The following is a 115343-nucleotide window of genomic DNA, read 5'->3' on the forward strand; positions in this document are numbered from 1 at the left end:
ATGTCAGCAATGTGAAACCTGATCCAGAGGGAATTTTAAGAGTTATGCAAGAAACAAATTGTAAAAAAGCTCTCTATATTGGTGATAATACAAGTGATATCTTAGCAGGAAAGAATGCAGGTGTTTACACAGCAGGTGTGAAATGGACACCAAAAGGAACGCAAGATATGGAAAAATTGAATCCTGATTTGATGATTCATCAAATGGATGACATAATTGAATTTATAGAAAGGGTGTAAAAATATGACTGATTTAATTGTAATTGGAGCTGGTCCAGCAGGATTGACAGCGGCTTTATATGCAACACGTGCTGGAGCAAGTGCGATTGTTTTAGATGGAGGAGCACCAGGTGGTAAATTGAATTTAACTGCTGAAATTGAAAATTATCCAGGAGTGATTCAAAAAGGACCAGAATTGGCTTATTCTATGTATGAACAATGCTTATCTTTTGGTGCTCAATATGAGTATGGTGAAGTGACACAGATAGAAGATAAGGGTGAGCATAAAATTGTTCATGCTGGAGAAAAAACTTATGAGGCTCAGTATGTCTTTATTGCAACTGGTACAAAAGAGCGTCATATGGGAATCCCTGGCGAAGAGGAAATGAGTGGTCGAGGTGTTTCTTATTGTGCTGTTTGTGATGGACCATTCTTTAAAAATAAGACCGTTTGTGTTGTTGGGGGTGGCAATAGTGCCATTGAGGAATCTATCTATTTAAGTGATATTGTTGAAAAAGTGCATGTTATTGTACGTCGTGATGTGTTACGTGCTGATCAATATTTAATTTCAAAATTAAATCAAAAGGATAATATTGAGATGCATTATTTAAAGAAACCAGTATCAATTGAAGTAACTGATAATAAGGTAAGTGGATTGGTTGTTGCTGATTCAAAGAGTGGAGAATTATCAACCATTCCAACAAATGGAATTTTCCCATTTATTGGATTAGATCCAATGAGTGGTTTTGTTAAGGATTTAGGGATTGTTAATGAACAAGGTTATATTGAAGTTGATGAAAATCAGGAGACAAGTGTGAAAGGTATTTTTGCTGGTGGAGATGTGACAGCAAAGCATTTACGTCAAGTTGTGACTGCAACAAATGATGGAGCCATCGCGGGTCAATATATTGCATCATTATTGAAGTAAAGAAAGATGAAAGTCTTTCTTTTTTGAATAAAAAGAGTACACTTATGGTTGGTTTTTTGATATAGTATTGTAAAGGAGGATGAGAGTATGGATAAGATAGAGGTTGTAATTGTAACAGGAATGTCAGGTGCTGGGAAAACACAGGCAATGGCGATATTTGAAAATATGGAGTATCGTTGTATTGATAATTATCCAGTGGCTTTATTAAAAGAATTTGGAGATTTGTTAAGAACATCTACAAAGTATTCTAAGGTGGCTATGGCAGTGTCTTTAGGAGATGCTATTTTAGCAATTAGAGTTCTTTCTAATATGGATTGGGTAGATTTAACTGTGATTTTTCTAGATTGTGAAGATGAAGTGCTTCTTTCTCGTTATAAACAGACAAGACGTTCTCATCCACTGATGATTAGTAATGTTGCTTCTTCTTTAACTGAAGCAATTGAGTTTGAAAGAGAAATGGCTGATCCAATTAGTAAACTCGCAAATATTGTTATTGATACAACATTATTAAAACCAACAAAATTACAAGATAAATTAGAAATTTATTTTCATAAAGGAAATCAAAATACTTTTAGAGTCTCTTTTGTTTCATTTGGTTATAAACATGGTGTTCCTCGAGATGCTGATTTATTATTAGATGTCCGTTTTTTACCAAATCCTTTTTATATTGAAGAATTACGTAGTCAAACTGGTAATGACAAGGCTGTTTATGATTATGTAATGAATCAACCAGAAACAACAGAGTTTATTGAAAAAACAATTACTTATTATGATTATTTATTAAAGAAATATGAAGAAGAAGGAAAAATGCAGATGATTATTGGGATTGGATGTACTGGTGGACAACATCGTTCAGTAACACTCACAAATTATTTTGCAGAATATTATTCACAATTTTATCAGGTTTATAAATGGCATAGAGATGCCGATCATTAAGGAGGGAAAAGTGTGATATCTTTTTCTAGAGTTGTAAAGGAAGAAATTGTATTTAATGATTTTAATAAAGAATGTGAAAAAGCAATTCTATGTGCCATGATTAAAATTGTTGGAACACTTTCATTAAATCAATCTGGATTGTCATTGACTTTACGTACTGAGAATGCAAAGATAGCTTCTAAATTGCATAAATTATTAAAAGATCTTTATCAGCCACATATTGAATTTCGTGTGTCTAGAAAAATGAAATTAAAGAAAAATAATGTTTATATGTTAATGGTTTCTAAGGCAAGAGAAATTTTAGAAGATCTTCATTTAATGGAGGGAATAGGATTACAGAGTATTCCTGATGCTGTTTTACTGAAAACTGATGAACAAAAGCGAGCATATTTAGCAGGGGTGTTTTTGGCATGTGGCAGTGTGAATAATCCTGATACTTCTAATTACCATTTAGAAATGAATGTGAATGAAGAAGATTATGCTTTATTTATTGAAGAATTAATGAATCATTATGAATTAAATGCTAAAATGATTAAACGTCGTAATAAATATGTTGTCTATATTAAATCAGCTGAAAAGATAGGAGATTTTTTACGGGCTATTGGAGCGTCACAGTCAGTCATGGATTTTGAAATGACAAGGATTGATCGTTCAATGGCAAATACAGTGAATCGCTGGAATAATTGTGATATTGCTAATGAGATGAAAGCAATGAGTGCTTCAACTGCTCAAATAGAGGATATTGCTTATGTTATTGATAAAGCTGGAATTGAAATATTGGATGATAAGACAAGAGTGGTTGCACTTTTGCGTTTAGAAAATCCGGAGTTAACACTTAATGAATTAGCGGATGCCTATTTACAGCAAACCGGACAGACAATTAGTAAATCTGGATTGCATCATCGTTTTAAGAAAATTAAGGAAGAGGCACAAAAATTACGTCAAATGGAGAATGATTAATATGGAAGATATTAACATGAAATTTGGAAGAAGGATTAAGGAATTAAGACTTATTCAAAACATTTCTCAGGAGGAATTAGGGTTTCGTTGTCAGCTTTCTAAAAATTATGTTTCTGATGTGGAAAGAGGAACGAGGAATGTTTCCTTAAAAGTTATTGAAAAATTTGCTTTGGGATTAAAAGTTCCGCTCTATTATTTATTTAAATGGCATGATGATGAGGAATAAGTTCATTTATAGTTTATATTTGTCATATAGACTAAGTATATTGAAAAAGGAGAATATATATGGGATATAGTTTTATCTATTTATTTTGCATATTAATATTATTAATGTTAGCACTCAGATTCTTTTTGCCATTTTTTATATATTTATTTCCAGTCTTAATTATTATCTGGATTTTAAAAATATTATTTGGGCGTAAAAGACGTCATCAATCAACATCTTCAAGTGATAGAGAATATTATGAATCTATCTATAAAGATGATCAGCCAACTGATCCTAATGTGATAGATGTAGATTATAAAGTTGTTGATGAAGAGGAAGAAGATAACACACATTAAGGTGTGTTTTGAATAAAGGGGGATAAAAAATGATTTGTCCAAGATGTAAAACAGAGGTTAATGATGATATGAATTTCTGTCCACAATGTGGTATGAAAATAGACAGATGTCCGCAGTGTGGTCAGCCAGTTATCACTGGTGCAAAATATTGTTCACATTGTGGTGCTAATATTCAACAACCAACAAAAACAAGTCGCCTTGATGGTTACTATGAACCATTAAGTGAAAATAAGCATACTGATGAACCTGAACAAAAAGAAGTATTTCAGGATGTTCCAGTGAATAAAAAGGTCAATAAGAAAGTGATTATTATTTCGGTATCTATTCTTGTTATTGCAAGTGTGCTTTCTTATATTTATATTTATCATGGACCATCATTCAATCTTCAGCAAAATCAACAAGAAACCAGAAAAGTAGAAGCAATGACAATCGGTGGTCAAACAAGTTTTTCAACACATACTGGTAATATTAATCAAAATGGAACAGTTTATCAGACAGATAATAAGATATATATGTGTGATGATAATGGATATCTTATCAGTATGGATAAGAATTTAGAAAATAAAAAGACACTGGTATCTGAAGCATGTCAATATATTAATGTTGTAGACAATACCATTTATTATACTAATAAAAATAATGTTCTCTGTCAGGTTTCAACTGATGGTGGGAATCAAAAAGTTGTACTTAATCAAAAGGTTTATTATGTTGTTGTCAAAAACAATAAAATTTATTATCAGTTAGATGAAGATAATGAATCTATTTATGTATATGATTTAAAAACAAATCAAGCAACTCAATTGAATAAACGTCATTCATATAATTTAAATGTATTAGATGATTATATTTATTTTACAAGTGATGATGGGATTTATCGAATGGGAATTAATGGACAAGGTGAAGAGAAATTATTAAGTGGTAAAATTTATAACCTTATCTATCAAAATGAGAAATTATATTATTTAACGAGTGATAAAAAGATTCAGTCTTATGATATCAATAGTAAAGAAGTAACTGATATGACACAACAAAGTGCTATGTTAATCAATATGAATGATCAGTATTTATTCTTTTATTCTGGTGATTATAATGTTATGCGTTATGATCTAAAGACAAAGCAAACACAAAAATTATATAGTGGTATTGTTCAAAGTGGACAAGTTATTGGTGATAAACTTATTTTAAATACTGGAATGAAAAATTCAAAGACTGGACAATATCAGGTTATTATGGATTTTAATGGCGAACAGCAACAAAGACTATTTGTGGATAGTAGTGGAGATTATATTTAATGGTTGTTGTATTGGTTGCAGCAAGATATCAACAGATATTAAAGTGGTTGCAGGCAACATCTTTTCAAGATATTAATTCTATTCATCTGATGAAACGAAATGGTCCTAAAGTTTATTTATATATTGATACACAACTTTCTTTTTACAACATTATTAAAGTATTTCATCAATGTATTCATCAAAATGGTGGTATGAATTATGTTTATCAGTTCTATAGTATTTATAATGGGATGATAGATTATAATGATTATTTGAATCAATCAACAAAAGATACAATGCCTTATTATTGTTGTCAGCATAAAGATATTACTGATGATGAGATAGAAAATATGAGAAAACAATTAGGTTTATTTTGAATAAACCTTTTTTTGTTACCAATTTGTTTAAATAATTTGTATAATAAGAAAAAGGAATGATAAAAATGAAAAAAGGAATGAAAAGAGTATTTATTGGATTATTAGTTGTTGTTTGTCTTGTGGCAGCAGTGTTAGGGTTTTATACAGTCATGGAATATCGACCTGATGCGATAGAAACAATTACAGCTATGAGTGGAAATCAGAAACTCTCCTTACAAGAGACACTTACAATTTTAACAATGAATACAGGTTATGCAGGACTTGATGAAACACAAGATTTCTTTATGGATGGTGGAGATAAAGTACGACCTGAAAGTGAAGAGGATATTCAAAATAATTTGCAAGGAATCAGCAATATTCTTAAAAAATATCAATCAGATATATATTTTTTACAAGAAGTTGATTTGAATTCAAAGCGTTCTTATTTTGTTGATGAACAGAAGTTTTATGAAAAACAATTAGGCATACCAAGTTTATTTGCTAAGAATTTTCAATGTACCTATGTTCCATATCCATGGCCACCTATTGGAAAGGTTACAAGTGGTATTATGACAATGAGTCAATATCAAGTTCATGAAGCATCACGTATTGCTTTACCTGAATCTTTTTCTTGGCCTATTAAGACAGCCAATTTGAAACGCTGTATGTTAGAGGCAAGATTACCAATTGAAGGTAGTGATAAGGAACTTGTTTTGATTAATTTTCATTTAGAAGCTTATGATAGTGGAGAAGGAAAGATAGCTCAAACACGAATGCTTGCTGAGAAATTAAGTGAAGAGTATGCAAAAGGAAATTATGTGATTGCTGGTGGTGATTTTAATCAAACTTTTGAAGGTGTAAAAGAGTACCCTGTTGTGAATCAGGATACATGGGTACCAGGAGTTATTTCTAATAATGATTTACCAGAACATTTTGAATTTGCTATTGATGATACATATCCAACATGTCGATTGTTAAATCAGCCATATACTGGAAGTTATGAAACATCACAAGTTTATATAATTGATGGATTTATTGTTTCGGATAATATTGAGGTTATTAAGGTAGAAAATAAAAATGTTGATTTTACTTATTCTGATCATCAGCCAGTATCATTAGAAGTTAAATTAAAATAAATTTAGTCTTTCTAAAGTAACATTCTATGATATAATAGGGCATATATTAAAAATGAGGGAACAATATGTTAATAAAAGAGATTATTGAAGCGACGAATGGAAAATTACTGAGTGGTCGATTAGAAGATGATATTCAAGGATTTACACAAGATACAAGAACCATTCAAAAAGGTGATATGTATATTCCTATTATTGGTGAAAATGCTGATGGGCATGATTTTATTGAACAGGCATTTCTCAGTGGAGCAAGTTCTGTTATTACATCACGTGTCATTGATTATGCTGATAAGAATGTGATTTTAGTAGATGATACTTTAAAGGCTATGACTGATATGGCAGCTTATTTAAGAAGTCATAGAGATGTAAAAGTTGTTGGGATTACTGGGAGTGTTGGAAAGACAAGTACTAAAGATATGATTTATTCAGTTGTATCTATGAAATATAAAACATTAAAAACATTAGGTAATTATAATAATCATATTGGGTTACCATTAACTATTTTAAGATATCAGGATGAAGAAGTGATGATTTTAGAAATGGGTATGAATCATCTAGGGGAAATACAGCATTTAACTCATATTGCTAAACCTGATATAGCAGCTATTACAAATGTTGGAACGGCACATATTGGAGAATTAGGATCAAGAGAAAATATATTAAAAGCGAAATTAGAAATTGTTGATGGTTTCAATAAAGATGGAATTTTAGTTATTAATGATGATAATGATATGTTGCATACTGTACAATTGAATGATTATCATATTGTCAGGGTAGGACAAAATCAGAATTGTGATTTAAAAGCTACTCATGTTCAATTAGGATTAGAGGAATCTGATTTTGATATTGATTATCAGGGTCAAACATATCATGTTCATGTACCTGTATCAGGTGAACATTTTATATATAATGCTTTGATTGCAATTGCAATTGGTTTGTCTTTAAATATAGAAATGGAATTATGTATTGAAGGTATTGAGCATTTTGAATTAACAAAGAATAGAATGGATATTATTGAAATAAAGGATCATGTGAAAGTGATTGATGGAACTTATAATGCAAATCTTGACTCAATGAAATCAAGTTTAGATGTTTTATCACAATATAAAAATAGAAAGATTGCTGTTTTAGGTGATATGTTAGAACTTGGTTCTTATGAAAAAAAACTTCATGAAGAAGTTGGTGAGTATGTTGTTGAAAAAGGAATTGATGAACTTTTATGTGTAGGAGAAGCAAGTCAATATATTGTTGATAAGGTTCATGAATTAGGAATGGAAGCTTATCATTTTGAGGATAATGTATCACTTAATGAATATTTAGATGAACTGTTAGAGAAAGATGATGTTGTTTTGATTAAAGGATCTAATGGTATGCATTTAAAAGAAGTTGTTGAATATTTGAAGGAGCGAAAATAAATGAGGAAGTTATTAATTATATGTGGGGGACAATCAACTGAACACATCATTTCAAGAATGTCTTGTACCTCAGTTTTACAAAATATTCATAAAGAAAAATATGAATTGACTTTAGTTGGAATTGATTTAGAAGGAAACTGGTATCTTTTAGATCAAAATCAACATGATTTAGCTCAAAACAATTGGTTACAAAATGCACAATTGATTGATGATATATATGGTTTATTAAAACAACAGGATGTTGTTTTCCCACTCTTACACGGGAAATATGGTGAAGATGGGACAATTCAAGGATTATTAGAACTTGCAAAAGTGCCTTATGTAGGCTGTAAAACAATGGGTTCAGCTATTGCCATGGATAAGATATATACAAAGAAAATCCTTGAGACAGTTGGAATTCCTCAAGTTCAATCATTATATGTGAAAAAAAGATATGATGGGAAACTTGTTGTTGTCAACCAGCAATTTGATGAATCTACAGATATTATTAAAGCTGTTAAAGAAACAATGGGATTTCCATGTTTTATGAAAGCAAGTCGTTCTGGATCAAGCGTTGGCTGTTATCGTGTAGATAAAGAAGAAGAGTTTTATGAAAGACTGAATGAAACAGCTCAGTATGATAGTCATATCGTGATTGAAGAATGTGTTGACTGTATTGAACTTGAAACAGCGGTATTAGGAAATGATGATCCAATCGTTTCACGTGTTGGACAGATTATGCCTCATGGTGAATTTTATACTTTTGAATCTAAATACGAAGATGAAGAAAGTAAGACATGTATACCAGCCTTGGTAGATGAGAAGATTCAAGAAGAAATCAGAGGTTATGCTTTAAAAGTCTTTAAAGCGATTGATGGGCATGGACTTTCACGTGTTGATTTCTTTTTAGATAAAAAGACAAACAAAGTCTATTTAAATGAAATCAATACAATGCCAGGATTCACAAAGATTTCTATGTATCCTCAGTTGATGGCAGATTATGGTATTCCTTATTGTGATTTAATTGATCAACTTATTGATTTAGCATTTGATAAATAAGATGTCTGAGGACATCTTTTTGTTTTTCTTTAAAAATCAATAATTATGATATTTTCATAAGTTATTCATAACCATTTGATAAAATAAAATATATAAAAGTGAATTGAAATATGAAAAAATTAGGAGTATTATTGCTTGTATTATGTTTATGGGGATGCAATCAACAAACAGTATCAAAACCAAGCAAAGCAAATACAGAGATATATCAATAGTTAATGAATAATATAAAAATAACAATGCCATCAGATGTCTATAATGCTTTAAAGAATAAGGAAATTTATATAAAAGTAAACAATACTTTTTTAATTGCTAATGACAAAGAAAATCCAACACTCAGATTAGATTTTACTTATCAGGATGGTAAACTTGTTCAATATGTAAGTAAAAAATATGGTTTTGTTGATAATATGAAAGATGACAAGATAAATGAAGAAAATGCTAAAACTTTGATTCAATTATTTGCTATGACTTTCTTTAACCAAGAAGTTGCTTTATCAAAAATCACACCATTAAGCGGTTATGAAACAGAAAACTATATGATATTTGAAGATATTCACAAGGTGATGTTTATCTTGTTCGGTTAAATAAAAATATGATTATAAAATATATAAATAATAGTGAAGTTGTTTAGCGCTTGTTATGAATATCATAAAAATTGTAACAACTATAATGTAATTAACAAAATAGATGATATTTTGATACAAGTTATAATTCATAAGTTGCCCCAAAATATGAATGATATGAAACTATGTCAAGTTCTTTTGGAATTCATAGATATAGTGTTGGGAATATGATTTCTATTATGATGATGGAGGAGTGATTGGTATGAGGCATAAATCTAAAAGTATAGGGAAAAGAGGGGAATAATATGTATAATTATCAGTATTGGATTGTTTTAGAAAGAGTAGTAACAGATATAATGATTATGACTTTACTATTAAAAACAAAAACTATAGACTATAGAAAAAAATATGGAATTTATATAATCTTATTATACTTTTTGACAACTGTCATATTGAGTTTAATGCAAAGTCAAATATGGTATTGTTTGTATTTTGTTTTAGATATAGTTATGGTGCTATATATGACTAATAAAAGTAAAAGGGGTGTATATTGTATTCTTGTTTTTAATATACTTATCGAGTTATTAAATTATATTTTTATGTATTATGGATTTATTTATCCAATCCATAATATATTCTTGTATTTAGGACCGGTATGCATAAGTTTTGTATTATTTATGATTTTATATTATGTGCTTAGGAATAAAAATGATATTTTTAATAAATTAAATTTCATATTTAATACTGTCTTTCTTCTGATATGGATAATTTTTACAAAAATTATTTTTCGATATACAATATATGATTTAGGAATGATTTATTACATTTTACTTGTCATTATTTTCTGGTCAGTAATTAATATCACCTTATCTCATATAGAAAAGAAAATATAATTACTATAAATAATATACATGTTTGATCTTTTAATTAGTGAACATAATGCTAGGATTCATAAAGATTTCAATATATCCTCACTTAATGATAAATGACAGTATTTCCTATTGTGATTTAATTGATCAATATATTGTATCAATAAAACCAGTGCGTCAATGGATGGCGAAGGTCAATCAATCCATAGGTTTTTGTATTGTTGTTTTTGTGTTAAGATAAATAAGAAAAAATTATTAACTTTATCATTAATTATAGTTATAGAAACTCAAAGGTATGTGATATATCAAATAATAAATCAGAGTAAACATAGATATTATAAAATAAATTATTTGGGATATAGAATAGTGATAATAAGGTATTGTAATGATTCTAATGAAAGGAGTATTTGATATGAAGATAAAAAAATTTCTGATGTTTTTAACTTGTATATTAGCGGTAGTTATGTCGTTTTTTACATATAAGTATCAAAATTTAAGCTATTATTATAGATATAGTTCGTACAATGATTATATAACGTCTATTGAAGAAAAAGAAGTTATACCAATATGGGTTGAATTAATTGATCAAGATAAGAGTGCTGTTACAGATTTATTAATAAAAATGACAGAATTTTCTTTAGAAAATAATACTGACTATGTAATTGTGAAAAATGTTCATGAAGATTTTACAACAAACATAGATAAATTTTATTTATATGCACATCATGAGAATTTATATAATGATTTTAAAAATCGTGGTGTTAGTGAACTGGATTTTACTTCAATTCAACGACAGGGATACTATACAACAGATACAAGTGATAAAGATGCAACTGGTATTATTCATATCTTAGATAATCAGATTTTTAATCAACATAAATCTCATTCGCAATTTTTACCAGTTTTGCAAAGTGTTGATGAAATATATCAACAACAAAACTTTTATGTTTATTTTTATTCAGATAATGCAGCTGCTTTTACTTTAAAGATTGACGATTGGTTAAAAAATAATTATTCTGGGAAACTCCAATATATTAATGATATAGATCATTATCATGGTGCCGAATTAAATAGTTTTTCTGAAGAGAGTATGATGAAACTAAATAATATTTTAATTTGTATTGGTTTGGCATATGTTGTTTACTATATTATTTATTTTATGAAACAAAGAAAAAAATTTATGATTCAAAGAATGTATGGAAAAAGTATTTTGACTATTTTTTTAAAAGAATGTACTCAAACATTTATATTGACATTGGTGTTGTTTAATTTATGTTTATATATAAGTAATTATATGATAAGTCATTATCAAACTTTTCAAGATACTGAATTAAGATATATGCTTTATACAATGAGTTTAAGTATGGTTATAGGATTGTGTGTAGTTGGTATTTTACTGTATTTATTTATGATGAAATCAACTTCACTTAAAGAATTAAAGAGTGGTACGTCCTATAAGAAAAATTTATTTATAACTATGGCTTTAAAAGTTATTGTTATTACATTTATGTCAACTCCATTTATTACTTCATTTTCTAGTTTTATAACAAGTTCAAAAGAAGGTTATTTTTTGAATAAAAATTATGATTTAGTTGCTAAAAATTATTATCTTGATGGATCATTTGATGAAACTGAAAACAATCAAAAAGTGATGGAATATTATCTTAATAATGAAGGAATGTATTGTGATTTTATGACTGGTTATTCACAACAGTATGAATTTTTAAAGGAAACATTTCCTGAGGTGGATCAGGAACAGCTTAAAGAAAGCAGTGTGAATTATCCTGTAATTTATGCAAATCAAAATTATATATTACATCAAAATAAAATATATGATACTCAAAATCAGGAAGTAGATTTAAATCAATATTCAACTGATGTTTTATTAGTTCCCTCAAAATATATGGCTGAAGAATTAGAAAAGAGTATGTTAAGTTCGCAGGTTTCCATTGTAGAAATAAAAAATCCGGGTACGTTTATTAATTTTTTTGGTATAGAACCATTTACAATAACAAATCCAGTTATCTATTTGTGCAAAAATTATAATATTAATCTTAATATGAATATGTTGTATATACCAAAGAGTATTTCTTTACAAAATATTACTGAAAATATAAAGAAATTGACGGGAGAAAATCCTGTATTAGTTGATTTAGAAAAAAGAATTGAATCTAATTTTACTGATATTCAAAATCAAATATTAGAATTTGGAACTATTGTTATTCTTTATATGATTTTATTTGTTGGAATCATATATCAAACTGCATTTCTTTTTATTGAACAATATAAAAAGATACTTAGTATTTTATATGTGTTTGGTAAAAATCGCTATGAACGTTATTCTTTTTTAATGATAATGAGTTTAATTTTCTATTGTATTCCAATCATCATACAGTTATTAATGCATCAAATAACATTTTTATCAATATTATGCTTCAATATTGTTTGTATTGTGTTTGAGTGTATTTGTATATTAGTTTTTGTGAGATATTTAGAGAAAAATAGTGTGAGTGTAATATTGAAAGGAGAAGAAAAATTATGAGTGATGTTGTGAATGTGAAACATTTAGTAAAATCATTTGGAGAACATATTGTTTTGGACGATATTAATTTGTGTGTTAAAGAGAAAGAAATTTTTATTGTGACAGGACCCTCAGGTTGTGGAAAATCAACATTACTAAATATAATTGGTTTACTAGATCAACCTGATAGTGGAGAAATCATATTATTTGGAAATAAAAATATTAAACCATTTTCAAAAATGGCAGAAAAAGTATTAAAGAATAAAATAGGCTATCTTTTTCAAAATTTTGCATTATTAGAAAATGAATCAGTATATAGTAATTTAGAAATGATAATGGCTAATAAAGTGAAAAATAAGCGTGATGAAATTGCTTTGGCATTAGAGAAAGTTGGTTTAAAAGGATATGAAAAGAAAAAAGTTTATGAATGTTCTGGAGGAGAACAGCAACGTATTGCCTTAGCAAGGTTACTTTTAAAACCATGCGAGTTAATACTAGCTGATGAGCCGACAGGAAGTCTTGATCAACATAATAAAGAAGAAATTATTCAACTATTACTTAAATTAAATGAAGAAGGAAAAACAATCATTATGGTTACTCATGATAATGAATTATTGAAATATGCGACAAATGTGTATTCGTTTTGGAATGATTCTTTTTAATGAAAATAAAAAGATTTATTCTAATGTATTATATTTATTTAAAACGATGATATTAGAGAATATTTTGAGGAATCAATAATTATTGCTTTTATGTAGATTATCATTCTTATGAAATGATTCTTTAATTGATAAGAGTAAGAAGAGAGGAATGAAAACATGAAAAAGATATTAATCATTTATATTGTGTTTGTTGCTTCGCTTCTTTTTTATATGTCTTATGATTCATATAATTATATGAATTGTGCAAGGATAGCTAATATAAGTAATAAAATAACAGAAGAATTATTTATATGTAATATAGATGTGGATGATTCGTTAGCTATAGCAGAAGTATTTAATACAATAAATGAGTTTGCTTATAAAGAAAACACTGAATTTGTACTAAATGAAAATATTGTTGAAGATGATGGGACAATGCTTTATAACAAGTATCTATACGCTACTGATAATCAATGGATTTATGATACAGTGAGAATGACATCAGGTCAAAAAATTGACTTTATGAAAAAAGCTACTTCACAGGATTATTTATCTTCTAATAAAAATGACAAGCAAGCAAAGGGAACATTTAGTTCTTATGACAATACTTATTTTGCTTACGAAAATGAAGTTTACAGATTTTACAGTGCTAAATCAAGTGTTGAAAATATGAAAAGCAAATCATTTTCCGTAGATATGGTGGATGCTGAAAATGCGAATAAATTATCAGAACGACTTATTGAAAAATATGGCAATCATTTAAAATGTGAAGTCAATCATCCTTATGGCGGAAGTGAAAGTGATATATTAACTGTATATAGGTACTCAGATATTCAATTTGCATTTATATGTAGTTTTGCAATTATGGGAATTATGATGATTTGTATTATTACTAAAGATAAGCGAGAAATTCTCATTCGAAGAATGAATGGTAATAATGCATTTGGTATATGTATTCGCCTGTATTCTCAAACATTATTTGTTGATTTTGTTGTATTTGTTTTGACAATTATAATAATATGGTGCGTGTTAATTGGAAAGTGGGATAGTTATTACATTGAACTTTTCAATGATATGAAAAGATTTTCTACATATGCTTTTTTGTCTATTCCATGTTTATTAATTTTAAGTGGAGTTTATGTTCACTATACAGTTGATATAAGAGAATTAAAAAATAATCAGTCATTAAAGGTAATGAATAATTTAAACTATCTATTTAAGATAGGAATGAGTTTGTTTTTAATTGTGCCTTTTGTGACGAGTTTTCATGCAACCTTGCCACATATTATAAAATATCAGTATGTTCAATCAAATAAGGAAAAAATAGAACAGTATTGGCATTTTGCTTTTTCAGAGGCTTCACCAGAGGAAATGAATGAAATATATAAGAGTTGTTTATATGTTGACATGACAGATTATAGTCATATGAGCAAGATAAATGCTATTATGAAACCAGGTTATGATAGTGGTGAGGGAAATATGAGTGTACCCCTTGTTACGGTCAATGATAACTATTTAAAAGATTTTACTTTATTTGATTTAAACAATCAAAAAATTAACATTGCTTCTTTGCCTGAAAAGACAATGCTGATACCAGAGCAGTATCAGCATACAGAATTAACACCTTCGCAAATGTATGAAGCAGAAAATAAGATCATAGTTAAGAATACAGGAACTCATTATAATTTACAGGTGAGAGAAAGCAATTATAAGCTAGATAATCCAATTGTATTATTAATTCATGATTATAGCGGAGATGTTTCCTGGAATAATATTTATTTTAAGGCTGAAACAAAGCAAAAATATAATGAACTGCATAATTATATACAAAGCATTACGAAAAAGTCATATAAGTTATTAAATACATCTGCTGATATAACTCATTATACAATTAGCGCTCAACAAGTCTTTACTGAACTGTTCAGTAAACTGTTCATCTATGGTTTTGTATATTTGTTATTTATATTACAGTTTATGACATTGTATATTCAGGATTGTAGAAAAGAAATGAGTATTCAATACATGCTAGGCAAATCAAAATGGGATAGATATGGAAATATGTTTATTATTAATGTTTGTATTTATTTATGTATTATTTTATTAGGGGTATTGTGGCAGAATATAGCATTAAGTATGTGTTTAGAGTTTAGTGCTATCTTCTTTAGTTTTGACAGTTTGCTTATGTTTGTCTATATTAAACTGTTTGAAAAAAAGAGTATAGTTTTAAGTCTGAAAGGAGAATATTAATGGAAACAATAGTAAAATTAGAAAATATTAGTAAATCTTTTCAGGGAGTCGAAGTTTTAAAGGATTTGAATTTAACAATTCAAAAAGGAGAGTTTGTTGCAATTATAGGAGCATCAGGTTGTGGGAAATCAACATTGTTGAATATTATCGGTTTATTAGATAAACAAGATCAAGGAGACATGACTCTATTTGGAGAAAAGAATGTTAAACCTTTTAGTCATAAAGCCGAGATGATATTAAGAGATAGGATTGGATACTTGTTTCAAAATTATGCCTTAATAGAAAATCAGACAGTTGGCTATAATCTAGAGATTGTTTTTGATCATAAGGTAAAGAAGGAAGAAAAGAAACAGAAGATTCAAGAAGCCTTGGAAAAAGTAGGTCTAAAAGGAATAGAGAATAAGAAAGTTTTTAAATGCTCAGGAGGAGAACAACAAAGAATAGCCTTAGCACGATTGTTGATTAAACCATGTGATTTGGTTTTAGCAGATGAACCAACGGGGAATCTAGATATAGAAAATAGAGAAAAGGTCTTACAGATCCTAAAGGATTTAAATCAGCTAGGGAAAACAATTATCTTAGTCACACATGATTTAGATGTCGCAAAGGAATGTCAGAAAGTATTTAAAATGAGCAATCATCAAATTAAATATTAAAATACAATGGGATAAATAGTTCAAGTCTGGTCAAGAAAATTATTTATCCTTTTAAATTGTTTTAATGATGAATTTATAAATTGATAATCAGAAAAATGATATTCATAATATTTTATTTAAGTATAATAATATTTATCTGTTGATAGAAAATGATTTTTAAAGCAACAACAAATAGAATTTCATTTGTTATTGACATTGTTTTTATTTAAAAAGTTAGTTTTTTTATGAAAATACGAAAAAACATATAATCAATTTTACAAAACTAAAAATTCACAAACTAAAAAATAAAAATAGTGTTGACTAAAAAATGGAAAAGGTATATGATATATCCAACAACCCTATAGTAAATACAAAGATAGGAAATAGTAGATAGTGTAAGATGCGTAGAGAGATTTCGGTTGGTGAAAGAAATCGTGATGACATTATTGAACTCATCCTTGAGTGGAGCACTGAAACAGTAGGAGTAAGCTGCTACGGAACTTGCGACCGTTATCACGCTAGAGTATGAACTTAAAATAAGCGTACTTGATAAGGTTATTGCTGTGAGGCAATAATAAATATGAGGTGGAACCACGAAGTGAATAACTCTCGTCCTCTATTATGAATTTGTTTTCATAATGAGGAGCGAGATTTTTTATTATATAGGGATAGGAGGTAGAAACATGAATTATAAAAAGTATAAGAAGTTTGAAACAATTAAATTGAAAGATCGTACATGGCCTGATAAAGAAATTGAAAAGGCTCCAACTTGGTGTTCAGTTGATTTACGTGATGGAAATCAAGCATTAATTACACCAATGAAAATTGAAGAAAAAGTGGAAATGTTTCAATTATTGGTGGATTTGGGATTTAAAGAAATTGAAGTTGGTTTTCCTTCTTCATCACAAATTGAATATGATTTTTTAAGATTATTAATTGATGAACATTTGATTCCTGATGATGTAACAGTTCAGGTATTAACTCAAGCAAGAGAACATTTGATTAGAAGAACTTTTGAATCATTAAAAGGTTTGGATAAAGCTATTGTTCATATTTATAATTCAACATCTGTTCTTCAAAGAGATGTGGTTTTTGGTAAAAGTAAAGAAGAAATTAAACAAATTGCTGTGGAAGGTACAAAATTAGTGAGAGAATTATCACAGGAATTTGATGGAAAAGTGATTCTTGAATATTCACCAGAAAGTTTTACAGGAACGGAAGTTGATTATGCATTAGATGTTTGTGAAGCAGTGATGGATACATGGGGAGCCTCAAAAGAAAACAAGGTGATTATTAATTTGCCTTCAACTGTTGAAATGGATACACCAAATGTTTATGCAGATCAAATTGAATGGATGTGTCGCAATTTTAAAGATCGAGAACGTGTTATTGTGAGTTTACATCCTCATAATGATAGAGGTTGTGGTGTGGCTACAACAGAACTTGGTTTATTAGCAGGTGCTGATAGAGTGGAAGGAACTTTATTTGGTAATGGTGAAAGAACAGGGAATGTTGATATTATTACTTTGGCATTAAATATGTATACACATGGAATTGATCCTTGTCTTGAATTAAGTCATATGAATCATATTAAAGCAATCTATGAAAAGGATACGAAGATGGAAGTACCACCACGTCATCCATATGCTGGACAACTTGTCTTTACAGCTTTTTCTGGCAGTCATCAGGATGCAATTAATAAAGGTATGTATGCTTATCATCAAAGAGGTGGCGAGATTTGGGAAGTCCCTTATTTACCAATCGATCCTGCTGATTTGAATAGACAGTATGAACCAATTGTGCGTATTAATTCGCAGTCAGGTAAAGGCGGTGTTGCCTTTGTAATGGATACTGTTTTTGGATATCATTTACCAAAAGCATTGCAGGCTGATTTTGCTAAAGCTATTCAAAATATTAGTGAAACGGAAGGAGAAGTCTCACCTGAGAGAATTTATGATACCTTTAAGAAAGAATATATTGATAATGAAGAACCATATAAATTTATTAGACAGAAATTAATTGATATTAGTGATGATGATAGTGAATTTGAAAGAAGAGCAGAAGTCACAATTGAAGATCATGGTGAAGTGAAAACATTGGTTGGCTATGGAAATGGACCAATTGACGCAGTTAAAAATGCTTTGAATTCTTCCGATGATTTCTTATATACACATTTGTTGGATTATAGTGAACATGCATTGACTTCAGGATCATCAGCAAAAGCAGCAGCTTATGTTCAGTTACGTCCAAAAGGAAGTTCAGTCTGTGAATATGGTGTTGGTGTTCATGCAAATATTACGACTGCAACAATTAAAGCAATGATTTCGGCTATGAACCGTATTCATAAAATATTAAAGAAAGAAGGATAAGGTATGGAAAAACTCATTTTATCAATTCTTGTCCATGATAGTGCTGGAGTTCTTACAAGAGTCAGTAGTTTATTTGCCCGACGTGGTTATAACATTGATAGTTTAACAGTTGGAACAACAAGTACAGAAGGCATTTCGAGAATGACAGTTGTTGCTCATGGAGATCAGCTGATTCTTGAACAAATTGAAAAGCAATTAAGAAAGTTAGAAGATGTGATTGAAATCTTTGCATTACCTCGTAGTTCATCGGTTTATCGTGAATTATTGTTAGTAAAGGTGGAAGCGGATCAATCAACAAGAGCAGATATTGTTTCAATTGTTGATATCTTTAGAGCAAAGATTGTTGATGTATCACCTGATTCAATGGTTGTTGAAGTGACAGGTGATCATAGTAAGATTGATGGCTTATTAGCCATGTTAGATGGTTTCAATATTGTTGAGATCGTACGTACTGGTTTAGCTGGTATTTCAAGAGGTCTTAGTGATTTTGATATAAAAAAATATGAAAAAGAATAAATAGGGGGTCAAAAAAAATGGCAAAAATTTTCTATGAATCTGATTGTGATTTATCTTTATTAGATGGTAAAACAGTAGCAATCATTGGGTATGGTTCACAAGGACATGCTCATGCATTAAACTTAAAGGAATCTGGAGTTAACGTTATTATTGGATTATATGAAGGATCTAAATCTTGGGCAAAAGCTGAAGCACAAGGATTTGAAGTTTATACTTCAGCAGAAGCTGCTAAAAAAGCAGATATTATCATGATTTTAATTAATGATGAATTACAGGCAAAATTATATAAAGAATCAATTGAACCAAACTTAGAAGAAGGAAATATGTTGATGTTTGCTCATGGTTTCAATATTCATTTTGGACAAATTGTTCCACCTAAGAATGTTGATGTCACTATGGTTGCTCCAAAAGGACCTGGACATACTGTACGTAGTGAATATCAAGCAGGAAAAGGTGTTCCTTGTTTAGTAGCAGTTGAACAAGATGCAAGTGGTAGAGCACAAGATATTGCTTTAGCTTACTCATTAGGTATTGGTGGAGCAAGAGCAGGGGTACTTGAAACAACATTTAGAACTGAAACTGAAACTGATTTATTTGGTGAACAAGCTGTTTTATGTGGTGGTGTTTGTGCTTTAATGCAAGCTGGATTTGAAACATTAGTAGAAGCTGGATATGATGAAAGAAATGCATATTTTGAATGTATTCATGAAATGAAATTAATCGTTGATTTAATTTATCAATCTGGATTTGAAGGTATGAGATATTCTATCTCTAATACAGCTGAATATGGTGATTATATTACAGGACCAAAAATCATTACAGAAGATACAAAGAAAGCTATGAAGAAAATCTTGTCAGATATTCAAGATGGTACATTTGCAAAAGATTTCTTATTAGATATGTCAGAAGCTGGTGGACAAGCTCACTTCAAAGCAATGCGTAAAAAAGCAACTGAACATATTTCAGAAAAGACTGGTAAAGAAGTTAGAAAATTATATAGCTGGTCTGATGAAGATAAATTAATTAATAACTAATCAATAACACACACTTTGTGTGTGTTCAGTAAAGAGTCTTTGACTCTTTAGTGATGACATACAAAGAATTAAAGGGGGAAATAATTATGTCGATGACAATGACACAAAAGATATTGGCTGATCATGCAGGATTAAAGGAAGTGGTTGCAGGTCAATTAATAGAAGCAAAATTGGATATCGTCATGGCTAATGATATTACAGGACCAATGGCATTACCTATTTTTAAACAGATGGCTGATCATGTCTTTGATAAGGATAAAGTTGTTTTGGTACCAGATCATTTTACGCCTAATAAAGATATTAAATCAGCAGAAAATTCTAAAGCAATTAGAGAATTTTCATTGAATCAATGTTTAACTCATCATATGGAACAAGGAAAATGTGGTGTTGAGCATGCGATTTTACCTGAACGTGGGATTGTAGTGGCAGGTGAATGTATTATTGGTGCTGATTCTCATACTTGTACTTATGGAGCATTAGGAGCATTTTCTACAGGTGTTGGAACAACTGATATTGCAACAGGTATGGCAACTGGTGAATTATGGTTTAAAGTTCCAAATGCTATTCAATTTGTATTAAAAGGAAAACCTCAACCTTATGTAAGTGGAAAAGATGTTATTTTACACATTATTGGAAAAATCGGTGTAGATGGAGCTTTATATAAATCAATGGAATTTACAGGTGAAGGTGTTGCAGAACTTTCAATGGATGATCGTTTTACTATCTGTAATATGGCTATTGAAGCGGGAGCAAAAAATGGTATTTTCCCTGTTGATGAAAAAACAAGAGAATATATGAAGAAACATTCAAAGAAAGAATATAAGGAATATATGGCTGATGAAGATGCTGTATATGATGAAGTGATTGAAATTGATTTGTCTCAAATTGTACCAACTGTAGCATTCCCACATTTACCTGGAAATGCACATACAATGGATGAAATTAATAATGAAGAAAAGATTATGATTGATCAAGTTGTGATTGGTTCTTGTACGAATGGAAGAATGAGTGATTTACGTAAAGCAGCAGCTATTTTAAAAGGAAAACAAGTTGCTCATCATGTGCGTGTTATGGTCATTCCAGCAACTCAAAAAATCTTTGTACAATGTATTCAAGAAGGATTAGCAGAGATTTTCGTAGAAGCAGGATGTGCTTTTAATACACCAAGTTGTGGACCATGTATGGGTGGACATATGGGTGTTATGGCAAAAGGCGAAAAGTGTGTTTCAACAACAAATCGTAACTTTGTTGGAAGAATGGGTGATACAGAAGCCTTGATTTATTTAGCTTCACCTGAGGTTGCAGCAGCCAGTGCAATTGCAGGTTATATTGCTGATCCAAGAAAGGTGGGAGAATAATGAAAGCAAATGGAACTGTCTTAAAATATGGAGATAACGTTGATACTGATGTTATTATCCCAGCAAGATATTTGAATTCTTTTGATGCAAAAGAATTAGCAAGTCATGCAATGGTAGATATTGATCCAACTTTTGTAGAACGTTTAAAACCAGGTGATATTATGGTGGCAGGAAAGAACTTTGGTTGTGGTTCTTCTCGTGAACATGCACCTTTGGCATTGAAAACAGCAGGAGTGAGTTGTGTAATAGCAAAGTCTTTCGCAAGAATTTTCTACCGTAATTCTATTAATATTGGATTTCCAATATTAGAATGTGATGATGCAGCTCAGGATATTGAAGAAGGCGATCAAGTTGAAATAGATTTTGATAGTGGTAAAATATACAATCAAACAAAGAATAAAGAATATCAGGCACAACCTTTCCCTGAATTTTTACAAAATATGATTAAAGCAAATGGCTTAGTTAATTATGTCAATGAAAAAAAGAGGGGGTAAATGAATGGAAAAGAATATAACTGTTATTAAAGGTGATGGCATTGGACCAGAAATTGTCGATGTTGCACTCAAGGTTTTAGATGCCATTGGTAAAAAATATAAACATACTTTTCACTATCAGGAAGTTTTAATGGGTGGAGCTTCAATTGATGTTTATGGCGTCCCTTTAACTGATGAAGCAATTGCTATTGCTAAAAACAGTGATGCTGTTTTATTAGGGTCAATTGGTGGTGATACCAATACTTCTCCATGGTATCAATTAGAACCATCTTTAAGACCAGAAGCAGGATTATTGAAGATTCGAAAAGAATTAGGATTATTTGCAAATTTAAGACCAGCTTATTTATATGATGAATTAAAAGGAGCTTGTCCTTTAAAAGAAGAAATCACTGAAGGTGGTTTTGATATGATGATTATGCGTGAGTTGACAGGTGGTTTATATTTTGGAGAAAGAGAAACCAAAGAAATCAATGGTGAAATAGTGGCTCATGATAATTTAGTTTATAGTGAATCTGAAATACGTAGAATTGCTAAACGTGGATTTGATATTGCAATGAAGCGTCGAAAAAAAGTCACAAGTGTTGATAAGGCGAATGTTTTGGATACATCACGTTTATGGCGTAAAGTTGTTAATGAGGTTGCAAAAGATTATCCAGAAGTAACATTAGAACATATGTTAGTTGATAATGCTGCAATGCAGTTAGTGAAAGATCCACGTCAATTTGATGTGATTTTAACAGAAAATATGTTTGGTGATATTTTAAGTGATGAAGCCAGTATGGTGACAGGATCAATAGGAATGTTATCAAGTGCATCATTAAGAGAAGATCATTTAGGAATGTATGAACCAAGTCATGGAAGTGCACCAGATATTGCAGGAAAGGATATTGCTAATCCTATTGCAACAGTTTTATCAGCTGCTATGATGTTAAGATATTCATTTGATATGGATGAAGAAGCAAAGAATATTGAAGATGCTATTGAGAAAGTATTGAAGGCAGGATATCGTACAGTTGATATTATGTCAGCTCATCAACATCAAGTCTCATGTTCAAAAATGGGTGATTTGATTATTGAAAATTTATAATGGGGAGGTCACATATGAAAAGTGATAATGTCAAAAAAGGTGTTGAAAGAGCACCGCATAGATCTTTATTTAACGCATTAGGAATGACAGAAGAAGAATTATCAAGACCCTTAATTGGAGTTGTCAATTCATATAATGAAATTGTTCCTGGACATATGAATTTAGATAAAATTGCTGAAGCCGTTAAAAAAGGTATTTATTTAGCTGGTGGGACACCAATTGAAGTTCCTGCGATTGCCGTTTGTGATGGAATTGCGATGAATCATACAGGAATGAAATATTCTTTAGTGACAAGAGAATTGATTTGTGATAGTACAGAATGTTTAGCAAATGCTCATCAATTTGATGGTCTTGTCATGATTCCAAATTGTGATAAAAATGTGCCTGGATTATTAATGGCAGCAGCACGTATCAATATTCCAACAATCTTTGTAAGTGGCGGTCCAATGTTAGCAGGACGTCGTGTTGATGGACAACAGACATGTTTATCTTCATTGTTTGAAGCTGTTGGGCAATTTAATTCTGGTAAAATTACTGAAGAAAAATTAAAAGAAATAGAAGAAAAAGCATGTCCAACATGTGGATCTTGTTCAGGTATGTATACCGCTAATTCAATGAACTGTTTAACAGAAGTTTTAGGAATGGGATTAAAAGGAAATGGGACAATTCCAGCAGTTTATAGTGAAAGAATTAGACTTGCAAAACATGCTGGTATGCAAATCATGAAATTGATTGAAAAAGATATTAAACCAAGAGATATTATGAATGAAAAAGCATTTATGAATGCTTTAACTGTAGATATGGCTTTAGGGTGTTCAACAAACTCAATGTTACATTTACCTGCCATTGCTTATGAAGCAGGAGTGGAATTGAATTTGGAAATTGCGAATGAAATTAGTAAGAAAACACCTAACTTATGTCATTTAGCACCTGCTGGAGATACATTTATTGAAGATTTAAATGAAGCTGGTGGTGTCTATGCCGTGATGAATGAATTAGATAAATTAGGCATCTTGAATACTGATGTATTAACATGTACAACAAAAACATTAAAAGAAAATATTGCTGGTTGTGTCAATCTAGATGAAAAGATTATTCGACCAGTAACCAATCCATATAGTCAAACTGGTGGAATTGCTGTTTTGAAAGGAAATTTAGCACCTGATAGTTGTGTTGTTAAGCAAAGTGCGGTTGCACCAGAAATGATGCAACATAAAGGACCAGCAAGAGTCTTTGATTGTGAAGAGGATGCAATTGCTGCTATTCGTGCTGGTAAAATTGTTGCTGGTGATGTTGTTGTTATTCGTTATGAAGGACCTAAAGGTGGTCCAGGAATGCGTGAAATGTTATCACCAACAAGTGAAATTGCAGGGATGGGCTTAGATAAAGATGTGGCTTTAATTACTGATGGTCGTTTCTCAGGGGCAACACGTGGTGCTTCAATTGGACATGTTTCACCTGAAGCAGCTGTTGGAGGTCCGATTGCTTTTGTTAAAGAAGGCGATATGATTGATATTGATATTATTAATCATAAAATTGAGTTGTTGATTAGTGATGAAGAAATGGCAGAAAGAAAGAAAAATTTCAAACCAAAGACTCCAGAGGTCAAAGGATATCTTAAAAAATATGCATCAATGGTGACTTCTGCTAATACTGGAGCTGTATTGAAAGTAAAAGAATAAAGAAGAGGAGGAAGAACTATGGAAATGAAAGGATCAGATATTGTTGTTGAGTGTTTACTTGAACAAGGGGTTGAAACTGTGTTTGGGTATCCTGGTGGCACAATTCTAGAAATCTATGATAGTTTATATAAATATCAGGATAAGATTAACCATGTCTTGACTTCTCATGAACAAGGGGCTTCACATGCGGCTGATGGTTATGCACGTGCAACTGGTAAAGTTGGAGTTTGTATGGCAACGAGTGGTCCTGGAGCAACAAATCTTGTCACAGGTATTGCTACAGCACAAATGGACTCAATTCCACTTGTTGCGATTACTGCCAATCAGGCAGTTTCATTGCTAGGAAAAGACAGTTTTCAGGAAGTAGATATTGCTGGAGTGACAATGCCAGTAACAAAACATAATTTCATTGTTAAAAAAGTAGAAGACTTGGCACCAACAATTCGTAAAGCTTTCCAAATTGCAAAAGAAGGAAGACCAGGAGCTGTCCTTGTTGATATTACAAAAGATGTGACTTTAGCACATTGTGAATATGTACGAACAGAACCAGAAAAAATTGAAAGAAGAAGTTACACATATCCAACATCAACAATTAAACAGGCTATTGAAATGATAGAAGCCAGTGAAAAACCATTTGTTTTTGTTGGAGGCGGTGCTGTTGCTGCTAATGCTTCTGTTGAATTAAGAGAATTTGTTGAGAAAATTGATGCACCAGTTACAGATTCATTGATGGGAAAAGGTGCTTTTGATGGAACAAATCCTCGTTATACAGGAATGTTAGGAATGCATGGAACAAAAGCAAGTAATCTAGGTGTTTCTGAATGTGATTTATTAATTGTTGTTGGGGCAAGATTTAGTGATCGTGTTACAGGAAATACTAAGAAATTTGCAAGACATGCGAAAATTATTCATATTGATGTTGATGCAGCAGAAATCAATAAGAATGTTGTTGTGGATTTAGGTATTGTTGGTGATGCAAAAAGTGTTCTTAGTGCACTTAATTTGTTGTTAAAACAACAAAACCATCCACAATGGTTAAAAGAAATTAGAGCCTTAAAAGATCAATATCCATTAACATATAATCCTGATATTTTAACAGGTCCTTATGTTATTGAACAAATTGAAGCTTTAACTGATAATAATGCGATTATCTGTACAGAAGTAGGTCAAAATCAAATGTGGGCTGCTCAATATTATCATTATAAAAGACCACGCCAATTTATTTCGAGTGGTGGACTTGGAACAATGGGTTATGGTTTAGGAGCATCAATGGGTGCAAAATATGCAAAACCTGATCAGTTTGTTTTTAATATCGCTGGTGATGGATGTTTTAGAATGAATATGAATGAATTAGCCACTGCATCTCGTTATAATGTCCCTATTATTGAAGTTATTTTAAATAACCATGTTTTAGGGATGGTTAGACAATGGCAAACTTTATTTTATGGTAAACGTTATTCAGCAACGATTTTAGATGATAAAGTTGATTTTTGTAAAGTTGCTGAAGGTTTAGGATGTAAAGCTATTAAGGTCACAACAAAAGAACAAGTTGTGCCAGCACTTCAAGAAGCAATGGATCATAATGGACCAGTTGTGATTGAATGTGTCATTCAAGAAGATGATAAAGTATTCCCAATGGTAGCACCTGGTGCAGCTATTGATGAAGTCTTTGATCAAGATGACGTAAATGAATAATTGAAAAATGGTTGATGATGAAAATCATCAACCATTTTACATTTCTAATAAGAATTTAGAAGTGTCAGTCAATATGTTTGCTGAAAGCATTTGATAATAAGTTGCGCTGTGCTATAATATGAGTACGGAAGTCTTCAAGGATTAAATGAATATACATGTCTGATATATCTATTTGAGGTTCAGATACTGAATCCACTGATCAGGTCAATAGGACATAAATTAAAGCAGCTCAGATACAGAAGGACAAGACTGCTTCATAGAATAGAAAAGCTTGAAAAGAGGATGAAGCAGATTTGCTTTCATAAAAACAGGTATATGAAGATAACGGGAAGAAGTCAGGGCAGATACTGCAACAATCTGTCCAAGTATGACCATGAAAAGAAGACTTGAAAAAGTTCTTATGAGAAAAAGAGAAATTGAAAATGATGGAAATGAAATTTAGGGCAATCATTATTGCTCTTTTTATGTCTGTTTTTAGCAGTTATCTGATGATAAGTCAAAGTTATTAAGTGTGTTAGTTTTGAAACATAATAATTTTATTAGAAAGATAAAACATAGTTAATTTCATATAAATGAACATAATGAACCTAAAAAACTGTACTATAGTTAAACTCTTTAGTACAATAAAGTAAATTAGGTAAGAGGAGAGATGTATTATGGGGCTTCTTGATATAGCTAGCAGTAGAACTATTAGTAGAGGATTTGATTATTATTTTAATGATTATGTGAAAGATGTTAAACAAATTAATGATTACGAATATGAAGGATATGTCAAAGGAAGTTTAAATGAACCTTATTTTGTTCATATAAATATCAAACATCCTAAAAAATCGTATTGCAATTGTCCTTTTGCTAATGGAAATCGTATTTGTAAACATATGATTGCTTTATATTTCACAGTATTTGAAGATGAGGCAAATGAATATGAAGAATGGCTGAATAGTAGCTATGATGAATATGATGAGTATGACGAATATGAATATGATGATTATTCAATAGAGAATAGTTTTAAAGAACCATTATTTTTTAATCAAGTTTTAGATAACTATCTTGATTCCTTGTCTGCCACTCAACTTAAAACCACACTCAAAGAAATACTTTTAAAAGACAAAGAAAGTACGTATTTTCAATATCTAAAAGATTATTATAAAACATATTTAGGTCAAGATTGTTCTGACTTATATTTCTTAGATTATTTAAATAATAAAATAGAGGAAATAATATCATTTCATGATTATGATTATTATGATTTCTCCCAAAAAATTTTAACAAGAAAAGATAAAGAAAAACTGATCAAGTTATATAATGAAAAACAGAATAGAAGTATTATTGAACAAATGATTTTAAAACCTAAACTCGCAGTTTTTGATGATTATCGTCATATAGTCTTATCATTAAAAAATCAGATAGAGGAAAAGACATTAAAAAATTTTTCAGAATTATTAACTTCTTACTTTGATACACTCAAAAGTTATAGAATTAGAAATACAATTCCTAAATCAAATGTTTTAATTATTCTGGATATGATTAATAATTATTCAATCCATAACCAAGCAGAATCTTTATTAAAAAATGCTAAGTATATAGAATATATAGAATATTTAATAAAGAATTCTATAGATGTTCATTTGTTATATGAAAATTTTATACAAGTTATTCAAAAGAATTATTTTAAAAATAAGGAGTATATACCAGATATATTATTAGCATTTTATGTAAATGATAAAAATAATCAAGAAAAATTCAAACAATATATGATTTATAAATTTTTAGCAAATGGAGATTCAATAAGTTTAAGGTATTTAATGACATGTCATGATTTTTATAAAATATTTGATGAATTAGAATCAAAAATGAAAAATCCTTATTTATTAGCAAAATTATATGCTGGCAGTCATAAAATAGATAAATTATGGTCATTATTAAACCAAGATTATAATCAAAACTATTTATATGAATACGTTGAAGAATTAAAGGATGAGTATCAGGATAAATTGTATGAAATTTTTATAAATCATTTTTATGAGACTTTAAAAGAAGGAAAATCAAGAGAAGTTTATCGAAAAGCAGTTAAAGATATAAAGGTTATTTATAAGTTAAATGATGGTCATCAATTGGTTGATGGCATTATAGAAGATTTAAAGAATTCTAATTATAAAAAATGTGTTGCTTTGTTTGATGAAATCAAAAAAGCATATGAAGTTATTTGAAAGTATTGAAATAAAATAATGGAAAGAAAAGGTAGATAATTGAATGAAATTTGAAGATAGAGTATTAAAATATGAATTTCAATTGAATGATACAGATGATGAAATTATAGACTACATAAGAAAGAATAAGCAGCAAATCAATAAATTATCCATCCAAAAGATAGCAAGTGATCTTTATACAGTTCCTAACTCAGTTATGCGTCTTGCTAAGAAATTAGGATATACAGGGTTTTCTCAACTTAAGGTTTTAATTCAACAAGAAGAAAATGATGAAGATCAAATTGCAAAATCTCAAATTCCAAAGAATGTTATTAAAACAATCGAATTAATAGATTATAATAAACTTTATGATGCTGCTAAGAAAATGAAAATATGCAAAACTATTCATTTCCTAGGAGTAGGGGATTCTTTGTCTTATTGTGAAATGATGGTAAGACATGTGAGGTGTCTGGATAAGCGTGCTGAATATTATCAGAGTTATCATGATATTGATTTTCAATCAAGACATTGTGATAAAAATGACCTGTTGTTTATTATTAGTGCAAGTGGTGAGAATCAAAGGTTAATTGAAGTTGCTAAGGATGCTAAAGAAAGAGGGATCATAACAATTGGAGTGACTCATTTTAGTAAAAACGGGTTGAGTCAGGCTGTAGATATACCATTATATTTCTATGGTGAACCCAGAAAAGTAAATGGTTATAACGTAAATGATAGAACAGGTTTGATGATTCTATTAAGAGAATTAAGTGAAGTTTTTTGGAGAATTTACTGTGTATAAATACACAGTATTTTTTCTTTTTTGGTAAATATGGTGGAAATATAAGGAAATTTCTGTGTATAAATTTGAATATGATATGATAGTCATTGTAAAGAAGACATGTCGAAAAATTGCGAAGAGGAGAGAGAAGATGAAATTATCTGCACTAACAAGTGAATCATTAATTACATTAAATAATGATTTACAAACAAAAGAAGATGTTATTAGGACTTTGATTTCAATGTTATATAAGGAAGGCAAGATTACAGATGAAGAAAAATTTCTAGCTGCGGTCATGGAACGAGAAGAAGTTACACCAACTGGTATTGATTCTGGTTTAGCAATTCCGCATGGGAAGTCATCTGCTGTTAAAGAAGCATCATTTGCTGTGATGACATTAAATAAACCAATCTTAAATTGGGAAAGTGTTGTAGAGACAAATAAGGTACAATATATATTCTTATTAGCCATTCCACAAAATGACGAAGGGTCAACTCAGATGCAACTGTTAGCTGAAATGATGACAAAGATGTCTAATGAAACTTATACAAAGAAGTTATTTGCTTCATCAACAGTTTCTGAGTTTTATCAAAATTTAGATATAGATACAAATCCTCAAGACATTAGAATGTTCGATAAATCTATAGTTGCTGTAACAGCATGTGCTGCAGGAATTGCTCATACTTATATGGCTGCTGAAGCATTGGTAAAAGCTGGACAGGAAATGGGTGTCAATGTATTTGTCGAAAAACAAGGGGCTAATGGTATAGAAGATAGACATACAAATGCTCAATTAAAAAGTGCATCCGCAGCTATTTTTGCTGTTGATGTTGCAGTTAAGGAAGAAGAACGATTCTCACATTTACCAATTGTCAGAACAAAGGTTTCTGCCCCATTAAAGCAAGCTAAAGAAATTATTCAAGAAGCATTGGATAAAGCAGAGAAAACAAAGCGTGGTGAATTTGTGGAACATGATGATAAAGAAGAAAAAGGTTTTGTTGAAACTGTTAAAGAATCAGTTATGACTGGTATTAGTCATGTTATTCCATTGATTGTTGCTGGTGGTATGATTGCTGCAATCTGTGTCATTGGTGCAAGATTGTTTGGATTTACAGATTTATTAACAACTGAAGGAACATGGCTGTTCCAGATTAAAGCAATGGGGAATGGTCTTTTAGGGACATTGATGGTACCAGTATTAGCTGCTTATATGGCATATAGTATTGGGGATAAACCTGCTTTGGCAGCTGGATTTGCTGCTGGGTTGTGTGCAAATATGGTTAATGGTGGTTTCCTTGTTGGAATGTTAGGAGGAATCTTAGCAGGATATACAATCAGATATTTAAAGAAATATATTCCTGCAAAAGGGACATTTGCTGGATTTGTCAGTTTTGTTGTTTATCCAGTATTCTCATGTCTAATTGTTGGAGTCATCTTACTTCTCATTGTTGGTAAGCCTGTTGCATTTATCAATGAAACTCTTGTTAATGTTCTTGGTGGTTTATCAGGTTCAAATGCTGCATTGCTAGGAATTGTTTTAGGAATTATGGTTTCATTTGATTTAGGTGGACCAGTGAATAAAGCAGCTTATGCATTCTGTGTTGCAGCTATGGCAGAAGGTGTACTCATGCCGTATTGTGCATTTGCATCTATTAAAATGGTTTCAGCATTTGCAGTAACATTTGCGACAAAATTTAAAAAAGATTTATTTACACCTGAAGAAAGAGAAGTTGGGAATTCTACTTGGTTATTAGGATTAGCTGGTATTACTGAAGGGGCTATTCCATTTATGATGGCTGATCCGATTCGTGTTATTTTCTCATTATGTACTGGTTCAGCAGTTTGTGGTGCAATTGTTGCTATGTTTAATATTGGATTAGATGTTCCAGGAGCTGGAATTTTCTCAATCTTTGTATTAACGGCTGATAATATGCCTGTGGCTATGTTCGTATGGTTCTTTGCTGCTGTTTTAGGAGCAATAATCTCAGCTGCATTATTAATCATTACAAGAAAACAAAAACTAAAGAAAGTCTAGAGGAAGAAAAAGAAAATGGCAAAACAAGTACATATCGTTCCTCATATGCACTGGGATCGTGAATGGTATTTCTCAGCAGAAGAGTCAAAGTTATTATTAATTAATAATATGGAAGAAATCTTTGAAAGATTAGAAAATGATCCTCATTATCCTACATATACAATGGATGGTCAAACTTCTATATTAGAAGATTACTTAGCGATGATGCCACAAAACAAAGAAAGATTAAAGAAGTTAGTTCAAGATGGCCGATTAATTATCGGCCCTTGGTATACACAAACAGATGAAATGGTTGTTGGTGGTGAATCCATTGTACGTAATTTGTTATATGGATATAAAGATTGTCAAGAGTTTGGTGAATGTATGAATATAGGGTACTTACCTGACTCTTTTGGACAATCAGGACAAATGCCAATGATTCTTAATGGTTTCAATATCTATCGGAGTATGTTTTGGCGTGGTACAAGTGAAAGAATGGGAACAAATAAAACAGAATTTTATTGGAAAAGTGATGATGGAAGTCAAGTTTTAACACAATTATTACCTCTTGGTTATGCAATTGGAAAATATTTACCAACGGACTTTAATGAATTGAAAATACGTTGTGATAAATATATGCCTGTTTTAGATCGAGGAGCATCTACTGATCATATACTGATTCCTAATGGTCATGATCAAATGCCATTACAAAAGAATATTAAAGATGTGATAGAACAACTTCATAACATATATCCTGATAAACAATTCTTTTTAAGTAGTTATGATCAGCTTTTTCAAGAATTAGAAAAGAAAAATGATTATGATACAATTTATGGAGAATTATTGGATGGAAAATATATGCGCATTCATCGTTCTATTTTCTCATCACGTAGTGATCTAAAATCAATGAATACACTACTGGAAAATAAAATGACAAACATCTTAGAACCACTTGCTAGTATTGCTTATTCATTAGGTTTTGAATATTATCATGGGGCTATTGAATTAATATGGAAAGAAATGATGAAAAATCATGCACATGATTCCATAGGATGCTGCTGTAGTGATAAAGTTCATTCTGAAATTATGAATCGTTTTATTATTGTGAATGAAAAAATAGATAGGCTTGTAGATTTTTATAAGAGAAAAATAACAGATGCTATTGATATGAAAATATCATTAGATAAATTAACAGTGTTTAATTTATTGCCTTATTCAAGAACACAAGTCATTGAAGCAGAAGTCACAACAAGAATGAAAGGATTTCAGTTAATGGATGAGACTGAACAGGAAATCTCTTATATTATTGTGCATCAGGAGGTTGTTGATGCTGGTTTAATTGATAGACAAATTGTTCATTATGGAAATTATGATCCTTTTGTCAAATATACAATTCAATTTATTCAAGAGATTCCATCAATGGGATATAAAACTTTCTTTATAAAAGAATCTGAAAAGGAAAAAGAAATCCAAGTCCAACAATGTCAAAATCTTGAAAATGAATTTTATCATATTCAATGTCATTCTAATGGAACAATCGATATTTATGATAAACAAAATAATTATCAATATAACAATGTTCTGTTATTAGAAGATGGTAGTGATGATGGAGATGGATATGATTATTCACCTTTAAAAGATGATTATGTTTTGACATCTCAAGATGTGAAAGCCAATATTTCTATACAAAAAAATGGATATAAAACAACTGCCATTATTGAATATGATTTTGATTTACCACGAGATTTACAGTCAAGGAGATTACGAAAAAAGGATGGTTCTATACATGTTAAATTGAATATAGAGCTGAAAGAAAAAAGTTCTTATATTGATATTCAAGTACATATTGATAATAAGATTAAAGATCATCGTTTGCGTGTATTGATTCCAACGTCTCTTCAAGGAAAGATGAGTGTCAGTGATCATCAATTTGGAATGATGAAACGTCCTGTTTATGATGATGCTATGAAAGTGTGGGAAAAAGAAAAATGGTCAGAGAGACCTGATTCTATTTATCCTATGTTATCATATGCTGCTATTGAAAATAGTCATATTGCTGCTATTACTAATTCTATAAGAGAATATGAAGTGACTGGTCAAGATGATAATACCTTAGCATTAACACTTTATCGTAGTGTAGGCTATCTAGGAAAAGCAGACTTAGTGAGAAGACCAGGAAGACCATCAGGAATTAAAATGGAAACACCAGATTCTCAATTATTAAAAGAAATGACTTTTCACTTTGCATTAACAACATATCAACAAGAAGAAGACTTATCGCTTATTGCTAAAGATTATCTTACACCATTTATTTCTTATCATAAAATGCCATATAATGCTATGAAGTTAAACGATGTTGATTTTCGAACTCCTTATAACTATTCTTTATTCCAACAATTAAATGATAATGTAACATTAAGCACATTAAAAAAAGCTGAAAATGAAGATGCACTTCTTATTCGTGTCTTTAATACAAAACAAGATAATCAATCACTTCTAATGAATATTGCATTAGATCAAAGCGTTAATTTAAATGAAGAATATATACCATTCGATAATGACATTAAACATAATCAAGTGAAATCTTTCTTAATTAAAAAATCATGAAAATTGTTATAGCATGTGATTCATTTAAAGAAAGTATGAGTGCAAGAGAAGCTTGTCATGCAATAGAAAAAGGAATTAGGGCAGTTAATCAAACAGCAGACTGTCTTTGCATTCCTATGGCTGATGGTGGTGAGGGAACAACTGAAGTTTTAATGAATGCTATTGAAGCATTACCATGTTTTGTAAAAGTTCAAAATCCATTTGGGCAAGAGATTGATGCTATATATGGTATGAATAAAGAAGGTGTTGCTATTATGGAAGTCGCAGCAACATGTGGTATTGATTTAATCTCTCGGGAACAAAGAAATCCAACAAAGGGATTAAGTATTGGATTAGGGCAAATGATGAAAGATGCTATACATAGAGGAGCAAAGAAAATTATTATAGGACTAGGTGGTAGTGGGACAAACGATGGTGGTTATGGGATGTTGTGTGCTTTAGGGGCACAGTATTATGATAAAGATAATCAACTTCTTCCTACTGAGTTTACATCTATTCAGAGGATAGAGAGAATAGATTTATCATCGGTTTATCAATTGTTAGATAGTTGCGAGATTGTTGTTGCAAGTGATGTTGATAATGTTTTTACTGGTGAAGAAGGAGCAACTTATATATTTGGTAAACAAAAAGGTGCAAATCAGCAACAGCTTGATTATTTGGAACAATCTCTCATTCACTTTCAAAATATTGTTTTTAGACAATATCATATTCAGTTGAATCGGGTCAAGAAAACTGGCTCAGCAGGTGGAATAGGCGGTGCACTTTATTTGTTAGGAGCTGATATGATGAGTGGTATAGACCTAGTTATGCAAGTCGCACAATTTGAGAAACATATAAAAAATGCTGATTATATTATGACTGGTGAGGGAAGCATTGACTCTCAAACCATTAATGGAAAAACAATCTCTGGTATAGCAAAGATAGCTTCTCAATATAATATACCTGTTATTGCATTTGGTGGAAGAGTAACAGAAGGAGCACAAAATCTTTATGATATAGGTGTTACAGCAATGTTTTCGATTACTAATGAGATAAAAACTTTAAATCAGGCACTTTTAGATGGACAGAAATATTTACAGATAACTTCTAAAAATGTATTTCGGTTGTTAAATAAGCTGTAAGTGATTATTGGTTTGTATTTGATATATTTCTATATGTGTGGATTCCATCTTATACAAGGATGGATGAAACACTTTTTAAATACTTATAATCCAAAAGTGAATTATTTTTAATTTTGGTCAATAGTTATGACTTGATGCTAAGAAATGAAAATTAATCGCATGCAGACTGTTTCTGTTTTGATAGTAGTTAGTTGTATAATCTATATATTAAGCTATACTATGCCAGACAGAAAGGAATCAGCGTAGCATCGTATGTGATGGTTAGAAGAAAAGTGGGGTATAGGGCTATTAGTAAGGAAGTATCAGCAAATCAACAGGCCACAGCTGAAAAGGTGGAGAAACTACAATCAACTAGTTGCAGATTGAGTAATAAAAAATAGTCAGTTCATCATTATAGCTATAATATGAATCAGAGAAAGAGTAGTTGGTTATAGTGATAAAAATGGATTGGTTATTGAAATAAAAAAACTATAAAACAGATTCTTATCATACTTACAGATAATACATTATCTGATAGATATGAGAAACTGAGATATAGTTTTAAACAGAAGGCAAGAAACAATCTTAACTGGCTATAAGTCAGCTAAAATTATTTTATAATTTCTTTTATTTTTGTCAAAAAAAGACATGAAATTATTTTAAGTTTCTTATGATCTGTTTTGTTGAACAAGTGTTGAATATTGAATACAGATTAAATCAGCAATGACAACAAGTGGATAAGGATGACTGGCAAAATCATTTCGACTATGATAACGAATATATGCATCTATATAAGGGAGAGAAATACTAAAATTTGATGTTATCATATATATTTTAGGTTTTGTTTTTAAATTTTTAAAAGGTTTTGTGCGTTGAAAAACACGATCGAAATAAGTTCCAGATTCTGAGAAGATAATAATTAAAGTATCTTCATCAGCATTATTGATATAATCAACCTGATCAATAAACTTGATACAAGTAAAAAGAATTTTACCATTTGTTTGTAAATCATATTGTAAATTCAAAGCAACGTTTTCTGATTGCATATATCCAAAAGCAGCAACTTTTTTATATTGATGTATATCTTTTACCAATTGTTGAATATCATTCTCTATATGACTATTATAGAGGGTTTTTAAATTATCTATAACACTTAAAATATAAGATTTACATAAAGATTGAGATTCAAAGTCTTTAAAATTAAATTTTCCTTTGGCATGTTCATGTTCAATTGCATATTTTGCTATTTGAATTTTTAATGCATTAAAATCCTTTAAACCAATATCTCGACAAAAACGTGAAATACTAGAATTAGAAACATAACAATTTTGAGCAAAATCAGTTAAAGTAAATTCTTCTAAATCATGTATGTTTTCAATAATAAATTTTGCTATTTTATAATTATTAGAATCCTTTGGTTCACTATTGATAGTAGATAATAGAATAATCATCAAATTAAACATTATTTTTCCCTCTTTTCGACATATGATTATATTATATATATCATGAAAATTGGGAGAATACAATTTATTTCTTGATGACAAGTGTATTTGCTATTTTGTCATGAAAAGCTTGTGACATTGGCTGAAAATATGCATAACCAATAGAGATGATTGTAAGAGCATAAGCAATATATTTGAGTGGTGTCACAAAATGTACTAAGCCAAATAATGGCAGCAATTTTCTTAAATATGTTGCGGTTATCACAATCCCACCTTCTAAAATAACAGCGCCAAACAATTCTCTTTTGATCATTGTTAGTAATGTCACGTCATGAGTATCTTGATCAATAACCTGTATTTTACATAATTTCTTTCCTAATGTTTGACCTTTCCATACAAAACTAGGAATAATAACATAATAAATAATACCAATGATAATCGCATATACACCAAGTAATAAACCAATTTGAAAACTATATTCATTCAATTCAAACATATAAGGTTGTAGATAATCATCACCACGAAAATAAAACGTAATAGGAATAACAGCAAGCATGTTGGTTAAATACCAATCTATCACCATAGCAAAAAATCTACGCATTCTTATTTCAATTACATCATATTTATTCATTGTTAATTTTTTATGAGCCATTTTCTTTACCTCACTTTCTGTATGGAGATGAGTATATCAATCTTCATACAAGATACCAATTTATTTCCATAACATCAAAAACTTTTCCAAATGATGGAAAAGTTTTTAAAAAGAGATTAAAGTCTTTTGTAATCTTCCATGTTTAATAAAGATGCTGCTTCTTTATCACAAATGACTGTAAAATTTGGATGAAGTTTTAAGACGGTTGCTGGTAATTCATCCGTAATTGGTGAATCTAAGACTTGTTTTAAAATTTCAGCTTTTTCTTTACCAGTCACAATCATAACCAGATGTTTAACACGCATTAAACTTTTTGGTCCCATTGACAAAGTTACAGGTAAATGTGGTTTCGCTGGATACGTTGGATTAGCAGCGTTTTTTGTTTGACGATCCATAGGATATGTATAACTGTCCATTGGTGTACATCTTGGGCAGTTACTGCAGAAATGTCCATCGAATCCTAAACCGATTAACATCACATCAAGACCACCTGCATCACGAATTTCCTTATCGTATGTTTCCCAATTTTCCATAGTTGTTGTATGAATTCTTTCTTCTGGAATATGGGCATCCTTAAAGAATAATTCTTGCATTTCTTCCCAGTTGGGACCATAAGGTTTATCAAGATATGGTGCTTCATCAAATAAATAGTATTCAATATCTTTGAATTTCTCCTGATCTTTGACATAAGGAATCATCATTTTGTACAAATTGATTGGGGATCTTCCAGCAGTTAAAGAAATATTAACTCTTTTATCCTGCATCATTGTACCTAGTAAAATGTGCATTGCACTTTCACTCATTTTTTGTTCATTTTCTTCAATAATTAATTTCATAAATTTTTTCCTCCTTAGTGTTAAGGATAAGACTCACACAGGCCCTATTATATAGAAGTCAATCATCAAAAAACAATTCATTTCCACAAGTTGGAAATATTTTCGACAATATGGAAAACAGTTGAAATGATGGACTTAACAATCATATAATCATGGTACAGTTCAAGAAGGGAGGAACATTTATGAAATTTATGGAAAGATTTAATGCTCTTGCTGATCGTACACTTGTACCACTTGCAAACAAGTTAGGAAATCAAAGGCATTTAGCAGCTATTCGTGATGGAATGGTTGTCGCAATTCCATTATCTATTTTAGGAGGGGTCTGCTTAATTATTTCAACACCACCATTTAAGCCAGATACTTTACCAAATTGGGGATTCTTTAGTGATTTATTGATGGGTTGGTACAATTGGGCACAAGCCAATAAAGCGATGCTACAATTGCCATACAATATGACAATGGCATTAATGGGGCTGTTTGTTGCATTTGCAATTGCGTATCATTTGGCCAAGAAATATGAAATGCCAACATTAAATGCATCAATTGTTTCAACTGCTGTTTTCTTAATTGTGACATCACCAGTTGTTTCAGCTGTTCCAGCTAGTGTTATGGCAGAAGGAACAGCAGTCACTGATTTATTAGGAATGGCAGGAAATTACATACCTACAACATTTTTAGATGCCAAGGGTATATTCACAGCAATTATTGTTTCGATTGGCTGTGTGGAAATTATGCATTTTATGTTAAAGAAAAATATTCGTTTTAAAATGCCAGAAGGGGTACCACCAGCAATTACATCTTCATTTGATGCAATCATGCCTTTATTTGTTTGTGTCGTTGTTTTCTATGCACTTTCATTATTTGTACAGAATATAAGTGGTGAACTTTTACCAAGTATGATTATGACACTCTTAGCACCAGCAATATCAGGTTTAGATTCTTTATTAGGAATTTGTTTGATTACAATTATTGCTCAGACTTTTTGGTTCTTTGGTTTACATGGCGCTAGTATTACACAACCCATCAGATTGCCATTCATGCAAATGTATTTAGTGGCTAATATTACAGCATTTACTGCTGGTGAACCAGTTGTTCATTTCTTTACACAGCCATTTTGGTCTTATGTCATTACACTTGGTGGCGGAGGAGCAACACTTGGATTATGTATCTTATTGCTCCGTTCAAAATCAAAGGAATTAAAAACATTAGGGAAACTTTCTATTGGTCCAGCAATCTTTAATATTAATGAACCGATTATCTTTGGTTTGCCAATGGTTTTAAATCCATTAATGATGATTCCATTTATCTTTGTACCGGTTGTGAATTCTATCATTGCTTATGGATGTATGGCGTTTAATATTGTTGGTAAAGGAATTATTGAAACACCATGGACAACTCCTGCACCATTAGGGGCAGCGTTGGGATGTATGGATATCAAAGCAGGAATACTAGTGATTGGATTAATACTGTTAGATATATGTTTATATTATCCATTCTTTAAATTGATGGAGAAACAAAAATTAGATGAAGAAAATGGAGTTCAAACAATTTAATATCAATATAAGGATAAACTCACACACACGATAAAACTCTATTTTTAAATAAGATAATCAAAAAAATCTTGATTAGATATTATTTCTATTCAGGATTTTTTTCTATTATAGGTAAAATGGAAAATACATAAAGATATTATGATATGGTGATAGTGAAAATATTTGGAAAAAGTTTTTACAAAATATATATCTATGCAATTCTATAAAAATAGATTATATATAAAGAGAGGAGAATGATTATGCTAAGTGGAAGAATGTTAAAAATATTAGAATATCTTGATAAACATCAGAATACTTCATATAAGGAAATAGCAGAAGATTTAAAAATAAAAGAACGCTATGTAAGATATGATATTGATAAAATTAATGACTATCTGTATTTATGTCATTTTCCTTTGATTGAGAAACAATCAAAAGGAAAGATATTATTTCCAAATATAGATATATCTTTATTAAAGAATGAAGAACATTTCTTTTATTCAGCAAATGAAAGGTTATCTTTAATATTGCTTATTTTATTATATGATGCATCACATTTAAAACTTAATAAATTAAGTGAAGATCTTCAAGTTTCACGTTCAACAATCAAAAAAGATATGAGTGATCTTGAAAAAGAATTATATAAAAAGCAATTAACAATTGAATATACTGATCATTTTGAATTGCATAGTGATTCAAAAAGTATTATGAGTTTAAGAGTTTATGAGCTCTCTAAATACATTTCTTTATTAAGAGATAAAAATATGCCTAAAAATTCATTCCAGGATTATGTATATCACCTTATTATCAGTTATTTTGATAATGTTCCATTGAAAGAACTATTTCAATGGATTGATAAAATCTTAGAAGATAATAATGAAATGAATGATGAAGGTTATCAATTTTTTGCAGCGAATATTATTCTTTTAGCCTATTATATTTTAGGAAATAAAGCATTACCACCAACAATTGGTTTTGATGCTCCCCGAACATTCGAAAAATATAATGAAGAGATTTTAGCTTTTGAAGATATCATTCAACAAGAAATAACTCACTATTATCGAGGAACATTGATAAGACTTTTAGAATATCTAGATAGTAAAGATGGACTTTATGATTATTTGAATCCAACAAAGATTGAAACTATTATGAATGATTTAGTGAACAGAATGTCAGAACTTTTAAATGTAGATTTCTCACAAGATGGAATTTTATTAGAAAGTCTTGCCCACCATCTGCCACCACTTCTTAAAAGAATTCATACGAAAAGATACATGTATCATGATTTAAAGGTTGTTATTCCAGAACAAGATCTTTACATATATGAAACTTTAAAAAGAGCTCTTAAAGATATTGATATCTTAAAAGATTTGAAAAATCAAGATGAAAAAGTTTATCTAGCTGTACATTTTATTGTGAGTATGAATAGATTAAAAGAATCATCTTATAAACATATTATTATTGTTTGTAACTATGGTTATGGAACGTCTGCAATGTTAAAAGAAACACTCACAAGTGAATTTCAGGTTAAAGTCATTGATATACTCCCACATTATAAACTATCATCTTTTGGAGAATTTGAAGACGTTGATTATATTGTTTCAACTTTATCATTAAAGAATACTTTTGGTAAAGTAAATATTGTTGTCAATCCACTTTTGACATCACAGGATTATGCGAAATTAGAAGAAGCGGGCCTAATGAGAAAAAAAGTAAATGTAAATTATCATGCATTAGCAAATAAATTATATTTCTTAGAAAAGTCAGAACGTCAAAAAGTCCTTCATATTATTCAAAATGAACTTGGTTATACTGAGACGAAATTGGTAAAACCCATTTATAAAGTGAGTGATTTATTAAGAATGGAATGTATTCAAGTCATAAATCAGAAAATGGATTGGAGAAAATCAATATATGATAGTGCTGAATTGCTTGAAAATCAAGGAATAGTTACACCTGAATATGGTGAGAAAATTGTTACAGAGATTGAAAGAATTGGTTTTTATTGTGTTACTGATGGATTATTTGCTTTATTTCATGGACGTAATGATGATTATGTTTACCGAAGTGGTATGAGTTTGATTGTTAATAAACAGGATATGATTTTTGATGATAAGATTGTTAAAGTGGTTTTTTGTTTGGCAAGTAAAGATAAAAAAGATCAAATTCCAGCCATGATTTTATTAATGAGAATGATTAAGAATACTGATTTTTTGTTGAGAATTGAATCAGCGGTAACATCAAGTGAAGTTTTAACAATCCTAAAAGAATGCGAGAGGAAGGTTTTATAAACATGAATGATATTATACAAAGTGATTGTATTCTTTTAGAATTGGATTGTCATAGTAAGGAATCTGTCATGGAACAATTGGTATTATGTTTAGAAGAAAAAGGAGTTATATCGCAAGGTGATGATTTTTTAAAAACTCTTTTAGAAAGAGAAAGTATTTTTCCAACATCAATAGGAAAACTCATTGCTATACCTCATGGTATTAGTGAATGTGTTAAACATCCAAGTTTATGTATTGGGAGATTAAAAAAACCAATTTTATGGGATAAAGAAAAAAATGAATATGCTATTTTTATTATTATGATTGCTGTTCCTATTACAAATGAAAATAATATTCATATTCAAATTATTTCTTATTTAATGAGGCATTTAATGCATGATGAATATATTGAAAAACTTTTGATTTCAGATAAACAAGGGATATTAGAATTGTTAAAAGGAGTTGATCAGTGATGAAAAAACATTTCATTGATTTAAAGAGACATCTTTTAACAGGGACTTCTCATATGATACCTTTTGTTGTAGCAGGTGGAATTATTTTTTCAATATCTATTATGCTTAATAAAAGTGCTCAAATACCAACAACAGGAATATTAGGTGATATTTCTCGAATTGGATTAGCTGGTTTGAATTTGTTTATTCCTGTTTTAGGTGCTTATATTGCATTTAGTATTGCCGATCGACCTGGTTTAGCCCCAGGAATGATTGGCGCTTATTTAGCTCAAGAGGTGCAAGCAGGATTTTTGGGAGGTATTATAGCAGGTTTTATTGCTGGGATTGTTGTTAAACAGTTAAAAAAGATTGAATTACCAACAACATTAAAATCGATTGGTACAATTTTTTTGTATCCATTAGGAGGGACACTCATAACTGGTGGGATTGTCATTTGGGGGATTGGAGCTCCGATTGCATGGATTATGCAATGTTTAACAAATTGGCTAGCTCAGTTAAGTGATATTGGGAAAATCCCTTTAGGAATGATTTTAGGAGGAATGACGGCATTTGATATGGGTGGCCCAATTAATAAAGTTGCAACATTATTTGCTCAAACACAAGTTGATAGTTTACCTTATCTCATGGGTGGAGTTGGAGTTGCGATTTGTGTACCACCTCTTGGACTAGGACTTGCGACTCTTCTAGCACCACATAAATATAGTGATGATGAAAGACAGGCAGGGAAAGGTGCTCTTTTAATGGGATGTGTTGGCATTACTGAAGGAGCAATTCCATTTGCTGCAAATGATCCACTAAGAGTGATACCATCAATTGTCATTGGAGCTATTATTGGAAATGTTTCAGCATTTCTATTTGGTGTTTTAAATCATGCACCATGGGGAGGGTTAATAGTTCTTCCCATTGTTGAAAATAGACTTGGTTATATTTTCTCGGTATTGATAGGAGCCATTGTTACAGCTCTTCTCGTTAATTTTTTAAAGAGCAAGAAGATTGATAGAAAAATAGTTGAAGATGATTTTGAAATAGAGTTTGAGCAATTATAAGGGGGAAAATAAAATGAAAATTGTTGGCGTTACATCATGCCCATCAGGTGTTGCACATACATATTTAGCGGCTGAAGCGTTAGTTCTTTCAGGAGAAAAATATGGCATAAAAGTTATTATAGAAACACAAGGAGGCGCAGGAATAGAAAACGAGTTAAGTGATCAGGATATTGAAGAAGCTGCTTGTGTGATTTTATCTAATGATATCTTTATTCAAAAATGTGAACGTTTTATAGGTAAGAAAGTTGTTAAATTCAGTGTTTCTGATATTATAAAAAAATCTGATGCCATTATTTTAAAAATAAAAGATGCTTTCATTGACTAAGAATATTGTAGAAAATTACAATATTCTTTTCTTTATGGTTACTTTTTGTAAAAAAGAATTACAAATATTCTAACTTATAAAAAGGCACATGAAATGCTATTATGACGGTGTAAAAAGAGAGGAAGGGAAAAGATGAAAAAGAAAGTGAAAATTGTAAAGGGATTATTAGCTGGAACATTGTCATTCACTAGTTTTTCGGCGGCTGCTTATGCGACAGTAAAAGATGTATCAGCTGTTGAAAAAGAAAAGAGTTATACCCAATATGTTGATCCATTTGTTTCTACAGAAGTTGATTATGGTCAGTTGTTTCCAGGAAGTGTAGTACCAAATGCTCTTGTGAAATTAAGTCCAGATACTTATCCTCATGATACATTGGATCATGCTGGATATGATTATAAGAAGACTCAGATTCAAGGGTTTTCACATACACGTATTGAAGGTGTAGGAGGGCAAGGTGCTGGTGGAGATGTTTTGATAACACCAACCTATGTACAATATACAGCAAGACCAAATTCAAAAACGCGTGCTATGAGTTATGAGAAGTCAACTGAAGAAGCAAAACCAGGATATTATAAGGCAGAGTTAACACCAAATGTTGGGAAAGATGATAGTGCTAAAGCTGATTCATCAATGGGTAAAATCAAAGCCGAGATGACAAGTGATCAAAGAACTGGATATCATCGATATACATTTCCAAAAGCAGGAAATGTTAATATTATGGCTGATTTAAATTATACATATCATGGAACTGATGTTCGAAATGCAACTTTAGATATTATTGAAGAAAATAATCAAACAACGACTTTAGGTGGTCGATTTAGTGGTAAAAATGTTGGTGGAAGTGGAAAATATACAATGTATTTTTACATGGAAACAAACAAAGCTACAAATAATGTTAAAACTTGGAACGGAAAGAAATTAACTGATAAAAAATCACAAACAGGAAATGATTTAGGAGCTATTTTAAATTTTGATGTTGAAGATAATGAAACAATTGATGTGAAAGTCAGTATTTCTCCAATTAGTGTTGCTCAGGCAAAAATAGATATGCATAATGAAATTGATGATTGGAATTTTGATGCTGTTTATCAAAAAGCAGACAGAGCATGGAATGATGTTTTAAGTAAAATCAAAATTGAAACATCTAAAACAAGTGATCCAACGGGAGAATTAAAACAATTATTTTATACACATTTATATCATATGTTTATGACACCAATGAATGCAACAAGCACAACTGGAACATTTAGAGGAACAGATGGTAAAATTCATAATGCTAATGATTATACACATTATGATTCATGGACTTTATGGGATGATTATCGTAAATATCCAATGATTGGTCTGGTCATGCCAGATGTTTATAAGGATATGGTTAAATCTATTGCTGATGCTTTAGATTATGGGATTGTCACATGGTCTCATGATAAGCAGCCTGTTCCAAATGTTAGAACTGAACATGCAGTTGCATTGTTAGCTGATGGAATCGCAAAAGGATATACTGATATTGATAATCTTGAAAGAGCGTATGAAGAGGCTAAGAAAATTGCAAATAAAGCAATTACAAGTGATGTTGAAAAATTAGGATATTTTGCAAATAGAGTAGACCGAACTGCTGAATATGCGTATGATGACTGGGCGTTATCAATTATAGCTGAAGCATTAGGTAAAAAAGATGAGGCACAATACTATTTAAAAAGATCGTTCAACTATAAAAATATGTTTAGAGCTAATGCCGTACAATCACCATTTAGTGATAAGAAACTTGGTCTGTTATGGAATAAGGATGCTCAAGGAAACTGGCGAACTGATCAAGATCCTTCTAGTTATAATACAGGATTATATCAAGGGAATATGTGGCAATATAGTTTATATGATTCTAATGATATAAATGGTTTAATGGAGTTGATGGGTGGCAAAGAATCGTTGTTAGAATCTTTACAATATTTATTTGGTGAACATGATCCAGATAATGGGAAAGCTATGCAACACAATGCTGCTAATGAAGTTGAATTACATGCTCCATATCTATTCAATTTTGCTGGAAAACCAGCGAAAGCACAATATTGGATTCGCCAGATTTATACTGGAGAAACTTGGAATCAAAACTACGCAAGTGGAGCAACAAAAGAAAAAATGTATAAATTATCTCCAAAAGGTTATTTAAATACAATGGATGATGATGCTGGAACAATGGCTATGATGTTTGTCTCAGCAGCTATGGGTATTTTCCCAATGACTCCAGGGGATCCAACATTCCAAATTGGCTCACCATTCTTTGAAAAAGTATCATTAGACGTTGGTGGTGGAAAAACATTTACAATTGAAGCCAATAATGTTTCTCCAGATAACATGTATATTCAATCCGCTAAACTCAATGGGGTCAACTTCAATCGTACATGGTTAGATTATTCAGAAATTACTCGTGGTGGAACTCTTTCACTTGAAATGAGTGATAATGCTGATACAACATGGGCTCAAGATGGTGTGGCAGCTATTTCTAGTAGTGACACAGTACCTACATCATATTATGATAATGATCCTTTAGAATATTCGAATGCAACATTTGAAGAATCAGTCATTAATGATGGAAGTATTGATCAAAGTATAGAATTAAAAGTTCATGGAACTGAATTTGTAGGAGATGTTCATGAGGATTTGACTTTAACAAATAAGATTGTCATTTCTAATGTTCCAAAAGGACTCATTGCTCATGCAGTAAAAAAGACCACTGATACTCTTGAAATTAACTTTACTGGAAAAGCAGAAAAACATAATTTAACTGATAGTATTAGTAATCTTAAAGTTGAAGTGAATGAAGCAGCAACAAAAGATAAGATAACAAGTATTCGTTCAGTCAAGGATAATTTAAGAATTATGTTTAATGATGACACATTAAATTATTCAAGTACAAAATTAAAAGAGGCTTCAACTGATAATGGAACAATTGTTGAAACATCAACAATTACATTAACTGGTGATGCTCAATTTAAAGGTGCTCATGGTGAAAACTTTGTTAAAACAAATAAAGTTTCATTTACAAATGTACCAGCAGGATTAACTCCAGTTGTAAAAAAGATTGATGCAAAAACTGTGGTTTTAAGTTTTACTGGAAATGCTAAAAAGCATGACTATGATGTTGATTTGGCATTAGAATTTAACGATAATGCATTTGATGGTACAAAAGCAAATGTTATTAAAGGAAGTGCACTTTCAGGTATGAGTCCATTTGTTTTGGATTTCTATAGAGATGAAAGAACAACTCTTAAAAATATGATAGAAGAAGCAAAAAAATTAAATCAAAGAGATTATACAAAGGCTTCTTATCAATCATTATTAGACTGCATTGAAGAATACAAAGGTTTATTAGATCAAGACAAACCAAGTGAAAAAGATATTGAAAATGCAGTGGCAGAAATTAATCAGAAGTTAGAAGAATTAAAAGTTTTGGTTCTTAAAAAAGGAACAATGAGATTAGAAGCTGGTAAAAGTGATAGTTGGTCTGGTAATGGACTGAAGAATGAAGGAGATTATGATCTTGGTGGAACTTATGATGGAGCATGGATTGCTTATGATTCACTTGATTTTGATATTTATGATATTAAAACATTTGATGTTAGATATTCCTCAGCAAGTAGTAGAGTTCCAAATGATTGTACAATGGAAGTTCGTTTAGATGCAGTAGATGGTAAGTTAATTGCAACTGTTCCATTAAAGAATACAGCTTCTGGCTGGGGAACATTTGACATTTCTACAGTTGATATTGATTCATCATTGTTAAAAGGTCAGCATGATGTTTACTTTGTTATGCATGGAACAACTGATGATGCTCATCCATATACAGGTAATATAGATTATATGCAATTTAATGAAGAAAATGTTGTTAAAGAATTGGCAGTTCATAAATTTGAAGCAGAAGCAAAAGATGACTGGAGTGGTGGAACACTTAAAATTGAAGGAACTGATCAAAAGAATTTAGGTGGAACTTATAATGATGCATGGTTAAAATATAATCAATATGATTTTGATCAGTTTAATGAAGGTGAAATTGCTATTCGTTATGCTGCAAATACAAATTGTGGTGATAATGCAAGAGTAGAAGTGTATTTAGATCAGATGGAAGGAACGCCTATTTCTATAATTGATGTTCCCATTACAGGATCTTGGAGTAGTTATGTAGAGGTTTCAAAAACTTTGAGTAATGATATTACTGGAAAACATGATATTTATTTTAAATTAAAAGTTGATTCAGCTCGTAGTAATTATGTTGCTAATATTGATTGGTTTGCTTTAAAAGAAAAGACTTTAGAGTTAAAGAAAAATAAATTAGAAGCTGAAGAAAGAGATGATTGGAGTGGTGGAAATCTTAAAATAGAGGGTGATGTTCAAAAAAATATAGGAGGAACTTATAACAATGCATGGTTAAAGTATAACCAAATTGATTTTAGTAACTTACGACTTGGAGAAATCGCAATTCGCTATGCTGCAAATACAAATTGTGGTGATAATGCAAAGGTAGAGTTCTATCTTGATGATATGGAAGGAATTCCTCTTTCTACAATTGAGGTTCCTATTACAGGATCATGGAATAATTATGTAGAAGTTTCAAAAGAATTAACAAAAAAAGTTACTGGAAAGCATGATTTATATGTTAAATTAAAGGTTGACCCAGCACGTAGTCATTATGTGGCTAATATTGATTGGTTTGAATTAAGGGAAACAAATACTGTTGATAAAACGAAATTAAACGATTTATATAAAAAATCTGTTGTCATTCTTGATAACAGAGATATGTATGAACGTATAAGTTTTGAAAGAGTAAAAAGTTATTTAAATGAAGTTGAAGATATTCTTGATAACAAATCAGTCACACAAACTGAAATAGATTATGTAATGAGTAAATTACAGAAATCATTAGATTTATTAGAGTATCAGATTATTAGTGACTTAGACGAATTAGTTACAGAGTTAGAAAAGGTATCTGGTGATTACACAAAGACAAGTTGGGATACGCTTCAATCAGCAATAAGTGTTGCTAAGAATATAAAAAAAGGTAGTGATTATTCAGTTTATAAAACAGCATATGATAAGCTTATCAATGCAAATACTCAATTGACATTATTGAATAGAGATATCTTAAAAGCAACAATTCTAAGAATGGAAACAGTGAATGTGGATTTGTATAAAGAAACGCATAAAGCTGACTTTGTAAATACTTTAAAAAATGCACAAACATTGATAAATGAAAAATTAATAGAACAAACAGATTTAGATAAAATGACTGAACAATTAAATGCAGCTTACTCAGCATTAGAATTAAAAGTTATTTATACTGAATTAGGTAATTTAATTGATTCAACAAATCAATTAAAAGAAGCACATTATACAAAAGAGAGTTGGGAAAAACTTCAAACTATCTTAGAACAAGCTAGAAAAGTCTATAATAATTCTGAAGCTTCACAACAAGAGGTCAATGATGCTGTAGATAAATTAGAAGATGCAATAAAACAGTTGGTAAAAGTTCCTGATGTAAATGTTGACCCAAAACCTGATGATAAACCAAATATACCAAATATGGGAGATAAGCCTCATAATGGTAACATAAATGATATGAATAATCCTCAAACTGGAGATCAAATAAATATCATTTACTTTATAGGATTAATGGGATTATCTTTATTGTCTACTTTACTTATTTGTAAAAGAAAGAAAATTGAAAAGTAAAATGAAGAAGGAAGAAATATTATCTCTATATTTCTTCTTTTGATTTTCTTTAGAAATTCTTTGTCAAATATTCATAGTATTTCCATATAAATATGATAAGATTAAATAAAATTTTGATTAAAAAATTGTATTCAAAGGAAAAATATGAGAAATAGAACTATAAAAGTAGGTGTGAATATGAAAAAAATAACTGGTTTGACACAAAGCGAAGTGAATCAACAAAAAGAACTTGGAAATATCAATGTTTCTCCTAAGCCATTAGTGAAAACCAATCGACAGATTATTGTTGAACATGTTTTCAATTTATTTAATGCATATAACTTTGTGATTGCATGTGCTTTAGTAGCTGTGCAGGCATGGTCAAGTTTGTTCTTTGTTGTGATTGTGACTTCGAATACAGTTATCCGTATTTATCAGGAAATTAGATCACGTAATATGGTTGCTAAATTAAATTTGATTATATCTCCACAGACGAAAGTATTAAGAGATAATCAAATAGAAGCAATTGATAATGAACAGATTGTTTTAAATGATGTGATTTATTTAGAAACAGGAAATCAGATTTCTGCTGATTCGATTGTTTTGGATACAACTGTAGAAGTTGATGAATCATTATTAACTGGTGAAGTTGATCCCGTTCTTAAAAAAGTTGGTGATCATTTATTATCAGGAAGTTTTATTGTTTCAGGTGCCTGTCATGCAAAAGTTGAACATGTAGGTATTGATAATTATGCAACTAAAATTGCTAGTGAAGCAAGAAATCGTAAACCTGTTGTTTCAGAATTGGTAACATTTTTTAACAAAGTAACTAAATTCACAAGTTTTCTTGTTTTGCCACTAAGTATTTTTATGTTATATCAGGCTTTAATCGTTCGTGATGAATCTATTACAATGGCAATTGTTAATACATCCACAGCTTTATTAGGAATGTTGCCAAAAGGTTTAGTCTTACTGACAAGTGTTTCTATGGCAGCCAGTGTTGTGCGATTGGGTAAAAAAGAAGTTCTTGTTCAAGAAATGTTTAGTATTGAAACATTGTCTCATGCAGATGTTTTGTGTTTAGATAAAACAGGGACATTAACAGAAGGAAAGATGCAGGTTCAGGATGTGATTTCATTTGATCATTCATTGCCATATGATATTCATGAACTGATGACATCATTTGTAAATGGAAGTTTAGATAACAATGCAACCTTTCAGACTTTAGCTAATTATTTCCAGGGAAATACAAAATATGACACAAAAGATCGTATTTCATTCTCTTCTGCCCGTAAATGGAGTGCATCATTATTAGAAGGTGTGGGGACAATCATTGTAGGAGCTCCAGAATTTATCATCCCTGATTTATCCATGCCTCAGACAGTTGAAGAAGCAAGACAAAATGGGGCTCGTGTTTTATTGGTTGCCTATCACCCATCTTTTGATGCATTTGAAGATGACTTAAAGAATGCAATACCTTTAGCTGCTATTGTTATTTTTGATCCATTAAGAAAAGATGCTAAAGAAGCCATTGCTTTCTTTAAAGAAAATGATGTTGCAGTCAAAGTTATATCAGGAGATAATCCAGTTACTGTTAGTGCTTTAGCAGCGCAGGCTGGAATTGATAATCCAAGTCACTATATTGATGCGACAACTTTACAAACAGATGAAGATATTGAAAATGCTGTTATGCATTATAATGTGATTGGACGAGCAACCCCTCATCAAAAACATAAAATGATTTTAGCATTGCAAAGTCATCAGCTTAAAGTTGCTATGACAGGTGATGGTGTCAATGATGTTTTGGCATTAAAAGATGCTGATGTTTCAATTGCGATGGGTTCAGGTTCAGATGCTGCTAAGCAAATATCGCAATTTGTTGTTATTAGTGGTGAATTATCAACAATGGTTGATGTTGTTAAAGAAGGACGTTTGGACACAAATAATGTTGAGCGTTCCGCTTCTATGTATTATCTCAAAACAATTTATACAATTGTGATTGCAATTGCAATGGTTATATTAAATATGCCTTATCCATTTATTCCTTTTCAAATGACTTTATTAGATAACTTTGTTGAAGGCTTCCCATCTTTTATGATTTTGTTTGAAAAGAATATTAGTAAACAAAAAGAATCAATTGGTAGACATACTTTACGTTATTCAGTTCCTAATGCTATAGCCATTATATGTAGTGTGATTACAATGAGTATCCTATCCACGAGATTGGGATTAGATATGAATGAATTGTTTACAATCCTTTATTTTTCTACAGCCTTACTTGCTATTCATTTAATATATCGTATTTATTGTCCTATCAATTGGTATAGAGGTTTTGTTTTGGTTATTGATGTCATTGGGTTGATATTAGCAACGAGATTGTTTTGGGATTGGTTAGCTTTGGCACCTATTACAGATGTCTTAATAAAATATATTTTGGTTATTGTAGCTTGTGGTATTGTTTTATCAACAGTGATTTCTTATTTTATAAATTGTTATTTAGATAAAGAGTAAATCGAATGGTGAAAACCATTCGATTTTCTTTTTGAAATATGACTTTTGTCACTATCTACAATGACATTAATCATGTTAAAATAAAGAAAATGAGGTGAATCTATGGAACAACATGAAAAGAATAAAAAAGCATTAGTGGGAATTATCTTGACAATAACAGCAATGATTATAGGTTTGATAATAACTAGCTATATGGATCCACATGCTTCTTCACACAAAGTTTTTGGTGTGACTTATATGACAATGAATAATCCTTTTTATGAAGTCATCAATAATGAAATAGAAAAAGTTGTCAATCAAAGTGGTGATCATCTCATGACATTAGATCCTGCTTTGAATGTAGAAAAACAAAATCAGCAGATTTATTCATTTATAAATCAACATGTTGATGGCATATTTGTGAATCCTATTGATTCACAAAAGATCAAACCTGCACTTCAAGCTGCTAAAAAAGCCAATATTCCTGTTATTGTTGTAGATGCACCAGTTTTGGATAAAGAATTAGTCAATTGTACAATTGTATCAGATAATTATGATGCAGGTGTTCAGTGTGCTAATGATATGATGAATAGAATGGATAAAGCCAATATTATTCTTTTAAAACATTCAACAGTTCAATCAGCTAAAGATCGTATTGATGGCTTCTTAGATACAATAGCATCAAAACCACAATATCATATTGTGAATGAAGGTGAATGTGAAGGTCAATTGGAAATTGCCATGCCTATGATGGAAAAGATGATATTGAAAACAAGTCAGGTCGATGTTGTGATGGCTTTAAATGATCCTAGTGCTTTAGGTGCATTAGCTGCTTTAGAAGCACAAAATAGAGATGATGTTATTGTCTATGGAATTGATGGAACGCCAGATTTAAAATCATTGATTTTACAAAGTCATACAGTTGCTGGGACAGTTGCTCAGTCACCTATTTCACTTGGAAGAATTGCTGTTGAGCAAATGTATCAGGTGATTAATGGAAAAGAAGTCACAAGTGAAATTAAAATACCTGTTGTACTGATTAATAAAGATAATATTTCTCAATATGATGAAACGGGGTGGCAATAATGCGTAAAACATATTTTCAATCTTTAACCTCATTAAGAGTATTTATGATTTTATTAAATCTTATTATTGTTATGTTTTATGGAACAATTGCCTTATTAACAACGAAGTATATTATACAAAATCATATAGCAAGAGATTTTTTAGATGAAGTTTCCTATATTCCACATCATCCAATGCTGGTGTTTTTAGGATCAATTTTAATGTTTGCAATATTGAGTTATATTATTTATTATCGAAGTGAACATGAGATAGTCAATAAGAAAATGAATATTATATATAATGGAATTGAATTTATTGTTTGTGCAATGATTATTTATCTTTTATATATGGGATATAATGGAATTATTTTATTGGTTTTTTGTGATTGCATTTATCATTTAAAAGATGATAAATATTCAAAATGGTTACTGACAGCGATGGTTTTTGTTTATCTGTTTGCAAGTTATGATGTATTTTCGGCTTTTGTACCAATGACAAATATGCAACAATATATGCTGGTTTATGATGCCAGTATACGCAGTATGTTAATGATTGGTAAAAATATTTTAGAGACTTGTAATTTGCTTTTGTTTATTGTTTTTATTATTGTTTATATTGCTCAGCAAATGCAGGAAAATGAAAATATTACAAAAGAGTTATCAATGATACACCAAGTCAATCAGGAATTAAGAAATTATGCAGCTATTACAGAAAAAATTGGTGAAAATAATGAAAGAAAACGTTTGGCTCGTGAAATTCATGATACATTAGGACATGCTTTGACTGGAATTGCAGCAGGTGTTGATGCATGTATTGCGATGATTGATATCAATCCAGCAGCAACCAAAAAGCAGCTTCAAGTTGTTTCGAAAGTTGTCAGAGAAGGAATTGGTGATGTTCGCAATTCCTTGAATAAACTAAGACCTGGTGCTTTGGAAGCACATGGATTAAAGGGTGCTATTGAGAAAATGATTGAAGAATTTGCTGATGTTAGTGATTTGGAGATTTATCTTAATTATCAGTTGGAGCAGGTTGATTTTGAAAAGACAAAAGAAGATGTGTTATTTCGAATTATTCAAGAAAGTATTACGAATGCTTTAAGACATGGTGGTGCTGATAGGATTGATATAGATATTTATCAGCAGGATGATATTTTGATTCTTAAAGTTCAGGATAATGGTGTAGGCTGCAAGGACATTCAATATGGATTTGGATTAAAGCAAATGAGTGAAAGAGTGGCTATTATTAATGGAACTGTAATGTATGATGGAGATAATGGTTTTTTAACTGTTGTTAAAATACCAATACAAAGGGGAGAAAATTATGGTAAGAGTATTGATTGCTGATGATCAGGAATTAATTAGAGAGTCTTTAAAAATTGTATTATCAACACATGATGATATTGAGGTCATAGCGACAGCAGGTGATGGATTTGAAGTCCTTGATGTTTTAAAGCGAGAAAAGATAGATGTGATTTTAATGGATATTCGAATGCCTAGAATGGATGGTGTTTTTTGTACCAAGGCTGTTAAAGAACAGTATCCTTCGACAAAGATTATTATTTTAACAACTTTTGATGACGATGATTTTGTTTTTAGTGCTTTGCGTTATGGAGCAAGTGGTTATTTATTAAAAGGGGTTGGTATGCAGGAGTTATATCAGGCAATTTTAACAGTTGATCATGGTGGTGCAATGATTAATCCTGATATTGCAACCAAAGTTTTTCGTATGTTTTCTAAAATGACACAAAACAATTACTCAGTACAGGTAGATGAAAGTTCTTTAAATGATATTAGTAAACCAGAATGGCGTGTGATTCAGCAAGTTGGATTTGGTTTATCAAATAAAGAGATTGCTCAAAAACTGTTTTTATCAGAAGGAACAGTTCGTAATTATCTCAGTTCTATTCTTTCTAAACTTGCATTAAGAGATCGTACACAATTAGCTATTTGGGCTGTTCAGTCAGGTCAAACAACAAAGGATTTTAAAGATGAATAAAAAATATGGAATTATAAGTCTCATAATTATTTCTTGTCTTATTGCATTAGTGTGCTGGCCTCGAAAAGTTATATTAAGAATTGGTATTTTTGCTGGAAGTAACTGGGATGTGCCAAGTGGTGATTGTTATGTGATTATTGATGAAGCTATAGAACGTTTTGAAAAAGCTTACCCTTATGTTCAAATAGAATATGATAGTGGTATTCTTAAAGAAGATTACTCAAATTGGTTATCTGAACAATATTTAAAAGGAAATGAACCGGATGTATTTATGATATTGAATCAGGATTTTAATACTTTAAGTTCATTAGGTGCATTGAAAAATTTAGATCATCTAATGGAAAATGATGAATTTGATAAAACACAATATTATCAAAGTGCTCTTCAAGCGGGTATTTATCAAAATAATCAATATGCATTACCTTATGAAAGCAATCCAACGTTAATGTTTGTAAATAAAACATTATTAGAAAAAGAAGGAATAGAAATGCCTCATAATGATTGGACACTGAATGATTTCTATAATATATGTCAAAAAGTAACTAAAGATAGTCATCATGATGGAATGATTGATCAATATGGATGTTATAATTTTAGTTGGTTAGATTCTTTATATAGTCATGGTGTCCAATTGTTTGATGAAGAAGGACAGGAATGTTATTTAAATCAGGAATCAGTTAAGAATGCAATTGCCTTTATTCAAAAGTTGAATCAATTAAATCAGGGACATACAATTACATCTTATGAATTTGATCAAGGACAAGTTGCTTTTTCACCAATGCCTTTTTCACAATATCGTACTTATAAACCTTATCCATGGCGTGTCAAAAAATATTCTAATTTTGAATGGGATTGTGTAAAAATGCCTTCACTTTCTACAAAAGAAAATAGTACACAAGTCTCTTCTTTATTAATGGGTATATCATCTCGAACAAGACATACAAAAACAGCATGGGAATTTTTAAAGATGCTAACATATGATGAATATTCTCAAAAAGAACTTTTTCAATATTCGCAAGGGATTTCTTCATTAAAAAAAGTAACTCAATCACCAGATGCTCTTTCTTTATTAAATGAGGAAGATAGTCAAGTTGATATGAGTTTATTAAATGAAGTTATGGAAAATACAGTGAATCATAATCAATTTAAAAAATATGAGTCAGCACTTCGACTGGTTGATACACGGATTTTACAGATGATTCAAAATGATGAGGATTTAGATACATCGCTCATCACCTTACAAAAAGAAATAAACAAATATCTTAAAGAATAACACACATGCACATGTGTGTTATTTTTTGTGACAATTGTCATATTTGAATATGTAAAATGTCAGTCAAATATTATGACAAATGACAGATGGAATGTAAACGCTTTATTGGTAGAATGTAGATATCTTAAGAAGGAGGGGAATCAATAATGAAATATGTTGTGCTTGTGAGTCATGGTCAGTTTGCTAAGGGATTAGCCAATGCCTTATCTATGTTAGCAGGAGTAAGAGAGGAAGTTATCGCAGTTGGTCTTGAAGATGGTCAGTCGGCTGATGAATTTGCTTGTTTATTTCAGCAAAGTATCTCATCAATTACGAAAGAAGATGAAATTATCTTGTTAGGAGATTTGATTGGTGGTTCACCATTAACAACTGCTCTTAATGTCATTACAGAATTAAAAATGAATGATCATTGTGTTGTCATTGGTGGAATGAATCTACCACTTGCGCTTACAACTGTCTTGATGAAAGATGCTTTTGATAAAGAGCAATTGGTTGAACAGGTTCTTTTAGAAGCACAAGGGGCTTTAAAAGAATTAAAACTAGAAGTAAGTGAAGAAGAGGATATTTAAAGGAGGATAAAAAAATATGTCAGTTTCATTTATTAGAATTGATGATCGTATGATTCATGGTCAAACATGTACACGTTGGGCACGTGAATATCCATGTGATGGCTTAATTGCTGTGAATGATAAAGCAGCACAAAATGATGTTTTAAAGGCTGCTTATAAAGCAGCAAGTGGTAAGAAAACTTTTGTTTGGACATTGGATGATTTTCAAAAGAAGTCAGCAAAAGTTCTAAGTAGTGATACACGCTATTTTCTGATTACTAAAAACCCAATTGATATGTATAAAATTTTAGTAGAACAGGGGTTAAAATGTGGTATTGATACAGTGATTGTGGGACCATGTAATGATCGTGAAGGTGCTATTAAATTGGGGAATAATCAATCAATTACACAAGAAGAGGCAGATGCTTTTGAAAAGATGGCTCAGGCAGGATATCAGATTAAATTTGCTCTATTACCAGATGTTTCTATTGGAACTTGGGATGATTTTAAAGCAAAATTTGGATATTAATAATGGAAAAGGAGAATGATTATGGAGATTAGTTGGATTCAAGCCGCCTTGCTAGGATTATTTGCTTGTTTATCAAGTATGCCAGGTTTAGGGGGAACATCAGTAGGAAATTATACTTTGGGAAGACCATTGGTTGGTGGTTTGGTTTGTGGAATTATTTTAGGTGATATTGCAACTGGAATTTTAGTTGGTGTCGCTATGCAGGTTGTTTATATTGCTTTGGTAACTCCTGGCGGAACTGTATCAGCAGATGTTCGTGCAGTGAGTTATATTGGTATTCCATTAGCAATGATTGCGATTAAAAGTTATGGATTAGATGCTGGTTCAGCAGATGGTCAAGCCCTAGCAACTTCATTTGGTACGATGGTTGGGACTTTAGGAACAGTTTTATTCTATGGAACAGCAACTATCAATTTAGTATGGCAACATGTTGGATGGAGTGCAGTTGAAAAAGGTGATTTTAAGAAATTATATGTTGTTGATATGGTTTTACCTTGGATTTCTCATATTTTATGTTCATTTATTCCAACCCTTATTATGTGTAAGATGGGTGCTCCAATGGTTGATTTAATTAAAACTTATTTACCAATGGATGGAATTGCTATGATGACATTATTTACTGTTGGTTCATTATTGCCATGTGTGGGAATTGCTATTTTATTAAAACAAATTGTAACAAAAGCAGTTGATTTTATTCCTTTCTTCTTTGGTTTTACTTTAGCAGCAGCATTAGGAATTAATTTAGTGTCAGCGACAGTTATCGCTGGTATGTTCGCTTTGATTAATTATCGTATTAAGATGTTAATGGTTCATAAACCAGCTGTTGAGAATATTGATGATGATGACGAGGAGGATATATAAAAATGGATAAGAAATTAACAAAAAAGACGCTGACAAAGTCATTTCATAATTGGTATTATGGAAATCTAACATGTTTTTCTCAAGAACATATGCAAACATTTGGTTATTTATGTTCAATGTTACCAATTGTTGAAGAATTGTATAAGACAAAAGAAGAACAGGCAAGATCCATGAAAACCTATACAGCTTTCTTTAATACTGAACCACAGGTTGGATCAGTTATTGTAGGAATGACTGCTGGTCTAGAAGAGGCACGTGCAAATGGAGCAGAAGATGTTGATGATGAAACAATCAATGGTTTACGTGCCGGATTAATGGGACCATTAGCTGGAATTGGTGATTCATTGGTTGTTGGAACAGTTATTCCGATTTTATTAGGCGTGGCAATGGGAATGTCTTCAGGGGGTTCACCACTTGGTGCAATCTTCTATATTATTGTTTGGAATCTATTTGCTTATTTTGGAATGAAATTCTTATATTTTAAAGGTTATGAATTAGGTGGAAAAGCTGTAGAGTTCTTAGTTGGTTCACAAGGAGAAGCTTTAAGAGAATCAATTACAATGCTTGGTGGAATTGTTATTGGAGCAGTCGCTGCAACATGGGTAAATGTTCAGACATCATTTACTATGATTGCTAAAGGAGCAGAAAAACCATATTTAGATTTACAAAATACATTAAATAGTGTCTATCCTGGATTTTTAACAGCAGCATTTGTTTTATTATGTTGGTATCTCTTATCTAAGAGAAAAATGTCACCAATTAAAGTCATGCTTTTATTAGTTATTATTGCATTTGTTGGTGTTTTGGTTGGATTCTTCAATCCAGGATTAGCTTATTAGGAAAGGAGGTTTATCATGGAAGCCAAATTAAAACAATCATATATTCAAGAGATTCAATATCAAACACAAATGTTAAAAAATCTTCAAAGATGGTTAAGAAATTTATTTATTTTTTCCTCAATATCCTTAGTTCTTATTATTCTTGGAGCGTCTATTCATCCCATTTTAAAAATCATAGGTTATTTATTGATGATATTAAGTATAATTGGTTGTTTTCTAGTTGGACTTGGCTTTAAAAATGGTAAAGCAAATCTTAATAAGATCATAGATCAAGTAAAAGAGTGAGATAGAGACCTGTTAGTATTCATTTATTAACAGGTTTTTTTAAATAAAAATGCACATTGCTTGTTTAAATAAATAAGATGTGATATCTTATAGTTGGTTAGTTAAGACTAACTCTTTTGTATAAGTGATTTTGCCCTGTTAACCAACCAAAACAGGGGGAAAACTCTAAAGGAGGACAAATGATGAATAAGATTACAAGCGTGTATGCAAGAGAAGTATTGGATTCTCGTGGTAACCCTACTGTTGAAGTAGAGGTTAAAAGTGAAAGTGGAGCCTTTGGTAGAGCCATTGTCCCTAGTGGTGCATCAACTGGTGTTCATGAAGCAGTGGAATTAAGAGATAAAGATGAAAAAAGATATTTAGGATTAGGCGTTTTGCAGGCAGTTCAAAATGTTAATGATGAAATATCAAAAGTTGTGATTGGTCAAGAAGTAACTGATCAAAGAAAAATCGATCAGTTAATGATTGAATTAGATGGTACTGAAAATAAAGGACGTCTAGGTGCAAATGCTATTTTAGGAGTATCTTTGGCAGTTGCAAGATGTGCAGCAAATGGTTTAGGATTACCACTTTATAAGTATATTGGAGGAGCAAATGCCCATGTATTGCCAACTCCAATGATGAACATTATTAATGGTGGAGCACATGCTGATAATAACGTTGATTTTCAAGAGTTTATGATTTTACCAGTGAGCGCATCAACATTTAAGGAAGCAATCAGGATGGGTGCTGAAATCTTCCATGCTTTAAAGAAAGTCTTAAAAGCAAAAGGTTTAAATACAGCAGTTGGAGATGAAGGTGGATTTGCACCAAATCTCGCATCTAATGAAGAAGCTATTCAAACAATCTTAGAGGCTATTGAAAGTGCTGGATATATTCCAAATCAAGATGTGAAAATTGGAATGGATGTTGCAAGTAGTGAGTTTTATAAAGATGGTGTCTATACTTTACCTGGTGAAAACAACAAGTCATTTACTTCTCAAGAATTAGTAGATTTTTATGTAGAGTTATGTGATAAGTATCCAATCATTACAATTGAAGATGGTTTAGATCAAGATGACTGGGAAGGTTGGGCTTATTTAACACAACAATTAGGAAGTCGTGTACAATTAGTAGGTGATGATTTCTTTGTTACGAATACAAAACGTTTACAACAAGGTATTGATAAAGGTGTAGCCAATTCTATTTTGATTAAAGTCAATCAAATTGGAACTTTAACAGAAACATTAGAAGCTATCGAAATGGCACAAAAAGCTAATTATACAGCTGTTATTTCACATCGTTCAGGTGAAACTGAAGATACAACAATTGCTGATATTGCAGTTGCGACTAATGCTGGCCAAATTAAAACAGGTTCAGCTTCTCGTACAGATCGTATTGCTAAATACAATCAATTATTACGTATTGAAGATGAATTATCATCACAATCTCAATATGCTGGAATTTCAGCTTTCTATCAGTTAAAGAAGTAATGAAAATCATCACTTGATGAAGTGATGATTTTTCTTTTACAAAATTGCATACATTATTAAAAATAGATTTTTGAAGGGGGATTTAAAAAGGCTTGAAATCCACCTTCAAAATAGTAAGCTTTATAACCTAAGTTCCTTAATTGATAAGTAAGTTTTTTGGCAAGTCCACCACTATAACAAATCATATAGATAGATTTATTCTTATCTATTGTTGAAATAAAGTTCATAAAGTCATGATAGGATACATGAATGAAATTTTTAATATGCAGTTTATCAAATTGGAATTGATCGCGAATATCAATAAAAATAGCATCACTATTTATAAGCTGATATATTGCTTGTGGGTCAATGGCATAGTTCATAATGTCCTCCTTTTTATACTATATGTTTAAAAAGAAAAAGAGATAGGTCTATTTGTCTTGGGTGTGCATATGATATAAAGAAGTTGTTTGTAAAAAACTTCTGACTTTTTTCATGAAAAAGTGGTATAATATATAAGAAATCAACGTGTTGCTTGCTCAATCAGTTGAAGCTTGTGACACGTTGCTTTGTTTTGGTGAAGTAAGAAAGGAGATTTGATATATGTATAAGGAAAATGATATGATTTTATATGGTTCACAAGGGGTTTGTCGTATTGTCGGTATGACTTCAAGAGAGTTTGGAGGAAATATGATTGATTACTATATTCTTAAACCCGTTTATAGTGAAGGTTCTACAGTCTTTGTACCTGTTAATAATGAAGAATTAACGAGTAAGATGAAAAAAATCTTGTCATTAGATGAAGTCAAAGCTTTGATTCAAACTATGCCAGAAATGGAACTCATATGGATAGATAATGATAATCGACGAAAAGAAAAATATAAAGAAATTATTAAAAATGGTAATCGAAATGAACTCATTAGTTTAATTAAAACTTTATATAAGCATCGTGAATCATTAGTAGAGAATGGTAAAAAATTTCATGCAACTGATGAAAAGTTTTTACAGGATGCTGAGAAAATCTTATATGATGAATTTAAGTATGTTTTAAATATTAAAGAAGAAGAGGTTGTTCCATTTATTATTGAACAGATAGAAATGGTTTCGTAGGTACAAATTTGTACCTTTTTCTTTTGGAAATACGTGGATTTATAGTCTATTTTGTTGAATTATTATATTAAAAAAATTTAGCTTAATCTTTGCTTGAGAATTGGTTCACATATCTTAATAAATAATTGAAAATTAACTGCAACAATGTTATAATTCATTCATGGAGGGTTGACGAAAATGGATAAAAAAACAATCAAAGATATTGAAGTCGCTGGAAAAACTGTCTTAGTTCGTGTAGACTTCAACGTACCTAGAAACAAAGAAACAGGAGAAATTACAAACGATAATAGAATCGTTGCTGCTTTACCTACTCTAAAATATTTATTAGAACATGGACCTAAAGCAATTGTATTATTCTCACATTTAGGAAAAGTAAAAACAGAAGAAGACAAAGCTAAAAATGATTTGTCTGTTGTTGCACCTAGATTATCTGAATTATTAGGAGTAGATGTTAAATTTGTAAATTGTACAAGAGGTGAAGAACTTGAAAATGCTGTTAAAGAAGCAAACAATGGTCAAGTGATCTTAGTACAAAATACACGTTATGAAGCTGGAGAAAGCAAAAATGATCCAGAACTTGGAAAATATTGGGCATCATTAGGTGATGTATTTGTTGAAGATGCATTTGGTTCTGTACATAGAGCACATGCTTCTACAGCTGGAATCCCTGCTCATTTACCATCAGCAGCTGGTTTCTTAGTAGAAAAAGAAATTGCTTATATTGGAAAAGCTGTTAGTAATCCAGAAAGACCTATGGTTGCAATCTTAGGTGGAGCTAAAGTTTCTGATAAGATTTTAGTTATTGAAAACTTGTTAAAAATCGCTGATAAAGTTATTGTTGGTGGAGGTATGACTTATACTTTCATGAAAGCAATGGGGCACAGTATTGGTAATTCTTTAGTTGAAGATGATCGTGTTGAAGTTGCTAAAGAAATTATTGCTAAAGGTGGAGATAAATTAATCTTACCTGTTGACTCTGTTATCAACAATGCTTTTGCAGATTCTGGAGATATTAAAGAATGTGGTGAAGATGTACCTGATGGATATATGGGATTAGACATTGGACCTAAATCTGTTGAAAATATCAAAAAAGCTTTGGAAGGTGCAAAAACAGTGATCTGGAATGGACCAATGGGTGTATTTGAAATGGAACCATTTGCTAAAGGAACAATTGCTGTATGTGAAGCATTAGCTTCTTTAGATGATGCAAATACTATTATCGGTGGTGGAGATAGTGCTGCTGCTGTTATGCAATTAGGATATGCTGATAAAGTTTCTCACATTTCTACTGGTGGTGGAGCTTCATTAGAATACATGGAAGGTAAAGTATTACCTGGTATTGCTGCTATTGATGATAAATAATTAGGGAGAATGAAAATGAGAAAACCAATTATCGTAGGAAACTGGAAAATGAATAAAACAATTGCTGAAACAAAAGCTTTTGTTGAAGCAGTTGATGGAGCAGTGAAAGATACTGCTGATTGGGGAATTGCAACTCCATATTTAGCATTACAAACTGCTAAAGAAAATGCTAAGAATTTAATTGTGGCTGCTGAAAACTGTCACTTTAAAGATAACGGTGCTTATACTGGAGAAATCAGTGTAGAAATGTTGAAAGAAATTGGAATTGAATGGGTTATCTTAGGACATTCTGAAAGAAGACAATATTTTGGTGAAACTGATGAAACAGTTAATGCAAAAATGTTACAAGTTTTACATAACGATATGACTCCAATCGTATGTGTTGGTGAAACTTTAGAAGAATATGAAGCAGGAACAACAAAAGATGTTGTGAAAACACAAACAGTTGCTGCATTTAAAGATGTATGTCCTGCTTGTGCTGGAAGAGTTGTTATTGCTTATGAACCAGTATGGGCTATTGGTACAGGAAAAACTGCAACTAATGAAATTGCTCAAGATGTTTGTGCATATATTAGAAGCGTTGTTGCTGAATTATATGGTCAAGATGTTGCTGATAAAGTGAGAATCCAATATGGTGGATCTGTAAAACCAGAAGGATTAAAAGAATTATTAGAACAACCTGATATTGATGGAGCATTAGTTGGTGGAGCTTCTTTAGTAGAAGATTCTTACAAAGCTATGATTGCTGCATTAGATTAATAATGAATGAGACTCATAATTATATTATGGGTCTTTTTTTAATATAGAGAAATTTGAATCATGAATTTATCTGATAATAAAAGAAAGAGAAAGGAAGTCGTTATTTCATTGATTAATGCAATGATTATAAGACTTCCTTATTATTGAATAGGAGTTATGACTTTTTATTATGATATTTTATTTTATGATAGAATAATTCAGTTGGCTGATCACATAAAAGATAAAGATCTTCGCAGACATCTTGTATTGATATTTTATCATAGTTATCTAACCAGCATTTTGTATAACTGATCATAGCATCAATCATATAAGATATGTTTAATTTAACTTTAATATCTTGACAAAGAATATCAAAATCTTGAATAACAGATGACATAGGTTCTCTGATAACAGATTGAAAAAGAATTTCTTTAAATCGAAGGGATGGACATTTTAAAAGAGTTGAAATAATCAATCTGTTTTGATTCACAACCTGAATATACCATTGTGTACATTTTCTGATATCATTGATATCAGGTGGTGTGTTTTGAAAATCAGCTTCAATATCTTGATAAATACTGTTAATTAAGTCATCAATAGTTTGATAGTGGATATAAAAAGTATTTCTACTAATTAAAGCATTTTTACAAATTTCTGAAATTGTAACTTTTTGATAATCTTTTTCATTGATTAAATCAAGAAATGTTTGTTTTATTATTTTTTCAGTCTTGATAAAACGTAAATCATTTTTGTTCATTTTGTTAGATACCTCACAATTATAGGACGTTATGTATATTATATGACGAATTGATAAATATTGCAAATTGAAAAAATATTGCTCATATTTTAGAATGAATTTATAAAGAGATAAAGGAGGAAAATATGAACAGATTAAGTAACAAAGTTGCAATTATTACAGGAGCAGCACAAGGAGTTGGTTTAGCAACAGTTAAAATGTTTTTAAAAGAAGGTGCATTTGTAGTTGGAACAGATATTAATTATGAAAAATTAGATGAGAATATGAAAAAGTTAGGTGAAGAACATCTTATATGGTTTAAACATGATGTATCTAGCGAAGATGACTGGAAAAGAATTGTAGATGCAACAATTGAGAGATTTGGTAAATTAGATGTATTAGTTAATAATGCGGGATTTATTGTTGGTAAAAATGTTATGGAAGAATCACTTGAAGAATGGAACAAAGTTATGAGTGTAAGTGCAACAGGTGCTTTTCTTGGGATAAAGACATGTTCAAGTGTGATGGGAACTGAAGGACACAGTTCAATTGTGAATATTTCTTCTGGGGCTGGATTGGTTGGAGGTCCAAGAACCGGAAATGATGCTGCCTATAATACTGCAAAAGGTGGAGAAAGACTTTTGACTAAACATAGTGCTCATGCATTAGCGTCAAAAAGAATTAGAGTGAATTCAATCCATCCGGGGTCAATTATGACAGATATGTTGAAAGCGTATCTTGAAATGGATCCAAATTGTATGGAGAGTAGTAAACCATTTTGTCCTTTATATCCTCACTATTCAGAACCAGAAGATATTGCTAATGCTATTATCTTTTTGGCATCAGATGAGTCCAAAACAATTACTGGAGCAGAACTTGCGGTTGATAATGGATTAGCATCTTATTAAGTTTATGATTCAATAGGGTATAGATTTTACATCTATGCCTTTTCATATATAATGAAATCAAAGATGTAAAAGTTGTCAATAATGAATTTATTATATATAGAGGATAAAACACATCGAAAGAAGCATATAAAACATCAGTTTATAAAATAGTTCTTGCATGTTTCATTGAATTCGTGGATACTAGGGAAGTAGAAACGAGGATAATTATGAAATTTACAGAATTGAATATTGATAGAAGAATAAAAGAAGCGCTTGATAAGTTAGGATATAGTGAGACAACTGAAGTACAATCAATTGTCATTCCTGAATTAAAACAAGAACATGATGTTATTGTGAAAGCAAAAACTGGAAGTGGGAAAACGGCAGCTTTTGCAATTCCGCTTATAGATGCGGTTGTTTTTGAAGAAAACAAACCACAAGTTTTGGTTTTAACACCTACTAGAGAGTTGGCAATACAAGTTAAAGAAGATTTTGATAATATTGGAACTTATAAGAAAATAAAAACTTTAGCTATTTTTGGAAAACAGCCATATAAATTTCAAATACAGGATTTAAAACAAAAAACACATGTTGTTGTGGCAACACCAGGACGTTTGTTGGATCATTTAAAAAGAGGTACATTTGATGCAAGTTGTTTAAAATATTTAGTTTTAGATGAAGCAGATGAAATGTTGAATATGGGGTTTATTGAAACAGTTGAAGACATTATTGAACAATTACCTGTGAAAAGAACAACGTGTCTTTTTTCAGCAACCTTACCTGAAAAGATTCAGGAACTCACAGAAAGGTTTATGCAGGAACCTTTACAAGTTCATGTCAAACAATCACAAATTGTTGATCAGCAAATTGAGGCCTATGCATATGAAATATCAGGAGCTATGAAGAACGATTTTTTATTCAAATTAATTGTGCATGAAAAACCAGCAAGTGCCATTATTTTTTGTGAAACGCAGGAAAAAGTCGATACAGTTTATAATATGCTTATTAAAAATAGAGTTTCTGTACATAGAATTCATGGTGGCATGTTACAGTCTGAGCGTCTTTTGAATATGGAAGATTTCCGATTAGGGAAAGTTCAATTTTTAGTAGCAACTGATGTAGCTGCAAGGGGGATTGACATTGAAAATATTTCTCATGTCATAAACTATGATTTACCCATGGAACCACAAAATTATGTTCATAGAATTGGTAGAACAGCAAGAAATAATAAAACAGGAACTGCGATTTCATTCATCACTCAAAATGACCATAAACGTCGCATGCGTATAGAAGATTATACAAATTCATCATTTGAGATAAGAGATAATGAAACAATCTTACAAACAGTTGTGAATCATCAGTCATTAAGTGAGCTTAAAAAGAAGATTGTTCGTAAGACGAAAAAGAATAATGAATTAAAAAAAGATATAACAAAACTTTATTTTAATGTAGGAAAAAGAAAGAAAATAGCTGCTGGAAACTTAGTTGGTGCAATATGTGCTCTTGATGATTTAGATGGTGATGATATTGGTGTCATTCAAGTTCAGGATACATGCAGTTATGTGAGTATTTTAAATGGTAAGGGTAAAACTGTTGCTCAAAGACTTAATCAAACGCTTATTAAAGGCAGAACAATGAGAGTAGAAATTGCCCATAATGAATAGAAAAAAGAATTGATAGTCTATATTAAGAAATTCTTAAGAATTGTTTTGTTGACATTAATTTTTAAAATGTATACTATATGTTTATAAACGGAGGGACAAATATGAAATTGAAAGGAATAATAGCATGTTTGTGCGCTATGATGTTAGTTGGTTGTGGAACTTCAGATAAAACAGCAGGATCAACATCTTCAAAAGAACTTTATGAAAACCTAAATGGTAAAGAAACTCTAGCTGAAGTGATTAAGAAGATGAATAATGATGTTTCTTATGTGAAGAGTCTTACTGATGAAAATGGTAATATTGTGAATAATGAAACTTATAAAATAGATGGACAACTTTGTTTTGTATCTAAATCTATCTTTGAAGAAGAATCATATGATACATTGTTTTATACAATTACTCAGGGTAAAAATTTCTATTCACTTTATTTAGGTAATGATAATACATATAAATGTGATATTATCAATGATTATTCTAATATTGTAAATCAAATACATGTAGATTATTTAGCTGATAAAGCTTATGAAGTTTACAATGTAGAAAGAAAAGATGAAGGAGATCAAATCATTTTAACCATTCAATTAAAGATGACTGAGGATACAGGTGGTGGTGTTGATGAAACAGAAACACGTTATGCATCAAATACTATGACAATCCGTAAAGATGGTTATATGACTAAAGAAGATATTGTTTATTATACAGATGATCAATTTTCCAAAGCAACAGGTGATATAAAGACCATTACATATTCTGATTTTAATAGTAAGAATCAAAAAGATTTTGAAAAAGAAATAGAATTAATTGAATCTTGTGATGGATTAACAAATCAGGAAGTCAAAGAAAAATTAAACTTAACAGCTAATGGAGAAGCTTAGGCTTCTCTTTTTCATTATATGAAAAAAAGAGCTTATTTTTGGAATGAATTTTCAATATAAATAGTGATATTCAACATAATTTGACATCTTAAATCCAAAACAAAGAAAAGCCATATGAAAATATTTTGGAAACCCTTACAATAAACTCACATTAACAAATGAGAGGAGAGTTTTTATGAGTTTAGGTGATAAACTTACTGAAAAATTATTGATTGTCGCTTCAAAAATCAGTAATCAAAGACATATGTCGGCGATAAAAAATGCATTTACTGCATTGCTTCCAATTATTATTACAGGAGCATTTTGTACATTATTTTCAAATGTTGTATGTTCAACGACAACAACTGGTATTTCTTTAGCAAAATTACCAGGTATGTCATGGTTAGAGAGTTTGACTGGAATGTTTACAGCAGCAAATTATGCAACTTTGAATTTCTTGACTATTGGAACAGTTGTTCTTATCGCGATTGAATTAGGAAAACAATTAAAGCATAAAGAGATTGTTGTCCCTGTTATTGCATTGGCATCATATATCAGTTTATGTGATACATTCACAAATGTCACTGTTGAAGGTGTTGAAGATTTGGTAAATGTTGCGAATGTGATACCAAAAGAATTTACAAATGCACAAGGATTATTCTTAGGTATGATTGTTGCAATGGTTTCTATAGAAATCTATTGTCGTATGGCTGATTCAGGTAAGTTAAGTATTAAAATGCCTGATACAGTTCCAACAAATGTATCTCAATCATTTAATGTTTTATTTCCAGGTGTTTTAACAATTTTATTAATTTCTGGTTTTGGTTTATTATTCCAAAATGTCTTTGGAATTTCTGTATACAATGCAATCAGTGCTTGTATTCAAACACCATTACGTGGGGTTCTGACAGGCTTACCAGGATATTTATTGATCTTTGGATTATCATGTGTATTCTGGGTTATTGGTATTCATGGAACACAGGTTTTAAAACCTGTTTATCAAGCAACGATGTTAGAAGCAGTTGTATCTAATACTGATGCGGTACAAAATGGACAAGCACCTCAATTTATTTTAAATGAAACATTTATTTCTTGTTTTACAACAATGGGTGGTGCTGGTATTACTATTGGTTTGGTTATTGCTTTATTATTTGCCTCAAAGCGTGATGATTATAAAGCGATTGCGAAGTTATCTTTAGCTCCAGGATTATTTAATATTAATGAAACAATGACATTTGGATTGCCAATTGTATTAAATCCAATGTTTATGATTCCTTTTATTTTAACACCAATCTTAACTGCATCATTTGCCTATATTATGACAACAATTGGTTTTTGTGGCACAATGGTTTATGCTGTTCCATGGACAACTCCACCATTACTGATTGCCTGGTTAGGTTCAGGAGGAAGCATTGGGGCAGTGATTACTCAAGCTATTTGTATCGTGATTTCTATAGCTGTTTATTTACCATTTGTCTTTGTCACAAATAAACAAGCAAAAAATGAAGCAGAAAAATTAGTTCAAATCGAAGAATAGGAGAAACAATAACTATGTCAAAAAGAGTGAAAGATAAATATGAAGGTTTAACAGCTAGACAGATCAATATATTAAAGATGAAGGAAGAATTAAATAAACCTGATCCAAATGCTATAAAACCATTTGAAAAATATAAAATATTAACATATATATTTAATCTTATTTTTCCTCCCTATGCCCTTTATCGTATTTGGAAAAAAGAATCACCTTTTTGCATCACAGAACGTGTTGGTCAAACAATGTTATGTGTTATTTATATGCTTGCACTTATTTCTATGAAACTATAAGCCTGATTTCAGGCTTATTTTCATTTTATTAAAATATCAAACATACTTGAGAAAAGTTGTTATACTTGAAGTTGAAAGAGGGTGGCTTTATGATTATTGATAAAATGTGTGCACTTAAAAATTTAACATCTCAAGAGAAAGCAGTTGTTGAATATATTTTAGATAATCCAAAAGATTTACTTGATATGAATGTTAATGAATTGGCAAAGGCAAGTTATACTTCATCATCAACAGTCATTCGATTATGTAAAAAATTAGAAATGAAAGGTTTTGCTGATCTTAAATTTATTTATGCAGCTGAATTTCCAGTGATGATGAAACAAAGAGAAATGGTAAAGACAAAACCATTTGATGAATCATCTTCAATAGATGATATTATGAATACTCTCCCTTTTGTATATTTAAAAACAATGGATTATACAAAAAGTGTGTTATCAAGAAATACGATTATCAGAATTACAAATTTAATGAAACAGGCAAGAAGAATAGAGATTTATGGTGATGGAGTGAATTATGATTTAGCAAGAATGATGGCTTATCAATTTGAAAAAGTCCATAAAGATTGCTTTGTTTATAATGCTTCACATTGGGAACATATTAAGTATTTGGAATATCAAAAGATACCCACATTAGCAATTCTTTTGTCTCATACTGGGAAGAATCCAATGGTGATTGATGCTGCAAAAAGATTAAAAGAAAGTGGTATTAAAACTGTTTCTATTTCATGTAATAGTGATATGCGATTAGCCAATATCACTGATGAGAATATTCAAATTATGGATGGTAGAAATCAATTGGAACTATCAACAACAACTTTTACAGTTGCTGTTCAATATGTTTTAGATATTTGTATAACATCTTTGATGTTACATCATATGGATATCATTGGTGAAGTCAGTTTAAAATTAGCTAATGCTAGAGCAGAATGGCAAAATGAAAAAGTGAAATAAATATATCAAAATAACTTATCATGAGTTCATGATTTTGGAGTGTTGTTCCAAAATGAAGAAAAAGGCAAGTCAAAATCAAAAAATAAAGTATAATGATACTCAATAAAGGAGGTCATGTTATGACAAGACAATTTCCAGAAGGATTTTTATGGGGTGGTGCCACTGCTGCCAATCAATATGAAGGTGGATGGAATGAAGGAGGAAAAGGAGTTAGTGTCTCTGATTGTGCTAGACATCATTTAGATGTTGATGTTCAGGATTATAAGGCACATAATAGTATCACAACTCAGGATATTGAAGATGCTTTGTTATCTAAGGATGATTCTCTGTATCCTAAAAGACATGCATCTGATGGATATCATCATTATAAGGAAGATATCAAGATGTTTTCTGAAATGGGATTCAAGGTTTATCGTATGTCTATTGCCTGGACAAGAATCTTTCCTAATGGTGATGACAAGGAACCAAATGAAGAAGGCTTGAAGTTCTACGATGATATTTTTGATGAATGTCTAAAATATGGAATAGAACCACTAGTGACAATGTCACACTATGAACCGCCAATCAATTTGACACTTAATTATGATGGATGGGCATCAAGAGAAGTGGTTGACATGTTTGTCAGATATGTAGAAGTGATCTGCGAAAGATATAAGAACAAGGTGAAATACTGGCTGACATTCAATGAAGTGGATTCAATGATTAGACATCCGTATACAACAGGAGGACTGGTAGAAGATCGATTCCCAGGTCGCAATTTCCAGGAAGTGATCTTCCAGGCGATGCATCATCAGTTTGTAGCAAGTGCCTTGGCAACAAAGATATGTCATGAAAAGATACCAGGATCAAAGGTAGGCTGTATGCTGACAAAATTAACATATTATCCATATACATGTAAGCCAGAGGATGTCTTGCAGGCACAGCAGGATATGAGAAGTACATACTGCTATAGTGATACACAGGTCTTTGGAGAATATCCAGCATATCTGCTGGCGAAGTTTAAGAATGAAGGATTGAATATCAAGATGGAAGAAGGAGATCTTGATATTATGAAGGCATATCCAGTTGATTTTGTTTCATTTAGTTATTATATGTCATCATGTTCAGCAAAAAGTGTAGATGGATTAGACACAGCAGTGGGAAATACAGTCACTGCAGTTAAGAATCCCTATTTACCAGCAAGTGATTGGGGATGGCAGATTGATCCAATTGGTTTAAGAGTTTCACTAGTAGATTTATATGATCGCTATAGAAAGCCATTATTTATAGTAGAAAATGGACTCGGGGCTAAGGATGAATTAGTGGATGGAACAGTTGACGATCAATATCGTATTGATTATTTTGATGTCCATTTTAAGGAAATGTTAAATGCGATAGAGATAGATGGAGTTGATTTAATGGGGTATACATCATGGGGATGTATAGATATCGTGAGTGAATCAACAAAACAGATGAGTAAAAGATATGGATTCATATATGTAGATTGTGATGATTTAGGAAATGGAACATATAAGAGATATAAAAAGAAATCATTTGATTGGTATAAGAAAGTTATTGAAACAAATGGTGCTTATTTATTTGAAGAGTAATAACGGTGTTATTACTTTTTTCAAATCATTCAATAATTCTCTTATTGTATGAGTTGATTGTCTGATAAAAAAACTTTATACTAGGTGGGATTGGAGGTTCATTATGGAATTAAGTTTGTTATTAATGCAACAGATATGTCAGTTGTTTATTATGATTTTTTTAGGTTTTATGTTAGTGAAAACAAAAACATTAAGTACTCAAGATAGTAAAGTGATTTCAAAAGTTATTTTATTTGTTGTGTCACCTTGCGCTATTTTGACATCTTTTATGATTGAATTTACACCAGATAAATTATTTGGTTTAGGATTGGCTTTATTAGGAGCTATTATTGTTCATATTATTTATATACCTTTAACAGAGTTATTAGGGAAAATATTCGGGTTTGCACCGATTGAAAAAGCAACTATTATATATTCTAATTCAGGTAATTTAATTATTCCTTTGGTAGGAGCTATTTTAGGAAAGAAATGGGTTTTGTATACGAGTGGATATATGATTGTCCAAACCATTCTTTTATGGACACATGCGAAAAGTTTAGTATGTAATGAAAGACAATATGATATAAAGAAGATTTTCTTAAATGTGAATGTTATAGCAATTATGATTGGTATTCTTTTGTTTCTGTCCCAGTTTCAATTACCTGCTTTGGTTGTGACAACTTTTGATAAAGTAGGGAGTATGATAGGACCACTTGCTATGATTGTCATTGGCATGTTAATTGGTGAAATGAATTTTAAAGATATTTTTAGTGAAAAGAGAACTTATCTTATTTGTTTGATGAGATTAATTGTTTATCCACTTATAACTGTTTTGGTATTTCGTCTTACTGGTTTATCAACGATTTCATCTGATGCGAATCAAATCTTTTTGATTACTATTTTAGCAGCCAGTGCACCTGCTGCAGCAACCATTACGCAATTTGCTCAACTATATAACAAACATCCTGGTTATGCCAGTATTATGAATGTGATGAGTGTTATCTTTAGTATTATCAGTATGCCTTTGATGGTTATGCTTTATCAATTATTATAGTTGCATTCTTTTCTCAATTTGTTACAATAATAAACATTGAGGTGTGAGTATGAAGACATTAAAGAGAAAAGAACTCTTGTTTATAGGTTTAACATTATTTTCGATGTTTTTTGGGGCGGGAAATTTAATCTTTCCGCCATTTTTAGGGGAGCAGGCAGGCCATCTGGCTTGGCTTGCAATGTTTGGTTTTATTATCAGTGCAGTTGGATTACCAGTGCTAGGAGTGATTGCAGTCGCTAAATCTGGTGGTTTAAAAGCATTGGCTGGACGTGTCCATCCTCAATTTGCATTTATCTTTACGTTGCTGATTTATTTATCCATTGGACCATGTTTAGCCATTCCACGAACAGCAAGTACATCATTTGAGATGGCAGTTGTTCCTTTTATTGGTGATTATGGAAGCATTGCACAGATTATTTATTCATGTGTTTTCTTTTCAATTGCGCTCTATATGGCTTTGAATCCAGAGAAATTATCAGATCGTTTAGGGAAAGTTTTATGTCCGATTTTGTTATGTCTAATTGGGATTATTTTTGTTGGTAGTTTTTTTGCTGGAACTTTTCAATATGGTGCTAGTGTTGAACCTTATAGCAGTCAAGCATTTGTTCAAGGTTTTTTAGATGGATATCAGACAATGGATACAATTGCAGCTTTAAATTTTGGAATTATCATTGCTTTAAATATTCAAAGTAAAGGCATTAAGGATTCTAAAACAATTGTTTCTTCAACAATGAAAGCTGGTGTCATTGCTGGGATATGTCTAACATTGGTTTATTGTGCTTTGTTACATATTGGAGGACTAGCAGGATATATCAATGGTTATCATCTTAATGGGGCGCAAACACTGATGCAGTTTGTTCGCTATTTATTTCAAAATACTGGTGTGATTATACTAGGTGCAACTTTCTTTATTGCTTGTTTAAATACTTGTATAGGTTTAATTTGTTGTTGTAGTGAATACTTCTGTGAAATTGTTCCTCAAATCAGTTATAAAAAATGGGCATTTCTATTTGCGTTCATCAGTATGGTTATTTCTAATATTGGTTTAGATATGATTCTTAAGGTTTCTATTCCTGTACTCCATTTTCTTTATCCATTATCAATTGTTTTGATTGTTTTGGCATTTATACATCAGTGGATAGAGAGATATTCATATGTCTATCAAATCACAATGTTGTTGACAGGTATTGGAAGTATTCTTGGATTATTACCAGGACTAGGACTTGATTATCAATGGTTACATTATATTCCATTGTTTGATCAATCATTAGGCTGGATAGTTTTTACTGTTTTAGGGTTTTTATTAGGAATAGTATTTTCTAAAAAAGAAAATTAACTGATATATTCTCTAGTTTTGTCGATAGACTTGCAATTCAGTTTCAATATGTTATACTACTTAATAAATATAAGTCCTTTTAAAGGGCTTGTTTTCTTTATAATAATAAGGAGGATTTATGTTACTGAATATCATTTTATTAATTGTCGGTTTTGTTTTGTTGATTAAGGGTGCTGATGTGTTTGTAGAAGGAGCATCAAAAGTTGCTGCGTTATTACATATTCCACAGATTGTGATTGGATTAACGATTGTGGCTTTTGGGACAAGTGCACCTGAAGCGGCTGTGAGTATTACTTCATCATTTCATGGAACATCAGGAATTGCGATTGGTAATATTATTGGGAGTAATATTGCTAATGTTTTATTAATATTAGGTGTGGCTGGAATGATTGGTGAATTAGTTGTTAAGAAAAATACTTTCTTTATAGAAACACCATTTGTTCTTGTGATTACTGTAGTCCTTTTGTTTTTAGGATATGCAGATGAAAATATTTCTCGCATAGATGGTGTTATTTTATGGCTTTTCTTTTTAGTCTTTTTATATTATTTATATCGTTTAACAAAACGTGGTGATGATAGTGCAATTGATGATATTCCTGAATTAGATGAAAATGATCGTTTATGGAAACTCATTGTGATGATTGTTTTAGGAATTGTTTGTGTTGTTGTTGGAAGTCAGGTGACTGTTGATGCTGCCAGTCAAATTGCTCAGGCATTTGGGGTGAGTGACCGTATTATTGGATTAACAATTGTTTCGATTGGAACTTCACTCCCTGAATTGGTAACGTCAGTGAGTGCTTCTTTGAAAGGTAGAAATGATATTGCGATTGGAAATATTATTGGAAGTAATATTTTTAATATCTTGTTTGTGCTTGGAACAGCGGCTTTGGTTGCACCAGCTGGGATTCATTTTGCACCTGGTTTCTTAATTGATGGATTGATTGCAATTGGTGCTGTTGTTATGTTTATGGTGTTTGTTGGAAAGAATATGAAGTTGAAAAAGTATGGTGCTTTTATAATGTTGATATCGTATGTATGTTATTTGGTTTATATATTGTAAAAAAATTCATGAGAGAAAGGGTTTACATGAAAAATGTAAGCCTTTTTATTTGGATTTATGTATTATCTTGCTTGTTTTTTCACAAGGAATATAGTATATTTACATTGTAAATTAAATTAATATTTCGGAGGAAAGAAAATGGCAGAAAAAAAAGCTGTAAAAAAAGTTGAAGAACCAACTAATGAACAAATTGATGCTCATGTTGATGAGTTAGTTCAAAAAGCATTAGAGGCTCTTGAAAAGTTTGAATCTTTTGATCAAGATGCAGTTGACTACATCGTTGCAAAGTGTTCAGTTGCTGGGTTAGACCAACATGGTGTATTAGCAGAAGCAGCAGTTAAAGAAACAGGTAGAGGTGTTTTTGAAGACAAAGCTGTTAAGAACTTATTCGCTTGTGAATATGTAACAAGCAATCTTCGTCATTTAAAAACTGTAGGTATTATTAATGAAGATCCATTAACTGGTATCACTGAAATCGCTGAACCAGTTGGGGTTGTTTGTGGTATCGTTCCAACAACAAATCCAACTTCTACAGTTATCTTCAAATCTTTAATTTCATTAAAAACAAGAAATCCAATTATCTTCTCATTCCATCCATCTGCTTATGAATGTTCAGTTCAAGCAGCTGAAGTTATCAGAGATGCTGCTGTTGCTGCTGGGGCTCCTGAAAACTGTATTCAATGGTTAGGATTACGTTCTATGTATGCAACAACTGCATTAATGAACCATCCAGGTGTAGCAACTATCTTAGCAACTGGTGGTAATGCAATGGTTAAAGCTGCTTACTCTTGTGGTAAACCTGCTTTAGGTGTAGGTGCTGGTAACGTTCCTGCATATGTTGAAAAATCTTGTGTATTAAAAAGAGCAGTTAACGATATCGTATTATCAAAATCATTTGATAATGGTATGATTTGTGCTTCTGAACAAGCTGCAATCGTTGACCAAGAAATCTATAAAGATTTTAAAGAAGAAATGAATCGTTTTAAAGTTTATTTCGTTAATGCTGATGAAAAAGCAAAACTTGAAACATTTATGTTTGGTTGTGCTTCTTATACTGATAAAGTGAATGAAGCAAAATTAAATCCTAATGTTGTAGGTAAAGATGCAACTTGGATTGCTGAACAAGCTGGTTTCAAAGTACCAGAAGATACTCAAATCATCTGTGCTGAATGTAAAGAAGTAGGTCCTAATGAACCATTAACAAGAGAAAAATTATCTCCAGTATTAGCTGTTTTAAAAGCAACTTCTACAAAAGATGGTATTGAAAAATCAGCTGCAATGGTTGAATTCAATGGTTTAGGTCACTCAGCTGCAATTCATACTCAAAATCATGAAATTTCAGTAGAATTTGGTTTAAAATGTAAAGCAATTCGTGTTATTGAAAATGCTCCATCAACATTTGGTGGTATTGGTTCTGTTTATAATGCATTCATTCCTTCATTAACATTAGGATGTGGATCTTATGGACACAACTCAGTTTCTAATAACGTAAGTGCTGTAAACTTATTAAATATTAAGAGAATAGGGAGACGTAACAACAATATGCAATGGGTTAAACTTCCTCCAAAAATCTATTTTGAAAGAAATTCAATTAGATATTTAAGAGACATGAAAGTCATGGAAAAAGCAATGATTGTCACAGACAGAGGTATGTACAATCTTGGTTATGTAGATAAGATCGAAGATGTTATTAAGAGAAGACGTAACAAAGTTGATATGGAATTATACTTTGATGTAGAACCAGATCCAAGTATTGACACTGTTAATGAAGGTGTTGAATTAATGAGAAAATTCCAACCAGATGTTATTATTGCATTAGGTGGAGGTTCTTCAATGGATGCTGCTAAAGTTATGTGGTTAATGTATGAACATCCAGAAGTTAACTTTGATGATATCAAACAAAAATTCATGGATATCAGAAAACGTGCATTCAAATTCCCTGAATTAGGAAAGAAAGCAAGATTAATTTGTATCCCAACGACTTCAGGTACAGGTTCAGAGGTAACTCCATTCGCTGTTATCACTGATAAACAAGCTAATAAGAAATATCCATTAACTGACTACTCATTAACTCCAACAGTTGCTATTGTTGATCCAGAATTTGTTATGAGTTTACCTGCATCAATTGCTGCTGATACTGGAATTGACGTATTAACTCATGCAGTAGAAGCTTATGTTTCTATCTTAGCATCTGACTTTACTGATGGATGGGCTAAACAAGCTGTTAAATTAGTATTTGATTACTTAGAAAGATCAGTTAAGAATGGTAAAAATGATCCAGAAGCAAGAGAAAAAATGCATAATGCAGCAACAATTGCTGGTATGGCATTCGCTAATGCTTTCTTAGGTATGAACCACTCATTAGCTCATAAGATTGGTGGAGAATGGCATGTTCCTCATGGTCGTACAAATGGTATCTTATTACCACATGTTATTAGATATAACGGAACTATCCCTACTAAGTTAAATATCTGGCCAAAGATTGAAAACTATAAAGCTGATGTTAAATATATGGAATTAGCTCAATTAATTGGTTTAAATCCAAAAACTCCAGCTGAAGGTGTTGCTATGTTCGCTGATGCATGTGAAGAATTATGTGCAAAAGTTGGTGTTGCTTGCAACATTAAATCTCAAGGTATTGATAAAGATGCTTGGGAAGAATCAGTTCATAGAATGGCTATGAATGCTTATGAAGATCAATGTACTCCAGCAAACCCAAGAATGCCTATGGTACATGATATGGAAGCAATCTTAAGAATGATTTATGATTATGAATCTAAGTTTGCTGCTGAAGCATTAAAGAAATAATAATGAATAAAGGGTGTTGCTAATTTGCAACGCCTTTTCTTTTGGCGTAAAATAGATTTGAGGATGTGATTGTTATGTTTATTCAAACCCAAAAACAATATACGCAATTTGAAAGTGATGATCTTACAGAATTATTAGGACAAATGACTTTTAAGATTAATAATTTTGGTTTATGGCAAAGTCAGCATGATACCAAAGTTCAATATATTTCTAATGATATTGAAATTGTTTATTATCGTGAAGGTGGTTCTATAACAAGAATTGGGAACAAGGAATATGAATGTCCACCAGGCAGTTTTCTGATTTTAGAACCTTATCAACTTAATGTCTCTATAAATCAAAAATATTGCCAATATTCTTATTATTACTTTCATTTTGAAATAGAACCATTACATCTTAGAAAACAATTCTTATCAATGCTTACAAAACATGGTCATTTAATATATGCTCATGAAATGAAGGATTTTAGAGAAATGCTAGATCGTTTACTCATTGAAGCTAACGAAAAGGAAATCGGTTATTCTAGTATTATTACTTCTGCTTTGATTAGAGTTGTTGTTGAAATTATGCGGGCACAATTAAAAAGAAGTCATGATAATCATATTCGCATTGTTCATTCACCTTATACAGATTTAGTCAATGAAGCTATCCATTATATCCAAGAACATTTGTATGAATCTATTCGTTTGAATACAATGGCTCAAGATTTAGGTGTCTCAAAAGGTGTTTTATATAAAGCATTTATAGAAGTTCTTTCTATTCCTCCTGCTCAATATATTCATCAGGAGAAAATTCAATATGTACAAAGTCGTTTATTATTAGGAGAAAGTTTAACCGCTTTAGCACAGGAATTAGGTTATTCTTCAGCTTATCACTTATCTAAGGATTTTAAAAAGCAAGTAGGAGTAAGTCCAAGAGAATATAAGAAACATGTGAAATAAAAAACATATGCATAAATGTATATGTTTTTTACATAAATACGTATGTTTTGTATATTTGTAAGTGCTATCATATGGATAAAGAAATCATTGCATGTGAAATGAAGAAAGGAAAATGTATAAGGATAAATTATACAAGGATAGACAATGAAATTATTAGAACCAATCCAAGTTGGAAAAATCACATTAAAGAATCGTATTATGTTTCCGCCAATGACCACAGGTTATGAGGAACGTGATGGAACGATAGGAAAGCAGAGCCTTCAATTCTATAAAAGATTAGCTGAAGGTGGGGTTGCCTATATTGTTTTGGGTGATGTTGCCCCTGTCAATACAGTTTCACCAACGCCTAAACTCTTTCATGATGGACAAGTTGAAGCGTTTAAGGCTTTGGCAGATGCACTTCATACTTATGATTGTAAATTAGGAATTCAATTATTTCATCCTGAATATGATGTTGATGCTTTAGCAGAAATGTTTAAAAAAGGTGATATGCAGGCTGCAAGAGCGAAACTTCATCATGATATGTTGCATTATATTGATGAAGTGACAGAAGAACAATTAAATACGATTTTAGTGAAGATGGGTGAATGCGTGAAGCGTGCTTATGTGGCAGGTGTTGATGTTATTGAAGTCCATGGGGATCGTCTTGTTGGTTCATTATGTTCAACTATTTTAAATCACCGAACAGATCATTATGGTGGATCTTTTGAAAATAGGACACGTTTTGCATTAAAGGTTGTGGAAACAATTAAAGCCAATGCACCAGATATTTGTATTGACTATAAATTACCTATTGTTACAGTTAATGAAGATGGAACTTATAGAGGAAAAGGTGGCTTGATTATCGAAGAAGCTATTCAATTAGCCAAAATATTAGAAACAGTTGGTGTTGATATGATTCATGTTGGACAAGCCAATCATACTGGAAATATGAATGATACTATCCCAGCCATGGGAACACAGCCTTATTGTTTTATGAATGACTATACAAAACAAATCAAAAAGGCAGTTTCTATTCCTGTTTCTTCAGTAGGACGTATACTCACACCTGAAAATGGAGAAGCTCTAATTGAAAATGGAGTTTGCGATATTATTGGATTAGGACGTTCATTATTAACTGATCCTGACTTTGTTAAAAAATTAGAAGCAGGACAACAAGATAGAATTCGTTATTGCATGATGTGCAATAAAGGATGTACAGATGCTATTCAAAATCGTCAATTCTTAAGTTGTGTATTAAATGCAGAGAATGGCTATGAATATGAAAGAGTTATAGCTCCTGCTACAGCTAAGAAAAAAGTGATTGTTGTTGGCGGTGGACCTGCTGGAATGGAAGCTGCTAGAGTTGCCAAGACAAGAGGGCATGATGTTATCTTATTTGAACGAGAAACAACATTAGGTGGTCAGTTGAATATCGCAAGTATTCCTCCTAGAAAATCAGAAATGACAAGAGCTATTCATTATTTAACAAATGAAATGAAAGTTCTTGGTGTTGATTTGCGATTGGGACAAAATGTATGTGCGAAATGTATTCTTGATCAAAAACCTGATAGTGTAATTATTGCTATAGGAGCATCTAATATTGATTTGCCAATACCTGGTCATGATTTGCCTCATGTTTATGATGCATGGAAAGTTTTGAATCATGAGCAACTTCCAAGTGGTAATGTTGTTGTCATTGGAGGTGGTCTTGTTGGGGCTGAAACTGCTGAATTATTAGCTGAGATGGGCTGCCATGTTTCTATTGTGGAAATGTTAGACGAAATTGCTAAAGAAGAATCTTCAACTGTCAAACCAACAATGTTTGAAACATTTAAAAAACATAATGTTAAATTATTAACCAAAACAAAAGTAACAGGAATTACAAAAGCATCTGTTGAAGCGGAAGATGAAAATGGAAAAGTTTCATTACCATGTGACTATGTTATCATGGCAGTAGGAGCAAAACCAAATGCCTTTGATACCACTGCTTTAATTGAGGCTGGTATTGATGTTCATATTGTTGGTGATTGTCATGAAAGAGCAGCTGACATTAATCGAGCTATTGAAGAAGGTTATTTAGCTGCAAATTCAATATAATTCTTAAAAGATAGATATGTTTAGTGACATATCTATCTTTCTTTTGAGAGAAATTTAAAGAAACAAGTCAAAATACAAGTTTTCTATTTTATAAAGTGATATACTATATAGTGGTATCCACATTGGAGGTAATAAAATGGAAAAAGATAATGCAGAATTGTCACAAGATATAGAATATCAACTTTTAATGACGTCTCTTAATGCTAGTGTTAGTAAACATTTATTAGATGAACATTTTACATTAGTGACGGCAAATTCGCGTTATTATGAAATGTTTGGTTATAAAAAAGAAGAATATGAAAAATTGTATCATAATCGTCCTGATTTATTTTATAAAAATGATCCTGATGATTGGCATGAACTGAGTCAGATTGTTATGGATACAATTCAACAAGGAAAAAATCGATATGATGCTATTGTACGTATGAGACATAAAAATGGACAAAGATTGTGGATTAAAGTTGTAGGAAACTTTACTGATGAATACGTGAATGGTTATCGCATCTCTTATTCAGTGATGATGGATGTTAGTGAATTAATGCAGAATAAGATTGAAAAAGAAACCACAGAAAATAATTTTCCTGGTTTAATCGCAAAATATAAAATAACTCAAGATGGATTAGAATTTTTGGATGGTAATTATCGTTTCCGTGATTTTTTTAGACAACATCTTTCTATTCATTTGAATGATATGTCAAAGGAAAATGGATTAGAAGAGGTAGCTGATAATTATTCAAAATTACGCCAAGGAGAATCATTTATTTTTAATATTTCTCCATATGATGCTTACAATGAACAAAAATATTTAACAGTATCAGCACAATGTATTGATAAGGATAAAGATGATCCTATCTATTTATTGCTTTTTTCAGATATTACAGAATTAACCTTACAAAAACAACAGCTTCAACAATATAATCAATCATTACATAAATTAGCATTTTCTGATGAAGTTACAAAAGGTTATAATCGAAGAAAATTTGATTTGGTTGCTGGTGATGCAGTCCGTTCTCATAAACCAGGAACATATGCAATGGTATGGCTCAATCTACAAAAGTTTAAGATTGTCAATGAAATTGCAGGCATTGAAGCCGGAGATATTGCACTCAAATATATATATCGTCAATTGCGTGAACATTTAGATGAAGATGAATATGTTGCACGATTATTTTCAGATAATTTTGTTATTCTTATTAAAACAGATGGTGAAAAGAGTATTGAAGAGCGATTAAATCAGTGTATACAAGATATCAATTCATATAATGATAAAGAGGAATATAAGTATTATTTAACTTTTATGGCAGGTATTTATTTGATTAATGAACCTGATATTTCTGTGACTTATATGCAAGATAGAGCACATGCAGCTATTAAATCAAGCAATGATCAAAATTCTGATTTATGTATTATGAGTTATTATAATGAAGCAATACGTATAAAAATGCTAGACGAAAAAGATATTGAAAATCGTATGAGAGAAGCATTAAAAAATGATGAGTTTGAAGTTTACTTACAACCTAAATATTCATTAAAAAAGAAAACTATTTTAGGTGCCGAAGCTTTGGTAAGATGGAATCATCCTCAACGTGGTTTCCTTCCACCTTCTGAATTTATCCCAATTTTTGAAACCAATGGTTTTATTATCCAATTAGATTTATATGTATTTGAAAAAGTATGTGAATGTCTTAAAAGATGGCAGGATGAAGGCAAAGAGATGCTGACGATATCAATTAATATGTCAAGATCACACTTTTCTAAAAATGGTTTCTTAGATGAATATGTCAGAATTAAAAATAAATATGGCATTTCTGCAAAATATTTAGAGATTGAATTAACGGAAACACTTGTTTTTGAAAATCCTGAAATATTCATTAATATTATTCAAAAAATTCATAAAGAAGGTTTCTCTTGTTCAATGGATGATTTTGGAAGTGGTTATTCGACATTGAATACTTTAAAAGATTTAGATGTCGATACAATCAAGTTAGATAAAGCATTCTTTTCATCTGAAAAGATGGAAAACAATAGAGAGAATATTATTATCGGAAGTGTTTTAGATATGGCTAAGTCCTTAGATATGGAAACAGTTGCTGAAGGTATTGAAACGATGGAACAAGTTGATTTCTTAAGTCAAACATCATGTGATTTGGTTCAAGGATATGTCTTTTCTAAACCTTTACCTATTTTATCATTTGAAAAATTATGGTTTGAACAAAATAAAAAAATAACGATAGACTCCTAAGAATCTATCGTTATTTTATGCACTGATTAAATATTATTTGTTTTTCCAATCTTCATACATTTTTAAAGCTTGATCTAAAACTTTTGATCCATCCATCATACCATAAGTACGCATATCAATAACTTCAACAGGAACTTCACCTTTTGTTTGTTCTTTGATTGAATTTAAACGGAAACGTACTTGAGGTCCTATAAGTAATACATCACATGGGTCAGCAGCATATTCAGTTGTTAGTGCAGTTTCACTAACAGCCCAGATTTTGCATTCTAAACCTCTTTCAGCAGCAGCTTTTTCCATACGAGTCACAAGTAAGCTTGTTGACATCCCAGCGCTACATGCTAACATAATTTTCATCATTCTATAAATCCTCCTTGTTATTTGTCTTTCTTTATATATATATTATACACCTAGTCATTTCAGAATGAAAGAATAATAAATAAAGAAATATAAAATTATTGACTTATCTCTATGACTCCTTTACCATAGTGTTATGGAAAAGAAAAATAGATATTTTCAATGGATTTTTTTATTAGGAATTGTTGTGAGTTTTGGGGTACAATTTGTATATATTCTCTTACCTCAATGGACATTAACATTGTTACAAAAACTTATTTTATTAAGTATTCAAATGATTTCCATTGGTAGTTATACACATTTTCGACTCATTAATTCAAGTTTAAAAGAAAGGAAAAAAGGTTTTTTGAAAGCACATTGGATTGTGTTTGTCATATATTGTCTAAATCTTATATACGTTTTATTTTTAGATCCTGATTTTGGCAGGCAAGTGTTTAAGGAAACATTATCTTTTGAAGAATACTGGAAATATAATGTTAATTTAGATTTGTTTGAAACAATACAATTATTTATCAGAGGTTATCAAAATCATATTGTGAGTTTAGAAACATTATTAAGAAATATATTAGGGAATTTAATTGTTTTTATGCCTATGGCTTATTTTTTACCAGTTTTATTTGCTTGTCAGAGAAAAGTTTATATTTTTTTGCCAACACTTTTTATGATGGTTTTAAGTGTTGAAGTTTTACAGGTCATATTCAGAATAGGAAGTGGCGATGTTGATGATTTATTTTTAAATGTTGTGGGGGCTTTTTTGATGTATTTATTTTTGAAATGCTTACCACTTGAGCATATTTATGCATTAAAAGAAAGGAATTAAAATGAAGAAAAAGGATATTATTGTGATTGTTGTATTGTGTTTAGTTATTGGAATTGGTTATTTTGTTTATCAAATGTTTCAGGGAGAAAAGAATATTGTTGAAGTATATTATAAAGATAAGTTAATTCAACAAATTGATATTTCAATAGATAAGACATATACTTTTGAAGGAAGTTATGGAAAATTTAATTTAGAAGTCAAAGATCATCAGTATCATGCTGTTGATGTAGAATGTCCAAATCATGATTGTGAAAAAATGGGTTGGGTGAAAGAAGGAAGTTCAAAAACAATTATGTGTTTACCTAATGAGATTTATGTTGTACAAGCAGAAACTGAGGACGCATTTTAATGAAAAATAAATTTCATTTTTTTCTAACATTCCTGCTAGGAATGTTATTTGTTTTTATAAGTATTTTTGCCTTTGTATATTCATCTTATTTTGTATATACAATTGTCATTTTGCTTGGATTGATTATTCTTGTAGATGCCTTGTTTAATATTGTTAAAATGTTAAGTACTCATAAGAATCATTTTTTACAATATTTGATTCACATCATGATTGGTATATTATTCCTTCTTTTTCCTCAATTGCCTTTTTCATTTGTTATTGTTATTTTTGCTTTGTATATATGTATTGCTGGATTATCACATTTTATAACTTATTGTTATTATCGAAAAGAAAAAGTAAATGGCAGAATGATCTTCTTACTTGCTTCCATTGTTTTTCTTGCTGGTGGTGTATCGTTTTTGCTGTCACCCTCAGTACATGCTCAAGAAATGACAATCATTTTTGCTATTTATAGTTTATATTTAGGTGTGAAATATATTTCTCAATCCATTCGTGAATTGTTATCAGAAAATCGTGTGAATTCTTTAAAAAGACATATTCGTGTTTCGTTACCTGTTTTTATGGTAGCATTAATGCCAAGAATAGTGATTGAATATATAAATGAACATTTAGAAACAGATGATATTATTGTTGAGGCATCTCGTACAGGTGATTTAGAAGTATTGATTCATGTGAGTAAAGATGGTTTTGGAGCGATTGGACATGTTGATATTTGTTATAATCATGAAGTCATAGCGTATGGTGCATACGATGAAGCATCAACTCGTTTATTTGGTGCCATTGGTGATGGGGTTTTATTTATTGTAGATAAGCAAAAATATATTCCGTTTTGTAAACAGGATGATCCAACGAGCCATGTTTTTGGTTATACACTTTCATTAGATGAAGTACAAAGAACCCATATTGAAGAAACAATTCAAAAGTTTAAAGAGAATCTTATTGCATGGCAACCACCGATTTATTATCATGCAAAAGCAAATGATTATGCGAGTCGTTTGTACAGTCACACTCAAGCACAATTCTATAAATTTAAAAAAGGACAATTTAAATATTATTTTGTAATGACAACAAACTGTGTATTATTGGCTGATCGTATTATTGGTAAGTCTGGAATAGATATTGTCAATATGAATGGAATTATTACACCAGGAACATATTTTAGTTATTTTGAGGAAGAAGCTAAAAAAGAAAATTCAAGAGTATTATCAAAAACACTATATTAAAGTAATAGAGAGGATAAATGCAAATGATGTATTTATCTTTTTTATTGACAAATCATAAAATATGTAATATATTACATATATAGGTAATGTATTACCTAAAGGAGAATATATGAAAAAGGGACTTTGGATTATTTTAGGAATCGTTGTTGTGTTAGGATGTATCGTTTTTATTTTGTTTCAAAAACAGATACAGGATGTTAAAGATTTGAAATATAGTAATATTGTCATGAATGATGTTGATAATGGAACTTATGAGGGTGATGTTGAAACAATGCTTATTAAGGTAAAAGTCAATGTGACTGTTAATAATCATAGAATTCAACAAATAGATATTTTAAAACATGATAATGGTTTTGGGGCTCCAGCAGAAGATATAGTTCAATCCATGATTCAAAACAATGATTATCAAGTTGATATCATAAGTGGGGCAACTTATTCTAGTGAAGTTATCAAAAATGCTGTGAATCAGGCTTTACAGAAAGGAGTTCATAAGAATGGATAGAGATGAATTGTTAGTAGGAATGGATAATGAGCGTATTTTGTTTGGGTTGTTCTTTGCGTTTGGTAATAGATTACAGGCAGCAGGAGATACTTTTTATGATGAAATCACATGTAAACAATTCTTTTTATTAATATGTTTATCACTTTTTCAAGATGAAGCACCAACTGTTAATCAATTATCAGAGGTTATGGGAAGTTCGCATCAAAATGTTAAACAGTTGATTAATAAACTTGAAGAAAAAGGGTTTCTTCAAACAGTAAGTGATCAAGTGGATAAACGCAAAATGAGAATTATTCAAACAGATAAAATGGCTGAATTAAAAGTAAAATATGAAAAACAGGAATTGGCATTTATGGAACAGTTATACAGTGGTTTAACACCACAACAAATAGCAAGTACATTACAAGTTATCAAGATTATGGAAAATAATCTGATGAAAATCAAGGAGAATGGAAAATGAAAATAATCGTTGTTTATAAAAGTAAAACAGGTTTTTCTAAACAATATGCAAAATGGATTCAATCATCATTAAATTGTGATATGCTTTCTTTGAATCAAGTCAAAACTTTGGATGGATATGATATGGTAATTTATGGTGCAGGATTGATGGCAGGGCAAATCAATGGATTAAAAAAGTTTCAGTCATATATAAAGAATCAAAAAATTGTTATTTTTGCAACAGGAGCTATTTCAAAAGAAGCAACAGAGATTATTGAAAAAGTGAAAAAAGATAATCTGTCTTTATTTAATCAAGATGTTCCATTTTATTATTTTGAAGCGGGTTTGAATTATGATAAAATGGGCTTTTTTTCAAAAAGGATGTTAAAAATGATGTATCATTCATTAAAGAAAAAAACAGAAAAAACAATGGAAGAAGAGGAAATGATGATAGCACTTGCTAAGAGTCATAATCATGCAAAACAAAGTGATATTTTACCACTTATAGAAACTATAAAGCAGAGTTAGTATTTAACTCTGCTTTTCTTCGATATAGTAATCAACGGATACACTAGAAGTTCTAACTTCATGCATATGTTTTTTAACAACATCACAATGATAGGGATCATTTTGATAAGCTGCTAGTGCAGCTTCATCAGCGACAATTGTTTCTAGGATAATATCGTAAGATCTTTCACTATGTAAAAAATCAATGCCTACCTGGATATCTATAAGTGTATCAACTCTTCCTTTCATAGACATAAGAATGTCACGTGCTTTTTGACAGTTTTCTAAACTGTTATCTTTTAATTTGAAACAAACGATATGTTTAATCATGCTTTATTTCCTCCTTATTATGAAATGATTATATACGAAAAACAAAAACTTTACTACTTTTTCACATAGTTTTTTGATTATTTCCATGCATTCATTTCATAAACTAAAAGTGTAAAAGGAGGAATGGAAATGATTAAAAATGCGATGTTAAGTATTAAGAAAAATCTGGGGAAAACAATGTTATTATTCGTCTTAATGTGTGTCATTGCAAACTTAGTTATTGCAGGATTGTCTATTAAGAGTGCAACAACGAAATCAATGGAACAAGTGAGAACATCTTTAGGAAGTGATGTAACCCTTTCTTATAACATGCAAAATATGATGCAAAATAGAGATAAGGGTGCCACAATGGATGAAGCAATTAGTCATATAACGGTATCTATGGCTGATCAACTGAAAACATTAAAGTATGTAGATAGTTATAATTATACAATAAATGTTGGAGTGACAAGTGATGATATTGATCCAGTTGCAATGAGTTCAGATTCTGAGTCATCAACTAAAACTCGCCAAGGACCACAGAACAATGGAGACCAGCCAAAAATGTTAGATGATAATGATTTTACTGTTGTTGGTAATACAACAATGGCTCATTTATCAGACTTTACAGAAGGAAACTATGTTTTAAAAAGTGGTCGTTTATTAACAAGTGATGATGAAAAGAGTACAAATTGTGTCGTTGAAACAAATTTAGCAAAGGATAATGATTTAGCTGTAGGTGATCAATTAACAGTTACATCAACAAATGATGATAATGAGGAGATTTCTGTTCAATTAACAATTGTTGGTATTTATGAAATTGAAACATCAAGTCAAATGGGTGGCATGATGAGTAATCGTCAAAACCCAATTAATCAAATTTACACGGGCTTAACAACTGCTCAAAAGCTTAATGATAGTACAACGGAAATATCAAGTGCAACTTATTATTTAGATGATCCTGAACATATTGATACATTTAAAGCACTTGCTAAATCATCAACAGATATTGACTTTGAAACTTATACATTAGATGCGAATGATCAAGTCTATCAAAGAAGTATATCATCTTTAGAAAATATGGAACAATTTGCAACTATTTTCTTATGGGTTGTTGTGGGGGCAGGTAGTGCCATCTTATGCCTTATTCTTATCTTAACAATGCGTAGCCGTTTTTATGAGTTTGGAGTGTTATTATCTTTAGGACAAGCCAAAATTAAAATTATGTTGCAACAGTTAATAGAAGTATTGATGATTGCTATTGTGGCATTTGGATTGTCTTTAGGAACAGGTAAAATGGTCTCTAATGTTGTGAGTTCAATGCTTGAGTCTACACAAAATAATCAACAACAAATGGTTATGGAAATGCCAGGAAACAATCAAGAAACAGAAAATGAAAAAGCAGATAGTCAAAAATCATCTCGTTTCTTAGATAAAGCAATGCAATCACCAGAAAATGCAGAACTTGATGTTTCCTTAACAACACAAACCATTATTCAACTTGGAGAAATCACTAGTTTGATTTGGCTAGTATCAGTTGTTTTACCATCAATTTATATTTTAAGATTATCACCAAGAGAAATTCTGGTTAAAAAGGAGGGGTAATATGGATGAAAAAATTGTATTAACATTTAAAAATGTTTGTTATCATTATAAAGATGGATCAAGACAAGTAAATATTTTAAAAGAAGCAAATTATTTATTTGAAAAAGGAAAAACATATGCTATTGTTGGAGCAAGCGGAAGTGGTAAAACAACATCGCTAGTTTTAGCAGGGGGATTAGATAGTCCTAAAAGTGGTAGAATTCTGTATAAAGGTGAAGATATTTCAAAAATAGGTTTAACAAAATATCGTCGTAATCATGTTTCTATTGTTTTTCAATCTTATAATTTGATTAATTATATGAATGCTATTCAAAATGTTGAAAGTGCTATGGATATTTCAGGAATTCATGTTCCTCATAAAAAACAATATGCATTCAATATTTTAAAAGAATTAGGATTGAGTGAAGAAGAGAGTAAACGTGATATTCGTAAATTATCAGGTGGACAGCAACAAAGAATTGCCATTGCAAGAGCAATGGCAAAGGATGTTGATTTGATTCTTTGTGATGAACCTACTGGAAATCTGGATCAGGAAACATCACAGGGAATTATTCAAACATTTATTCAATTGGCTCATGATAAAAATAAATGCGTGATTGTAGTGACGCATTCAAAGGATTTTGCTAAAGAACTAGATGTTCAGTTACAAATCAATCAGGGGAAATTAGAGAGAATTGAATAGTGTTCACAGAAAATTCATATCAAGATTGTATGATATAAGTGTCTTAAGAAAGACACATAATACAAACTATAGACGACCCCTCTCCCTAAATATAAATTCGTCTATAATTCAAAAAGAACGTTTCCCCACGTTCTTTTTTCTTTTTTATAAAATCAACAATAAATGCTACAACGGATGATAAAGGATGTTAAAATGAATGTGTAAGCTCATTAGCGGTATTCCTATATTCCTTGGGTGTCATACCATACATAGCATGGAATTTCTTATAGAAGTAATTAATATTATTACAACCAACTTTGTATACAATTTCATTAATTGTGAGTTGAGAATTGGTAAGGAGAAAGGCTCCTTCAGTTAATTGCTGTGCTGTTTTGATTTCAATAAAAGACATCCCAGTTTTTTTCTTAAGAAGATTACTAAGATAATTAGGATTATAACCAAACTTTTTAGAAACATCTTCTAATTTACAATGTGTATAATTTTCTTCGATATAATTTAAAATAGGAATGAGAGTCTCCTGACTCATTTTATCATTATAATTTGTATCTTGAGAATCATATAATGTATTGATCAATTCAAGAAATATGGCTGAAACATAAGTTTGCATCAACTCATTAAAACAACGGCTAGGACCAAAGTATTCACAAAGTAAAAATTGAATAAGTGTATGAAGTTTAAAATTATTTTGAGTATTAAAAATAATATATTGATTATGTTGTCGATTCTTAGATATTGCATTAAGTAAAAATGTCGTAATAATGCCTTTTTGGGATAAACGACTTAAAAAGACACTGTTAAAAAATTCTTTTTTAAAAACAATATTAATAACAATATCATGAGCAGATTTATAACTTGTCGCACTGTGAATAACATTTGTATCAAGAATACATAAATCGCCTTGTGTCATTGTGACTTCTTTTCCATTAATAATAAAAGTACAGGTTCCTTCATATATGTAGTTTAATTCCATATCTTTATGATAATGAGGAGGGATAGTTGTGTATCTTGATTCTTTGACAACACCAATACGTTCAGTTTTTAATGTATTCGCAAAGTCAAAACAATAACATTGCATGTTATGATAATTGTGAAGTGGTAAGTTTGCATAAAATGGACTCAGTTCACCTGGATGTTTTAAATGCCATCTCTCACCAGAAGTATCAATATGTAAGAACTCATCTAAATCTTGAATATTCATAATTTTCTCCTAACTGTGAAAATGATATAAATAATATAATAATGTGACATTTTCAAATGTATCTTCTCTTGTTATAATAACATCGAAAACTAGCTAGTTCAATGAAAAAAGGAGAAAGAAAATGAAAACAGGATTTGATAAAGATTTTTTATGGGGTGGAGCAATATCTTGCTCACAGGCAGATGGTGGCTTCTTAGAAGGTGGAAAAGGAATCTCTACACAAGATTTACGTTATTTAAATCCAGCATGGAATCGTGAACAAGTTGAAGAAAAACATCATAAATGCCCATTTTCTAAAGCTGAATTTGAACAGGCTTTAAAAGATATGGATGTGACATATTATCCTAATCGTAGAGGAATAGATTTTTATCATCACTACAAAGAAGATATTGAATTATTTCATCAAATGGGAATGAAGATGTTTAGAACATCTATTTGCTGGTCACGTATTTTCCCTAATGGTGATGATCTTGAACCTAATCAAGAAGGATTAAATTATTATAAAGATATGTTTAAAGAATGTCATAAAAAAGGAATAAAAGTATTTGCAACAATACTACATTATGATATTCCAGTTCACTTGGTTTTAAAATATGGTGGCTGGAAAAATCGTCAAACAATCCAATTTTATGTTCGTTATGCTGAAACTTTATTTAAAGAACTTGGAGATTTGGTTGATTATTGGTTACCTTTTAATGAATTCAATGCAGGACGTTTTGCACCTTGGGATGGTGTTTGCTTGATTCAGGATGAGGAAGAAAACATGAATCAATCTATATTCCAATGTTTGCATCATCAATTGATTGCAAATGCATTGACTGTTAAATTATGTCATGAAATGTTACCGGGTGTAATGATTGGTGGGATGATTGCAAGATTTGAAACTTATCCAGCAACATGTCGCCCTGAAGATGCATTACAGGCATTGCAAGATGAACAGTATGGCAATTGGTTCTATACTGATGTTATGGCGCGTGGAGAATATCCTCAGTATATGGATAGATATTTTGATATGTTTGATATTCACATTGATATACAAGAAGGAGATTTGGACATTTTAAAATCAGGATTAGTTGATTTCTTGTCTTTTTCATACTACTTCTCACAAGTTTCAACAAGTGATCAAACATGGGAAAAGACTGCTGGTAACTTAATTATGGCGAATAAGAATCCTTATTTAGAAACAAGTGAATGGGGTTGGCAAAAGGATCCGATTGGTTTAAGGGTAACTTTGAATAAAATGTATGATCGTTATAGATTGCCACTGATTATTGCTGAAAATGGATTAGGAACAACGGATGTCTTAGAAAGTGATGGAACTATTCATGATCCATATCGTATTGATTATTTAAAATCACATATTGCTCAAATGAAAGAAGCTGTTATTGATGGTGTAGATATCATTGGATATACAATGTGGGGTATTATTGATATTGTTTCTTGTGGACCTTTGACTATGGATAAGCGTTATGGTGTGATTTATGTTGACTTAGATAATGGTGGTCAAGGTTCGGGTAAACGTTATTGTAAAGATAGTTTTTATTGGTATCAAAAATGTATAAAATCTAATGGAAAGGAATTAGGATAAATAAAATGACAAATAAAGAACTGGCAAAACAAATTGTTTCTCTTTTAGGTGGCCGTGATAATATAACAACTGCTTTACATTGTGTGACAAGATTAAGATTTAATTTAAAAGATAATAGTTTAGCAAATATGAAATCTATTGAAAATCTGGAAGGTGTTATCGGAACACAAATTAAAAATGGCCAATATCAAATTATTATAGGACCTATGGTTGCTGATGTTTTTATTGAAGTAGAAGCTCTCTTAGGTGATATGAGCAATAACGAAATAAAATCAACTCAAAAATTTGATGTCAATAAAATTCTTGATGTTATTACTGGTATCTTTTCTCCTATTTTACCTGCTTTAGTGGCAGGTGGAATGCTAAAAGGTATTATAGCAATGATTGATGGTTTTGGTTGGATTGCTACTGAGAGTGGAACTTTTGTTATTTTGAATTTAATTTCAGATATTCCCTTTTATTTCTTACCGTTTTTGTTAGCTATTTCTTCTTCGCGTAAGTTCAAAGTAAATGAATATCTAGGTATTTGTGTTGCAGGAGCTTTGATGTATCCTACTTTTGTTGCAGCAGTGGATGCTACAAGCAGTCCGTTTACTTTCTTAGGTTTTGTGATTCCCGTCTTTAAGTATGCTGATTCAGTATTTCCAGTTATTTTAGGTGTTGGATTGCTTGCTGTGGTTTATCGTTTTATTGATAAATTTATTCCAAATGTTCTTAAAATGGTTATTGTTCCAACGATGTCATTACTTGTGACAATACCTTTGATATATTTGATTTTAGCACCAATAGGCGCTTATGGTGGTATTTATCTCGCTGATGGGATTGTGTGGATGTTTAATACTTTTGGTGTATTTGCTGGATTTTTGCTTGGCTTCTTTATGCCGCTTATTGTATTGTGTGGTATGCACCAATCAACATCACCAATTCAAATTACAAATATAACAACACTTGGTTATGATTACTTATTACCTATTTCATTTTGTCATAATATGGCTGAATCTGGAGCATCTTTAGGTGCAGCTTTACATATGAAGGATAGTAAAATGAGAGCAGCTGCTCTTACAACAAGCTTCTCAGCATTTCTTGGAATTTCAGAACCAGCATTATTCACAGTCAATGTTGTGAACAAAACACCATTGATTGCTGCTATGATAGCAAATGGAATCGGTGGTGCATTGACAACACTTTTAGGAGCAAAATGTTTTGCTTTCGTTATGCCTGGAATTACATCATTACCAGTTTATGCAAATCCTGATGGAACAATTGGAAATTTATTATTAATGTGTGTTTGTATTATCAGTACTTTTCTTATTGCAGCAGTATTAAGTTATCTTTTAGGGATGCGTAAAGTTAAGACATCTGATCTTGTTATAGAAATGCCTGTAAAAGGAGAAATGATTTCCTTAAATAAGGTAAATGATGAAATGTTCGCTAAAGAAAAGATGGGAAAAGGCTATGCCATTATTCCAAATGATCAATATATTTATGCACCATGTGATGGAACAGTTGTTGTTCTTGCACAAACAAAGCATGCTATTGGACTACAGGCAAAACAAGGTGAAGAATTGTTAATTCATATTGGTATTGATACAGTAGAATTAAATGGTCAATATTTTGAAAGTTATGTTAAACAAGGAGATAAAGTGAAAAAAGGCGATCGATTAATGAAAGTTGATTTTCAAAATATTCAAAAAGCTGGCTATGATATAACAATTCCGGTGATTTGTACAAATAGTCAAAACTATCAACAAATTACTGTTGATAAAGAACACAAAACTATGACTATAAAAAAATAAATTATTTAAAAACCTATTTGTAAGTCAAATAGGTTTTTAAATAATTTTGAAATGTTTTAAAGCATTTTCAATACCATTATCTCTAATATCAGTTGTAATAAATGTCACAACATCAAACAAAAGTGGATTGCTATTTCCCATTGCAACAGATTCTTTCGTAAATTCTAACATAGGTAAATCATTGGTAGAATCACCAATACTGATTGCATTTTCAACAGGTATATTTAAGTAGTCTGCAATCATTTGAATACCTGTGGCTTTGGAATATCCAAGTGGGATGATTTCTAAAAAATCGACATCACGTTGGATAAAATCAAAGTCTTTTTGTAAAGCTTCTTTAAAAGTGTCAACATCAGAATGTTCATCATACCATGAAGCGTATTTATCAAAAGGAACAATATCGTGCTGATTATATTTAAATACAGGGAATTTTTGTTCGATATATCTTTGTTCAACTCCACCTACAAAAGGGTGAAAAGTTTTGTGAGGAAAATAAACACCATTTCTTCCCTCTAAAACAGTATCAATATGACATTCATAAGATTTTTCAATCACAAGTTTTTGTTTTTCTGCTGGAATCTCTACATGAAAAATAGGTTTTCCCTGATACTCAATATAAGTTCCACAACCACAAATATATCCATCAAAAGGAATATCAGTAATAACTTTATCAATTGTTGAAATTGGACGGCCAGTATTAATAAAGCATAAATGTCCATTTGCTTGTGCTTTAGCGATAGCTTGTTGAGTTGACGTAGGAACACAGAAAGTTTCTTCATCTAATAATGTTCCGTCTATATCAAAAAATATAAGTTTTGTTTCCATAGTTTTTCCTCACTTCTTTTTTTCTATCATACATAGAAAAATGGAAATGGTCAAGATGGAGATGGCTATGATATAAAAAGTATGATAAAATATATGCAAAGGAGGAGGTATAATGAGTATTCAAAGACCTATTCAGCCTGCTTTAATCAAACCAGTTCATTTAAATACGCCTTATATTGAAACAAAACGTTTGATATTAAGAAAAATGACTGAAGAAGATTTACAAGCTGTTTTTATGATTTATAAAGATCAAGCTGTCAATGAATTTTTACCATGGTTTCCTCTTCACACGCTTGAAGAAGCCAAAATATTATTAGAAAATAAATATTTAAAAGCCTATCAATTACCAAGAGGATATATGTATGCGATTTGTTTGAAAAGTGATAATATTCCTATTGGTTATGTTCATATTGAAATGGATGAGAGCTATGATTTAGGCTATGGTTTAAGAAAAGAGTTTTGGCATCAGGGAATAACGACTGAAGCAGTTCAGGCAGTTTTAAAACAGGCACAAGAAGATGGACTGCCTTATGTGACTGCTACTCATGATATCAATAATATAAATAGTGGTAAAGTCATGAAGAAGTTACAGATGAACTATCAATATTCATATGAAGAATTGTGGCAACCCAAAAATAAAATGGTTACTTTTCGAATGTATCAATTGAACCTTGATGGTAATCAAAAAAGAGTTTATAAAAAATATTGGGATATGTATCCTAATCATTATATTGAAGAGAATATTTAAAAAGATGAACCGGTGGGTTCATCTTTTTAAAAATCTTTTTTGATTTGTTTTGCAATTTCTTGAATAATTTGACTTGTAAATGGATTGCTTAGATTGGCATTTTTTAAAGCATCTAAGTAATCAACATTAATTGTATTTTGAGTCATATTTCGATAAGTAAGGATTGCTTCATCACGATCTTGTTGACTGAGCATCCATATTTCTAAGGCAGAAACAGCACTTGTTGCATAACTGATATAATAGAATGGTGATTCAAAATGATGATGAATATCAACCCATTCATATGTCATTTCATATCCATAGTATTTTTTACTAATTTGCGCATGCAAAGCATTCATTTCATCTATTGACATATCAGGATTTTCATAAACTTTTTGTTGGAATTCATCTTCTGCTGCACCTTGAATAATGCTGCTTAACATTTCAATGATTGAATTAACTTCAAAAAGTTGAGCATCATCTTTAAAAATATCTTGATAATATTTGAACATTAAGAGTTCTAAGCCTTGAGAATGAATTTCAGCAATATCTAAATTGTTAGAATCATTCCAGATTGTCTTTCCCATAAGATAAAAGTTATAATAATGACCAAATTCATGGAAGACAGTGTCTGGCGTTTTATAATCATTGGCATTAATAAACATGAATGGACTTGAGCCAAGCAAAGTTGTAAAACCAGCATGTTGAGTATTTTTATCATTGCTGAAATGATAAAGCTGATATTTTTGCATATAGGTAAGTGCTTCTTGCATGGCTTGTGGAAACTCTTTTTTCAGTGCATCTTCAAGATAAGATATTCCACTTTCAAGTGAATATGGAGTTTTATCTAATTGACTTATTTTATTTTGATATTTCATTGATAGTGAAAGATATAAAGGTGTGACTGTTTCAAGAACGTTCTTTTCAAATTTTTGTGCATCTTCTTTAGTAAAATCACGTCCTAATACATCATAGGCATAATCAGCATAACTGTCATAACCAAGTTTCTTTGCTATTTGGATTCTGATTTTCACAAGCTGACTATAAATCGTAGCTAACTCTTTATTTTTATTTTGATAAATACGATAATAGGCATCAATATCATCTTGCTTACTAAAGTCTAAATCATCCATAGTCACTGTTTTACCCTTGATTTCAGTTGTATATTCTTTTGATAATAATGTGTTGTATTGATTGACAAGTGCTGTTTCCTGCTCTGAAAGTTCTTCAATTTCAGGTGAATTTAATTTTGCATTTTTTTGATAACGTTCAATGAAGTCTTGACCCATTTTATTTGTGAAAGCATCTTTATATTGGGATTCAAGAATTGTTTTGGTTAAAGAATTCATTTGATTGTCAAGTTTTGTATAACTATTACTTAAAAATTGACTTTCATTATCATAATATTGACTTGTAACATCTATACTGTAAAAGACGTTTGCTAGTGATGACATATAATCAATATTATAGAGATCATCAAGAATATCCTGATAAGCATTTAAGACATCAGCATCTTTGTTACTGTTTTGAGAAAGCTTCATAAGGTCTTCAATCTTTTGATTGGTTGCGTCAATATCAGGACGCTGATATTTCATGTCTTTAAAGGCAATATTGTCATGAGGAGGAATTGTTTCTTCATGAACCTTGGTTGTTGAAGTACAGCCACTTAATAAAAGTGCTAAAGTTACAAATAAGATAGCTATTGATTTAAATTTTTTCATAATTTTTCTCCTTTTATTTATTATATATGGAATAAAGATTTATTGCAATTTCTTTAGGGAAAGGGTAAATATAATATGAAAAATTGTGATATTGCGGAAAATAGGATGTTGTGTTATAATCAATTCAATATAAAGAGGGGATGATGTGGATGTATAAGATTTTACGTAAAGAAACATTGAATGATGTTGTTGAATTAATGGAAATTCATGCACCATTTGTAGCTAGAAAATGTGAACCAGGTCAATTTATTATTTTGCGTGTTGGTGAGGATGGAGAAAGAATTCCATTAACAATTGCAGATTTTGATAGAGAAAAAGAAACAATTACAATTATTTATCAGATTGTTGGTTACTCAACAAAAGCTTTAGCGGCTTTAAATGAGGGTGATGAATTAACTGATTTTGTTGGACCATTAGGAGAACCAACGAAGTTGCATCAATCAAAACATGTAGTGGGTGTTGCTGGTGGTGTTGGTAGTGCTCCATTATTTCCACAATTAAGAGCGTTAGCGAATATGGGTGTTGATGTTGATGTCATTATTGGTGGAAGAGAAGCTCAATATGTTTTATGGGCTGATGAATTTAGAAAGTTTTGTAAAAATGTTTATATTACAACTGATGATGGATCATTGGGACGTCAAGGATTTGTTACTCAAGTATTAGCTGAAATGATTGAAAAAGGGGAAAACATTGATGAAGTGATTGCGATTGGTCCTGTACCAATGATGAAAGCTGTTGTTGGTGTGACAAAACCACATAATATCAAAACATCTGTTTCTTTAAATCCTATTATGATTGATGGAACTGGAATGTGTGGATGTTGTCGTGTAAGTGTGGATGGAAAAATTAAATTTGCTTGTGTTGATGGACCGGATTTTGATGGTTTACAAGTTGATTTTGATGAATTAATATCACGTCAAAGAATGTTTAAAGAAGAAGAACATGAGGTTATGGAAAATGCTAACCGTATGTGTAATTTAATGGGAGGTGCCAAATAATGCCTAACATGTCATTAGAAAAGGTGAAAATACCTGAACAAGAACCAAATGTCAGAAATAAAAATTTTGAAGAAGTTTCATTAGGATATACAAAAGAACAGGCAATGGAAGAAGCAACTCGTTGCTTAAATTGTAAACATCAGCCATGTAAACAAGGTTGTCCAGTAGGTGTACCAATTCCTGAATTTATTGCAGAAGTGGCGCAAGGACATTTTGAAGAAGCTTATGAAATTATTACTCAAGAAAATGCTTTACCAGCTATTTGCGGACGTGTTTGTCCTCAAGAAAATCAATGTGAGGGAAAATGTGTACGTGGGATTAAAGGTGAATCAGTAGGAATTGGTCGTTTAGAAAGATTTGTTGCTGATTATCATAGAGAACATGGACAAAAGAAAAACATTCAAATAGAAAAAAATGGTAAGAAAGTGGCAGTTGTTGGAAGTGGGCCAGCTGGAATTACTTGTGCTGGTGAATTGGCTAAAAAAGGCTATGATGTCACTGTGTTTGAAGCATTGCACAAAACAGGAGGAGTGCTTTCTTATGGTATTCCTGAGTTCCGTTTGCCAAAAGCTTTGGTACAAAGTGAGGTTGATGGTGTTGCTGAACTTGGCGTCGATTTCCAAACAAATGTTGTTGTTGGAAGATCAATTACAATTGATGAATTACAGCAACAAGGCTATGAGGCTATATTTGTAGGAAGTGGAGCTGGGTTACCAAGATTCCAAGGTATTCCAGGTGAAAACTTAAATGGTGTTTATGCTGCAAATGAATTCTTGACACGTGTGAATTTGATGAAAGGTTATCAATTTCCAAATCATCCAACACCTGTTAAAATTAGTGATACAGTTTGTGTCATTGGGGCAGGAAATGTGGCAATGGATGCTGCGAGAACAGCAAAACGTTTAGGCGCAAAAGATGTCTATATTGTTTATCGTCGTGGAGCAGAAGAGGTGCCAGCACGAGCTGAGGAAGTTCATCATGCTAAAGAAGAAGGCATCATCTTTAAGTTATTAACAAATCCAGTGAAAATTGAAGGTGAAGATGGCTGGGTAAAATCAATGGAATGTGTTGAGATGGAACTTGGTGAACCAGATGATAGTGGTAGAAGAAGACCAGTTGTGAAAGAGGGATCAAATTTCACAATTGAAACAGGTACAGTCATTGTATCTATTGGTCAAAGTCCAAATCCATTAATCAGAACAACAACTCCTGGTTTAGATACACAAAAATGGGGTGGAATCATTGTTGATGAAGAAACAATGAAGACTTCTAAAGATGGTGTTTATGCTGGTGGAGACGTTGTAACTGGAGCAGCAACTGTTATTTTAGCAATGGGAGCTGGAAAAACAGCTGCTAAAGCTATTGATGAAGCTTTAAAACAAAAAGATAAATAATTTCTTGTTATAAATTATTATAAAAGCTTATTCTTATGGAATTTTCCTTTAAGAATAAGTTTTTTTAATAGAGTATGGAATGTATTGACAATTTTTAAATATATGTTATATTATAGTCATAATGTTATAACATTACAAAAATTAACATTATGAGAGGACAAAATTATGAAATATGAATTTCCAAAGAATTTTAAGTGGGGTAGTGCAGTATGGGCTCAAGGAACAGAAGGAGCATTTGATAAGGATGGAAAAGCACCAACAGTATGGGATGAATACTATCGTTTATCACCTGAACGCTTCTATAATGAAGTAGGTCCTAGTGAGACATTAAATTGGTATGAGGATTATGAGAGATATGCTCAATTAGCCAAGGATATTGGTCATAACAGTTTTAGAACTTCTATTTTATGGGCTAGATTATTGCCTGATGGAAAAAATGTCAATGAAAAGGCAGTAGAGTTCTATACAAACATGTTTAAATCTTTTAAAGAAAAGGGTATGGAATTGTCTATTGTTTTGTATTGGTTTGATATGCCATTGTTGTTTGAGAAACAAGGTGGATTTACAAAACGTGATGTGATTGAGCCATTTGCTTATTATTGTCAGAAATGTTTTGAATTATTTGATGGGTTGGTAGATATTTGGTATATCTATAATGAACCAATTGTCGATGTGATGTTTAAGTATCAAAATGATATGTGCTATCCAAATTTATTAGATTGGAATTTAGCAAATAATGCAATTTATCACATGGTTGTAGCACATGCGAAGGTTGTAGAAGTCTTTAAGAATGGGAATTATCAAGGAAAAATAGGATCAGTATTGAATCATGGACATATTTATGCAAGAAGTGAGCATCCTGCTGATCTTTTAGCAAAACATCGTGTTGAATTGATGATGCAGTTATCTTATGAAGAACCATTGTTACTTGGTAAAGTCAATGAAGAGTGGTTAGCATTTGTAAAAGAGTATGGTGCTCAAATAGATGTTTATGAAGAAGATGCTCAATTAATTGCGGATAATACAATATCAGTGTTAGGATTAAATATTTATAGTCCAGAAAGAGTTAAGTGCCTTTCATATCAAAGAAATCCAGAAGCACCAATTACATTTGATTCGTTTAGTGAACCTTATATCATGCATGGTCGTCAAATGAATAGCGATCGAGGTTGGGAAATTTATCCAAAATGCCTTTATGATACATTAATGTTAATGAAGGAAGAATATGGAAATCCTGAGATGAGAATTACAGAGAATGGTATGGGTATTCAAAATGAATATCGTTTTAGAAATAAAGAAGGGCAAATCCAAGATGATTATCGTATAGATTATGTTAAGAAACATTTAATTTGGGCTTACAAAGCTATTCAGGAAGGTGTTCATCTCGTTGGTTATAACATGTGGTCATTTGTTGATTTATGGTCACCATCAAATCAATTTAAAAACTGTTATGGTTTCTATGAATATGATTTAAAATCTGGAGAAACAAAACGTAAAAAGAGTGCGGATTGGTTCGAATATGTAACGAAAGTTAACGGTTTTGAAGAATAATACATGATAGTTTACAAAATTTGGTAATATAGTGTATAATGAAAAGAAGTTATAATGAAGAGAGGGAGTAACATGAAATTAAGTTTTCAAAGTGGACAAAAGCCATTATGGAGTCAGCTTTATGACATATTGGAATCACGTATTCTTAATGGTGATTACCAGGAAGGTGAAGTTTTACCAAGCGAGATGGCTTTAATGGAAGAGTTTGAGGTTTCTAGAGTGACAGTACGTCAAGCGATGGATAAACTGATCAATGCTAAACTGATTTCTAGAAAAAGAGGAAAAGGGACTATTGTTTTAAAACGTGAAAATACTGTGGCAACTTCTTTTCAATCTTCTTTTAATGGTGTGGAAGAAAAAAATAATGCAAACGATAGACGCGTTATTAGTGTAGAATATGCCTCGCCGCCTATTGATGTTGCTTATTTCTTTGGTGTTTCAGTCAATCGTCCAGTTTTAAAGTTAACTCGACAGACATATGTAGATGGGAAACCTGTAACTCATTATGAGTCTTATATTAATCCTATTGTGCCAGTAGATGATCAAACTGATTTTAGTGGATCTATGTATGCAAAATTAGAACAAGCTGGTTACCCTATTACACATGTTAAAGAAAAAATCACAGCTGCGCTTATGACAGCTAAAGAAAAAGAAATGTTTGGTGTGACAAAGAATGAAGCACTTATGAATCGTATTAGAATGGGAAGTTCTGAAGATATTCCAATTGAGTATACATATTCAAGATATGTTGCAAATGGATATGAACTGGTCATAGATTTGAAATAGATAAGGTACAATGTATCTTATCTTTTATTTTATGTTAGAATGTTATAACATTCTAACATAAAAGTGTTGCATTCTCTAAAAGTTGTGCTATAATAACATTGTAATGTTATAACATATAAGGATGAGGAGGATAAAAATGAATAAGTTTCAAGAAAAACTAGAAGGCATATTAATGCCTATAGGGAGTAAGATTGCGAATAACAAGTATCTTAAAGTTTTACAAAAATCATTTATTGCTGTTATGCCATTGACGATTGCTGGGTCAATTGCATTGATTATTTCGTATTTTCCATTTATTGATTATGTCGTACCTGCTGATGTTTTGAATGAGATTATCACTTTCTTGGATGCAATGTCAAGTGCAACATTAAGTATTGTCGCTTTATTCTTGGCTGGAGTTATTGGATATTATTATACACGTCAAGAAGAACATGAAGGTATTTTTGGAGCTATTGTTATGATCTGCTGTTTCTTAATAGTGACTCCAATGGGTTGGAATGAAGAAGGTGCGTTTGCATATATTCCAATGACTTGGTTAGGTGGACAAGGTTTATTAACTGCTATGATTGTTGGTTTTGGTGGTAGTATTCTTTATAACAAATTTATGAATTCTAAAATGACAATTAAATTACCAGAGTCAGTCCCACCAATGGTTGCTGAACCATTTAAAATGTTAGTACCTGCATTAGTGACATTCATTACTTTTGCTGCAGTAAGATATGGTATGTCATTTACATCTTATGGAGATATCCATACATTATTGTTTAATGTTTTCCAAACACCATTAATGGCTTTGGGAACAAGTTTACCTGCTTCGATTATTATTGTTGTCTTTATTCAGGCATTATGGTTTATGGGATTGCATGGACAGAATATTGCTGGTTCTGTTATGACACCAATTTGGAATGCAGCTATGATTGCTAACTTAACTGCTGTACAGAATGGGCAATCACCTCAATATATTTTTACTGGTCAATTCTTTACAGGATTTATTTGGATGCAATTTGTATCACTTATTGTTGCTTGTTTAATAAGTGCTAAGAGTGAGCAATTAAAGGCGGTAGGAAAATTGTCAGTTGGTTCTGCTTGTTTTAATATTTCTGAACCAATTGTCTTTGGATCACCAGTTGTTTTGAACTTTATGTTATTGATTCCATGGATTGTAACAATGGCAGTCTATGTTCTTGTGACTTGGGGATTTATGAAATCTGGATTATGTCCTTATCCATTAGGAGCAGATATTCCTTGGACAACACCTCCACTTATTTCAGGTTGGTTAATTACTGGTTCACCGATGGGAGCAGTTGTTCAAATTGTCAATGTTATTATTGGAACATGTATCTATTTACCATTTGTAAAAATGTATGATAAGCAATTGGTTAAACAAGAACAAGAAGGACAAATTGAGGCTTAATTATGAAATTTGATCCTGGATTTGATATTCAACCAATATATGAACCATTAGGATTTCAATATGGTGAACATGTTTTTGGACCTGAAGTAGAAAATAGAAGTTTAGATGCAATAAGAAAAAATCTTATGGATCCTCATTGTGAGGGTCCTCAGGTTGTTTATTCAATTGCGATGGATGTAGGAAATGAACAAGATAAACCTCATATGTTAGAACGTAATCTTTTATATGGTGCTGTGACATATGCAAAAGGAACATTGGGAAAAGAACCTGTTCGTTCGCAAGGACATATTCATGCTGTATCACCATCTTGTGGCATGTCAACTTGTGAGGTTTATGAGATTTGGAGTGGAGCTGCTTATATTTATATGCAGGAAACAGCACTTGATAATCCTGGCAGATGCTTTGCTGTTTATGCAAAACCAGGTGACGTTGTGATTGTTCCACCAGGTTGGGCACATGCAACTATTGTTGCTGATATAACCCAGAATTTAACTTTTGGAGCTTGGTGTGTGAGAGATTATGGTTTTGACTATGATGATGTCAGAACTCATAAAGGGGTGGCCTGGTTCCCAATTGTGAATGAAAATAAAATTGATTTTATAGCTAACCAGTTTTATCAAGAAAGTCAGTTGGTTGTGAAAGAACCAAGAATATATAAGGAATTTGGGATTCGTAAAGGTGTTCCTATCTATCAGCAATTTGTTGAAAATCCAGATTTGTTCTTATTTGTCTCTCAACCACAAATCGCAAAAGAGAAGTGGGAAAACTTTATCCCCTAGGAGGTATATATGAAAGTCATTGAACCATCAGTGATACATCATATTCAAAATGGTGTATTAGAAGGTAAAGATGTAGAAAGTTACACAAAAAAATATCATGAAGTGAAATATCTTTATGAAAATCAAAGAGATGATGACCCTGTTGTTTATGAGGTTTATTCATATTCAAAAGGGGCAGATGTTTTAGGAAATCTAAACTGGGGATTAACAGTATTAAAACCGGTTTATTCTCATGATGAATGTAATATGACAAAAGGTCATTTTCATTCTTTAAAAGATTGTGCAGAAATTTATTTTGGAATTGCTGGTCAGGGTCTTTTGTTATTGATGGATGATACAGGGTATACATGGGCTGAAAAGGTTTATGAAGGTTCTTTGCATCATATTGATGGAACAATTGCCCATAGACTCGTCAATATTGGTGAAGAGGATTTAAAAGTTGGTGCCTGTTGGCCAACATCAGCGGGACATGATTACGCTGCTATAGAAACAAGAGAATTTGGTTATAGAGTTTTTAAGAAAAATGGTCAGATAGAATTTAAAGAAAGATAGGAATGAGAATTTATGAATTATGATAAATATCCAGAAACTAAAATTGTAGGTTTTGATAAAGATGTATTTTCTGATGAGAAGGCAATTGCCCAAGAATTATCTGATTTAAATAAAAAAACTGATTATTGTTTGACAGTCGAATGTTATCCTGGTGTTAATGATGAAGTTTTAGAAATGATTCAAAATATTTATGATCCTGAAATTATTATTTGCAGTGAAGATATTTTCTATGATAAAGATACTTTAAATCGCTTGATGAAATCACATTTGACTGAGGATCGTGTGCGAGGTGTGATGTACTATGGACAAATGGAAGACTTTGTGGATATTCAAAAACAAAATGAGATAAAGAAAGTTCTATCATCACATAAGCGTATTCTTGTATATGGTGTAGGAGCAAGTTTGATTTCACAAGGAGATACGTACATTTATTGTGATATGGCTCGCTGGGAAATTCAATGTCGATATCGTCAAGGGATGCCAAACTTTAAGCAGGATAATCAGAATGAAGATGCATTAAAGAAAAATAAACGTGGATTCTTTATAGAATGGCGTATTGCTGATAAGCAAAAAATGAAAATGTTTGATAAGGTGGATTATTTCATTGACAGTAATATAATTGGAAAACCAAAAATGGTGACTGGTCAAGCACTCAGAGAAGGATTGAAACAAATCGTTAAGCGTCCATTTCGATTGGTTCCATACTTTGATCCAGGTGTTTGGGGTGGTCAATGGATGAAAGAAGTTTGTGGTCTTGATCAATCTGCTGATAATTTTGCTTGGAGTTTTGATGGTGTCCCAGAAGAAAATAGTTTATATTTACGATTTGGTGATACACGTATTGAAGTTCCTGCCATGGATTTGGTTTTATACCAACCAAAAGAACTTTTAGGAATGAAGAATTATTGTCGTTTTGGGGCTGAATTTCCTATTCGATTTGATTTTCTAGATACAATAGGAGGACAAAACTTGAGTTTACAAGTTCATCCTTTAACAGAATATATTAAATCCCATTTTGGGATGACTTATACTCAAGATGAAAGTTATTATATTTTAGATAGTCAGCCAGGTGGTGGTGTGTATTTAGGACAGAAGGAAAATATTGATCCAGAAAAGATGATTGATGATTTAAAACAAGCACAAAAAGGAGAAAAAACTTTTGATGCTGATCAGTATATAAACTTCTTTGAAGCAAAAAAACATGATCATTTTCTCATTCCTGCAGGAACAGTCCATTGTTCATCTTCAAACTGTATGGTTTTAGAAATTAGTGCGACACCATATATTTTTACTTTTAAATTATGGGATTGGGATCGATTAGGATTGGACGGCCTCCCTCGTCCTATTCATATCGATGATGGTGAAAAAAATATTCAGTGGGATCGCACAACACCATGGGTAGAAGAAAATCTTGTGAATAATATTCAAGTCATCCATGATAGTGATGATTATTTAGAAGAAAAAACAGGTTTGCATGAGTTGGAATTTATAGAGACAAGACGATTTACAACGCAGCAAAAAACATATCACCAGTGTCAAGAAGGGGTGCATGTGCTTAATCTTGTGGAAGGAACACAGGCGGTTATCGAAAGTCCTACCCAAGCTTTTGAACCATTTGTTGTGCATTATGCTGAAACATTTATTCTTCCAAGTGCTGTACAAGAATATACAATACGACCTTATGATAGTGAAGAAACAATTAAATTTATTAAAGCTTATGTGAGATAGAGATAAAATGAAGAAATACTTTATAATAAGTTTGGGATTTATAATTGTAGGAATTGGTTTTGCTTTTACATTAAAAGCAAATGTTGGAGTTGGAGCATGGGATGCGTTGAGCGCATCCCTAAACTCTCTTACTGGTATTGAAGTTGGAACGTTAGGAATGATTTTAAATATTGCTTGTGTTTTTGGTCAAATGATTATCTTAAGAAAAGAATTTAAACTTATTCAAATCTTACAAATTCCTTTCAGTATTTTACTTGGAATAGTCATTAACTATGTCCTATATGATATTCTTATATTTCCATTTGATTCTTTTGCTGGTGGGATTGTTATGTATATTGTCTCTACTGAGATATGTGTAATTGGAGTTGCTTTAATTATGGTGTTAGATGAAGTCACTTTTGCTTTAGAAGGATTTTGTAATGCACTCACAAAAGTGATTCCATTACAATTTCATGTGATTAGACAATTTGCTGATATCTTTTCGCTTGTTGTGATTATCATAATGACTCTTCTTATGGATATTCCTTGGTCAATAGGCGTTGGAACGGTTATAGGCATGATTATATTTGGACCAAGTTTAGGAATGTTTATGAAGTTATTTCAAAAGATACTTATAAAAGAGATAAGCGTATAAAGGAGAAGAATATGATACATAAAACATTAACAAAATTTCCGTGTGATTTTCTATGGGGTGCGAGTACTTCTGCTTATCAAGTAGAGGGCGCTAATCTTGTTGATGGTAAAGGTCCATCATGTCAAGATGTGAAAGAAGTTCCAGAAGGAACATCGGATTTAACAGTTTGTTCTGATCACTATCACCGTTATAAAGATGATATAGCTTTAATGGCACAAATGGGGTTGAAAACATATCGTTTTTCAATTTCGTGGTCGAGAATTTTACCAGAAGGTACTGGTAAAATTAATCCTAAAGGAATAGAATTCTATAATCATTTGATAGATGAATGTTTAAAATATAATATTATTCCATTTGTGACAATGTTTCATTTTGATATGCCTGCGGCACTTGATGAAAAAGGAAGTTGGAGTTGCCCAGAGTCTGTAGAATGGTTTGTTGAATTTGCAAGAGTCCTCTTTAAAAACTTTGGTGATAGGGTCAAATATTGGCTGACAATCAATGAACAAAACATGCTGACTTTAGCGGGTTCGGTGATTGGAACACTGCGTTTGCCAAAAGGATGCACAAATGTAATGAAAGAAATTTATCAACAAAATCATCATATGCTAGTTGCTCAGGCAAAAGTGATGGCTTTATGTCATGAAATGCTTCCTGATGCAAAAATTGGTCCAGCACCAAATATCTCATTAGTATATCCTGCAACATGTAAACCAGAAGATGTGATTGCTGCGCAAAATTGTAATGCTATTAGGAATTGGTTATATCTAGATGCAGCAGTTTATGGCATTTATAATAATCTTGTATGGGCATATCTTGAAGAAAATGATGCTTGTCCTCAATTTGCTGTTGGTGATGAGGAGGCACTCAAGAATGGACATCCAGATTTTATTGGCTTTAACTATTATAATACAGCAACTTGTCAAGAAAGTGATGGAACAGAAACTGAGGATCCTGTTGCTAATCAACAAACGACAGGTGGCGTTGCAGGGTTATATCGTGCTTATAGGAATGAACATTTACCAAAGACAGAGTTTGGTTGGGAAATAGATCCGGTCGGTTTTAGAGGAACAATTCGTGAAATGTATTCTCGATATAGATTGCCAATGCTTGTCTGTGAAAATGGTATTGGTGCTTATGATCGATTGATTAATGGGAGAATCCATGATGTTTATCGCATTCAATATCTTAGGGAACATATTAAACAAATTCAATTAGTAATGAGTGATGGTTGTGAAATGATGGGATATTGTCCTTGGTCAGCAATTGATTTGATTTCGACACATGAAGGTATGGTGAAGCGTTATGGTTTCATCTATGTAGATAGAGATGAATTTGATTTGAAGACATTAGAACGTTATAAAAAAGATTCGTTTTATTGGTATAGGAAGGTCATTACAACGCAAGGTCAAGATTTAACAGATGATTTTGAGGTGGAATAGATGGATGAAAAAATATATTTAACATTAGATATAGGTGGTAGTGCAATTAAATATGCACTAATGGATGATCACATAATTTTTTTAGAGAAAGGAAGTATATCAGCCCCTCGTGAAAGTTTGAATGAATTTTTAGAATCTATTGATTCAATCTATAAAAGATATAAAGATCAAATTTGTGGTATAGGTATCTCTATGCCAGGCGTAATTAATCCGAAAATAGGTTTTGCAAAAACCGGTGGAGCTTTTTCCTTTATTAAAAATATGAATCTTGTTGAAATGTTGCAAAAAAGAATACCTTTGCCAATCACAATTGGAAATGATGCGAAATGTGCAGCTAATGCAGAAATTGGATTTGGATGTTTGCAGGGGATAGATGATGCTGTGGTAATTGTTCTTGGAACTGGTATAGGTGGGTGTTTAGTCATTGATGGAAAAATTCATATTGGCAAATCGTTCGCTTCAGGAGAATTTTCATGCATTAGTACATCGAAATACTGTATAGAGTCTGACATAGATGATTGGTGTCAGGAAAATGGAGTTACTGGATTGCTACATTCAGTACAAAAGTCAATGAACACAACACAGGAATATACTGGAAAAGAAATATTTGAAATGGCTAATCATAACAATTTTGATGTTTTAAAAGGAATTGATGATTTTTGTAATAAGCTAGTGCGTCAAATATTTAACTTACAGGCAATATTTGATCCACAAGTGATAGCTATTGGAGGAGGTATTTCTCAGCAATCCATATTAAGAGAATGTATAAATAAGCATATTGATAGAATGTATAACTATTATCAAAATAATGGGTACCCATTGAATAAGCCGGAAGTTGTGATATGTCATTTTGGTAATGATGCAAATCTTATAGGTGCACTGTTCCAACTTCAAAGTATAATAAAATAATTAACTTGTCATGCGAAAGTCTATATACATCTTGTGTTTACACAAGATGTGTTTTTTTTTAGTAAATAAATCAAAATAATTTACTAATAAAGTATAATTATTTTACTAAATATTATTGACTTTGTTTATTGACATGATAAAATAATAATGAGAAAAAGGAGTGAGGAAGAATGATTCAGTTTGAAATCAATAGGTTAATTCGTTTTGGGTTAGATCATGAAATGATTGAGCAAGAAGATGTTGATTATTCTGTTAATTTATTATTAGATTTATTTCAATTAGATAGCTTTGAAAAACAAGAGGTTCATGAATTTTTACCTGAAGCAACACCAATATTAGAAAAAATGTTAGATTATGCTGTTGAAAAAGGATTGATTGAAAATAATATGACAGCTAAAGATTTATTTGATACACGTATTATGAATTGCATTATGCCTAGACCAAGTGAAGTGATTAAAAAATTTAATGAATTGTATCAACAAAATCCTGAACTTGCAACAAATCATTATTATCAGTTATCCATAGCATCAAATTATATTCGTAAAAGTCGTACTGATAAAAATATTCGTTTTAAAAAATTTTATAAATATGGACAATATGAAATCACTATTAATTTATCTAAACCTGAAAAAGATCCACAAGAGATAGCAAAAGCTAAATTAGTCAAATCAAGTGGATATCCACAGTGTTTGTTATGTAAAGAAAATGTTGGATTTAGTGGTGATTTCAATCGAGCAGCCAGACAAACACATCGTATCATTCCAGTGATGTTAGACAATAGTCAATATTATATACAATATTCGCCATATGTTTATTATAATGAACATTGTATTGTTTTAAACAAAGAACATCAGCCAATGGTTATCAATAAAGAGACATTTACTCATTTGCTGACTTTTATTGAACAGTTTCCTCATTATATGTTAGGGTCTAATGCTGATTTACCTATTGTAGGAGGTTCTATTTTATCGCACGATCATTTTCAAGGTGGCAGATATACATTTCCTATTGAAGGAGCAGAAGTGATTCAAACAATGAAGTTTGCTCAATATCCAAATTTAAGAATTGAAATTATGCGATGGCCATTATCTACTATTCGTATGACATCGCCAAGTAAACAGGAAATGATTGATTTTGCAAATAAAACACTAAATTGCTGGAAAAACTATTCGAATCCAGATTTAAATATTATATCTCATAGTGGTAAAGTCTCTCATAATACAATTACACCTATTGCAAGAATGAAAAAAGGCGAATATCAAATGGAGCTGGTTTTACGTAATAATCGAACAACAGAAGAATATCCTGATGGTATTTTTCACCCACATCAAAATCTTCATCACATTAAAAAAGAAAATATTGGTTTAATAGAAGTCATGGGATTAGCGATTTTGCCAGCTCGATTAAAAGATGAACTTTTCTTACTAAGAGAATGTTTGCTTGGTAAAAAGAATATCAATGATTATGAAATTTTACAAAAACATCGATTATGGTATGAAGATATTAAAGAAAATAATATAATAAAAGAAGAAAGTATTGATGATCTTTTGGCGGATGAATTAACGAAGAAATTTGTTTGTGTTTTAGAAGATGCAGGCGTTTTTAAAATGAATGAGGAAGGAATTGATTCGTTTATTCATTTTGTGAAATCAATTGATGAATGGGAGGAAAAATAATGATTAAAGTAATAGAAAGATTAGCAGATGGTATTGATATTCTTTCAATGAAAAGTGAACAAATAGAAGTTGTTGTTTCTAATTATGGTTGTACAATTATGAAAGTTTATATGCAAGATAAACATGGACATATTGATGATGTTGTTTTAGGATATGATGATTTTACATGTTATCAGACATTAGATGCTTATTTAGGTGCATTGGTTGGAAGAATTGCCAATCGCATTGGAAAAGGACAATTTTGCTTAAATGGTAAAGAATATCATTTGGCTATTAATAATGGACCCAATCATTTACATGGAGGAATAAAAGGATTTAGTTATCAAATCTTTGATTATCAGATTGTTGATGAAAAGACAATTGTTTTCCATTATTTATCAAAAGATGGTGAAGAAGGTTATCCAGGTGACTTAGATTTTAAAGCGATTTATCATCTAGAAGGAGATACACTTACTATCAGATACTTAGCAACAACTAGTCAAGATACAATTATTAATATTACAAACCATTCTTATTTTAACTTGTCTGGTAAACAGGAAAATATTTATCATCATTTATTAACAGTTCAGGCAGATCAATTTGCTTGTATTGATGGTGATGGCTTACCAACTGGTGAAATAAGAGCAGTAAAAGATACGCCGTTTGATTTTAGAACTCCGGCTTTGATTGGAGAGCGTGTAGAGAAGCAAGATGAGCAATTGTTATTAGGAAAAGGTTTTGATCATCCTTTTCTCTTTACAGCAAAAGAAAATCAGGTTGTTTTAGAACATCAGCAAACAGGTAGAAGATTAACAGTTTCAACGACATTACCTGGAGCACAAATATATACAGCAAATTACTTAGATGGTCGAATGGGTAAATATGGACAACATTATTTTGAAAGAGATGCAGTATGTATTGAAACTCAAAATCTACCAGATGCAATTCATTTAGAAAAAAATCCAACAACAATTTTAAAGAAAGGTGAAACTTATGATGAAACAACATCATATAAGTTTGAGGTTATTAAAGGATGAAAAAAGCAAGTTTAGTCATTGAAGAAATAAAAGAAAATAAATATTGTGATGTCTTTAAGGATGTTTATGTAGATGAGGATTTATTAGGTTATCAAACAAAAAGATATATTCAGGCTATTGAAAAATTTATTTCCTTATATGGTGATCAGGAGATAGAAATTTATAGTACACCAGGAAGAAGTGAAGTTTGTGGAAATCATACTGATCATCAACATGGAGAAGTATTAGCAGCAGCGATTAATTTAGATATTATTGCAATTGTTGCTTTAGCAGATAAACAGATTAAAGTTTTATCTGATGATTATGATATTGAAGCTGTTATGATTGATGATTTAGATAAAAAAGATAAAGAAGTAGAAACATCTGAAGGTTTAATTAGAGGTGTATGTGCAAGATATCAGCAATTAGGTTATCAGATAGGTGGCTTCAATGCTTATATGACAAGTGATGTATTGCAAGGGTCTGGTCTGTCTTCATCAGCAGCTTTTGAAGTGATTGTTGGAACAATTTTATCAGGACTATATAATGATATGCGTGTAAATCCTGTAACAATTGCACAAGTTGGACAATATAGTGAGAACGTTTATTTTGGAAAACCATGTGGTTTAATGGATCAATGTGCATGTTCAGTTGGAAGCTTGATTCATATTGATTTTAAAGATAATGATCATCCAGTAGTGAATAAGATTGAAGTTGATTTTCCAGAGTTTAAACATAGTTTATGCATTGTTGATGTACATGCATCACATGCTGATTTAACAAATGACTATGCATCTATTCCTTATGAAATGAAACAAGTTGCTCATTTCTTTGGAAAAGAATTTTTAAGAGATGTTTGTGAAAAAGACTTTTATGAAAAATTACCTGAAATTAGAACAGCAACAAATGATCGTGCAGTTTTAAGAGCAATTCATTTGTTTGAAGAAAATAAACGTGTTGAAAAAGCTGTAAAAGCATTGAATGATGAAGATTTTGAAACTTTTAAAGGTATCATTAAAGCATCAGGAGAAAGTTCATTTAAATATTTACAAAATATTTATTCTAATAATTATACAGATAGACAGGCTGTTTCTATTGCTCTAGCATTATCAGAAGATATTTTACAGGATCATGGTGTATGTAGAGTTCATGGTGGTGGTTTTGCTGGAACAATTCAGGCATTTGTTGCTGATGATTATGTAGAGACTTATAAACAGGAAATAGAAAAATATTTTGGAAGTGGCTCTTGTCATGTTTTAAAAGTACGTAAATATGGTGGAATGAAGATTATTGCATAAAAGAAGACTGAAATAGTCTTTTTTTCTTTTCAATGAGATATTATTTTAGTACAATAATAACAGGAGGGGATATTTATGTATTGTCATCAATGTGGAAAAGAAGTGAATTCAGATGTCAAGTATTGTCCTTATTGTGGGGCACAGCTTGATGTACACGGACATGCAAATAATGGTGATTATCAACCAATTCAGCCTGGTCCAACTTATCAGCGTGAAGATGATGCACCTAATTTTGCATTTGCACTTTTATCTTTTTTTGTTCCAATTGTAGGATTGGTTTTGTATATTATTTGGAATAAAGAATACCCATTAAAAGCAAAATCTTGTTTAAAAGGATTTGTTGCTAATATTGTTTTATATGTTGTTGGTATATGCTGTTTTATGAGTGCGTTTGTAGGTATTGCATCAAATGAATATGATCATTATGATGGTGATATTTATTACAATGCTGTTGTACAAATTGTACCATATGAATAAAATTATTACGTTTTTAATAG

At 31.1% G+C, this 115343-nt stretch carries 100 protein-coding genes and 1 other annotated feature (2 of these 101 cut by a window edge); of the genes, 90 read left to right on the top strand and 10 right to left on the bottom strand.

Annotation, left to right across the window (positions count from 1 at the left end; translation table 11 throughout):
* The 29 genes from ppaX to BN1865_RS11845 form a co-directional block, all read left to right on the top strand.
* Positions 1 to 239: the 3' end of a pyrophosphatase PpaX gene (gene ppaX, locus BN1865_RS11700; protein WP_050637418.1), read on the top strand. The gene continues 406 nt to the left of window position 1, outside the view; the window shows 239 of its 645 coding nt (coding positions 407-645); its start codon lies off the left edge, out of view; it ends in the stop codon at positions 237 to 239.
* Positions 240 to 243: 4 nt separating this feature from the next.
* On the top strand, positions 244 to 1146 hold the full coding sequence (gene trxB, locus BN1865_RS11705; RefSeq protein ID WP_050637419.1) for a thioredoxin-disulfide reductase: 903 nt from the start codon (positions 244 to 246) through the stop codon (positions 1144 to 1146).
* 87 nt (positions 1147 to 1233) lie between these two features.
* A complete protein-coding gene (rapZ, locus tag BN1865_RS11710; protein WP_050637420.1) occupies positions 1234 to 2082 on the top strand; it encodes an RNase adapter RapZ in 849 nt (282 codons plus the stop codon).
* A gap of 12 nt (positions 2083 to 2094) precedes the next feature.
* On the top strand, positions 2095 to 3042 hold the full coding sequence (gene whiA, locus BN1865_RS11715; protein WP_050637421.1) for a DNA-binding protein WhiA: 948 nt from the start codon (positions 2095 to 2097) through the stop codon (positions 3040 to 3042).
* Position 3043: 1 nt separating this feature from the next.
* On the top strand, positions 3044 to 3268 hold the full coding sequence (locus BN1865_RS11720) for a helix-turn-helix domain-containing protein (protein WP_050637422.1): 225 nt from the start codon (positions 3044 to 3046) through the stop codon (positions 3266 to 3268).
* Between the two features lie 59 nt (positions 3269 to 3327).
* Positions 3328 to 3603 (top strand): hypothetical protein, encoded by a 276-nt coding sequence (locus tag BN1865_RS11725; RefSeq protein ID WP_050637423.1) that lies wholly within the window; start codon positions 3328 to 3330, stop codon positions 3601 to 3603.
* Between the two features lie 29 nt (positions 3604 to 3632).
* Positions 3633 to 4895 carry a DUF5050 domain-containing protein gene (locus BN1865_RS11730; RefSeq protein WP_050637424.1) on the top strand — a complete coding sequence of 421 codons (1263 nt, stop codon included), beginning with the start codon at positions 3633 to 3635 and terminating at the stop codon, positions 4893 to 4895.
* A complete protein-coding gene (locus BN1865_RS11735) occupies positions 4895 to 5251 on the top strand; it encodes a hypothetical protein (RefSeq protein WP_050637425.1) in 357 nt (118 codons plus the stop codon). The genes BN1865_RS11730 and BN1865_RS11735 overlap by 1 nt, the downstream gene beginning before the upstream one ends.
* A 77-nt stretch (positions 5252 to 5328) precedes the next feature.
* On the top strand, positions 5329 to 6366 hold the full coding sequence (locus BN1865_RS11740; protein WP_198527278.1) for an endonuclease/exonuclease/phosphatase family protein: 1038 nt from the start codon (positions 5329 to 5331) through the stop codon (positions 6364 to 6366).
* Positions 6367 to 6431: 65 nt separating this feature from the next.
* On the top strand, positions 6432 to 7778 hold the full coding sequence (locus BN1865_RS11745) for a UDP-N-acetylmuramoyl-tripeptide--D-alanyl-D-alanine ligase (protein ID WP_050637427.1): 1347 nt from the start codon (positions 6432 to 6434) through the stop codon (positions 7776 to 7778).
* Positions 7779 to 8816 (top strand): D-alanine--D-alanine ligase family protein, encoded by a 1038-nt coding sequence (locus BN1865_RS11750; RefSeq protein WP_050637428.1) that lies wholly within the window; start codon positions 7779 to 7781, stop codon positions 8814 to 8816.
* 215 nt (positions 8817 to 9031) lie between these two features.
* Positions 9032 to 9400, top strand: coding sequence for a hypothetical protein (locus BN1865_RS11755; protein ID WP_050637429.1), 369 nt, complete (start codon positions 9032 to 9034; stop codon positions 9398 to 9400).
* A 1260-nt stretch (positions 9401 to 10660) separates the two neighbouring features.
* Positions 10661 to 12790: a hypothetical protein gene (locus tag BN1865_RS11765; protein ID WP_050637431.1), complete on the top strand. Its 2130-nt coding sequence runs from the start codon at positions 10661 to 10663 to the stop codon at positions 12788 to 12790.
* Positions 12787 to 13431 (top strand): ATP-binding cassette domain-containing protein, encoded by a 645-nt coding sequence (locus BN1865_RS11770; protein ID WP_050637432.1) that lies wholly within the window; start codon positions 12787 to 12789, stop codon positions 13429 to 13431. Before BN1865_RS11765 ends, BN1865_RS11770 begins: the two co-directional genes overlap by 4 nt.
* 156 nt (positions 13432 to 13587) lie before the next feature.
* Positions 13588 to 15657, top strand: a complete 2070-nt coding sequence (locus BN1865_RS11775; RefSeq protein WP_050637433.1) for a hypothetical protein — start codon at positions 13588 to 13590, stop codon at positions 15655 to 15657.
* Entirely contained in the window at positions 15657 to 16313 is a 657-nt protein-coding gene (locus tag BN1865_RS11780; RefSeq protein WP_050637434.1) for a putative bacteriocin export ABC transporter, read from the top strand. The genes BN1865_RS11775 and BN1865_RS11780 overlap by 1 nt, the downstream gene beginning before the upstream one ends.
* 343 nt (positions 16314 to 16656) lie before the next feature.
* Positions 16657 to 16912: a binding site (T-box leader), on the top strand.
* Positions 16913 to 16975: 63 nt separating this feature from the next.
* A complete protein-coding gene (leuA, locus tag BN1865_RS11785; RefSeq protein ID WP_050637435.1) occupies positions 16976 to 18661 on the top strand; it encodes a 2-isopropylmalate synthase in 1686 nt (561 codons plus the stop codon).
* A gap of 3 nt (positions 18662 to 18664) precedes the next feature.
* On the top strand, positions 18665 to 19177 hold the full coding sequence (gene ilvN, locus BN1865_RS11790; RefSeq protein ID WP_050637436.1) for an acetolactate synthase small subunit: 513 nt from the start codon (positions 18665 to 18667) through the stop codon (positions 19175 to 19177).
* 17 nt (positions 19178 to 19194) lie between these two features.
* Positions 19195 to 20211: a ketol-acid reductoisomerase gene (ilvC, locus tag BN1865_RS11795; protein ID WP_050637437.1), complete on the top strand. Its 1017-nt coding sequence runs from the start codon at positions 19195 to 19197 to the stop codon at positions 20209 to 20211.
* 86 nt (positions 20212 to 20297) lie between these two features.
* Positions 20298 to 21569, top strand: a complete 1272-nt coding sequence (leuC, locus tag BN1865_RS11800) for a 3-isopropylmalate dehydratase large subunit (RefSeq protein WP_050637438.1) — start codon at positions 20298 to 20300, stop codon at positions 21567 to 21569.
* Positions 21569 to 22063: a 3-isopropylmalate dehydratase small subunit gene (leuD, locus tag BN1865_RS11805; protein ID WP_050637439.1), complete on the top strand. Its 495-nt coding sequence runs from the start codon at positions 21569 to 21571 to the stop codon at positions 22061 to 22063. Before leuC ends, leuD begins: the two co-directional genes overlap by 1 nt.
* A 4-nt stretch (positions 22064 to 22067) precedes the next feature.
* A complete protein-coding gene (gene leuB, locus BN1865_RS11810; protein WP_050637440.1) occupies positions 22068 to 23150 on the top strand; it encodes a 3-isopropylmalate dehydrogenase in 1083 nt (360 codons plus the stop codon).
* A 14-nt stretch (positions 23151 to 23164) separates the two neighbouring features.
* Positions 23165 to 24832, top strand: a complete 1668-nt coding sequence (ilvD, locus tag BN1865_RS11815) for a dihydroxy-acid dehydratase (RefSeq protein ID WP_050637441.1) — start codon at positions 23165 to 23167, stop codon at positions 24830 to 24832.
* Between the two features lie 18 nt (positions 24833 to 24850).
* The gene (gene ilvB / locus BN1865_RS11820; protein WP_050637442.1) at positions 24851 to 26527 is read left to right on the top strand and encodes a biosynthetic-type acetolactate synthase large subunit; all 1677 of its coding nucleotides are present in this window, start codon (positions 24851 to 24853) and stop codon (positions 26525 to 26527) included.
* 656 nt (positions 26528 to 27183) lie between these two features.
* Positions 27184 to 28737 carry an SWIM zinc finger family protein gene (locus BN1865_RS11825; RefSeq protein ID WP_050637443.1) on the top strand — a complete coding sequence of 518 codons (1554 nt, stop codon included), beginning with the start codon at positions 27184 to 27186 and terminating at the stop codon, positions 28735 to 28737.
* Between the two features lie 43 nt (positions 28738 to 28780).
* Complete coding sequence (locus tag BN1865_RS11830; protein WP_050637444.1) at positions 28781 to 29515, top strand: MurR/RpiR family transcriptional regulator; 735 nt, start codon at positions 28781 to 28783, stop codon at positions 29513 to 29515.
* A 130-nt stretch (positions 29516 to 29645) separates the two neighbouring features.
* Positions 29646 to 31529 (top strand): PTS 2-O-a-mannosyl-D-glycerate transporter subunit IIABC, encoded by a 1884-nt coding sequence (mngA, locus tag BN1865_RS11835; protein WP_050637445.1) that lies wholly within the window; start codon positions 29646 to 29648, stop codon positions 31527 to 31529.
* Between the two features lie 15 nt (positions 31530 to 31544).
* Complete coding sequence (gene mngB, locus BN1865_RS11840; RefSeq protein WP_050637446.1) at positions 31545 to 34115, top strand: mannosylglycerate hydrolase; 2571 nt, start codon at positions 31545 to 31547, stop codon at positions 34113 to 34115.
* Positions 34112 to 35236: a glycerate kinase gene (locus BN1865_RS11845; protein ID WP_050637447.1), complete on the top strand. Its 1125-nt coding sequence runs from the start codon at positions 34112 to 34114 to the stop codon at positions 35234 to 35236. The genes mngB and BN1865_RS11845 overlap by 4 nt, the downstream gene beginning before the upstream one ends.
* A gap of 647 nt (positions 35237 to 35883) precedes the next feature.
* Here BN1865_RS11845 and BN1865_RS11850 read toward each other — a convergent pair.
* The 3 genes from BN1865_RS11850 to BN1865_RS11860 form a co-directional block, all read right to left on the bottom strand.
* Positions 35884 to 36678 (bottom strand): MurR/RpiR family transcriptional regulator, encoded by a 795-nt coding sequence (locus tag BN1865_RS11850; protein ID WP_050637448.1) that lies wholly within the window; start codon positions 36676 to 36678, stop codon positions 35884 to 35886.
* Between the two features lie 64 nt (positions 36679 to 36742).
* Entirely contained in the window at positions 36743 to 37309 is a 567-nt protein-coding gene (locus BN1865_RS11855; RefSeq protein WP_050637449.1) for an RDD family protein, read from the bottom strand.
* A 116-nt stretch (positions 37310 to 37425) separates the two neighbouring features.
* Positions 37426 to 38145, bottom strand: coding sequence for a glucosamine-6-phosphate deaminase (locus tag BN1865_RS11860; protein WP_050637450.1), 720 nt, complete (start codon positions 38143 to 38145; stop codon positions 37426 to 37428).
* 182 nt (positions 38146 to 38327) lie between these two features.
* Between BN1865_RS11860 and BN1865_RS11865 the strand changes: the two genes are divergently transcribed.
* From BN1865_RS11865 to eno, 17 genes are all read left to right on the top strand, one after another.
* Complete coding sequence (locus tag BN1865_RS11865; protein WP_050637451.1) at positions 38328 to 39698, top strand: PTS sugar transporter subunit IIC; 1371 nt, start codon at positions 38328 to 38330, stop codon at positions 39696 to 39698.
* A gap of 239 nt (positions 39699 to 39937) precedes the next feature.
* Positions 39938 to 41968: a BglG family transcription antiterminator gene (locus tag BN1865_RS11870; protein ID WP_050637452.1), complete on the top strand. Its 2031-nt coding sequence runs from the start codon at positions 39938 to 39940 to the stop codon at positions 41966 to 41968.
* A 2-nt stretch (positions 41969 to 41970) separates the two neighbouring features.
* Positions 41971 to 42420, top strand: coding sequence for a PTS sugar transporter subunit IIA (locus BN1865_RS11875; RefSeq protein ID WP_050637453.1), 450 nt, complete (start codon positions 41971 to 41973; stop codon positions 42418 to 42420).
* Positions 42420 to 43466, top strand: coding sequence for a PTS fructose transporter subunit EIIC (locus tag BN1865_RS11880; RefSeq protein WP_050637454.1), 1047 nt, complete (start codon positions 42420 to 42422; stop codon positions 43464 to 43466). Before BN1865_RS11875 ends, BN1865_RS11880 begins: the two co-directional genes overlap by 1 nt.
* A 13-nt stretch (positions 43467 to 43479) precedes the next feature.
* Positions 43480 to 43791: a PTS fructose-like transporter subunit IIB gene (locus BN1865_RS11885; RefSeq protein ID WP_050637455.1), complete on the top strand. Its 312-nt coding sequence runs from the start codon at positions 43480 to 43482 to the stop codon at positions 43789 to 43791.
* A 132-nt stretch (positions 43792 to 43923) separates the two neighbouring features.
* Positions 43924 to 49515, top strand: coding sequence for a GH92 family glycosyl hydrolase (locus BN1865_RS11890; protein WP_050637456.1), 5592 nt, complete (start codon positions 43924 to 43926; stop codon positions 49513 to 49515).
* Between the two features lie 177 nt (positions 49516 to 49692).
* The gene (locus BN1865_RS11895; RefSeq protein WP_050637457.1) at positions 49693 to 52005 is read left to right on the top strand and encodes an HAD-IC family P-type ATPase; all 2313 of its coding nucleotides are present in this window, start codon (positions 49693 to 49695) and stop codon (positions 52003 to 52005) included.
* Between the two features lie 102 nt (positions 52006 to 52107).
* Positions 52108 to 53070, top strand: a complete 963-nt coding sequence (locus tag BN1865_RS11900) for a sugar ABC transporter substrate-binding protein (RefSeq protein ID WP_050637458.1) — start codon at positions 52108 to 52110, stop codon at positions 53068 to 53070.
* Positions 53070 to 54395 carry a sensor histidine kinase gene (locus BN1865_RS11905; protein WP_050637459.1) on the top strand — a complete coding sequence of 442 codons (1326 nt, stop codon included), beginning with the start codon at positions 53070 to 53072 and terminating at the stop codon, positions 54393 to 54395. Before BN1865_RS11900 ends, BN1865_RS11905 begins: the two co-directional genes overlap by 1 nt.
* Complete coding sequence (locus tag BN1865_RS11910; RefSeq protein WP_050637460.1) at positions 54373 to 55047, top strand: response regulator transcription factor; 675 nt, start codon at positions 54373 to 54375, stop codon at positions 55045 to 55047. Before BN1865_RS11905 ends, BN1865_RS11910 begins: the two co-directional genes overlap by 23 nt.
* The gene (locus tag BN1865_RS11915) at positions 55040 to 56320 is read left to right on the top strand and encodes an ABC transporter substrate-binding protein (protein ID WP_050637461.1); all 1281 of its coding nucleotides are present in this window, start codon (positions 55040 to 55042) and stop codon (positions 56318 to 56320) included. The genes BN1865_RS11910 and BN1865_RS11915 overlap by 8 nt, the downstream gene beginning before the upstream one ends.
* Before the next feature lie 146 nt (positions 56321 to 56466).
* Positions 56467 to 56889 carry a PTS sugar transporter subunit IIA gene (locus BN1865_RS11920; protein ID WP_050637462.1) on the top strand — a complete coding sequence of 141 codons (423 nt, stop codon included), beginning with the start codon at positions 56467 to 56469 and terminating at the stop codon, positions 56887 to 56889.
* Between the two features lie 16 nt (positions 56890 to 56905).
* Positions 56906 to 57397 (top strand): PTS sugar transporter subunit IIB, encoded by a 492-nt coding sequence (locus BN1865_RS11925; protein WP_050637463.1) that lies wholly within the window; start codon positions 56906 to 56908, stop codon positions 57395 to 57397.
* Positions 57398 to 57418: 21 nt separating this feature from the next.
* On the top strand, positions 57419 to 58258 hold the full coding sequence (locus tag BN1865_RS11930) for a PTS mannose/fructose/sorbose/N-acetylgalactosamine transporter subunit IIC (RefSeq protein WP_050637464.1): 840 nt from the start codon (positions 57419 to 57421) through the stop codon (positions 58256 to 58258).
* A gap of 2 nt (positions 58259 to 58260) precedes the next feature.
* Positions 58261 to 59097 carry a PTS system mannose/fructose/sorbose family transporter subunit IID gene (locus BN1865_RS11935; protein ID WP_050637465.1) on the top strand — a complete coding sequence of 279 codons (837 nt, stop codon included), beginning with the start codon at positions 58261 to 58263 and terminating at the stop codon, positions 59095 to 59097.
* 15 nt (positions 59098 to 59112) lie between these two features.
* Positions 59113 to 59382, top strand: coding sequence for a hypothetical protein (locus BN1865_RS11940; RefSeq protein ID WP_050637466.1), 270 nt, complete (start codon positions 59113 to 59115; stop codon positions 59380 to 59382).
* Positions 59383 to 59564: 182 nt separating this feature from the next.
* A complete protein-coding gene (eno, locus tag BN1865_RS11945; protein WP_050637467.1) occupies positions 59565 to 60854 on the top strand; it encodes a phosphopyruvate hydratase in 1290 nt (429 codons plus the stop codon).
* A gap of 56 nt (positions 60855 to 60910) precedes the next feature.
* Here the strand turns inward: eno and BN1865_RS11950 are convergent, their stop codons facing one another.
* A complete protein-coding gene (locus BN1865_RS11950; RefSeq protein WP_050637468.1) occupies positions 60911 to 61216 on the bottom strand; it encodes a rhodanese-like domain-containing protein in 306 nt (101 codons plus the stop codon).
* A gap of 220 nt (positions 61217 to 61436) precedes the next feature.
* Here BN1865_RS11950 and BN1865_RS11955 point away from each other — a divergent pair, with 220 nt between their 5' ends.
* The 3 genes from BN1865_RS11955 (at position 61437) to tpiA (ending at position 64064) form a co-directional block, all read left to right on the top strand.
* Complete coding sequence (locus BN1865_RS11955; RefSeq protein WP_050637469.1) at positions 61437 to 61943, top strand: CarD family transcriptional regulator; 507 nt, start codon at positions 61437 to 61439, stop codon at positions 61941 to 61943.
* 177 nt (positions 61944 to 62120) lie between these two features.
* Positions 62121 to 63305, top strand: coding sequence for a phosphoglycerate kinase (locus BN1865_RS11960; RefSeq protein ID WP_050637470.1), 1185 nt, complete (start codon positions 62121 to 62123; stop codon positions 63303 to 63305).
* 15 nt (positions 63306 to 63320) lie between these two features.
* Positions 63321 to 64064, top strand: a complete 744-nt coding sequence (tpiA, locus tag BN1865_RS11965) for a triose-phosphate isomerase (protein ID WP_050637471.1) — start codon at positions 63321 to 63323, stop codon at positions 64062 to 64064.
* Positions 64065 to 64218: 154 nt separating this feature from the next.
* On the opposite strand, the gene BN1865_RS11970 is transcribed toward tpiA, so the two are convergent.
* Positions 64219 to 64800 (bottom strand): TetR/AcrR family transcriptional regulator, encoded by a 582-nt coding sequence (locus BN1865_RS11970; RefSeq protein WP_050637472.1) that lies wholly within the window; start codon positions 64798 to 64800, stop codon positions 64219 to 64221.
* Between the two features lie 125 nt (positions 64801 to 64925).
* On the opposite strand from BN1865_RS11970, the gene BN1865_RS11975 reads away from it, so the two are divergent.
* From BN1865_RS11975 to BN1865_RS12040, 14 genes are all read left to right on the top strand, one after another.
* A complete protein-coding gene (locus tag BN1865_RS11975) occupies positions 64926 to 65687 on the top strand; it encodes an SDR family oxidoreductase (RefSeq protein WP_050637473.1) in 762 nt (253 codons plus the stop codon).
* 206 nt (positions 65688 to 65893) lie between these two features.
* Positions 65894 to 67330 (top strand): DEAD/DEAH box helicase, encoded by a 1437-nt coding sequence (locus BN1865_RS11980; protein ID WP_050637474.1) that lies wholly within the window; start codon positions 65894 to 65896, stop codon positions 67328 to 67330.
* A 101-nt stretch (positions 67331 to 67431) separates the two neighbouring features.
* A complete protein-coding gene (locus BN1865_RS11985) occupies positions 67432 to 68205 on the top strand; it encodes a hypothetical protein (RefSeq protein WP_050637475.1) in 774 nt (257 codons plus the stop codon).
* Positions 68206 to 68380: 175 nt separating this feature from the next.
* Positions 68381 to 69721 (top strand): PTS sugar transporter subunit IIC, encoded by a 1341-nt coding sequence (locus BN1865_RS11990; protein ID WP_050637476.1) that lies wholly within the window; start codon positions 68381 to 68383, stop codon positions 69719 to 69721.
* A gap of 14 nt (positions 69722 to 69735) precedes the next feature.
* Positions 69736 to 70008: a hypothetical protein gene (locus BN1865_RS11995; protein ID WP_050637477.1), complete on the top strand. Its 273-nt coding sequence runs from the start codon at positions 69736 to 69738 to the stop codon at positions 70006 to 70008.
* An 89-nt stretch (positions 70009 to 70097) separates the two neighbouring features.
* Complete coding sequence (locus BN1865_RS12000; protein WP_050637478.1) at positions 70098 to 70958, top strand: MurR/RpiR family transcriptional regulator; 861 nt, start codon at positions 70098 to 70100, stop codon at positions 70956 to 70958.
* 119 nt (positions 70959 to 71077) lie between these two features.
* Complete coding sequence (locus tag BN1865_RS12005; protein ID WP_050637479.1) at positions 71078 to 72547, top strand: glycoside hydrolase family 1 protein; 1470 nt, start codon at positions 71078 to 71080, stop codon at positions 72545 to 72547.
* Between the two features lie 103 nt (positions 72548 to 72650).
* Entirely contained in the window at positions 72651 to 73580 is a 930-nt protein-coding gene (locus BN1865_RS12010) for an AEC family transporter (RefSeq protein ID WP_050637480.1), read from the top strand.
* 49 nt (positions 73581 to 73629) lie between these two features.
* Positions 73630 to 74916, top strand: a complete 1287-nt coding sequence (gene brnQ / locus BN1865_RS12015; protein WP_050637481.1) for a branched-chain amino acid transport system II carrier protein — start codon at positions 73630 to 73632, stop codon at positions 74914 to 74916.
* 118 nt (positions 74917 to 75034) lie between these two features.
* A complete protein-coding gene (locus tag BN1865_RS12020) occupies positions 75035 to 75976 on the top strand; it encodes a calcium/sodium antiporter (RefSeq protein ID WP_050637482.1) in 942 nt (313 codons plus the stop codon).
* Between the two features lie 138 nt (positions 75977 to 76114).
* Complete coding sequence (adhE, locus tag BN1865_RS12025; RefSeq protein WP_050637483.1) at positions 76115 to 78784, top strand: bifunctional acetaldehyde-CoA/alcohol dehydrogenase; 2670 nt, start codon at positions 76115 to 76117, stop codon at positions 78782 to 78784.
* A gap of 74 nt (positions 78785 to 78858) precedes the next feature.
* Positions 78859 to 79725: a helix-turn-helix transcriptional regulator gene (locus BN1865_RS12030; protein ID WP_232780386.1), complete on the top strand. Its 867-nt coding sequence runs from the start codon at positions 78859 to 78861 to the stop codon at positions 79723 to 79725.
* Positions 79726 to 79869: 144 nt separating this feature from the next.
* On the top strand, positions 79870 to 81804 hold the full coding sequence (gene bilR, locus BN1865_RS12035; protein ID WP_050637484.1) for a bilirubin reductase, long form: 1935 nt from the start codon (positions 79870 to 79872) through the stop codon (positions 81802 to 81804).
* A gap of 136 nt (positions 81805 to 81940) precedes the next feature.
* Positions 81941 to 84046, top strand: a complete 2106-nt coding sequence (locus BN1865_RS12040; RefSeq protein WP_050637485.1) for a sensor domain-containing protein — start codon at positions 81941 to 81943, stop codon at positions 84044 to 84046.
* Positions 84047 to 84079: 33 nt separating this feature from the next.
* Here BN1865_RS12040 and BN1865_RS12045 read toward each other — a convergent pair whose 3' ends face one another.
* A complete protein-coding gene (locus BN1865_RS12045; protein WP_050637486.1) occupies positions 84080 to 84403 on the bottom strand; it encodes a PTS sugar transporter subunit IIB in 324 nt (107 codons plus the stop codon).
* A 133-nt stretch (positions 84404 to 84536) separates the two neighbouring features.
* On the opposite strand from BN1865_RS12045, the gene BN1865_RS12050 reads away from it, so the two are divergent.
* The 6 genes from BN1865_RS12050 (at position 84537) to BN1865_RS12075 (ending at position 88260) form a co-directional block, all read left to right on the top strand.
* On the top strand, positions 84537 to 85220 hold the full coding sequence (locus BN1865_RS12050) for a VanZ family protein (protein WP_050637487.1): 684 nt from the start codon (positions 84537 to 84539) through the stop codon (positions 85218 to 85220).
* A gap of 1 nt (position 85221) precedes the next feature.
* Positions 85222 to 85569 carry a NusG domain II-containing protein gene (locus BN1865_RS12055; protein ID WP_050637488.1) on the top strand — a complete coding sequence of 116 codons (348 nt, stop codon included), beginning with the start codon at positions 85222 to 85224 and terminating at the stop codon, positions 85567 to 85569.
* Positions 85569 to 86792: a DUF308 domain-containing protein gene (locus tag BN1865_RS12060; protein ID WP_050637489.1), complete on the top strand. Its 1224-nt coding sequence runs from the start codon at positions 85569 to 85571 to the stop codon at positions 86790 to 86792. The genes BN1865_RS12055 and BN1865_RS12060 overlap by 1 nt, the downstream gene beginning before the upstream one ends.
* A gap of 109 nt (positions 86793 to 86901) precedes the next feature.
* Entirely contained in the window at positions 86902 to 87294 is a 393-nt protein-coding gene (locus BN1865_RS12065) for an FMN-binding protein (protein ID WP_050637490.1), read from the top strand.
* The gene (locus tag BN1865_RS12070; protein ID WP_050637491.1) at positions 87287 to 87754 is read left to right on the top strand and encodes a MarR family winged helix-turn-helix transcriptional regulator; all 468 of its coding nucleotides are present in this window, start codon (positions 87287 to 87289) and stop codon (positions 87752 to 87754) included. Before BN1865_RS12065 ends, BN1865_RS12070 begins: the two co-directional genes overlap by 8 nt.
* Positions 87751 to 88260, top strand: a complete 510-nt coding sequence (locus BN1865_RS12075; RefSeq protein WP_050637492.1) for a flavodoxin domain-containing protein — start codon at positions 87751 to 87753, stop codon at positions 88258 to 88260. The genes BN1865_RS12070 and BN1865_RS12075 overlap by 4 nt, the downstream gene beginning before the upstream one ends.
* Before the next feature lie 3 nt (positions 88261 to 88263).
* Here BN1865_RS12075 and BN1865_RS12080 read toward each other — a convergent pair whose 3' ends face one another.
* Positions 88264 to 88569: a Dabb family protein gene (locus BN1865_RS12080; protein ID WP_050637493.1), complete on the bottom strand. Its 306-nt coding sequence runs from the start codon at positions 88567 to 88569 to the stop codon at positions 88264 to 88266.
* A gap of 129 nt (positions 88570 to 88698) precedes the next feature.
* On the opposite strand from BN1865_RS12080, the gene BN1865_RS12085 reads away from it, so the two are divergent.
* Both BN1865_RS12085 and BN1865_RS12090 read left to right on the top strand, forming a co-directional pair.
* Positions 88699 to 90153 (top strand): ABC transporter permease, encoded by a 1455-nt coding sequence (locus BN1865_RS12085; RefSeq protein WP_050637494.1) that lies wholly within the window; start codon positions 88699 to 88701, stop codon positions 90151 to 90153.
* Position 90154: 1 nt separating this feature from the next.
* Positions 90155 to 90835 carry an ABC transporter ATP-binding protein gene (locus tag BN1865_RS12090; RefSeq protein ID WP_050637495.1) on the top strand — a complete coding sequence of 227 codons (681 nt, stop codon included), beginning with the start codon at positions 90155 to 90157 and terminating at the stop codon, positions 90833 to 90835.
* Positions 90836 to 91022: 187 nt separating this feature from the next.
* On the opposite strand, the gene BN1865_RS12095 is transcribed toward BN1865_RS12090, so the two are convergent.
* Positions 91023 to 92033, bottom strand: coding sequence for an AraC family transcriptional regulator (locus BN1865_RS12095; RefSeq protein WP_050637496.1), 1011 nt, complete (start codon positions 92031 to 92033; stop codon positions 91023 to 91025).
* A gap of 121 nt (positions 92034 to 92154) precedes the next feature.
* Between BN1865_RS12095 and BN1865_RS12100 the strand changes: the two genes are divergently transcribed.
* Both BN1865_RS12100 and BN1865_RS12105 read left to right on the top strand, forming a co-directional pair.
* A complete protein-coding gene (locus tag BN1865_RS12100; RefSeq protein ID WP_050637497.1) occupies positions 92155 to 93621 on the top strand; it encodes a glycoside hydrolase family 1 protein in 1467 nt (488 codons plus the stop codon).
* A 5-nt stretch (positions 93622 to 93626) separates the two neighbouring features.
* Complete coding sequence (locus BN1865_RS12105) at positions 93627 to 95417, top strand: beta-glucoside-specific PTS transporter subunit IIABC (protein ID WP_050637498.1); 1791 nt, start codon at positions 93627 to 93629, stop codon at positions 95415 to 95417.
* A gap of 36 nt (positions 95418 to 95453) precedes the next feature.
* Here BN1865_RS12105 and BN1865_RS12110 read toward each other — a convergent pair whose 3' ends face one another.
* Positions 95454 to 96242 (bottom strand): Cof-type HAD-IIB family hydrolase, encoded by a 789-nt coding sequence (locus BN1865_RS12110; RefSeq protein ID WP_050637499.1) that lies wholly within the window; start codon positions 96240 to 96242, stop codon positions 95454 to 95456.
* A gap of 112 nt (positions 96243 to 96354) precedes the next feature.
* Here BN1865_RS12110 and BN1865_RS12115 point away from each other — a divergent pair, with 112 nt between their 5' ends.
* Positions 96355 to 96990, top strand: coding sequence for a GNAT family N-acetyltransferase (locus BN1865_RS12115; protein WP_050637500.1), 636 nt, complete (start codon positions 96355 to 96357; stop codon positions 96988 to 96990).
* 26 nt (positions 96991 to 97016) lie between these two features.
* On the opposite strand, the gene BN1865_RS12120 is transcribed toward BN1865_RS12115, so the two are convergent.
* Positions 97017 to 98690, bottom strand: a complete 1674-nt coding sequence (locus tag BN1865_RS12120) for a gluzincin family metallopeptidase (protein WP_232780387.1) — start codon at positions 98688 to 98690, stop codon at positions 97017 to 97019.
* A gap of 149 nt (positions 98691 to 98839) precedes the next feature.
* On the opposite strand from BN1865_RS12120, the gene BN1865_RS12125 reads away from it, so the two are divergent.
* From BN1865_RS12125 to BN1865_RS12200, 16 genes are all read left to right on the top strand, one after another.
* Positions 98840 to 99688, top strand: coding sequence for a sulfide/dihydroorotate dehydrogenase-like FAD/NAD-binding protein (locus BN1865_RS12125; RefSeq protein WP_050637502.1), 849 nt, complete (start codon positions 98840 to 98842; stop codon positions 99686 to 99688).
* The gene (gene gltA, locus BN1865_RS12130) at positions 99688 to 101082 is read left to right on the top strand and encodes an NADPH-dependent glutamate synthase (protein WP_050637503.1); all 1395 of its coding nucleotides are present in this window, start codon (positions 99688 to 99690) and stop codon (positions 101080 to 101082) included. The genes BN1865_RS12125 and gltA overlap by 1 nt, the downstream gene beginning before the upstream one ends.
* 165 nt (positions 101083 to 101247) lie before the next feature.
* Entirely contained in the window at positions 101248 to 102633 is a 1386-nt protein-coding gene (locus tag BN1865_RS12135) for a glycoside hydrolase family 1 protein (protein ID WP_050637504.1), read from the top strand.
* A gap of 72 nt (positions 102634 to 102705) precedes the next feature.
* Positions 102706 to 103419 carry a GntR family transcriptional regulator gene (locus BN1865_RS12140; protein ID WP_050637505.1) on the top strand — a complete coding sequence of 238 codons (714 nt, stop codon included), beginning with the start codon at positions 102706 to 102708 and terminating at the stop codon, positions 103417 to 103419.
* A gap of 136 nt (positions 103420 to 103555) precedes the next feature.
* Positions 103556 to 104833: a PTS sugar transporter subunit IIC gene (locus BN1865_RS12145; protein WP_050637506.1), complete on the top strand. Its 1278-nt coding sequence runs from the start codon at positions 103556 to 103558 to the stop codon at positions 104831 to 104833.
* A 2-nt stretch (positions 104834 to 104835) separates the two neighbouring features.
* Entirely contained in the window at positions 104836 to 105612 is a 777-nt protein-coding gene (locus BN1865_RS12150; RefSeq protein WP_050637507.1) for a glucose-6-phosphate isomerase family protein, read from the top strand.
* Between the two features lie 9 nt (positions 105613 to 105621).
* On the top strand, positions 105622 to 106164 hold the full coding sequence (locus BN1865_RS12155; RefSeq protein ID WP_050637508.1) for a glucose-6-phosphate isomerase family protein: 543 nt from the start codon (positions 105622 to 105624) through the stop codon (positions 106162 to 106164).
* 12 nt (positions 106165 to 106176) lie between these two features.
* Complete coding sequence (locus tag BN1865_RS12160) at positions 106177 to 107892, top strand: class I mannose-6-phosphate isomerase (protein WP_050637509.1); 1716 nt, start codon at positions 106177 to 106179, stop codon at positions 107890 to 107892.
* Positions 107893 to 107923: 31 nt separating this feature from the next.
* Positions 107924 to 108526 (top strand): hypothetical protein, encoded by a 603-nt coding sequence (locus BN1865_RS12165; protein WP_232780388.1) that lies wholly within the window; start codon positions 107924 to 107926, stop codon positions 108524 to 108526.
* A gap of 11 nt (positions 108527 to 108537) precedes the next feature.
* On the top strand, positions 108538 to 109968 hold the full coding sequence (locus BN1865_RS12170) for a glycoside hydrolase family 1 protein (protein WP_050637511.1): 1431 nt from the start codon (positions 108538 to 108540) through the stop codon (positions 109966 to 109968).
* On the top strand, positions 109969 to 110877 hold the full coding sequence (locus tag BN1865_RS12175) for an ROK family protein (protein ID WP_050637512.1): 909 nt from the start codon (positions 109969 to 109971) through the stop codon (positions 110875 to 110877).
* A 170-nt stretch (positions 110878 to 111047) separates the two neighbouring features.
* Entirely contained in the window at positions 111048 to 112553 is a 1506-nt protein-coding gene (locus BN1865_RS12180; RefSeq protein ID WP_050637513.1) for a UDP-glucose--hexose-1-phosphate uridylyltransferase, read from the top strand.
* Positions 112553 to 113569 carry an aldose epimerase family protein gene (locus tag BN1865_RS12185; RefSeq protein WP_050637514.1) on the top strand — a complete coding sequence of 339 codons (1017 nt, stop codon included), beginning with the start codon at positions 112553 to 112555 and terminating at the stop codon, positions 113567 to 113569. The genes BN1865_RS12180 and BN1865_RS12185 overlap by 1 nt, the downstream gene beginning before the upstream one ends.
* The gene (locus BN1865_RS12190; RefSeq protein ID WP_050637515.1) at positions 113566 to 114846 is read left to right on the top strand and encodes a galactokinase; all 1281 of its coding nucleotides are present in this window, start codon (positions 113566 to 113568) and stop codon (positions 114844 to 114846) included. Before BN1865_RS12185 ends, BN1865_RS12190 begins: the two co-directional genes overlap by 4 nt.
* Before the next feature lie 75 nt (positions 114847 to 114921).
* Complete coding sequence (locus tag BN1865_RS12195; protein ID WP_050637516.1) at positions 114922 to 115323, top strand: zinc ribbon domain-containing protein; 402 nt, start codon at positions 114922 to 114924, stop codon at positions 115321 to 115323.
* Positions 115316 to 115343: the start of a DUF2085 domain-containing protein gene (locus tag BN1865_RS12200; protein WP_050637517.1), read on the top strand. It continues 338 nt past the right edge of the window; 28 of the gene's 366 nt are visible here — the first part of the coding sequence; the start codon lies at positions 115316 to 115318; the stop codon falls past the right edge of the window. The genes BN1865_RS12195 and BN1865_RS12200 overlap by 8 nt, the downstream gene beginning before the upstream one ends.

Source organism: Candidatus Stoquefichus sp. SB1 (assembly GCF_001244545.1).
Classification (GTDB): Bacteria; Bacillota_I; Bacilli_A; order Erysipelotrichales; family Coprobacillaceae; genus Stoquefichus.

What these genes read in the sequence shown, in the direction of transcription:
- trxB (WP_050637419.1), top strand. Translation starts at nt 244, where the DNA reads ATGACTGATTTAATTGTAATTGGAGCTGGTCCAGCAGGATTGACAGCG.
- rapZ (WP_050637420.1), top strand. Translation starts at nt 1,234, where the DNA reads ATGGATAAGATAGAGGTTGTAATTGTAACAGGAATGTCAGGTGCTGGG.
- BN1865_RS11720 (WP_050637422.1), top strand. Translation starts at nt 3,044, where the DNA reads ATGGAAGATATTAACATGAAATTTGGAAGAAGGATTAAGGAATTAAGA.
- BN1865_RS11725 (WP_050637423.1), top strand. Translation starts at nt 3,328, where the DNA reads ATGGGATATAGTTTTATCTATTTATTTTGCATATTAATATTATTAATG.
- BN1865_RS11730 (WP_050637424.1), top strand. Translation starts at nt 3,633, where the DNA reads ATGATTTGTCCAAGATGTAAAACAGAGGTTAATGATGATATGAATTTC.
- BN1865_RS11735 (WP_050637425.1), top strand. Translation starts at nt 4,895, where the DNA reads ATGGTTGTTGTATTGGTTGCAGCAAGATATCAACAGATATTAAAGTGG.
- BN1865_RS11740 (WP_198527278.1), top strand. Translation starts at nt 5,329, where the DNA reads ATGAAAAGAGTATTTATTGGATTATTAGTTGTTGTTTGTCTTGTGGCA.
- BN1865_RS11745 (WP_050637427.1), top strand. Translation starts at nt 6,432, where the DNA reads ATGTTAATAAAAGAGATTATTGAAGCGACGAATGGAAAATTACTGAGT.
- BN1865_RS11750 (WP_050637428.1), top strand. Translation starts at nt 7,779, where the DNA reads ATGAGGAAGTTATTAATTATATGTGGGGGACAATCAACTGAACACATC.
- BN1865_RS11755 (WP_050637429.1), top strand. Translation starts at nt 9,032, where the DNA reads ATGAATAATATAAAAATAACAATGCCATCAGATGTCTATAATGCTTTA.
- BN1865_RS11765 (WP_050637431.1), top strand. Translation starts at nt 10,661, where the DNA reads ATGAAGATAAAAAAATTTCTGATGTTTTTAACTTGTATATTAGCGGTA.
- BN1865_RS11770 (WP_050637432.1), top strand. Translation starts at nt 12,787, where the DNA reads ATGAGTGATGTTGTGAATGTGAAACATTTAGTAAAATCATTTGGAGAA.
- BN1865_RS11775 (WP_050637433.1), top strand. Translation starts at nt 13,588, where the DNA reads ATGAAAAAGATATTAATCATTTATATTGTGTTTGTTGCTTCGCTTCTT.
- BN1865_RS11780 (WP_050637434.1), top strand. Translation starts at nt 15,657, where the DNA reads ATGGAAACAATAGTAAAATTAGAAAATATTAGTAAATCTTTTCAGGGA.
- leuA (WP_050637435.1), top strand. Translation starts at nt 16,976, where the DNA reads ATGAATTATAAAAAGTATAAGAAGTTTGAAACAATTAAATTGAAAGAT.
- ilvN (WP_050637436.1), top strand. Translation starts at nt 18,665, where the DNA reads ATGGAAAAACTCATTTTATCAATTCTTGTCCATGATAGTGCTGGAGTT.
- ilvC (WP_050637437.1), top strand. Translation starts at nt 19,195, where the DNA reads ATGGCAAAAATTTTCTATGAATCTGATTGTGATTTATCTTTATTAGAT.
- leuC (WP_050637438.1), top strand. Translation starts at nt 20,298, where the DNA reads ATGTCGATGACAATGACACAAAAGATATTGGCTGATCATGCAGGATTA.
- leuD (WP_050637439.1), top strand. Translation starts at nt 21,569, where the DNA reads ATGAAAGCAAATGGAACTGTCTTAAAATATGGAGATAACGTTGATACT.
- leuB (WP_050637440.1), top strand. Translation starts at nt 22,068, where the DNA reads ATGGAAAAGAATATAACTGTTATTAAAGGTGATGGCATTGGACCAGAA.
- ilvD (WP_050637441.1), top strand. Translation starts at nt 23,165, where the DNA reads ATGAAAAGTGATAATGTCAAAAAAGGTGTTGAAAGAGCACCGCATAGA.
- ilvB (WP_050637442.1), top strand. Translation starts at nt 24,851, where the DNA reads ATGGAAATGAAAGGATCAGATATTGTTGTTGAGTGTTTACTTGAACAA.
- BN1865_RS11825 (WP_050637443.1), top strand. Translation starts at nt 27,184, where the DNA reads ATGGGGCTTCTTGATATAGCTAGCAGTAGAACTATTAGTAGAGGATTT.
- BN1865_RS11830 (WP_050637444.1), top strand. Translation starts at nt 28,781, where the DNA reads ATGAAATTTGAAGATAGAGTATTAAAATATGAATTTCAATTGAATGAT.
- mngA (WP_050637445.1), top strand. Translation starts at nt 29,646, where the DNA reads ATGAAATTATCTGCACTAACAAGTGAATCATTAATTACATTAAATAAT.
- mngB (WP_050637446.1), top strand. Translation starts at nt 31,545, where the DNA reads ATGGCAAAACAAGTACATATCGTTCCTCATATGCACTGGGATCGTGAA.
- BN1865_RS11845 (WP_050637447.1), top strand. Translation starts at nt 34,112, where the DNA reads ATGAAAATTGTTATAGCATGTGATTCATTTAAAGAAAGTATGAGTGCA.
- BN1865_RS11850 (WP_050637448.1), bottom strand. Translation starts at nt 36,678, where the DNA reads ATGTTTAATTTGATGATTATTCTATTATCTACTATCAATAGTGAACCA.
- BN1865_RS11855 (WP_050637449.1), bottom strand. Translation starts at nt 37,309, where the DNA reads ATGGCTCATAAAAAATTAACAATGAATAAATATGATGTAATTGAAATA.
- BN1865_RS11860 (WP_050637450.1), bottom strand. Translation starts at nt 38,145, where the DNA reads ATGAAATTAATTATTGAAGAAAATGAACAAAAAATGAGTGAAAGTGCA.
- BN1865_RS11865 (WP_050637451.1), top strand. Translation starts at nt 38,328, where the DNA reads ATGAAATTTATGGAAAGATTTAATGCTCTTGCTGATCGTACACTTGTA.
- BN1865_RS11870 (WP_050637452.1), top strand. Translation starts at nt 39,938, where the DNA reads ATGCTAAGTGGAAGAATGTTAAAAATATTAGAATATCTTGATAAACAT.
- BN1865_RS11875 (WP_050637453.1), top strand. Translation starts at nt 41,971, where the DNA reads ATGAATGATATTATACAAAGTGATTGTATTCTTTTAGAATTGGATTGT.
- BN1865_RS11880 (WP_050637454.1), top strand. Translation starts at nt 42,420, where the DNA reads ATGAAAAAACATTTCATTGATTTAAAGAGACATCTTTTAACAGGGACT.
- BN1865_RS11885 (WP_050637455.1), top strand. Translation starts at nt 43,480, where the DNA reads ATGAAAATTGTTGGCGTTACATCATGCCCATCAGGTGTTGCACATACA.
- BN1865_RS11890 (WP_050637456.1), top strand. Translation starts at nt 43,924, where the DNA reads ATGAAAAAGAAAGTGAAAATTGTAAAGGGATTATTAGCTGGAACATTG.
- BN1865_RS11895 (WP_050637457.1), top strand. Translation starts at nt 49,693, where the DNA reads ATGAAAAAAATAACTGGTTTGACACAAAGCGAAGTGAATCAACAAAAA.
- BN1865_RS11900 (WP_050637458.1), top strand. Translation starts at nt 52,108, where the DNA reads ATGGAACAACATGAAAAGAATAAAAAAGCATTAGTGGGAATTATCTTG.
- BN1865_RS11905 (WP_050637459.1), top strand. Translation starts at nt 53,070, where the DNA reads ATGCGTAAAACATATTTTCAATCTTTAACCTCATTAAGAGTATTTATG.
- BN1865_RS11910 (WP_050637460.1), top strand. Translation starts at nt 54,373, where the DNA reads ATGGTAAGAGTATTGATTGCTGATGATCAGGAATTAATTAGAGAGTCT.
- BN1865_RS11915 (WP_050637461.1), top strand. Translation starts at nt 55,040, where the DNA reads ATGAATAAAAAATATGGAATTATAAGTCTCATAATTATTTCTTGTCTT.
- BN1865_RS11920 (WP_050637462.1), top strand. Translation starts at nt 56,467, where the DNA reads ATGAAATATGTTGTGCTTGTGAGTCATGGTCAGTTTGCTAAGGGATTA.
- BN1865_RS11925 (WP_050637463.1), top strand. Translation starts at nt 56,906, where the DNA reads ATGTCAGTTTCATTTATTAGAATTGATGATCGTATGATTCATGGTCAA.
- BN1865_RS11930 (WP_050637464.1), top strand. Translation starts at nt 57,419, where the DNA reads ATGGAGATTAGTTGGATTCAAGCCGCCTTGCTAGGATTATTTGCTTGT.
- BN1865_RS11935 (WP_050637465.1), top strand. Translation starts at nt 58,261, where the DNA reads ATGGATAAGAAATTAACAAAAAAGACGCTGACAAAGTCATTTCATAAT.
- BN1865_RS11940 (WP_050637466.1), top strand. Translation starts at nt 59,113, where the DNA reads ATGGAAGCCAAATTAAAACAATCATATATTCAAGAGATTCAATATCAA.
- eno (WP_050637467.1), top strand. Translation starts at nt 59,565, where the DNA reads ATGAATAAGATTACAAGCGTGTATGCAAGAGAAGTATTGGATTCTCGT.
- BN1865_RS11950 (WP_050637468.1), bottom strand. Translation starts at nt 61,216, where the DNA reads ATGAACTATGCCATTGACCCACAAGCAATATATCAGCTTATAAATAGT.
- BN1865_RS11955 (WP_050637469.1), top strand. Translation starts at nt 61,437, where the DNA reads ATGTATAAGGAAAATGATATGATTTTATATGGTTCACAAGGGGTTTGT.
- BN1865_RS11960 (WP_050637470.1), top strand. Translation starts at nt 62,121, where the DNA reads ATGGATAAAAAAACAATCAAAGATATTGAAGTCGCTGGAAAAACTGTC.
- tpiA (WP_050637471.1), top strand. Translation starts at nt 63,321, where the DNA reads ATGAGAAAACCAATTATCGTAGGAAACTGGAAAATGAATAAAACAATT.
- BN1865_RS11970 (WP_050637472.1), bottom strand. Translation starts at nt 64,800, where the DNA reads ATGAACAAAAATGATTTACGTTTTATCAAGACTGAAAAAATAATAAAA.
- BN1865_RS11975 (WP_050637473.1), top strand. Translation starts at nt 64,926, where the DNA reads ATGAACAGATTAAGTAACAAAGTTGCAATTATTACAGGAGCAGCACAA.
- BN1865_RS11980 (WP_050637474.1), top strand. Translation starts at nt 65,894, where the DNA reads ATGAAATTTACAGAATTGAATATTGATAGAAGAATAAAAGAAGCGCTT.
- BN1865_RS11985 (WP_050637475.1), top strand. Translation starts at nt 67,432, where the DNA reads ATGAAATTGAAAGGAATAATAGCATGTTTGTGCGCTATGATGTTAGTT.
- BN1865_RS11990 (WP_050637476.1), top strand. Translation starts at nt 68,381, where the DNA reads ATGAGTTTAGGTGATAAACTTACTGAAAAATTATTGATTGTCGCTTCA.
- BN1865_RS11995 (WP_050637477.1), top strand. Translation starts at nt 69,736, where the DNA reads ATGTCAAAAAGAGTGAAAGATAAATATGAAGGTTTAACAGCTAGACAG.
- BN1865_RS12000 (WP_050637478.1), top strand. Translation starts at nt 70,098, where the DNA reads ATGATTATTGATAAAATGTGTGCACTTAAAAATTTAACATCTCAAGAG.
- BN1865_RS12005 (WP_050637479.1), top strand. Translation starts at nt 71,078, where the DNA reads ATGACAAGACAATTTCCAGAAGGATTTTTATGGGGTGGTGCCACTGCT.
- BN1865_RS12010 (WP_050637480.1), top strand. Translation starts at nt 72,651, where the DNA reads ATGGAATTAAGTTTGTTATTAATGCAACAGATATGTCAGTTGTTTATT.
- brnQ (WP_050637481.1), top strand. Translation starts at nt 73,630, where the DNA reads ATGAAGACATTAAAGAGAAAAGAACTCTTGTTTATAGGTTTAACATTA.
- BN1865_RS12020 (WP_050637482.1), top strand. Translation starts at nt 75,035, where the DNA reads ATGTTACTGAATATCATTTTATTAATTGTCGGTTTTGTTTTGTTGATT.
- adhE (WP_050637483.1), top strand. Translation starts at nt 76,115, where the DNA reads ATGGCAGAAAAAAAAGCTGTAAAAAAAGTTGAAGAACCAACTAATGAA.
- BN1865_RS12030 (WP_232780386.1), top strand. Translation starts at nt 78,859, where the DNA reads ATGTTTATTCAAACCCAAAAACAATATACGCAATTTGAAAGTGATGAT.
- bilR (WP_050637484.1), top strand. Translation starts at nt 79,870, where the DNA reads ATGAAATTATTAGAACCAATCCAAGTTGGAAAAATCACATTAAAGAAT.
- BN1865_RS12040 (WP_050637485.1), top strand. Translation starts at nt 81,941, where the DNA reads ATGGAAAAAGATAATGCAGAATTGTCACAAGATATAGAATATCAACTT.
- BN1865_RS12045 (WP_050637486.1), bottom strand. Translation starts at nt 84,403, where the DNA reads ATGATGAAAATTATGTTAGCATGTAGCGCTGGGATGTCAACAAGCTTA.
- BN1865_RS12050 (WP_050637487.1), top strand. Translation starts at nt 84,537, where the DNA reads ATGGAAAAGAAAAATAGATATTTTCAATGGATTTTTTTATTAGGAATT.
- BN1865_RS12055 (WP_050637488.1), top strand. Translation starts at nt 85,222, where the DNA reads ATGAAGAAAAAGGATATTATTGTGATTGTTGTATTGTGTTTAGTTATT.
- BN1865_RS12060 (WP_050637489.1), top strand. Translation starts at nt 85,569, where the DNA reads ATGAAAAATAAATTTCATTTTTTTCTAACATTCCTGCTAGGAATGTTA.
- BN1865_RS12065 (WP_050637490.1), top strand. Translation starts at nt 86,902, where the DNA reads ATGAAAAAGGGACTTTGGATTATTTTAGGAATCGTTGTTGTGTTAGGA.
- BN1865_RS12070 (WP_050637491.1), top strand. Translation starts at nt 87,287, where the DNA reads ATGGATAGAGATGAATTGTTAGTAGGAATGGATAATGAGCGTATTTTG.
- BN1865_RS12075 (WP_050637492.1), top strand. Translation starts at nt 87,751, where the DNA reads ATGAAAATAATCGTTGTTTATAAAAGTAAAACAGGTTTTTCTAAACAA.
- BN1865_RS12080 (WP_050637493.1), bottom strand. Translation starts at nt 88,569, where the DNA reads ATGATTAAACATATCGTTTGTTTCAAATTAAAAGATAACAGTTTAGAA.
- BN1865_RS12085 (WP_050637494.1), top strand. Translation starts at nt 88,699, where the DNA reads ATGATTAAAAATGCGATGTTAAGTATTAAGAAAAATCTGGGGAAAACA.
- BN1865_RS12090 (WP_050637495.1), top strand. Translation starts at nt 90,155, where the DNA reads ATGGATGAAAAAATTGTATTAACATTTAAAAATGTTTGTTATCATTAT.
- BN1865_RS12095 (WP_050637496.1), bottom strand. Translation starts at nt 92,033, where the DNA reads ATGAATATTCAAGATTTAGATGAGTTCTTACATATTGATACTTCTGGT.
- BN1865_RS12100 (WP_050637497.1), top strand. Translation starts at nt 92,155, where the DNA reads ATGAAAACAGGATTTGATAAAGATTTTTTATGGGGTGGAGCAATATCT.
- BN1865_RS12105 (WP_050637498.1), top strand. Translation starts at nt 93,627, where the DNA reads ATGACAAATAAAGAACTGGCAAAACAAATTGTTTCTCTTTTAGGTGGC.
- BN1865_RS12110 (WP_050637499.1), bottom strand. Translation starts at nt 96,242, where the DNA reads ATGGAAACAAAACTTATATTTTTTGATATAGACGGAACATTATTAGAT.
- BN1865_RS12115 (WP_050637500.1), top strand. Translation starts at nt 96,355, where the DNA reads ATGAGTATTCAAAGACCTATTCAGCCTGCTTTAATCAAACCAGTTCAT.
- BN1865_RS12120 (WP_232780387.1), bottom strand. Translation starts at nt 98,690, where the DNA reads ATGAAAAAATTTAAATCAATAGCTATCTTATTTGTAACTTTAGCACTT.
- BN1865_RS12125 (WP_050637502.1), top strand. Translation starts at nt 98,840, where the DNA reads ATGTATAAGATTTTACGTAAAGAAACATTGAATGATGTTGTTGAATTA.
- gltA (WP_050637503.1), top strand. Translation starts at nt 99,688, where the DNA reads ATGCCTAACATGTCATTAGAAAAGGTGAAAATACCTGAACAAGAACCA.
- BN1865_RS12135 (WP_050637504.1), top strand. Translation starts at nt 101,248, where the DNA reads ATGAAATATGAATTTCCAAAGAATTTTAAGTGGGGTAGTGCAGTATGG.
- BN1865_RS12140 (WP_050637505.1), top strand. Translation starts at nt 102,706, where the DNA reads ATGAAATTAAGTTTTCAAAGTGGACAAAAGCCATTATGGAGTCAGCTT.
- BN1865_RS12145 (WP_050637506.1), top strand. Translation starts at nt 103,556, where the DNA reads ATGAATAAGTTTCAAGAAAAACTAGAAGGCATATTAATGCCTATAGGG.
- BN1865_RS12150 (WP_050637507.1), top strand. Translation starts at nt 104,836, where the DNA reads ATGAAATTTGATCCTGGATTTGATATTCAACCAATATATGAACCATTA.
- BN1865_RS12155 (WP_050637508.1), top strand. Translation starts at nt 105,622, where the DNA reads ATGAAAGTCATTGAACCATCAGTGATACATCATATTCAAAATGGTGTA.
- BN1865_RS12160 (WP_050637509.1), top strand. Translation starts at nt 106,177, where the DNA reads ATGAATTATGATAAATATCCAGAAACTAAAATTGTAGGTTTTGATAAA.
- BN1865_RS12170 (WP_050637511.1), top strand. Translation starts at nt 108,538, where the DNA reads ATGATACATAAAACATTAACAAAATTTCCGTGTGATTTTCTATGGGGT.
- BN1865_RS12175 (WP_050637512.1), top strand. Translation starts at nt 109,969, where the DNA reads ATGGATGAAAAAATATATTTAACATTAGATATAGGTGGTAGTGCAATT.
- BN1865_RS12180 (WP_050637513.1), top strand. Translation starts at nt 111,048, where the DNA reads ATGATTCAGTTTGAAATCAATAGGTTAATTCGTTTTGGGTTAGATCAT.
- BN1865_RS12185 (WP_050637514.1), top strand. Translation starts at nt 112,553, where the DNA reads ATGATTAAAGTAATAGAAAGATTAGCAGATGGTATTGATATTCTTTCA.
- BN1865_RS12190 (WP_050637515.1), top strand. Translation starts at nt 113,566, where the DNA reads ATGAAAAAAGCAAGTTTAGTCATTGAAGAAATAAAAGAAAATAAATAT.
- BN1865_RS12195 (WP_050637516.1), top strand. Translation starts at nt 114,922, where the DNA reads ATGTATTGTCATCAATGTGGAAAAGAAGTGAATTCAGATGTCAAGTAT.